The following is a 115343-nucleotide window of genomic DNA, read 5'->3' on the forward strand; positions in this document are numbered from 1 at the left end:
CGAGCGTCTCTCGACGAGCGAAGCTACACCTTCCAGGCTTCGACCCAGTACAACCGCGACCTGGTGGATTGGTGCGACGGCCTGTCCCTGGTCTCCGGCATCGACTACCGGTACTGGACGACCCACAACGAGACACTCACGTCGGCGGTCTCGCTCGATCCGAATGACGACGACTTCCATCTGGGGAGCGGGTTCATCCAGTTCGAGTACGACCTCTTCGACGATCTCCTGACGCTGATCGCGGGGACGAAGCTCTCCGTGAACAGCTGGTCCGGATTCGAGTACCAGCCGTCCGGGCGCTTCGTGCTCCGTCCGGTCGACGGTCACGTCATCTGGGGGGCCGTCTCGCGCGCCGTTCGGACGCCGACCTCGATCGACAACGATCTCAACGCGTTCATCGGTCCCGTCAACCTCGTGGGCGACCGCGACTTCGCCTCGGAAGAGCTCTTCGCCGTCGAGCTCGGCTACCGGTTCTTCGATCTCGACTGGCTGACGCTCGAATCGACCGCCTTCTTCAACGACTACGAGGACGTCTCGAACCTGGTCGGTCCTCCTCCGGTCGGGCCCTTCGTGTTCCAGAATCCCGGCAGCGCCCACGTCGTCGGCGCGGAGTTCGAGCTGACCGTCCTGCCGACGGAGTGGTGGCGCTTCAGCGCGAGCTACAGCTTCCTCGAGTTCCTGCACGAGCACGCCTCCCGCAGTGCCATCGGCCAGGGCGGCACCTCGAATCGCACCCAGCCGGAACACCAGGTCGTCCTCCGTTCGGTGTTCGACGTCCTCGAGAACCTCGAGTTCGACACCTCCGTCTACTGGGTCGACGGGCTCGGTGCCGTCACGCCGGTCCTGCGGAGCAACAACATCCGTCAGTACTGGCGCGTGGATCTCCGCCTCGGATGGCAGCCGCTCGACTGGATGGAGCTCGCGCTCGTCGGTCAGAACCTGAACGACGCGCGGCACGCGGAGTACAACGACGTCCAGGGCAACCAGTCGACGCAGGTACCGCGATCCGGATACCTGATGGTCACGCTGGAGCTCGACGAGCTCTACTAGGACGCGTCGCCGCTGATCTCTGGCGGGGCGGAACTCGAGAGGGTTCCGCCCCTTCGCGTTTCGGAGCGTCGTCCCGTCGGGCGCTCCACGGAGCCGCTATGCTGCGGCGCCGGAGGAACTCAGCATGTCCATCGTCGACGACGTGACGGCCCAGGTGAAAGAGGCCATGAAGGCCAAGGACGAGCGGCGCCTCGCCGCGCTCCGCTCGATGCGGACCGCCTTCCTGAACGAGATGAAGAAGGACGGGTCCGACTCGATCTCCGACGAGGTCGCCGAGGGGCTCATGCGCAAGCTCGAGAAGCAGCGCAAGGAGTCGATCGAGGCCTTCGACAAGGGCGGTCGACCGGAGATGGCGGAGGCCGAGAGGGTCGAGCTCGCCGTGATCCAGGAATTCCTGCCTCAGCTCGCCGACGAGGCGCAGACCCGAACCTGGGTCGAAGAGGCGATCGCCTCGACCGGCGCCTCCGAGAAGAAGGACATGGGCAAGGTCATGGGCGCATTGATGGGCGCCCACAAGGCCGAGCTCGACGGGGCTCTTGCGCGTCGACTCGTTCAGGACATTCTGTCCTGATCGGCGACGGTCGGCGCTGCGCGCCTCCCGACGAGCCCTCAGGGGCTCGTCTTGCGCTGAGGGCTCCCGTGCCTCTCCGGGACCGGAGTGGCGAAGGAAGTCCGTGACGGCTCAGGGGTAAAAGCGGCTGATCGTCTCGATGATGCAGGCGGGGCGGTCGTTGCCCTCGATCTGGATCGTGATCGTGACCTTGGCCTGGAAGCCGCCGTCCTTCGTCTCCTCGACGCTGGTGATCGCGCCGGTTCCGCGGATCTTCGACCCGACGGGCACGGGGGAGGGGAAGCGGATCTTGTCGCATCCGTAGTTCACGCCCATCGAGGCGTTCTGGACCTCGAGCAGCTGGGGCAGGAACAGGTTCGCCAGGGACGCCGTCAGGTAGCCGTGGGCAATCGGCGCGCCGAAGGGACCGTCCTTCGCCTTCTCGATGTCGACGTGGATCCACTGGTGGTCGCCGGTCGCGTCGGCGAAGGTGTTGATCCGCTCCTGCGAAATCTCGAGCCAGTCGGTTTCACCGAGATCGGCTCCGACGTGGCTCGGAAGGTCGGCGGGCTTGGGGACGACGAGCATGGCAGTCTCCGGTCGGGGCAGGCCGCTTCGGCCTAGAGCCCCAGGTGTTTCGCGATTCGCTCGCGGTGGAAGGCGGGGTCACCGAGCCAGGACTCGCTCGCGCGAGCGCGCTTGAAGTGGAGGTGCTGGTCGTACTCCCAGGTGAAGCCGACGCCGCCGTGGATCTGGATCGCGTCGCCCGCGCACTTGAAGTACGCCTCGGAGCACCAGGCCTTCGCCAGCGAGGCGTTCGAGGACAGGTCGTCGGACGGATCGTCGACGATGCAGGCGGCGTAGTAGAGCGCGCTCCGTGCGCTCTCGACCGCGATCATCATGTCGGCGCACTTGTGCTTGATCGACTGGAACGAGCCGATCGGGCGACCGAACTGCTCGCGCTCCTTGGCGTAGGCGACGCTGGCGTCGAGGCAGCGCTGGGCGCCGCCGACCTGCTCCGCCGCGAGCGCGATCGCCGCCAGGTCGAGGGTGCGTCGCAGTCCCGGCCATGCGGCGCCGGGCTCGCCCAGGCACGCGTCGGCATCGACGCGCACGCCCGAGAGCTCGATCTCCGCCAGTCGGCGGGTCTGGTCCATCGTGGGGAGCGCCTTGCGAGAGACGCCGTCCGCGTTTCCGTCGACCGCAAACACCGAGAGGCCGTCGTCGCCGCTCGAGCCCGGCGCCCGCGCCACGACGAGCAGGAGATCTGCGGAGTGGCCGTCGACCACCCAGGCCTTCTTGCCTTCGAGGACGTAGCCGTCACCGTCTGGCGTGGCCGTGGTCTCGATCCCGTCCGCGTCCCAGGCGCCGGCCGCTTCGGCGAAGGCGAGGGTCGCGGTCCGGGTGCCTTCGGCGATCGCGGGGAGGCGCGCCGCCTTCTGCTCCTCGGAGCCGACGCAGAGGATCGTGTTGGCGGCGAGGGCGACCGTCGCGAAGAAGGGCGAGCAGAGGACGTACTCGCCGGAAGCCTCGAGGAGCACGACGAGATCGACGTAGCCGAGTCCGAGTCCGCCGTATTCTTCGGGGATGTGGACGCAGGCCCAGCCGAGCTCGGTTCCGATCTGCTCCCAGACCGCCGGGTCGTAGCCGAGCTCCGACTCCATGGCGGAGCGGATCTGCTCCGGGCCGCTCGCCCCTTCGAGGAAGCTGCGTGCGATCGTGCCGAGCTCTTCCTGTTCTTCGCTGAATCGGAAATCCATGTCAGGTCCCGTGCACCTTCTGGGGCTCAGGGGCCTCGGCGATCAGCTCCATGACCTTGGCGCCGATCTCGTCCGGGGCCCACTTCGCGCCCTTGTCGTAGGTCGGCCCGTCGCGCCAACCATCGGAGACGCCGATCAGGCCGCCCTTCACCTCGAAGACGCGGCCCGTGACCTCGCGGCTCTCGGGGGACCCTAGCCACACGACGAGCGGTGACACGTTGCCGGGGTGGGATTCGTCGAAGGTGCCGTCCTCCGGCGGCTTCATGTCGGTGAAGATCGCTTCGGTCATGCGCGTGCGCGCCGCGGGGGCGATCGCATTGGAGGTCACGCCGTAGCGGCCCAGTTCGGCGGCCTGCACGAGGGTGAGACTCGCGATCCCGCCCTTGGCGGCCGAGTAGGTGCCTTGACCGACGCTGCCCTGGAGACCGGCGCCGGAGCTCGTGTTGATGATCCGGGCATCGACGGTCTCACCGGCCTTCGACTGGGCGCGCCAGTGCTCGCAGGCGTGCTTCGAGATGCAGAAGTGGCCCTTCAGGTGGACGTTGATGACCGCGTCCCACTCTTCCTCGGAGGTCGAGACGAACATCCGGTCGCGGAGGAAGCCCGCGTTGTTCACGACCACGTCCAGGCGACCGAACGTGTCGAGGGCCTGCTCGACCATCCGCATGCCCGCAGCGAAGTCGGAGACGCTGTCGGTGTTCGCGATGGCTTCACCGCCCATCGCCTCGATCTCGTCGACCACGGCTTCGGCCGGACCCTTCGAGCCCCCCTCGCCATGGTTGGAGACACCGAGGTCGTTGACCACGACCTTCGCGCCTTCGGCCGCGAAGGCCAGTGCATGCTCGCGGCCGAGGCCGCCACCCGCGCCCGTCACGATGACGACACGCCCGTCGTTGATACCCATTGGTCGACGTTCCTTCTTGGCACCTTCAGCGTCCCTGACGGCTGAAGTCCGCGCGCCGGAGGCGCGCTCGGTTCAAGGGGATGCGGCGAAGCCGCATGCTGGAGAGAGTCCGACGAGACGTCGTCGCCGAAGGCGGCGCCGTGTCACGTCGCGATTCCGGAACGCCTACAGGCGTTCCAGAATCGTGACGTTCGCCTGGCCACCGCCTTCGCACATGGTCTGGAGGCCGTAGCGGACCTCGCGCTTCTCCATCTCGTTGAGGAGCGTGGTCATGAGGCGGGTGCCGGTCGCGCCGATCGGATGGCCGAGGGCCATCGCGCCGCCGTTCACGTTCACCTTCTCGTAGTCCATGCCCGTCTCCTTCAGCCAGGCGAGCACGACCGGGGCGAAGGCCTCGTTGATCTCGACGAGATCGATGTCGTTAACTGTCATGCCGGTCTTCTCGAAGGCGCGCTTCGTGGCCGGAACCGGCGCCGAGAGCATCATGACCGGATCGTCTGCGAGCACCGAGATGTGGTGGACCCGCGCGCGAGGCGTCAGGTTGTGGTCCTTCACCGCCTGCTCCGAAGCGACCAGGATCGCGGACGCGCCGTCCGAGATCTGGCTGGCGTGGGCCGCCGTGAGGGAGCCGCCTTCCACGAGCGGCTGGAGCGAAGCCATCTTCTCGGGGTTCGGCTCGCGCATGCCCTCGTCGTTCTCGATCCCGTTGATCGGCAGGATCTCGTTCTTGAACCGGCCTTCCTCGGTCGCCTTGATGGCACGGAGGTGGGAGTTGATCGCGAGATTGTCGAGCTCTTCGCGCTTGATGTCCCACTTCTTGACCATCATCTCGGCGCCGTTGAACTGGGAGATCTCCTGGTCGCCGAAGCGGGCCTCCCAACCGACCGAGCCCGAGAAGGGCGTCTCGAAGCCGAACTGCTCACCGACCGTCATCGCCGAAGAGATCGGGATCGCGCTCATGTTCTGGACGCCGCCCGCGACGACGAGGTCGGCGGTTCCGCTCATGACGGCCTGGGCCGCGAAGTGGACCGACTGCTGGGAGGAGCCGCACTGGCGGTCGATCGTCACGCCGGGGACGTGGATCGGCAGGTCGGCGGCGAGCCAGCACGAGCGGGCGATGTCGCCGGCCTGGGAGCCGATCGTGTCGCAGCAGCCGAAGACGACGTCGTCGACGGCGTTCGGGTCGACGCCCGAGCGCTCCATCAGACCCTTGAGCACGTGCGCTCCCAGGTCCGCCGAATGGATGGTCGAGAGTCCGCCGTTCCGGCGGCCGACGGGCGTGCGCACCGCCTCTACGAGATAGGCCTCAGCCATTTCGATTCTCCTTGGGGACGCCGATCGGGGCGTCGGGGGTTCCGGGTTCCAGCCGCCGGGCGCCCGCAGGCGGCCAATGTGCCGCCGAGCGCCCGCAGGCGGCCAATGAGTGCTACCGGGTGCAGAGCACCGACGAGCCGTGGCCGAAGAGGCCCTGGTTCGCCGTGATGCCGGCCTTGGCGCCTTCGACCTGCCGCTCGCCGGCCTGGCCGCGGAGCTGCCAGGTGAGCTCGCAGACCTGGGCGATCGCCTGCGCCGGGACCGCCTCGCCGAAGCAGCCGAGGCCGCCCGACGGGTTGACCGGGATGCGGCCGCCGATCGAGGTCGCGCCGTCGCGAAGGAGGCCCTCCGCTTCGCCGGGCTTGCAGAGGCCGATGTTCTCGTACCAGTCGAGCTCGAGGGCGCTCGAGAGGTCGTAGACCTCGGCGAGGTCCATGTCCTCCGGGCCGAGGCCCGCTTCCTCGTACGCGGCGTACGCGATCGAGTCGCGGAAGCTGCGATCCGGCGCGGACACTCCGGCGGCCGAATCCGTCGTGAAGTCCGGCATGTCGATCACCGTCTGCGGGAAGGTCGGCGAGATCGTCGACACGCCCGAGATCCGGACCGGGTTCGAGACGCCGTGCTTCTTCGCGAACTCCATCGACGTGATCACGAGGGCGGCGCCGCCGTCGCTCGTCGCGCAGATGTCGAAGAGGCGCAGCGGCTGCGAGACGTAGGGCGAGCCCAGGACGTCTTCCTCGGTGTAGATCTTCTTGAACCGCGCCTTGGGGTTGGACACGCCGTGGCGCGAGTTCTTGACCTTCACGTGGGCGAAGTCCTTCTCGGTCGCGCCGTAGAGATCCATCCGGCGCTGGGCCCAGAGCCCGAAATAGGTCGGGTTGGTGGCACCGAGGAGCCGGAAACGCAGCCAGTCGGGGTCGAATCCGCGCTCGCCCTTGTTCGGGGCGAGGAAGCCCTTGGGCGTCGTGTCCGCACCGACGACGACCACGCACTCCGCCATCCCGGCGAGGATGCGCATGCGCGCGATGTCGATCGCCTGGGCGCCGGTCGCGCAGGCCGCGTAGCAGCTGGCGATCGGGATCCCGGTCCAGCCCATGGCCTTCGCGAAGGTCGCGCCCGCCACGTAGCCCGGGTAGCCGTTGCGGACGGTGTCGCCGCCGACGATGAAGTCGACCTGGTTCCATTCGAGGCCGGCATCGGCCATCGCTTCCTTGATGGCCGCCACGCCGTACTCGGCGAAGTTGCGGCCCCACTTACCCCACTCGTGCATGCCTGCACCGAGGATCGCGACGTCGTTCTTGCTCATGTCAGTTGGCCTCCACGGGCTTCCACTTCCAGACCATGTATTCGTGCTCGTCGTCTTCGTACAACGTGCCGAGCACGAGCTGCATCTCCATCCCGACCTCGATGTCGTCGGGGCTCACGCCGTCGGCGAGCTGGCCGAGGACGACCATGCGCTCGTCGTTCAGCTCGACCGCCGCGACGGTGTAGGGCTCGAAGGGGTCCTTCGAGATCGCGGGCTCCGGGGGCTTGTAGTGGTTCGTCGTGTAGGACCACAGCTTGCCGCGGTTGGAGAGGGCGACCTCCTTGAACTCGGCATCCGCGTGTCCCGGGGCGTGGCTGATCGACACGTCCTTGGGGAAGAAGTAGGTCCCGCTCGACTCGTCGAGGTAGCCGAGGAGCTGCGGATTGTCCTCGTCCAGCGTGAGCCATCCCTCGATCGCGGGGACGCGCGTCTTGGCCATTTCGTTCTCCTTCATCGGGCGCACAGAGGATACCGCCTCGCGCCCGCTCGTTCTCTGCCTGTGGCCTCTGCGGTCTAGGCGGCCGGCTCGAATCCGAAGCTCACGGCGGGCGGGCCGCCGTCGAAGAGGGCCTCGGCGAGGCGCTCGCGGTGCCACGCCGTCTCGCCCCAGGCGAGGTCCAGGGTCCAGGCGCGTCGCATCCACACGTGGAGGTCCTGCTCCCACGTGTAGCCGAGGGCACCGTGCACCTGGAGCGACGTCGAGGCGCCCTGGAGCGCGGCCTCGCCGGCGCTGATCTTCGCCATCGAGACGTCGACCGAGCGGCTCTCCACGTCCTGTGCCACCGAGTGCGCAGCGCGCTCCACGTGGCTACGGGCGTACTCGAGAGCGACCTTGATGTCGGCCACCTGGTGCTTGACCGCCTGGAAGCTGCCGATCGGGACACCGAACTGCTTGCGCTCGGCGGTGTAGTCGACGCTCATCTGGATCAGCTGTTCGCAGGCCCCGAGCTGCTGGGCGGCGCAGGCGAGGGCGCCACGGTCGAGGGCCGCGGTCTCGAGGCGATCCGCGTTGGCGCCGCTCGCGATGAGCTGCGCGGGCTGCGGATCGAACTCGACCGTCGCGAGCTTCTGGCTCGGGTCGTTCGACTTCTGGGGCGTGATCCGCGCGTCGGCGGCGGGCACGGCGTAGAGGCCGTCTCCCGACCGGAGGATCAGCAGGTCGGCGCACTCGGCCTCGGGGACGAGGGGGCTCGTCGGCTGGGCGACGGCGACGATCGCCTCGCCTGCGGCGATCTTCGGGAGCCACTCCTTGGCCAGGGCTTCGTTCCCGCAGTCGCGGAGAAGCGGCGCCGCGACCGCCGCCGTGGGCGTCACCGGCTCGGCGAGGCCCGCGCGGCCGACCTCGACCATCACGAGGACCAGATCGATCTCGGTCATGCCGAGGCCGCCGTGCTCCTCGGGGATCAGCAGCCCGGGGACGCCGATCTCGGCGAGGCTGGCCCAGAACTCGGGGCTGCGGCCGGTCTCGGTCTCCCACTGGCCGCGCACGAAGTCGACGGTGCACTCGCCGGCGAGGAAGTCGCGGACGGTCTCCTGGAGGAGGCGCTGGTCTTCGGTGAATCGGAATTCCATGGTGGACGTCCTCTGCTCTCTACTTGCGCGGCATGCCGAGGATGCGCTCGGCGATGATGTTGCGCTGGATCTCGTTCGTACCGGCGTAGATGGGGCCGGCGAGGGCGAAGATGTAGCCGTCGAGCCACTCGCCGACGTCGCCGGCGGCGGACGAGCCCGGCAGGAGTTCCGCGCGGTGGCCGAGGAGCTTGAGCGCCGTCTCGTGCATCTTCGTGTCGAGCTCCGACCAGAAGATCTTGTTGAGGCTCGCCTCGGCACCGATCTTCCCGCCGCCCATCAGGTGGGCCACGGTCTGGTACGTGTTGAGGGCGTAAGCCTCCGCATCCATCCAGCACTGGGCGACCGTGCGCCGCAGCTCGGGTGCCACATAGGCGCCGCTCGCGACGGTCTCCTTGTAGAGCTCGACGAGCTTGCGCGCCGTGTCCTGGAAGCGGGCGGGGCTGCGCAGCATGAGCCCTCGCTCGAAGCCGGCGGTCGCCATGGCCACATCCCAGCCCTTGCCCTCCTCACCGAGCTGGTACTCGACTGGAACGCGGGCGTCGTCGAAGAAGACCTCGGCGAAGGCCTTCTTGTTGTTGAGCTTCTCGATCGGGCGGACCGTGATGCCGGGCGTATCGAGCGGCACGAGGATGAAGGTCAGCCCCTTGTGTCGCGTCGAGTCCGGATCGCTTCGGAACATGCCGAAGAGCCAGTGGGCGAAGGCGCCGCGACTCGCCCAGGTCTTCTGGCCGTTGATGACGAAGTGGTCCCCGTCCTTGATCGCAGTGGCCTGGATGTTGGCCATGTCCGAGCCCGCGTTCGGCTCCGACCAGCCCTGGGCCCAGACCTCTTCGGAGGACGCCATCTTGGGCAGGAAGCGCGCCTTCTGCTCCGGCGTGCCGACGTCCATGATGGTCGGGCCGAGGAGGAAGATGCCGTTCTGGTTCACGCGCCCGGGCGCGCCCGCGCGGTAGTACTCCTCTTCGAAGATCAGCCATTCGAGAAGATTCGCGCCGCGGCCACCGTACTCGACGGGCCAGGGCACCATCGCGTAGCCACCGGCCTGGAGCTTCTTCTCCCACTCGCGGTGCTGCTCGAAGCCTTCCTTGGTGTCGAAGGAGGCGAGCTTCTCGGAGGGCACGTTCGCCTCGAGCCAGGCCCGGGCTTCCTTCCGGAAGGCTTCCTGTTCGGGGGTGTACTTCAGGTCCATGTCATCAGGTCCTCGGTCGTGTTCGATGGCGGTCGGGGATCGAGCCCGTCGCCGAGCGCCCGCAGGCGACTAGAACTGTGCTTCGCGCTTCTCGACGAAGGCATCGCGCGCCTCTTGAGAGTCGGGCGTGGTATAGAGCTCGAGCGTGAAGCCCTGCTCGTAGCGGTAGGAGGTCTTGGGCTCGAGGAGCTCGATTCCGTTGAGCGCCTGCTTTCCGAGGCGGAGCGCCTTGCCGCTCTTGCCGGCGATCTGACTCGCCACCTCGCGGGCGCGGGCTTCCAGCTCGGCGGCGGGGACGACCTCCGTGCAGCCGCCGAGGGAGAAGAGCTCCTGGGCGTCGATCGTCTCGCAGGTGTAGAGCATGCGACGCGCCTTCTGGACGCCGACCATGCGCATGAGGTGGGTCGCGGCGCCGAGGGCGCCTCGGTCGATCTCGGGCAGGCAGTAGGTGGAGTCGTCGGCAGCGATGATGAAGTCCGACGCGCCGGCGATCCCGAGGCCGCCGCCGATACAGAAGCCGTTCACGGCCGAGATCGTCGGGACCGGGCAGTCGTAGACCGCGGCGAAGCTGTCGTAGCAGCCGCGATTCAGCTCGACGATCAGGCTGCCGTCCGCGGCGAGCTCCTTGACGTCGACGCCGCACTGGAAGCCCTTGCCGATTGCCCGGATCACGACGCAGTTCACGTCCTCGTTCTGACCGAGGGCGGTCATCTTCGCCGCGAACTCCTTCCAGCCCGCATTGTCGAGGGCGTTGACGGGCGGTGCGTTGATGATCAGCTCGCCTACGCCGTCCTTGATCTCGATGTCGATCGCCATGGGCTGGCTCCTTCTTCGCGGTCGCTCGGGCCGCCGTCGCTCAGAGCGCGAGTCGCTTGAGGGTCTGTTCTGCTTCTTCGACGATCCGCCGGACGAGCTCGTCGCAGGTCGGGCGGTCGTCGAGCACGCCCGCCACGGTTCCGCTCGCCAGGTAACCGTTCACGGGATCGCCGTCGGCGACGCCGACCCGGGCGAGGATCGGGGCGTTCGCCGCCATGATCGTCTGCCAGAGGCTCAGCCCCTGGTTCTTGCGCATGGCCAGGCCACTGCGGAGGAGCTCGGGGATCGAGGCGCCGGTCTCCGCCTGCAAGGCGCGGGCGCTGCCGAGGGCGAGGACGAGCTTGCGGATCGGGCCCGCCGCCTCGAGCTTCGCGACCAGCTCGTTCGAGACCATGCGCTGGGGCATGCCGTCGAGGGCGGTCGAGACGATCACGTCGTTCAGCCCGGCCTTCTGGTAGCGCTCGAAGCTCTGCGGCGGCAGCGGGCTCTCGGCGGTCATCAGGAAGCGCGTACCCATCGCGACCCCCTCGGCGCCGAAGGCGAGCGCGGCGACGAGGCCGCGACCGTCCCGGAAGCCGCCGGCGGCGACGATCGGGACGTCGACGATGTCCGCGCAGGCAGACGCGAGGAGTGAGGTGGGCGTCGTCCCCGTGTGGCCGCCCCCTTCGCCGCCCTGGACGATGATGATGTCGGCGCCGAGCTGCTCGGCCTTCGCCGCGTGCTTGACCGCGCCGCAAGTCGGCACGCAGACGACGCCGGCGTCCTTCATCTTCGCGATGAGTTGAGCGGAGGGCGCCCGGTTGTAGCCGGCGGCGCGGACGCCCTGGCGGATGATCGCGTCGGAGATCACGTCGGCGCCGGGCGCGTCCATCAGGAAGTTCACGCCGAAGGGGCGGTCGGTGAGGGCCTTGATATCTTCGATCGCGCCCTCGACCTCCGCGGGCGGAATCGTCGCGGCGGCCAGGAAGCCGAACGCGCCCGCGTTGCACGCCGCGGCGACGAGCGGCGGCTCCGCGACCCAGCCCATCCCCGTCTGGAGGATCGGATGATCGCAGCCGAGAAGCTCGGTCACGCGGGTCTGCAGGGGGTTCGGCAATGTGGACTCCGGGAAGGAGGGTGGCTCCGGCTTCGTCGAGCCGTCGGGTTCACTCCGGGTTCGGGACTTCCCGCCCGAGGACGCCCTTGGGGTCGATCTTCTCGCGAATCAGGGCGATCTCGTCGGCGGTCGGCAGTCGGGTTTCCGGGACGTCGCCCTCGATCACGAGCTCGAAGCCGGTGTTCTCGACCACCTGGTCGACGGTCACGCCGGGGTGCAGCGACTTGAGGCGCATGCGCTTGTCCGGGGTCTCGAAGTCGTAGACCGCGAGGTTGGAGATCACGAAGCGGACGTCGTGGCCCTGAGTGGATGCCGCCGGAAGCTTCGCCGCCCGGTCGTGGCCCACGCCGGAGACGACGTCGACCTCGGGCACGAACACCTTGGCGGTCTGATTCGCGACCCAGTAGCTGGTCGTATGCGAGATCGTATTGCCCGGCGCACCGCGCATGCCGAGGAGCTGGGCCTTCGGCTTCGCGTGCTCGCCGATGCAGGCGAAGTTCTGGTTGCCGAACTGGTCGATCTGGCTCGCCGCCATGATGACGTGACGATTGCCGTTCCAGAGATGGTCGAAGACGGTCCGGAAGGGCAGCCAGGCCTCGACGATCTGCTCGTGGCCTTCGCCGGAGACCGGGTTCGGCATGTCGACGACGGTGCAGATCCCGTCGGTCATGAGCAGGTCGGGCTCGAAGGTCATCTTGGCCAGTCGGGCGCCGATCGCAGGCGCCGTGCCGAAGCAGCTCGCCAGGATCTCGCCGTTGCCCCGGAAGGCGTCGGCACACGCGACTGCACAGATTTCACCGCGGGTTGCTGCGTCGCTCATCGGTTTCGCACCGCCTCCTGGTAGTCGGCCTCGGTCTCGACGTCGAGGTACTTCGCCTTGAACGCCTCCCAGGCGTCGGGGTCTTTCGCCGTCGCGGCGTATTCCTTCTGGAACGCTTCGTCGCGTCCGTAGTCGGTCGGGCACTCGGTGAAGTGCGCGCCGTTCGGCGCTTCGATCACGCCGTCGACCATCGTGCGGTTGATGATCCGCGTCTGGAGGGGGCCTTCGTTGGCCATGGCCGCCGTGTCCATGATCTTCTCGACGGTCATGAACCGCTTCTTCGCCGCGCGGCAGTACATGTCGTCGAAGTAGGGGTCGGGGCCCAGGTACTGGCCGTTGCCCCGCACGTCGCCGCGGTTCATGTGGATGAAGGCCACGTCGAGCTCGAGCGCCGGCATCGCCACCAGCTCCTCGCCGTCGGCACCGTCGGGACCAGCGTAGGGCGACTTCACCATCTTGAAGTCCGGGTTGATGTCGAGGACGGACGAGCCCATGCCGCTTCGCGTGGGCAGGAAGGGAAGCTTGTGGGACGCGGCGAGCAGGCCCCACTGGAGCATGCCCTCGTCGAGCTCCGCCGCTTCGATCGCGCCCGCCTGGCGCGCCTTGCGGAAGTGGGGCTCGAGCGGAATCGAGTCGAGGGAGACGAAGCCGTAGATCAGCTTCTCGACCTTGCCGTAGTTGCAGAGGAGGCCGACGTCCGGACCCCCGTAGGTCACGACCGTGAGGTCCTTGACCGGCGAGCGGAGGATCTCCCGCACGATCGACATCGGCTTGCGTCGGGAGCCCCAGCCCCCGATGCCGATGGTCATTCCGTCGCGGAGCTCGGCGACCGCCTCCTGCTCCGTCGTCCGCTTGTCCATTTCATTCCTTCCGCGTGAAGGGGGAACGGGGCGCCGCGCGGTCACGGGCCGGACCTGCTTCCAGAGGGTGGGAGCAGCCGGATCCGCGGTCGGGGGCGACCGTCCATCATGCTTCTTTTTGGCGGCCTTGGCCCGGTTTCGACGGGTCGCACCGTCGGCGGGGTCGCCTCCGGGAGCTCGCATCCGAACGGGATCGTGCCGGGGTCCGCGGGTGCCTTCGCGCCCTCGTCGCCGCTGACCGGCAGGGGTCGAACGGCAGGGTCGCGAGGCCGGGGCCGGCGCGCTCCGACCCTCGCGGGTCTTCGGGACAATAACGAAACGGTGCGTATCGTTCGACCCCGAAAAAGGGGCTGAGGCGGGACTGAGGGGAGTTAGAGGGGGAATCTCGGCGCTCGTGCGCCGATCGCCGAAGACCTCAGCCGGCCGCGAATCGCTTCGCCAGCTCCGCCGCGAGGCCGATGTACCGGTCCGGTGAGAGCCCGCCGAGCTCGGCCTTCACCGCCTCGGGCAGCTCGAGCCCATCGACGAAGGTGCGCAGGCGCTCCACGTTGATCTCCTGGCCGCGGGTGAGGGCCTTGAGCTTCTCGTAGGGCTCCTCGATCCCGTGCCGGCGCATCACGGTCTGGATCGCCTCGGCCAGGACCGCCTGGTTCTGGTCGAGGTCGGCGGCGAGCCGTTCCGGGTCGACGGCCAGCTTGCCGAGTCCGCGCATCGCGGACCGGATCGCGAGGACGCCGTGGCCGACTCCCAGGCCCACGTTCCGGAGCGTGGTCGAATCGGAGAGGTCGCGCTGCCAGCGGCTGACCGGAAGCTTCTCCGCCAGGTGCCCCAGGACGGCGTTCGCCACACCGAGGTTGCCTTCGGCGTTCTCGAAGTCGATCGGGTTCACCTTGTGGGGCATGGTCGACGAGCCGACCTCGCCCTCGACCAGCTTCTGCTTGAAGTAGCCGATCGAGATGTAGCTCCAGAGATCGCGGGACAGGTCGAGCAGGATCGTGTTGAACCGGACGAGCCCGTGGAAGAGCTCGGCGATCCAGTCGTGGGGCTCGATCTGGGTCGTCATCGGATTCCAGGTGAGGCCCAGCGACTCGACGAAGTCCCGGGTGTGCGCCTCCCAGTCGACCTCGGGGTAGGTGACCGCGTGTGCGGCATAGCTGCCGACCGCGCCGTTCGCCTTGCCGAGCATCTCGACCGCGGCGATGAGCTCGCGCTGGCGGAGCATGCGCGCGCCGACGTTGGCGATCTCCTTACCGAGGGTCGTGGGGGTCGCGGGCTGTCCGTGGGTCCGAGAGAGCATCGGCAGGTCGGCGTAGTCCCCGGCCATCTGTCGGAGGGTCGCGATGACCCGGTCGATCTCGGGCAGGACGATCTCGTCGCGGGCGTCCCGGAGCATCAGCGCATAGGAGAGGTTGTTGATGTCTTCAGAGGTGCAGGCGAAGTGGACGAACTCGAGGAGGGGTTCGAGCTCGGCGTTCGTCGCCAGCTTCTCCTTGAGCCAGTACTCGACGGCCTTCACGTCGTGGTTCGTCGTCGCCTCGATCTGGCGGATCGCGGCGGCGTCCGCCGGCGAGAAGTCCGCGAGAAGCGCGTCGAGCCAGGCGCTCGCCTCGTCGGAGAGCGCGGGGACCTCGGGGATCTGGGGCGCCGCCGCGAGGGCTTCGAGCCAGCGGACCTCGACGATCACGCGATAGCGGATCAGGCCGAACTCCGAGACGATCGGACGGAGGTCGTCGAGCTTGCTCTGGTAGCGGCCGTCGAGGGGCGAGATCGCGAGGAGCGAGGCCGATTGGGAAACCGGTTCGGAGGTGTTGTCGGGATCGGAGGGCATGGGGTCCTAGAATGGGTTGGCGATCAGCGAGGGCGGGTCGCTAGGCGAGGAACGCGCGCGCGTTCTGGAAGAGCTTGAGCCAGGGAGCATCCTCGCCCCAGTCGTCCGGCGCCCACGAGTGCTGCACGGTCCGGAAGACCCGCTCGGGGTGAGGCATCATGATCGTGACGCGACCGTCCGGCGTGGTGAGCGCCGTGATTCCGTCGGGGGAGCCGTTCGGGTTCACGGGGTAGCGGGTCGCGATCCGATCGTGACCATCGACGTAGCGCCCCGCGATCAGGCCGGCGTCGGTCACGCGGACCTTCGCGGCCTCGTCGGCGAACGCCGCGCGGCCTTCGCCGTGGGCGACGGCGATCGGGAGACGCGCGCCGGCCATGCCCGCGAAGAGGACCGAAGGGCTCTCTTCGACGCGCACGAGGGCGAGGCGGGCTTCGAACTGCTCCGAGCGATTCCGGACGAATCGCGGCCAGTCTTCGGCGCCGGGGATCAGGTCCTTCAGGACCGAGAGCATCTGGCAGCCGTTGCAGACGCCGAGGGCGAAGCGGTTCGGGTCGGCGAAGAAGGCGCTGAAGTCGTCGCGGAGCCGGTCGTGGAAGAGAATCGACTTGGCCCATCCGCCGCCGGCGCCCAGGACGTCGCCGTAGGAGAATCCGCCGCAGGCGACGAGCCCCTGGAATGAGTCGAGAGAGCGCCGCCCGCTCATCAGGTCGCTCATGTGCACGTCGATCGCGTCGAAGCCGGCGCGGTCGAACGCGGCGGCCATCTCGATCTGCCCGTTCACGCCCTGCTCGCGAAGGATCGCCATCTGCGGTCGCGCGGTCCCCGTGATGGCCGGCGCAGACGCCAGCGAGAAGGGCACATGGACCGTCAGACCGGGGTCGTCCAGGTCGCAGCGCGTCTCCTGCTCCTCGTCGGCGCAGTCGGGGTCGTCGCGCAGCCGCTGGATCTGCCAGGTGGTCTCGGACCACTCGCGCCGGAGCTCGGCGCGGTCGCTCTCGAGGACGACGGCGTCGCCCTCGCGGATCACGATCCGGTGGTCGTCGCGCAGGTGGCCCACGGCGTGGAGGGCGTCGGCGAGACCGACCTCTGCGAAGGCGGTGTGGACGGCCTCGCGGTCGGCGTTCCGGACCTGGAGTACGGCGCCGAGCTCTTCGTTGAAGAGCTTCGCGTTCGTCGCGCCAGGGAGATCGTCGAGATCGATGTCGAGGCCGGTCGCGCCGGCGAAGGCCATTTCGACGAGGGTCGCCGCGAGGCCGCCGTCCGAGCGGTCGTGGTAGGCGAGGAGACGACCCTCCCTGAGCAGACGCTGGACGGCTTCGAAGAAGCCGCGCAGCGTCGCCGGGTCGTCGACGTCCGGCGGGACGTCGCCGATCGCCGCGTGGACCTGGGCCAGGGCGGAGGCCCCGAGCCGGTTGGCCCCGCGGCCGAGATCGACGAGCAGGAGCGTCGTGTCGGCCTCGTGCCGGAGCTCCGGGGTGAGCGCGAGCCGGGCGTCGTCGACCGGAGCGAAGCCCGAGACGATGAGCGAGAGCGGGGCCGTCACCGATCGCTCCTCTCCGTCCTCGTCCCACACCGTCCGCATCGACATCGAGTCCTTGCCCACCGGAATCGCGATCCCGAGCGCAGGACAGAGCTCGAGGCCCACGGTCTCGACCGCATCGTAGAGCTTTGCGTCCTCGCCGACGTAGCCGGCGGGCGCCATCCAGTTGGCCGAGAGCCGCACCTGGGAGAGCGCCGGGACGGGCGCGCTGGCCAGATTCGTGAGCGTCTCGCCGATCGCCATGCGCGCGGAGGCGCGGGCGTCGAGGAGCGCGACGGGCGTCCGCTCACCGAGGGCCATCGCCTCGCCGGTCACCGTCGAGTAGCCGCCGGTCGTCACGGCGGCGTCGGCCACCGGCACCTGCCAGGGGCCCACGTTCTGGTCGCGGGCGACCATGCCCGTGACCGTTCGATCGCCGATCGAGATCAGGAAGGTCTTGTCGCCGACGGTCGGGAGTCGCAGCACCCGGCGCAGGGCTTCCCGGGGATCGATCGTGTCCGCGTCGAAGATCTCGGTCGGCTTCTCGGCGCGCTTCACGTCCCGGTGCATCTTCGGCGGCTTGTCGAGGATCACCGAGAGCGGCACGTCGATCGGCGCCCGCGCGTCGGGGAAGTGGGCGTCCTCGACGACCAGGTCCCGCTCGGCGGTGGCCGTGCCGACGACCGCGTAGGGGCAGCGTTCGCGCTCGCAGATCGCCTCGAACTCGGCGATCCGGTCGGGCGCGATCGTGAGCACGTAGCGCTCCTGCGCCTCGTTGCACCAGATCTCGAGGGGCGACATGCCGGGCTCGTCGTTGGGGACGGCGCGCAGGTCGATCCGCCCGCCGAGGTCGCAGTCGTCGAGGATCTCGGGAATCGCGTTCGAGAGGCCCCCGGCGCCGACGTCGTGGATGAAGAGAATGGGATTGTCGTCGCCGCGCGCCACGCAGCGATCGATCACTTCCTGGCAGCGTCGCTCGATCTCGGGATTGCCCCGCTGGACCGAGGCGAAGTCGAGATCCTCGGCGCTCGTCCCCGTCGCCATCGACGAGGCAGCGCCGCCACCGAGGCCGATCAGCATGGCGGGCCCGCCGAGGACGACGACCGCCGCGCCGTCCTTCGCCTTCTCCTTCTCGACGTGCATGGGTCGCACGTTGCCCATCCCGCCCGCGAGCATGATCGGCTTGTGGTAGCCGCGGACCGCCGGGCCTTCGGCGCCCTGGACTTCCTGGCAGAAGGTCCGGAAGTAGCCCGCCAGGTTCGGACGCCCGAACTCGTTGTTGAAGGCGGCACCGCCGATCGGGCCCTCGATCATGATGTCGAGGGCGGAGGCGATCCGGGAGGGCTTGCCCGGGTCGTTCTCCCAGGGCTGCTCCGCGCCCGGGATCCGCAGGTTCGACACGCTGAATCCCGTGAGGCCCGCCTTCGGCTTGCCGCCGCGGCCGGTCGCGCCCTCGTCGCGGATCTCGCCGCCGGAGCCCGTCGCGGCGCCCGGGAAGGGCGAGATGGCGGTTGGATGGTTGTGCGTCTCGACCTTCATCAGGATCTGCGCCGGCTCGTCGACCTGCGAATAGCGTCCCGTCTCGGGGTCGGGAAAGAAGCGACCGCCGTCGCCCCCGGCGACGACCGCCGCGTTGTCCGAGTAGGCGGAGAGCACGCCGTCCGGCGACTGGTTCGTCGTGTTCCGGATCATCTCGAAGAGCGACCTGTCGCGGGCCTCGCCGTCGATCGTCCAGTCGGCGTTGAAGATCTTGTGGCGGCAGTGCTCGGAGTTCGCCTGGGCGAACATCATCAGCTCGACGTCGGTCGGGTTGCGGTCGAGCTCGCGGAAGCTGTCGACCAGGTAGTCGACCTCGTCGGGGGCGAGGGCGAGACCCAGGTGTTTGTCGGCCTCGCGGATCGCGTCCGCGCCGCGTCCCAGGACGTCGACCTGGGTGAAGGGCGTGGGCTCGGCGCGCTGGAAGAGCCGCTCCGCTTCGCTGGGGTCGCCGAGCACGCTCTCCGTCATGCGGTCGTGGACGATCGGCGCCAGGCGGGCGGCGGCGTCCGCGTCGAGTCCGACGAAGCGCCAGGTCGTGCCGCGTTCGACGCGCCGGACGGCGCCGAGCCCGCAGTTGCGGACGATCTCGGTCGCTTTCGAGGACCAGGGCGAGATCGTGCCCAGTCGCGGCACGACGAGCAGCGAGGGCGCGGCCTCGTTCGCCGGCGCCGGGTCGAGTCCGTCCCGGAGAAGGGCCTCGAGGACCCGCGTCTCGTCGTCGGTCAGCGCGCGCTCGGCGTCGACGAAGTAGACGCTCTCGGTCTCGAGGGCGCGGAGTCCCGGCTCGGTCTGTCGCAGCGTCGCGAGCAGCCGGTTTCGCCGGGCGTCGGAGTGGGCCGGACCCCCTCGCAAGGAGAACATCGGAGCCTCGATGGGCCCGGGCCGGTCGCCGTCGCACGGGGCGCGGGGCGGACTCGGTCGGACCTTCGTTTCGGTCCGCACGCCCCGGAACGGGGACCTTCGGGGGGATCCGGTGGGGAGGGTGGGGGCCCACGAGTGTGGGGAGCCGCCGCCGTCGCGCCACCGGGTCGGAGCAGCGCGGACGATTGGGATGGCGGGATTCTACGGCGCTTCCGGCTTTCCGGCTACCGCCATCCCTTCGGAATCGCGAGGGAATCGCTCATTCCTGCGTGCTCCGAACGGCCCGATCAGGTCCCGAGCAGGCGCAGCACCAGCGACATGTTCGTGTTGGCCTGGCCGAGGACGGCGATCGCCGACTCCTGGATGATCTGGTTCCGCGTGAGCAGGGCGGTCTCCGTCGCATAGTCCGCATCCCGGATCCGCGACTCGGCGGCGGCCGACGCCTCGATCTGGACGCCGAGCAGGCGGGACCGGCTCTCGAGGCGGTTCTCCGCGATCCCGAAGCGCGCGGCGAGGGCGCTGGTATTCGCGATCGCGGTGTCGATCGCCGAGATCGCGTTGCCGGCGCCGGTCTGTGTCGCGATGTCGACACCACCGGCGCCGAGGGCGGTCGCGGTCGCGTCGACACCCGTCACGGTGATCGTGTCACCGGCGGTCGTGCCCACGGCGATCTCGATCTGCTGGCCGCTGTTCACGAGGGGGTTGAAGGTGCCGAAGCTCGTGCTCGCGGCGATCGCGTCGATGTCGGCGAGGATCGACTGGAACTGGTCGTCGAGCATCGTGCGGGTCTGCCCACCGAGGGTGCCGTTCGAGGACTGGATGGCGAGGGCGCGCGCCTCCGAGAGCAGACTCGAGATCTCGGAGAGGCCGCCCTGGGCGGTCTCGGCGATCCCGATGCCGTCGGCGGTGTTCAGCTGGGCGCGCTGCAGACTCGCGATGTCGGCGCGGAAGCGTTCGGAGATCGCGAGCCCGGCGGCGTCGTCCGCGGCGGAGTTGATGCGCAGGCCGGACGCAAGGCGTGCGCTGGACCGCGCGACCGCGCTCTCCGCCGTGCGCAGCGAGCGGATGGCGCCGAGGCTGATTCCCATGGAGCCGATGCGGAAGGACATGTCGAGACCCCGACGAGGCGGTCACGGCCGCCTCGCCACGACGCGTCCCCCTCCGGTTCGCGTGGTGCTGTCATGGATCCGGGTTCGGCTTTCAGTCTGAAACGGTGAAGGGAAATCCCGGATTTCGAGCTGAAATGCGGGCTTCCATCTAGAACCACCTACGCAGCGAACGCGCAGGTCGGGCCGAAACTGCGGTCCTCTGAAACGCAGAACGGCGACCGTGCCGTGCGCGGTCGCCGTCCGATCGGTCGAGGGGATGGCGCGTCCGGCTACCCGCCGAGCGCCGCCAGCGTGACCTGCTGGCGCCGCTTGGCGATCTCCTCGTCGGTTTCCTCGATGACGACCTCGTCGGGCACGATGTCGAAGATGACCTCGCCGGCGGCGACGACGGCGCCGTCGCTGTCGACCATTCGGTTCTTCGTGATCGTGCCGGAGAAAGGCGCCAGCACCTTGTTGAACATCTTCATCACCTCGATGATGAAGAGCGGCTGACCCTCTTCGAAGTGGTCGCCTTCGTCGATCAGCATCGGAAGGTGCGGTGCCTCGCGGGCGTAGAACGAGCCGCCCATCGGCGTCACGATTTCGTTCGCGGAGGCCTTCGGCGGCGGCGCGAGGGCCCGGCGCAGGGTCTCCTGGTTCTCCTCGTCCATGAACCGCGCGGGGAAGACCGGCTCGAGGGCGTCGTCGATCGTGATGTCGAGGAGCTCCGACTGGATGCCGAGTCGCGGGATCATCAGCAGCAGCGATGCGCCGACCTGATAACCGCGATGGGCCGCCTGGCAGGCGTCCCACTTCGAAGCATCGCTCCCGACGAGCGCCTCGATCGGTCCGCCCCGGAGCGCGACGTCGACCTTGCCCCAATCGTCGGAGCCGATCGCCGTGGCGACGCGATCGTAGAACGCGAGGGCGTCCTGCAGGATCGCGTCGTCGTGCTCCCAGATCATGTCGCTGGCCGGTTTGCCAGGAGCGGTCTCCATGTTCAAGTAGTGGTAGAGGTCGCGCAGGAAGTGGACTGGATTCGCGGCGAACTCCACGTCGTTCCCGTCCCGCGTCCAGAGCTTCCCGTCGTAGAGGCCGAGGAAGCCGGTCAGCGCGTGGGCATCGCCGACGAGCCGGCGGATCGGGCGGAGCAGGAGCGTCTCCTGAGCCATGAGCGTGGTGCGCGCGGAGGCGTCGTCGAGCTTTCCGAGGACGACACTCGCGGCGATGTCCATGTCGACGTCCCGGGCGAGCGTCTCGAGCGCGCCGACCGCCGCCAGATACGGCCCCATGAAGCGCGTGTTCGGCTTCATCATGGGCTCGAGGCCGAGGGTCCAGTTGATCAGGCCGTAGTGGAGCGGGATCGACGTCTGGAGGTTGTCGCCCCGGAGCTCCATGCGGCGGATGATCTCCGCGAGACGCTCCAGGTTGTCGGCCCGGCTCGTGCCGTCGCAGAGGATCAGCGCGATGTTCGAGTCGTAGGCGCCGGCCAGGTTGTAGTACGGGAAGGAGCCCGTGTCGGGATTCCGGGTGCCGATCCCCTGGTCGTCGCGGTGTTCGTAGTCGAGGGGCTTCGACCAGCCGCGGATCACGCCGCCGGCGTGCGGCTGGAGCGCGGCGTTCACCGCGTTGACGCGCACCTCGGCGCCCGAGACCGCGCGCAGGATCCGCTTCGGCTTCGGCATGCGGGGGCCGTGGACGGCGAGCAGCGCCATCGCCTCGATCAGGCGCTCGACCTCGAAGAACTCCGTCGGGTCGTCCGGGTTCGTGAAGCGCATCTTGTAGGCGAGCTCGGAGCAGCCGTGCTCGACCTGGATCCGCGTGTTCATCTCCATGAAGAAGTGGTCGAAGCCCTCGACGATGCACTCGAAGGTCGAGACGCTGTCGAGGCCGACGCCCTGGCCGAAGCGGGCGCCGTCTTCTTCCATCGCGCGGAGCGTGTCGCGCTCCTTGGTCAGGTTGGCGGCGTGCTTCGGGTTGTCCGTCTGCTTGGCCGCCGTCTCCAGGAGCTCGTCGGTCAGCGAGAACTCGAGCTGCTTCTGCTCGCGCATCTGGATCGAGCAGTCGCGGCCACCCAGGGTGATCGCCCACTCGCCGTTGCCGACGACCTGGATCTCGTTGTGGCGGGTGGTCTCGAGGTTGAGCTCGATCAGGAAGTTCCGGTTCGAGCCGGGCTCGAGGACCTTCTGTTCGGCGAGGATGTCCATGACCGCCGCGGCGGTCTCGCCGCCGTTGGTGACGACGCGCTGGCCCTTGCCGCCGCCGCCGCCGATGCACTTGTAGCGGATGCGCTTGCCCGGGTACTGCTCCCAGATCTTCTGGGATTCCTTCTCGGCCGCCTTCTGGAGCTCCTCGATCGTGACGATCTCGATCGACTTCGCATAGCCCGCCTGCAGGAGCTGCTCGGCGTTCTCGGCGAGGTCGACGTCGCCGTTCCAGGTGAACGCGAGGCCGAGTTCCTTGGCGAGGGCCTCGAGGCTCTTCTGGTCGCCGCAGCGCTCGATCAGCGCGAGGGCCGAGACGTTGTCGATCCCCGGAACGACCGCGTTGCCGAGGGAGCGGGCGAGCTTCTTCGCCTCGTCCTTCGCGCCGGCGCGATCGATCGTCGTGGAGGACGGGCCCATGAACTGGACCGTCGGCGCTGCCTCGATCGCCTTGATGAAGTCCGAGTCCTCCGCCATGAAGCCGTAGCCGGCGAAGATGTGCGTGTAGCCGTTCGACTCGGCGATCTCGATGATCTCGTCGATCCGCTCCAGCTTCTCGGCCTGTCCGACCCCCATGTAGTCGGCGACGCGATGGACGTTGCTCGGGAAGCGCAGGTCGCGAAGCTCCGGCGCCAGACAGCGCGGGTAGACGACCGAGTCCTTCTCGGAGAGCAGCATGCCGTACTCGCGGATGCCGATCTCGTCGAAGACGTCGAAGGCCTCCTTGCGGACGGGGCCGCGGCAGACGACGAGGCACTTGACGTCCGAGATGTCGAAGGAGCGGATCCAGTCGGAGTCGCTCTCGTGGGCTTTGATCATGTTGCCATTGCGGTCGAGCATGGGTCTATCACTCTCGTGCGGAAGCGGGTGGAGGAGGGGAGTCGGGGCGTCGGGCGCGGGCCTATTCGTGCTCGCGCTGCGGGCCGCCCATCGGCTCCGGGGTGTACTTCCGCATCAGGAAGTCCAGGTTTCGGGAGAGGATGCGTCGGCTCTCGCCCGGCATGACGATCCGGCTGACCGAGCCGAGGGAGAGGGCCTCCTTCGGGTTCATCAGCAGGTCTTCGTACTCGGTCGTGAGCTTCGCCAGCTTCTCGTCGCGGAGGCGGTTGGCCTCCGCTTCGTCGGCGCCGTCCGCGAGGGCCTTCTTGTGCTCCGCGGCGATCGCGCGCATCTCGTCCTTGAAGACGAAGTCCTTGCCCGCCGCGCCCATCACGGCGACCCGCGCCATCGGCATCGCGAAGACGAGGTCCGCGCCGGTGAAGTGCGAGTTGTAGGCCGCGTACGCGCCGCCGAAGGCGTTGCGGATGATCATCGTCATGCGCGGCGTGCGGACGTCGATGATCGCGTCGAGGAGCTTGCGGCCCGCCTGGACGATGCCGCGGCTCTCCTGGTCGGTGCCGGGGAGGAAGCCCGTCGTGTCCTCGACGAAGATCAGCGGGATGTTGTAGAGGTTGCAGAAGCGGATGAAGCGCGTGGCCTTGAGGGCGGCGTCGATGTCGATCTGCCCCGAGGCGACGGCCGAGTTGTTGGCGACGAAGCCCGTCACCCAGCCGCCGAGGCGACCGAAGGCCGTGACCATGTTGCGGGCGCGCTGGGGCTGGATCTCGAAGAACTCGCCGTGGTCGCAGATCTGCTGAAGGTAGAGCGTGATGTCCATCGGCGCGTTCATGCCGGCGGGCGAGTCGAAGGTCCGGCGGAAGAGCTTGTCCTCCTCTTCGGTGTACCGGTCGACCGGATCGCTCGTCTCGTGGAAGGGCGCGAGGCTCCTGTTGTTGTCCGGCAGGTAGCCGAGGAGGCGGAGCGCGGTCCGGAGGGAGCCGAGCTCGTCGCCGGTCACGAGGTCGACCACGCCGCTCTGGCCGTGCACGCCGGGGCCGCCGAGCTCGTCGGCGCTCACGTCCTCGCCGAGCACGCTCTTCACGACGCCCGGGCCGGTCAGGCCGATGAAGGTCTCCTCGCACTGGATCATGAACGAGCCCTGGCGCGGGAGATAGGCACCGCCGCCCGCGTTGTAGCCGAACATGAGGCTGATCGAGGGCACGAGGCCGCTGATCTTGCGGAGCGCGGTGAACGCTTCGGAGTAGCCGTCGAGGCCGCCGACGCCGGCGGGGACGAAGGCGCCCGCGGAGTCGTTCATGCCGATCAGCGGGATGCCCTTCTCACCGGCCATGTAGATGAGTCGGGCGAGCTTCGCGCCGTTGGTCGCGTCCATCGAGCCCGCGCGGACCGTGAAGTCGTGGCCGTAGACGGCGACGTCCCGGCCGCCGATGTCGAGGATCCCCGTCACGATCGAGGCGCCGTCCAGCTCCGGACCCCAGTTCCGGTAGAGGATCATCGGCTCCTTCTCGGTCAGGACCTTGATGCGCTCCCAGACCGTCATGCGGTCCTTCGAGTGCTGGACGCGGACGCGGGCCGGGCCGCCTCCGACGAGCGGGCGCTCGATCAGGTCGTTGCCCAGGGCGAGCGCCTTGTCATACGGCCCTGCCGGGAGGACAGCGTGACCGGCCGCCGTCGTGTCGGCGCCGTTCGCGAGCGGCTTGTCGCTCGCTTCGTCCGCGGGTTCCGGAAGGGGGTTCGAGAGCGTGTACTGGGGTTCGGCCATGGTGTCGTGGTCGGGTTCGCTCGCGACCGCGGCCGAGGGGCCGCGAATCGCCGTGGCTGCGCTCCCGGGCACGGCGGACCGTCGCTGGGGGGCGCGTGGGTTCGAATCGGATCGTTCGCAGGAGGTACGGCCCCCGCCGGGGGGATGGCCGCTCTGGACGCCCGCGATGGCGGGCCGGCGCAGTGTAACGAGTCGCGGCGCACCATGCGACATGCATGTCGGGTTTGGTCCTGCGGGGAGTCGGCTACGCGCCGATCCGCAGGCCGATCCAGAGGGCGAGGATCCCGAGGATTCCGGTCGCGGCGGCGTAGGCGACGGCGCTTCTGCGGCCGCGGTCGCTGCGAAGCCGGACGCCGTCGGCAACGACGGTGGAGAAGGTCGTCCAGCCCCCGCAGAGCCCGGTCAGGACGAAGAGGTCGAGGGCGTTCGCGCTTCCGGCGTCGAGGTTCGCGCCGACCCGGCCGGCGGCGGCCGCCGCGACCCAGAAGCCGAAGAGGGCACAGCCGGCGAGATTCGTCGCGAAGGTCGCGCGCGCGCCTGCATCCCAAGGTCCACCGGCGCTCCGTGCGCTCGCTTCCGATCGGCGAAGCAGGCCGAAGCGAAGAAGCGCGCCGACTGCGCCACCCGCAGCCACTGCCAGGAGGTCGAGGATCAAGCGCGCGCCTCCGGCGCGGGCGCGGGACCGCGCGCGGCGTGGAAGAGCAGGACCGCTGCGAAACAGGACGCGAAGAAGAACACGGCCGTCGGGAGCGGGCCGGCCTCCAGGTGGAGGACCCGCAGATGGGCGGCGAAGCCGGAGAAGGTCGTGAAGGCGCCCAGGAAGCCGATCGCGAGGAAAGGGCGCAGCCAAGGGGCGCCGCCGCGCCGCTCGAGCCGGCCGAGGAGGCCGCCGAGCCCGCCGGCGCCGAGCGCGTTCACGGCGCCGAGCGAGAGCGAGCCGGCGAGGAGCGGAGACGCGACGCTCGCCGCGAGCGCGATCTCGACCCCGAGCCGCGTGAGCGCGCCAAGGGCGCCGCCCAGCGCCACGACCAGGCAGAGCTTCCAGAGAGCGATCGGCGGCGGGCGCTCGGGCATCGCGGCGAGCATATGGATTCGTGTCGGTGGGCGCCCGCGAGGCCGCTGGATCGACCTTCTATACCTACGCCTACACCTACGCCTACGTGGAAATGCGTCGCGCGTTCGGCGAGGCCCCCGTACCTCTCGTGCGCAGGAGCGGGAGCCAGGCGGCCAGCGCGCCCGTGACCAGCAGACCACCCAGGCCGAGCAGGACCACGTGTTGTCCGTATCGGTCGATGGCTTCGCCGGCGGCGGGACCGACGCCGATGAAGGCGGCGCGGAAGAGCAGACTGCGCATCGAGACCAGGCTGGCGCGGTCGCCGGACGGAATGGCCGCCTGCTCTGCGTGGGCGATGAGCGGCGCCGAGAGGCCGCGGCTCAGATTGAATGCGAAGTAGAAGACGAACCCCCACCACGCCGTCGTCAGGCCCATTCCGAAATAGCCCACGGCGAGGAGTCCGCAGCAGAGGAGCATCACGCCCTCCATGCCGAGGGCCCGCCCGGTGCGATCGCTGACGGCCGAGCCGATGGCGACCACGTAGTTCGCCGCGGCCCAGATCGGGCCGAGCCACGAGAGGGCCACGCCCGCGTCCTGCGCGTAGAGCTGGACGAGCCAGACCGGGACGAAGGTCGCGACCCCGACGGTGACCGCGACGGCGAAGATCGCGCGGAGTCGTTCGTGGCGCGCGACGTAACGGATCAGCTCGATCACGTGCGCGACGGGCCGCTCCGGGCGATGGCGCGTGTAGCGGGGCTCGACGAGCGCGAAGGAGACGCCGAGGTTGAGGATCCACACGACGACCATCAGCTGAAAGGGCAGGCGTTCGGAGTACACGAAGAGCACGCCCGCGGCGAGCGCCGCGCTGCCTTCGCCCATCTGTCCCCAGAAGCGGGAGCGGCCGAACCAGCGAGCGAAGGTTTCGGCTTGACCCTGCTCGTCGAGGGATTCGTAGAGCATCGCCGAGCTCGTCCCCGAGACGAGGGACAGACTCACGCCCAGCAGCAGCTCTCCGACGATCACGGAAGCGAACCCCGTCGCCGCGCTGTAGACCGCCCAGCCGCCGATCGCGGTCGCCGACGCCAGGATCATCGTCGGGCGGTACCCGATCCGATCCGCGAGATAGCCGGACGGGAACTCGAGCACGACGAGCGACGCACCGAACGCCGCCTGCACGATCATGATCTCGCGTACCGACAGACCGAGCAGATCCCGCTGGAAGACCGTGATGATCGCCATCGGGAACAGCGACATCATCAACGCCTGGTGGACGCAGAGCAGGGCGGGATTGCGCGCGAGGCGACGGGCTTCGTCGTCGGAGCGAGGGGTGTCGGGAGCGGTCGGCATGGGGACCCCGCAGGGCGCGCGGGTGTGGTGGCGCAGATCGGCGCGCCGGATTGTCCTGGCTCGGGCCGCTTCCGGCAATCGTCGATCTGCCGGGACGCGCGGGACCCAACCCAACGTCGCCACGAAGCTTTTTGGTCGCGTCGAGGGTCGAATGCCCCACTTGCCCGGCGCGGGTGGGCTTGCCGAGGGCCGGGGGAGGTGTGCTACGAGGAAAGTCCTTCCGGGGGGTGGGACGGGTTCTGCGTCTCAAGAAAATTCGCGCTGAACCCGATCCCGGGCTCTGAACGGTCGCCGGGCGGCTCGGAGCACGAGAACAAGCCGGAGAGGAAGTTCCCCCCGACTCCTCCCGGACAGCCCGTCGAACGTCGCAGCAGGAGCCAGGACAAGCGGAATGGGGAAGTCGCTCGTCATCGTCGAGTCGCCCGCCAAGGCGCGGACCATCAACAAGTATCTCGGACGAGACTACGTGGTGAAGTCCAGTGTCGGGCACATCCGTGATCTCCCGACGAGTGGCTCCGGCAAGAAGGTCGATCCGAAGGCACGTGCGGCCGCTGCGGCGAAGACGCGCAAGATGCCGGAGGCCAAGCGCGAGAAGCACAAGAAGGAGCAGGCCAAGAAGGCGCTCTTCGCTCGCATGGGGATCAACCCGGAGAAGGATTGGGCCGCGACCTACGAGATCCTCCCGGGCAAGGAGAAGGTGGTCAACGAGCTGAAGAAGCTCGCCAAGGACGCCGACCAGGTCTATCTCGCGACGGATCTCGATCGCGAGGGCGAAGCGATCGCATGGCATCTGCGCGAGGTGATCGGCGGCGACGAGAAGCGCTTCAAGCGGGTCGTCTTCAACGAGATCACGAAGAGCGCGATCCAGCAGGCCTTCGAAGATCCCGGCGATCTCGACATCTCCCGGGTGAACGCCCAGCAGGCGCGACGGTTCCTCGATCGCGTGGTCGGCTACATGCTCTCGCCGCTCCTGTGGGCGAAGCTCGCGCGCGGTCTTTCTGCGGGACGCGTCCAGTCGGTCGCGGTCCGTCTGATCGTCGAGCGCGAGAAGGAGATCCGCGCCTTCGTCCCGGAGGAATTCTGGGAGGTCCACGCCGACACGAAGACGGCCAAGAAGGAGGCGCTCCGCCTCGAAGTCGCCAAGCAGAACGGCGAGAATTTCCGGCCGACCTCCGAGGAGCAGACGAACGCGGCCCTCGCGCTGCTCGAGGCCGCCGACTACGAAGTCGCCGAGCGCAAGGACAAGCCGACCAAGACGCGCCCCGGCGCGCCCTACATCACGTCGACGCTCCAGCAGGCGGCGAGCACGCGCCTCGGGTTCAGCGTCAAGAAGACGATGATGCTCGCCCAGCGGCTCTACGAAGCCGGTCACATCACGTACATGCGAACCGACTCGACGAATCTCTCCGCGGAGGCGGTCGAGTCCTGCCGCGAGCTGATCGGCGGGGAATACGGTCCGCGCTACCTGCCCGAAGAGGCCAAGTCGTATTCGAGCAAGGAAGGCGCGCAGGAGGCCCACGAGGCGATCCGGCCGTCCGACGTGGCCGTGAAGCCCGGTTCGATCTCCGGTCTCGAGCGCGACCAGGAACGTCTCTACGACATGATCTGGCGCCAGTTCGTCGCGTGCCAGATGACGCAGGCCGAGTACCTCTCGACCAATCTGACGATCAAGGCCGGCGACTTCGAGCTGAAGACCCGCGGCCGGATCCTGGTCTTCGACGGCTACACGAAGGTCCAGCCGACGACGGGCAAGAGCGATGCGAACGTCGCCCTTCCGGACGTCCAGGTCGGCGAACGGCTCCAGCTCGAGAAGCTCGACCCCAGTCAGCACTTCACGAAGCCGCCGTCCCGCTTCGGCGAAGCGAGCCTCGTGAAGGAGCTCGAGAAGCGCGGCATCGGTCGGCCCTCGACCTACGCGTCGATCATCTCGACGATCCAGGACCGCGGCTACGTCCGCCTCGACAACCGCCGCTTCCACGCCGAGAAGATGGGCGAGATCGTGACCGAGCGACTCGTCGAGAACTTCGGCGACCTGATGGACTACGGCTTCACCGCCGGGCTGGAAGAGGCCCTCGACGAGGTGGCCGTCGGCTCCAAACAGTGGAAGAAGGTCCTCGGGGACTTCTACGACGATTTCCGCAAGACGCTCACCGCCGCGGAGGACCAGGCGAAGGGCATGCGGCCCAACTCGCCGACGGACACCGACATCCCGTGTCCGCAGTGCGAGCGGCCCATGCAGATCCGCACGGCGTCGACCGGCGTCTTCCTCGGCTGCTCCGGCTACGCGCTTCCGCCCAAGGAGCGCTGCAAGAGCACGATCAACCTCGTGTCCGGCGACGAAGTGGAGACGGTGGGCGAGGACGAGGAAGAGAACGAGGCGCGGCTGCTGCTCAAGAAGCGGCATTGTCCGAAGTGCGAGACCGCCATGGACAGCTACCTCGTCGACGAAGGCCGCAAGCTCCACGTCTGCGGCAACAACCCGGACTGCACCGGCTTCGAGGTGGAGACCGGCACGTTCCAGATCAAGGGCTACGACGGCCCGGTCCTCGAGTGCGACAAGTGCGGCGAGGACATGCAGCTCAAGTCCGGGCGCTTCGGCAAGTACTTCGGCTGCACGAGCGACGACTGCAAGAACACGCGCAAGCTGCTGCGGAACGGGGAGCCGGCCCCGCCGAAGGTCGACCCCATCCCGATGGAGCACCTGAAGTGCGAGCGCTGCGACGACTTCTTCCTGCTGCGGGACGGAGCGGCGGGGATCTTCCTCGCGGCCAGCCAGTTCCCGAAGCACCGGGAGACCCGGGCCCCGTCCATCGAAGAGATCAAGAGCGTCGAGGACAAGCTCGACGAGAAGTACAAGTTCCTGGCGACCGCGCCACTCACGGACCACGAGGGGCGTCCGGCGATCGTCCGCTTCGCGCGCAAGACCAAGGAGCAGTACGTCACCTCGGAGCAGGACGGCAAGACGACCGGCTGGCGCGCCACCTATCAGGACGGCAAGTGGGTCGAGGAGATCCCGCCGCCGAAGAAGGCCGTCAAGGCGAAGGGCGCGGCCAAGAAGAAGCGGGCGGCCGCCAAGAAAGCGCCCAAGCGCAAGAGCGCGGCCAAGAAGAAGGCCGCCAAGAACGTGTCCAAGAAGGCGTCGAAGAAGGCAGCCAAGAAGAAGGCCGCGAAGAAGAAGGCAGCGGGGAAGTAGACTCCGCGAGTTCGCCTCGGCCGCTTCGCGTCGCACTGGCTACCGCGGTGCGTCTCCGGCACGTTCTTGCTCGAACCGAGCGAGGCTCCCGAGATGACCTGGACACCCGACACGCCCGAAGCGCGACTCGATCGACTCGAGTCCCTCGACGCGATCCGTCAGCTCGTGGCCAAGTACTGCCTGGCCCTCGACATGCGCGACCTCGACGCGCTCTGCGGGCTCTTCCCGGAAGACGTGCGCGTCAGTCGTGACGAGACCGGTCGTCGAGCCCTCAAGGTCTGGTTCGACCAGACGCTCCGCGACCAGTTCACCGGGACGGCCCACGTCACCGGCAACCACATCATCGAGTTCGACGACCCCGACCACGCCCGCGGCCTCGTGTACAGCCGGAACGAGCACGAGGCGGGCGAGGAATGGGTGATCATGACGATGGTCTATTGGGATCGCTACGAGCGGCTCGGAGGAGCGTGGCTCTTCCGTCGGCGTCTGCCGCTCTACTGGTACGCGACGGATCTGAACGCGCCGCCGGTCGGCGACAAGAAGATGCGGTGGCCCGACCGGGAGGCGTACGACGGGGGCTTCGCGCAGTTCTTCGCGTCGTGGGCGCGCTTCTGGTCCGACGACTACGTGCGGGACTCCGAGGTGCCGGCCCCGGCGCCCCTCGATGGCTTCCTGGCGCGCATGGCTCCGGAAGACGAGCGGCTCCCGGTTCGGGTTCGCTAGGGAGGGCGCGTGATGATCAGGGGCCTGCAGATCGTCTCCGTCGGGATCGCATCGATCGTGATCGTCGCATCGATCGCCTGGTTCGCCGTAGGGGGTGCTGCCGGGATCGCCGAGTCTCAGCTTCCCGAGTTCCCGGACTGGCCGGCGCCGCAGGGCGATCTCGCCGCGGGTGGCGAGGGGGATTTCCATTTCGCCACGTGGTCGCCCTACGACTTCGACATCCTGCTTCGCCGCCGTCCGCTTCCGGTCCCGACCACGGGACTCGGCACGCTCGTGCTCCCGGACGGCGTTTCCGCCGAGGCGCCGGTGCCGGCGGTGGTGCTCGTCCACGGCAGCGGCGGGATCACGCCGGGGCGCGAGATGCGGATCGCGCAGACCCTGGCGGAAGCCGGAATCGCGGGGTTCGTGATCGACTACTACCGGCCGCGCGGGATCACCACGGAGACGCCGTACCTGTCGAAGGTCATGGCGGTGACGGAGTTCGACGCAGCGACCGATGCGTACGCGGCCCTGCGACTGCTCTCGACCCATCCCGCGATCGACGGGGCGCGAATCGGAATGATCGGCTTCTCGTACGGAGGCATGGCGGTACGGATCGCGATGGACGAGCGCGTCCGGGAGGCGGTCGCGCCGGCTCATTCGGGCTTCGCCGCCTTCGTCGACGTCTATGGCCCGTGCTTCCAGGACTGGGGGACGAAGCGCGTGAACGGTGCTCCCCTGCTCACCCTGCGCGGAACCGAGGACGCCTCGAACGACCTCGCGGCGTGCGGCGAGCGGGAGGCGGCGTTGCGTTCGCTCGGCGTCGAGGTCGACGCGCGGGTGTACGAGGGCGCTGGGCACGCGTGGGAAGCGGAGACCCCGCGTCGGCTCTTCGAGGAGTCCCCCTACGTCGCCGGGTGCACGATCGAGTACGACGAGCAGGGCCATTCGTGGATCGAGGACGTGCCGATCGTCGATGGAGACCCCGACGACACGCGTGCGGAGCGGGTCGTGATGCGGCTCTCGAGCGGGGGACCGATGGCCGCCTGCGTGCACTCGGGATACCTGATCGGTCGTGACGACGAGGCGAGGGCGAAGGCGACTGCGGCCTTCCTGGGCTTCTTCGCGAAGACCCTCGGTGCGGAGGGCGGCGGATGAGCACCCGGCGAGGGCGCGGAACGCGGCCGGCGATGGCGGTCGTGGCCCTGGTCGGCCTGGTCGGCGGGGCGGTCGCCCTCGCTGAGCGGGACGAGGCGGCGGACGCGGTCGAGGGGACCGTCGTCCTGTTGCACGGCCTCGGCCGTAGCGAGAACAACATGCGGATCCTCGAGTGGCGGCTGGAGGCGCGCGGATACCGGGTCTGCAATGTCGGATACGACACGCGCGTGGCGACGATCGAGGACGCGACCGACGAGGTCGCCCGGGCGATCGCGGTCTGCGAGCCCGGCGTCGAACCGGTCCACTTCGTGACCCACTCGCTGGGCGGGTTGGTCCTGAGGGCGCTCCTTCCGCGATACCCGGATCTACGGCCCGGGCGCGCCGTGATGCTCGCTCCCCCCAATCACGGCAGCGAGATCGCCGACAGGCTTCGGGATCTGGGTTGGTTGACGGCGGTGATGGGGCCGCTCGCCGCGCAGCTCGGGACCCGCCCGGAGGACCTCCCGAAACGCCTCCCGGTCCCCTCGATTCCCTTCGGTGTCATCGCCGGAGACGACTGGATCAACCCTGCGGGTCCGCTCTGGCTCCCGTCCCCGCACGACGGGACGGTCAGCGTCGAGAGTACGCGCCTCGAGGGGATGCGGGACCACATCGTGCTCCCCTACACCCACACCTTCATCGTCGCCGCGGGGCCAGTCGCAGACGAGGTCGACACCTTTCTGCGACGGGGCCGATTCGGCGCCGGGGGGCAGGCGGCAGAAGCGTCCGAAAGCTGCCTTGGCGGCGTCGGAATCGATCCCCTACCTTCCGCGGGCCTGGTCGCGTGCGACGCCCGCCCCGGTCCACCTCGATTCGGAGGCGGAGCAGGTCGGAACGACTCCGGTTCGCCGGAATCGTGACGATCGTCGGAAGTCGCGCGATCCCAGGTACGTCGTCCTCCTGGTCCTGGCAGAGTCCGGATGGGAAGAGGGCGGAGACAAAAGCGATCCCTGCTCTCCGGATGTGGAAGGAGGGGTCGTACATGCGCCCGACGAAGGATCGCGAATCGCGACCGCGGGCACGGAGTGAGTTCGTGAAGAAGATTTATGTTGGCAACCTTCCCTGGGCCACGACAGACGACGATCTGCGTGAGCTCTTCTCTACTTACGGCGCCGTCGCGTCCTCGGCGGTCGTGAACGATCGCGAGACCGGCCGCTCGCGCGGCTTCGGCTTCGTCGAGATGGAAGGGGCCGACGCTGACAAGGCCATCGGCGAGCTCGACGGCCGCGACTACGGCGGCCGCGCGCTGCGCGTCAACGAGGCGCTCGACAAGCGTCGCGGTGGCGGCGGCGGTGGTGGCGGCGGCGGCGGCGGCGGTCGCTGGTAGACTGCACCGCCGCTTCGGGAGGGCTGAGTCTTCTCCCGATGCTCGGTGATGTTCGAGACTTGAATCCGAAGGCGCGAGCCGACGCGGCGGACACGTTCATCCGCAGGCCGCGCGCTTCGGTGTTCCGAATGCGAGGCCGTGAGGCACACGCACCCTTTCGGGACGAGTCGAACGACGGAAGCCCCGATCTTCGGTTCGGGGCTTTCGTGCATCCGGGGATGGGCTGGCGCAGCCAGCGGGCCTCGGCGGAGTGGGCGTCCGGGATGCGGAGGCGATGAACAGAACGCTTCGACGCGCGCTGTGGTCCCGGCCCTTCGTTCTGGCGGCCGCCGGGCTGGGCGCGGGCCTCGTGAACCCGCGCTTTCGGCCCGGACCCATCGACGAGATCGTGATCGCGAGTGTCGCCGTGCCCGCCCTGTTGGCGGCGTGGGCCGCCGAACGTCCTTCACTCACGCGGGGCGCGAACGTCGTCTCGATCGGGATCGGCCTGATCGGCTGGACGATCTTCTCGTTCGTGACCAACGGGGTCTACGGGCCGCTGGTCGTGGGCTTCCTGCTCGAGATCCTGATCGCGGCGATCTCGATGGGCGTGCGCGGGGTGACGGCCGTGACGGTCGGTTCCTCCCTCGCGCTGGTCGGCATGGCCTGGACGCGGGGGGCCGATGCGATCGGGATCCTGAGCTTCGAGCTCGTTCTGGTCGCGGCAGCAGGGGCGCTCGGCGCCGCGATGGTCCGGCGCCGGCAGACGAGTGAGCTCGCGCTCCGGACCCAGGGCGAGGAGCTCGGACAGCGCCTCGATTCGCTCCAGCGGGAGCTCGAGGACGAGCGCGTGATCAGCCGGGTCGGGGAGAACGTCGCGCGGCTCGCGCACGGATTGAAGAACGCCGTGCACAGCCTGCGCGGCTTCGTGACGCTGATCGAGCCGGAGCTCGACCGCGGCGCGAGCGGGCAGGCGGCCCTCGCCGGGCTCCATGCCGCGATCGATGATCTCGAGAAGCTCGCGCGACTCACGCTCGCAGACGGCGACGCCGGCGGGACGGTGGGGCCCACACCCGAGTCGGCTCGCAGCGGCGCGGCGGGCGCGAGCTCCCTGGGCGAGCTGCTCGCTGCCGCGCGCGGGGAGATCGAAACCGCGAATCCCGGTGTCGAATGGACGGTCGACCTCTCGGACGGCGCGGAGGCCGCGCGCGTCGGGGTGGAGCGGGAGACCCTGCTCGAGATGTTCGTGATCCTGATGCGAAACGCCGTCGAGGCGATGGACGGGCGAGGGCGGGGGCGCGTGGAGCTCTCTCGGCTCGGCCGATTCGTGCGCATCGCCGTCGCGGACGAGGGGCCGGGCTTCCCCGCAGAGATGCTCGGCGGCGAGCTCCAGCCGGGCGTCACCACCAAGGAGAAGGGCAGCGGCTTCGGCCTCTTTCTCGCCCGACGGATCGCAGGGGACGCCGGCGGCCATCTCGAGATCGGAAACCTCGAGACGGGGGGCGCATTCGTCCAGGTCGCGCTTCCTTCTGTCGAAGAGGGTTTCGACGAAGCTGGCGCGGAGGTCTGACGGGCGAAGGATGGCGGATTCGATTCTGATCGCGGAGGACGAGCGCGCTTCGGGGGAGTACCTGAAGCTCCTGCTCGAGGAGATGGGCTACGAGGTCCGGCTCGTCGGAAACGGCGTCGAGGCGCTGCTCGCGCTCGAGGCGCGAAGCTTCGACCTCGTGATCACCGATCTGCGCATGCCTTCGATGGACGGCTTCGAGCTGCTGACCCACCTCGGGCAGCGCTGGCCGGGGATGCCCGCGATCGTGCTGTCGGCGAACGAGAATCCGCAGGACGTGATCGATGCCGTTCGCCTCGGGGCGGTGAACTACCTGCTCAAGCCCGCGACGCCGGCGAGCGTCGGGTCCGCGGTGGAAAGAGCGCTCCTCACCCGGAGTCGCACGGTCGTCGAGGACGCGACGGTTCCGGAGCTCGTCGGCGAGAGCAAGGCGATGGTCGAGGTCCGCCACCGGGTCCTGATGGCCGCGCGGAGCGACGTGCACGTCCTCGTGACGGGCGACACGGGAACCGGCAAGGAGCTCGTGTCCCGCGCGATCCACACGCACTCGGGCCTGAGCAAGGGGCCCTTCGTCGCGCACAATTGCGCGCTGTCCCCTTCGGACCTCTTCGAGAGCGAGTTCTTCGGTCACCGCCGCGGTGCGTTCACCGGGGCCGACCGCGACCGCCGTGGGCTCCTTCGCGAGGCCCACGAGGGCGTGCTCTTCCTCGACGAGCTCGAGACCCTCGACATGGGCTTTCAGGCGAAGCTGCTGCGCGTGATCGACGACGGCGAGGTCCGGCCCGTCGGCGCCGAGAAGGCGGAGCGGGTGAACGTCCGCTTCGTCGCCGCGACCAATCGCGAGGCGCAGGTGATGATCGACGAGGGGAGCCTGCGCGAGGATCTCTACTACCGTCTCCGAGGCGTGGAGATCCGACTGCCCGCGCTCGCCGACCGCCGCGAGGACATTCCGCTCCTGGTCGCTCACTTCGACAAGGCGGGGTCCGCCGGCTTCACGCCGGAGGCGATCGAGGCCCTGTGTGCAGCGCCGCTGCCGGGCAACGTGCGTCAGCTGCGGAACCTCGTGCAGGGGGCGCGGGCCGCAGCGGGGGACGCGCCGGTGGGGATGCTGCACCTCCCGACGGATCAGATCGGACGCGGCGGACCGGTCGTTCCGACCGGAAGTGGCGCGGAGGGCGTGCCGCGCGGCGTGCCCCTCCGCGAGATCGAGCGCCGGGCGATCGTCCAGGCGCTCGAGGACTGCGACGGGAACCGCACGCGTGCCGCGAAGCTCCTCGACATCGATCGCTCGACGCTGCGACGGAAGGTCGCGGAGTACGGGATCGACGCCTGACGACCCGGTCGTCGCGGGCAGCCGGGGGCTTCGCTTCGGAAGGTCCGGGCGCTCGCGCGAGCGGTGGCCCGCCGATCAGGGCGTCGGTGCGGCCGGGCGGAGCGGAGGCGGAGACGTCGTCTTCGCGCGGGGGGCGAGCGCGGTGAGGTAGCGGTCGAGGGCGTCGAGCTCGGCACGGGAACCGCCCACGAACTCGATGCCGTAGCCAGCGGGCTCGATCTCCCCGCCCTGGTTCGGTCGCAACGCGCGCCGCGTCCAGACGACGCGACCGACGAGCTGGAGCTCGGCCTCGTCGGGCAGAGCGATCGTGATGACGACCCTTCGTCCCGCGGCGAGGGGCTCCCACGACTTCACGTAGGCGCCGCCGCGGGAGAGATTGGCGGTGGTTTCCTCGGCGCTCCGGAAGAACGCGCGACCGGTCGCCGGTTCGGTCTCGGCATCGACCGTCGTGATCCGGACGGGAACCGCCGTCGCGACCCGCGGAAACTTCTGCAGTCCGGTCTGCGCCTGGCGCCACTGGCCCATGGGAAACCAACCCTCCTGGCTTGCGCATCGGCGGGCGGAGGGCCGGCTTGAGCCCCGCCTGAGTGGGCGGGGTGAAGGGCCTACGTGGCGAGCTGGGAGAGCCAGCGGCCGGGTCAGTCGCTCAGGCCGAGGAAGGGGAACTGGATCGTCTGGTTCAGCTCGTCCTCGTCGGTCATGTCCGCGGGAAGGTAGAGGGCCTTCTCGGCATTCGAGAGCGTCGTCTGCGCCAGGCGGTTCGCCTTGCGGCGGGTCGCCTTCCGGTGGTTCGTCAGCACCTCGGCGCTTCGGCTGAGGTCGTTCGGCGTGAACACCGGGACCTCGGCCTGGTGCGCGCGCTCCTCGCAGAGCGCCTTGAGCATCGCCGTCGTGAGCCGCTTGCCCTCGACCTTGCCGCCTCGACCGAGGGTGCAGAGGAGGGGACCCGCGTCCTGGCCGCGCCGATCGAGCCAGTCCTCGAGGACGATCAGCTCGTCGTTCGACAGCTCGACCTTGCGGCCGCGGCCGCCGCCCTTCGGGCGGGCGGTGATCGTGCAGGCGCCGGTCTTGTTGTTGAACTTCACGCTCTCGGGCGTGAGTCCCGTGATCTCTGCGATCTTCAGTCCGCGGTAGACGAGGCAGAAGAAGACGGCGTCGCGGTAGCCCTCGGCGTTTCCGTCGGCGGCGCAGGCGGCGACCAGGGCGCGTAGCTCGCCGTCACCCAGGGTGCGTCCGCGCGGCGCGGCGGCCTTCTTGCTGGCCTTCTTCGGCTTGCTGGCGGCCTCCGGCTCCGCACCCTCCGGGAGGAAGCCGAGCTCCTCGCACTCCTCGATCACCTTCGAGAGCGTGCTGCGGATCTTCTGGACCTGCCGGGCCGGGTAACTGTCGGGGACGACGCGGTAGCCGCGGGTCTCGTCCGCTCGGCAGCGGAGCGCTTCGATTCGCGCCGGGGCGCCCTTTTCCTTCAGGATCGTGAGAGCGGCGGCGCCGTGGTAGGGGCGAACCTGTTGCCAGGGGAAGTCGACGCTGTCGCACTTGCCGCCGCTGATGACCGTGGCCAGGGTCTCGAGGGCTTCCTCGGCGGCCTTGCGGCTGTCGTCGCTCCGGAAGGTGCTCAGGTAGTTCTCGGCGGCGCGGCGGCCCTTGGCGAGTTCGACGGGATGGAGGAGGAAGTCCGCGTCGTCCTGGGGTGACAGCTCCGCGATCGGCGGAGGCGACGCTTCGAGCGGCTGCGCTTCACCCGGCTCGGGGGCGTGCCCGGAGATGAGGGCGCTGCTCGCGTCGTCGAGCTGTTCGGAGGGCGAAGTGGCTGAGGGGGCGGGGGGAGCGACTTCGACGGCCAAGGGAATCCTCCTTCGCAGGGTCAGGAAATGACCTGGGGTTCTCATTTCTATAGATGTCGACACAGATGTCAACTCCGACCGGTCTTTCGAGCTGCGACTTCTCAGAAAATCCTTTGATCCTGATCACTTGGCGGTCGATCACAGAATGCCCCTGAGGGGCCGCGGACATGCGTTCACGTTCGGATGCCCTCCGGGATACACTCTGGTCGATGCCTACGCGACCTGAATCCAGCCCGTCCGAACCCGCTCCGCTCGCCTTCTTCGAGGGATTCGCCTGGTCCGTGCCCACGGCCTTCTCGGCGGCCCTGGCGGGCTTCCGCTTCGAGCAGGGAGACGTGCTCTACCGCGAGGAAGCCGCGTATGAGGCCCAGGCGGACGCCGGGACATCGGGCGGCGCCGCACTCCAGATCCTGTTGCCGAAGCGGAGCGCGCGGACGACGCCGGCGGACGCCGAAGGGGATCGGCGAACGGCGCTCTGGGAGGCGGAGGTCGTCCTCGATTGCGTCGACCTCGCTTCCGGCGCAAGCGAGACGCGAACGGTGAGCCAGGGGAAGCTCCTCATGACCCTCTGGACCGGGGACGAGGAATGGCTCGATCCAGCGCGGGAGGAGCCCCCGGTTCCGCTCGCCGCTCGCGGCCTCGCGACGCGGCTCGAAGAAGTCGAGGGCACGCTGGCCGGGGACTTCGACACGACGCACGGGTCGCGTTTCCTGTTCGTCGTCGACCTCGCGAGCGATGCGTCCCGCGCGAAGGCGGCCGCGATCGAGGAGGCGCTCTCGGCCCTCGGGCCCGTCGAGCGCGTCGAGCGGACGGCCGCCCGGTCGGGCGTCTCGGAGGCGGATCGCTTCCACCCGGCGCTGCGTGTGCGCGGCCTCGCGGTCGCCGGCGCGGACCCGGAGCGGGTCCAGGCCGCGCTCCGCGGTGCGCTCTACGGGGGCCGCGCGACCCCGGATCCGGATGCAGAGGACGCCGGCCCCGACCGCTTCTCGGTCGCGCGTCACGGCCTGCTCACGTCGATCGGCGAGGACTGATCCGGGGACGCCGCTCCCCGGGCGCTACTCGATCACGATCGTCGCGCGCTCGAGGGTGATCGGTCGCTGGGGGCGACCGGGATCCCGGGCGGCGCCGAGGGACTCGATCTTCGCGAGGGTGGCCAGGCTGTCCGGGTCCTCAATTCGGCCGAAGACGGTGTGGCGCCCGTCCAGATCGGGCGTCGCGCGGAAGGTCAGGAAGAACTGGCTGCCGTCGGTTCGCGGTCCGGCGTTCGCCATCGAGAGCGTGCCGCGCCGGCTGTGCGTCTCCGCGTCGGGACCGAACTCGCCTTCGTACTGGAAACCGGGGCCACCGGTCCCGTTGCCCTTGGGATCGCCGCCCTGGGCCATGAAGCCCTGGATCACGCGGTGAAAGAGGGTTCCGTCGTAGAAGCCGAGCCGGGTGAGGTAGAGCGTCGTGCCGACGTGCTTCGGTGCGGACTCGTGGAAGAGTCGGATCTTCATCTCGCCCTGGTTGGTCTTGAGCTTCCAGACGTAGGTCTTGTCCGGTGCGAACTCGACCCGCGGCGGCTTCGCGACCCGGGTCTTCCAGCCGCTTCGCTTGCGGTCGACCGGGTTGGAGAGAATAAACTCGTCGAGGGCCGCCATGGCGGGGTCGCTCGGGCGCTCCTGGTCGGCGCGGGCGCCCTGCTCGGAACAGCCGAAGACGAGGACGAGGGTGAGGAGGCCGAGCAAGGCGCGGAAGGCGCGCGGGGCACCGGCGCGAAACGACATGGATCTCTCCTGTGACGAGGCGGGAGGGGGCGGCCGCGTAACGTACGGCGTTCAGGGCGAAGCGCTAACGCTTCCGACAGAGCCCGAGCGCCCGGAGTTCCTTCGCCGCTTCCCCGGCCCAGCCGCGATTCGCCTTGGGGGACGCGGGGCTCGGGTGGAGCACGCGCCCGATCTCGAGTTCGCGCCCGCCCAGGACCTCGCGCGCCCGGTTCTCCGCGAAGGCCCCGATTCCGACGATCCATTCCGGCTCCAGGATGTCGACGAGTCGGTGGAGGTGATCGTCGCACGCTTCGTAGAGGCGTTCGCGCTCTGCTGGCGCGAGCTTGTCGGGGGTCCGGTTCTTTCCCGAGGCCTCCATGAAGACCAGCGGGCAGTAGTTGGCGATGTAGTGGTCCCGGAAGAAGGCCTCGGGGCGACCCCAGTGATCGCCGATCGCGCCCCAGACGCGCGCGCCGCTCACCTCGCTCCGCGTGCAGGCGAAGCCGTCCACCGGTCGTTTCGGGTGCTCGTCCGCCGGACGATCGATCTTCTCCTCGATCCCCATCCAGTCCCGGACGGACGCGATCTCGCCGAAGGGAACGCCGGTCTGGGTCATGCCGTAGGGGCCCGGGTTCATACCGAGGAAGATCACCCGCTTGCGACCGTCCCCGAAGCGACGGACGTAGCGGCGGTGGCCTCGCGCGGCGTGGACCAGGGGGTTGTAGACGTGGGTGACCGGCGCCCGGAACCGCATCGCGTCCACGGCGTCACACAGGCGTCGCGTCGCGCGCATCACTCGGTCGGCGTGGCCCAAGGGGACCCTCCAGCGGCGTGGGGAGGCGAGGCGACGCCTCCGCGGGAATTCCAGGCGGGCCGCTCACGGCGGCGGCGCGCGCAGTGTAGACTGGCCGCGGTGTGACGCGAGGGGGAGGGATCCACTCGGCGTCCGCCGCACCCGCTCGACGAGGCACGGCGCTGGACGGGATCGGAGGAATCGATGGACACCGGCTTCTCGCCTGCGCTGCTCGCTCTGCTGGGTGTCGCAGTCATCGCCGCGATGGCACTCGCGCTGCTCTGGCGCCGCGCGGAGGCGCGCGGCGTCGCCCAGGAAGAAGCGCTCGAGGGGCTCCGCAGCGAGCGCGAATCGCTGACCGCTGCCCTCAGTCGGGAGCGTCGGGCCCGCGCGGAGCAGGGCGAGGAACTCGCGACGTTGCGCAAGCGCGTCGACAAGGCGAAGAAGCGAAGCGCTCGCGCCGAGAAGGGCGCTGGTGATCTTCCGCTCGGGACGGCCTCCCGGATCGCGGATCTCGAGGCCCAGATCGAGCGCGTCGAACGGGAGCGCGACCGGAGTCGCGCGGAACGGGAGCAGCTCGCGGCCCAGGTCGGGAATCTCGAGGCGCGGCTCGAGGTCGCCCGACGCCCGGCCCAGCCTGCGGCGCCGGCCGCGGCACCCGATGCGGAACGCGAAGAGGGCCGCCTCGCGGAAGCGGTCGAGCAGGTCGACAAGCTCGAGAACCAGCTCGAGCTCGCGAAGCAGAGCGAGGTCCGGATGCGCCGCCGCATGGCCACCCAGGAGCAGCTCTACGCCTCGATCCGCGCCGAACTCGACGTGAAGAAGGATCGGCTGCGCGCCCAGGAAGAGAAGATCCAGCGCCTCGAAGCGCTCTCCGCCGCCGTTCGAAGCGACTGAATTCCCGGCTCAGCCCTGCTTGGCTGCTTGCCACGCCCAATCGAGCCAGGGGAGGAGGGCTTCGAGATCGGCGGTGTCGACGGTCGCGCCGCCCCAGACGCGGAAGCCGGTCGGCGCATCACGGTACGAGCCGATGTCGTAGGCCACGCCTTCCTCGTCGAGGCGCTGGGCGGCCGCCTTGACGGTCTTCGCGACCTCGTCGGCGTCGCGGTCGGCGGCCCAGGGGTCGACGATCTTCAAGCAGATCGAAGTGCAGGAGCGCGTCGCCGGATCGTCACAGAGGAAGTCGACCCAGCTCGAGCCCTCGACCCACCGCGTCACGGCCGCGAGGTTCGCCTCCGCGCGGCCGAGCAGGCCCTCGAGGCCCCCGATCGACTCCGCCCAGCGCAGGCCGTCGAGCGCGTCTTCGACGCAGAGCATCGACGGCGTGTTGATCGTCGAGCCCTCGAAGATCGAGCCGTTCAGCTTTCCGTTCTTGGTCAGCCGGAAGACCTTGGGCATCGGCCACGGCGGCGTGTACGACTCGAGGCGCGCCACCGCGCGCGGCGAGAGGGCAAGCATGCCGTGGGCCGCCTCGCCGCCGAGGACCTTCTGCCAGGACCACGTCACCACGTCGAGCTTTTCCCAGGCGAGGTCCATCGCGAAGGCCGCGCTGGTCGCGTCGCAGATCGTGAGGCCCTCGCGGTCCGCGGGAATCCAGTCGCCGTTCGGGACACGCACACCGGAGGTCGTGCCGTTCCAGGTGAAGACCACGTCGCGGGAGAAGTCGACGGCCGAGAGATCCGGGAGCGCTCCGTAGTCCGCCTCGAGCTTGCGGACGTCCTCGAGCTTCAGCTGCTTGACGACGTCGGTCACCCAGCCGGAGCCGAAGCTCTCCCAGGCGAGCAGGTCGACACCGCGCGCGCCGAGCAGGGACCACAGGGCCATCTCGACCGCGCCGGTATCCGAGCCGGGGACGAGGCCGAGCTTCCAGTCCGCGGGCATGCCGAGGATCGCGCGGCTGCGATCCGACACCTCCTGGATCCGCGCCTTGGCGGGGGCGGCGCGGTGGGACCGACCGGTCATCGCGTGGGCCAGGCCTTCGACGGACCAGCCGGGGCGCTTGGCGCAGGGCCCGGAAGAGAAGTGAGGGCGGGCGGGGCGGGTCGCGGGAGCGGCCATCGTTTCGGTGTCCTCGTGTGGCGGGTCGCCCTGGATGGGCCGATCGGGGGGCGCCGCAGTCTATCGGCGACCCGTGCGGGCGGCCACGGCGCTGCAACGAAGCGTCGCAGGGCGCCGAGGCCCGTTCGGTCGCTCCCCCGGATGCGGTAGGTTCGTCGGCCATGTCGAACGACGACCCTCAGGCCGACCGCCCGGACGCCGCCGCCGTCCGTGCGTTTCTCGACGAGCTCCAGGACCGGATCTGCGAGGGCCTCGAAGACCTCGACGGCGACGCGAAGTTCCTGCGTGAAGAGATTCCGCGCCCGGGCGGCGGAGTCTCTCGCCCCCGCGTGCTCGAGGGCGGCCCGGTCTTCGAGAAGGCGGCGGTGCAGTTCACGCACACCCACGGCAACCAGATGCCCCCGGCGGCCACCCAGCGGCGACCGGAACTGGCTGGACGGACCTACGAGGCGATCTCGGTCTCGTTGATCGTCCACCCACGCAATCCCTATGTCCCGACCTGCCACGCGAACTACCGCTTCTTCATCGCCCACGATCCCGAGGGCCTGGAGCCGGTCTGGTGGTTCGGCGGCGGCTTCGACTGCACGCCGTACTACGGCTTCGAAGCGGACGCGATCCACTGGCACCGCACCGCGCGCGACGCCTGCGCGCCCCACGGCGACGACCTCTACCCGCGCTTCAAGGCGGCCTGCGACGACTACTTCTTCTTGCCCCATCGCGACGAGCCGCGGGGGATCGGCGGCCTCTTCTACGACGACTTCGACGAGGGCGGCTGGGCGCACGCCTTCGCGTTCTGGAAGGACAGCGCGGATGCCTTCCTGCTCGCGTATCGACCGATCGTCGAGCGCCGGCGCGACACGCCCTGGGGCGAGCGGGAGCGCGCGTTCCAGCTCTATCGGCGAGGCCGGTACGTGGAGTTCAATCTGCTGCAGGACCGCGGGACCCGCTTCGGCCTCGAAGCCGGCGCGCGGACCGAGTCCGTCCTGGCGTCGCTTCCGCCCGAGGTGGCGTGGCGCTACGACTGGCGTCCGGAAGACGGCACGCCCGAGGCCCGGCTGCATGCCGACTTCCTGCGCCCTCGTGATTGGGCCGACGAGGCGCTCCCCGAAGACGCCTGAGCTCGTGTCGGCGCCCGCGCGCCGCCGTCGCGTGGGGATCTGTTAGAGTCCGTCCCGCTCTGGCCCCGCCCGCGCCCGTGGCGGTGCGTCACGCAGCCCCGCGCCGCGCACTGGCCGGTTTTCGAGGAGAGATTCAGTCGATGTCATCCGTGGACACAGCCGTTTCTGATCAGGCCGCCGGCGCCGGTGTCGAGTCCAGTGGACCCTATTTCAACCTCCGCGTCGCCGACGTGATCGAGGAGACCCACGACAGCAAGTCGATCGTGCTCGACGTTCCCCCGGAACTCGCCGATCGCTTCGCCTACGCGTCGGGTCAGTTCCTGAGTTTTCGCGTCGAGGTCGACGGTCAGCGCCTCGTGCGCTGCTACTCCCTCGCGAGCGCGCCCGGTCTCGACGCGGCCCACAAGGTCACCGTCAAGCGCGTGGTGGAGGGTCGCGCCTCCAACTGGATGAACGACGCGGTCTCGGCCGGGGACACCCTCGAGGTCATGCCCCCCAATGGCGTGTTCGTACTGAAGGAGCGGGAGACCCCGATCGTCCTCTTCAGCGGCGGCTCGGGGATCACGCCCTGCATCTCGATCCTGAAGACCGCGCTCGCGACGACCTCGCGGCCGATCAAGCTCCTCTACGCCAATCGCGACGACCGCTCGATCATCTTCAAGGACGAGCTGGCGACGCTCCTCGCCGAGAACGAGGACCGGCTCGAGATCACCCATCGCCTCGACGACGTCCACGGCTTCGTCGACGCAGCGCTGGTCGTCCAGGAGATCGGTCCCCGGACCGGCGCCGACTTCTACATCTGTGGCCCCGGTCCCTTCATGGACGTGGTCGAGGCGGGACTCGCGAGCCTCGACATCCCGGCCGACCAGATCCACATCGAGCGCTTCGAGTCGCCCGACACCCCCGGTGCCGAGGCGGCCGCGGCGGTCGAGACCAGCGGCGACCTCGTCGTGACGGTCTCTCTCGACGGCAAGGAGACGGACATCACCCTCGGCGAGGGGGAGACGATCCTGGCGGCGGCGCGCCGCGAGGGCCTCGAACCGCCCTTCGCCTGCGAAGAGGCCTACTGCGGCTGCTGCATGGCGAAGGTCACGGCAGGCGACGTCGAGATGAAGATGAACGACGGTGGCATCGACCAGCGCCAGATCGACGAGGGCTGGGTGCTCACCTGCCAGGCGGTCGTGAAGGGCAAGGTCCGGATCGAGTACCCGGACTAGACCTTCGCCTGCGGGCGCTCGGCGAGCGGGACCTTCGCCTGCGGGCGTCTCATCCTTCGCCTGCGGGCGCTCGGCGAGTCTGTCGCCGGTCCGGAGGCCCGCGCTCGAGGCGGCCGGCTAGATCGTCCGGAAGGAAAGGCCGACGAGGGGGGCGAGCTCGCCCAGGGCCTGCTCCGGGGTCTCGACCTTGATCGTCGCCATGCCCATAGCGCGCGGCGGCTTCAGGTTCGGGCCGATGTCGTCGAGGAAGATCATCTCGTGGGGCCGCTTGCCCATGCGGTCGCAGGCGAGCTCGTAGATCCGCGGGTCGGGCTTGCGGAGACCTTCGACGCTCGACTCGATGAAGACGTCGAAGAGCGCCTTGAGGGCACGGGTCCCGTCGTTCTGTTGCGGGCGTTCGTCGTCCCCGGTGTGGGCCCAGTTGTTCGTGAGCGCGCCGACCCGGAAGTCGGCCTCGCGGAGCAGGCGGATGGCTTCGAGCATCATCGGGCGCGGCTCCGAAGAGGCGGCCATGCGCCCCATCATCTCGCGGGCATCCATTTCGATCCCGGCGGCGAGACAATCCGCTTCGAAGGCCGGGTAGAACGCCTCCATCTCGAGCTCGCCGCGCTCGAGGCGGGACCAGGCGCCCGTCGGCGCGGTGTCCGCGGCCACGCGATTGATGGCGTTGCGGTCGAGGCCGAGCTCGGCCTCGTAGTCGCGGATTGCATGGAGCGGCGATCCGAGTACGACGCCACCGAGGTCGAAGAGGACGGCGGATCTTCTCATGACCGGCAGCCTAGCAGCGGAAGGCCTCGCGGCGGGCGGCGCGGATCGACGCAGGGTCGGGAGAGAAGACGAGGCTGGCCCGCGGATCGCCGGGACCGCTCGCCTCGGCGAGATCGACGATCACCGCGTCGTTGCCGACGTGCTCGTAGATGCCTGCGCGCCAGCCGTCGTCGTCGGCGGGGCGATGGGTGAGTGCGAAGCCGTGTCGGTCGCCGGGCTGGAGGCCGAGCCGTTTTCGTACGCGGGGGAACGCGCGCTTGACGAGCCCGATCGCGACGAGGCCCATGGTCGGGCGGGCGTTGAACTCGACCGCTCCGCGTAGACGGGCGACGGGGTCGCCGTCCGACATCGGTTGGAGGTAACGGAACGCGTCGACCCCGCACGGGCCTGCGTATCCCGCCGCCCGGGCCCGGCTCGCGATCGCCGCGGCGTCGCCGCGCAGGGTCTCGTCGTCGACGTCCCCGGAGAAGACCCGTCCTCGGGAATCCACCTCTCCGAAGTGTCCGCGGTAGCCGCCGCTCGGACTCGTCCACATCTCGAGTGAGCCGAGGACGACGAGCGGGTGCTCCTCGCCTTCGGGCGGGACGAAGAGCGAGACCGAGAGGTCTTCCGTCCGGTCGAGCCAGGGCTCGAAGATCGCGCCCCCCCGCGCCGCCAGTCGCGGCAGCGCGCCGCCGAGCTTCTCCCGGTCGACGGTGCCCCGACCGCCGACACGTCCGCGTCCGCTGCTGCCGTGGCGGGGCTTGAGGGTGTATCGGGCTCCGGTCCATTCGGGCCACTCGGCGAGACGGGCCTCCAATCGGTCCGCCACGGTGTCCGCCGGCGCGAGGGCGTCGGCGTCGAGCACCTCGATCAGGGGCGCGAGGCTGCGATGGACGAGGCCGAGCGCTTCCGCCTGCTCCGCCGCGAAGGCCTTGTCGTGCAGTCGGTCGACGACGTCGGGCGCGCTCGTGGTCGCGGCGAGTCCGGGGCAGCGTTCGAATGCGTTCGTCGTCGCGAGCCAGGCGTGGGGACCCGGACCGTCGAGGAAGTCGAAGATCGCGCGCGAGGGCGGGGCGCCCAGCGCCTTCGGCCAGAGCGAGCGGACCTCCGGACCCGGCTTCGCCTCCGGTCCGAGCGCCAGCCGCGCTCGCCGCGGAAAGAGGAGCGCCCAGAGGTGCGCGGCGGTCCGGACGGGGGGCTGGTCGCGATAGGCGCGATCCGCGTCGCCTTCCTCGGCACCGAGATTCGGGAGGAGCTCGATCGGGGTCGTTTCGCGCTCCCCGACCCGGGCGTCGCGGACGTGCTCGATCAGGGCCTCCGACAGGCCGGCCCGCTTCCGGGGGGCGGCTTCGAAGCGGCGTCCCTTCGCGCGCGCCGGCCCGAGCGGGAAGGGCACGGTCTCGAGGTAGTCGCGCAGGTCGGCGTCGCTCGCGTCTTCCCCACCCGAGAGTCGTCGCAGCCATCGAACGGCGAGCGCCACGTGTGCGACCTCGTCGTCGTGCACGACCTGGCAGATCGCCGCGCTCTCGTCGTCTCCGGCCTCTCGGAAGGCGTCACGATAGGTGAGAGTAAAGTCGAGGTTCGCCTGTTCGAGGGTCAGCCCAATGGCGGCGAGGAAGGCGCGCAGACCGGCGTCGGCGTCCGCGATCGCGGGGGCCTGCTGCCAGAAGTAGTCGGAGTGATCGCCGGTCGCGAAGGTCCCGCCGAGGGCCGCGAGGCGATCGAGGTAGAGGCGGCAGTGGCGCTGCTCGTCGGTCAGGGCCGAGACGAGTCCACGCCGGAGCTCCGCGGGTGCGTCCGGCCAGCGAAGCAGCGCCCACGCGAAGTACTCGACCGCCTGGAGCTCGTGGTGGGCGAAGCGCGACAGGCATTCCTTTCGCGCCTCGGCCTCGCCCAGGGCGGACGGGGCCGGAAGCGCGCCGCCGCCGGGGCCCATCGCCAGGGCCGCATCGCGGGCGGGGCGTTCGATGTCGACGATCGGCGCGGCCGGCGTGTCGGGCAGGGGGCTCCCATCCGGTCCGGTCGGCGGCCGGAGCTTGGTCGCGAGGTCGCCACACGTAAGGACCGCGAGGCAGAACGCCTCGAGGGTCTCGGGCGGGGGAGGCGCAAGCGAATCCGAGGACATGGGGGCGCAGGGTACGCCATCCCTGCGAGGAGGCCGCATGGCGCTCGCCTGCGGGGGAGGGCGATTCGCGTCGCTTTCGGGGCGAAGTGAAACGTGTTTCAATCTCGGGCCATGGCCGCCGAATCCCCCGCTGATCCGCTCGTCGAGGAGCGCGCGCTCCGGATCATCGAGACGACGATCGATCTGGCCGAGCAGGGCGGCTTCGAGGCGGTCCGACTCCGCGACGTGGCGAGTCACGCCGGCGTGGCCATGGGGACGCTCTATCGGCGTTTCCACAGCAAGGAGGACCTGCTGGTCGCGGCGCTCGAGCACGAGACCCGCGCGATGGCGGATCGGGTCTTCGATCGACCGCCGAAGGGCGAGACGCCCGCCGAGCGAGTCGTCGCGTTCTTCGTGATGGCGACCCGTGGCAACCTGCGGCGGCCGAATCTCACGCGCGCGATGTTTCGAGCCTCGGCGGCGGGAGAGCCGGCCCTCGCGCAGAAGGTCGGGATCTTCCACGATCTGATGCTGCGGATGGTCGTCGGTGCCCTGCGCGGTGAGCCGATCCCGGCAGTCGGACCGGCGGAGATCGACGAGCGCGAACGCCTCCTCGGCGAGGTGCTCAACCAGATCTGGTTCGCCGTGATGATCAACTGGTCGAGTGGGCGGGAGAGCCAGGCCTCGATCAACGAACGCATGCGCGCGTCGGTGGACCTCGTTCTGGACGGCGCGAACCGGAGTTCCTAAGTTGACCGCGCTTTCCACCCCAGGAAGGCCGGCATGCACACGAAACGGTGTGCCAGAGAGAAAGGTGTCGAAATGAGAGAAGCAGTCATCGTCGAGGCGGTCCGTTCCCCGATCGCCCGTGGCAAGATGATCAAGGGCGACCTGTCGGGCATGCACACGGCCCACCTCTTCAGCCGCATCCAGCGCGCCGTGGTCGAGCGCGCCGGGATCGAGCCGAAGGACGTGGAGCAGATCATCGGTGGCTGCGTCACGCAGGCCGGCGAGCAGAGCAACAACATCACCCGGCAGTCCTGGCTCTCCGAAGGCGACGACTGGACCTGTGGGGGGACGACGATCGACACCCAGTGCGGCTCCGGTCAGCAGGCGAACAGCCTGATCAACGCGCTCGTGAAGGGCGGCTCGATCGACGTCGGGATCGGCTGCGGCATCGAGATGATGAGCCACGTCGGCCTCGGCCAGAACGTGATCAACGGCCCCGGTTACTTCATTCCGGAGGGCTGGCCCTGGGATTCGCCGCAGACGCAGTTCGAGATGGCGCAGCGGATCGCCGAGAACCGCGGCATCTCCCGGGAGGACGCGGACGCGTTCGCCCTTTCTTCTCAGCAGAAGGCGGCGGCGGCCCAGGCCGAGGGCCGCTTCGAACGCGAGATCGTGCCGATCGAGGCGCCGGTCCTCGGCGAAGACGGCCAGCCGACCGGCGACACGGTCAAGGTCGAGCGCGACCAGGGCATCCGCGAGACGGACGCGGCGGGCCTCGCCGCGTTGAACCCGGTCCTGCCCGACACGATCCACACGGCGGGCAACTCCTCGCAGATCTCGGACGGCGCGGCCGCGGTCCTGATCATGACGAAGGAGAAGGCCGAGCAGTACGGACTGAAGCCCCGGGCGCGGATCGTCCAGGACGTCCTGACCGGGACCGATCCCTACTACGGCCTCGACGGCCCCGTCGACGCGACCCGCGTGATGGAGCAGAAGACCGGCATGTCGATCCGGAACGACATCGACCTCTACGAGGTGAACGAAGCCTTCGCGTCGGTCCCGCTCTCGTGGGCGCAGGTCTACGACATCGACATGGCGAAGGTGAACGTGAACGGCGGCGCGATCGCGCTGGGGCACCCCGTCGGCGCGACCGGCTCGCGGCTGATCGTGACGGCCCTCCACGAGCTCGAGCGCTCCGGCCTCGGGACCGCCTTCATCACCATGTGCTGCGGCGCGAACGTCGGCACGGGAACGATTATCGAAAGGCTCTAGAGAGCCTTCTTCCTTCGGCCGCTCAAGGCTCAAGGCTGCAGCTCAGGGCTGCCATCGAGAGCTCAGGGCTGCCATCGAGCGCCTGTCTACCTCAGGCAGCGGCCCGGACGAATTCAGGAGATAGAACCATGGGTGAACTGGACGGAAAGGTCGCCGTCGTCACGGGCGCCGGGCGGGGCCTCGGTCGCGCGCATGCCCTCGAACTCGCCAGGCAGGGCGCGAAGGTCGTCGTGAACGACCTCGGCGTCGCCGCGGACGGATCGGGTCGGGACGAATCGGCCGGTCAGGGCGTCGTCGATGAGATCAAGTCCGCGGGCGGCGAGGCCGTCGCGCACTTCGGGGACGTCGCGGACTGGGATCAGTCGAAGTCGATGATCACGACGGCAGTCGAGACCTTCGGTGACTTCAACATCCTCGTGTCGAACGCGGGCTTCTGCCGCGACAAGATGATCTTCTCGATGGAGGAGGATCAGTTCGACAGCGTGCTGCGCGTCCACCTGAAGGGCCACTTCTGCGGCATCCGACACGCCGCCGAGTACTTCCGGAACAAGGGCAAGGCGGAGGGGCAGGTCTACGGACGCATCCTCTCGACCGCCTCCGAGGCGGCGTTCTTCGCGGACCCGGGCCAGCCGAACTACTCGGCAGCCAAGAGCGGGATCATCACGATCACCAACGGCGCAGCGACGGCACTCGCGAAGTACGGCGTGACGGCGAATACGTTCATGCCGCGGGCACGCACGGCGATGACGATGGTCGGGCAGACCGCACAGTTCTTCGAGAAGCCCGAGGAGGGCTTCGACATGTTCGCGCCGGAGAACGTCTCGCCCTTCGTGGCCTGGTTGGCCTCGCCGTCGGCGCAGAACGTGTCGGGGAACGTCTTCATCGTCTGGGGCAAGGACATCACGGTGATGGAGCCGCCGAAGCACGGGGTGACGTCCCATGCCTCCGACGAGGACGCCGGCTGGACCTTCGAGGACGTGAAGGCGCAGATGACGAAGGTCTTCGAGGGCAAGGAGCCCGTGAAGGACAGCTTCATCCCGCCGGCGGTCTTCTAGGCCTCGCGCACGAGAGGGCCTGGCGACAGCCGCGCCGATCCGGGAGGGGATGCGATGACCGAGTACAAGACCTGGCAGATCGGGGACGTGAAGGTCACCCGCGTCCTCGAGCAGGAAGCACCCCTTCCGCCGGAGGCGTTGATCGCGAACATCGACGCCGACCGGCTCAAGGAGCACGAGAGCTGGCTCAAGCCGGACTTCATGAACGAAGAGGGCCAGATCGTGCTCTCGATCCATGCCCTGATCGTCGAGTCCGCGGGCAAGACGATCGTGGTCGATACCTGCATGGGCAACGATCGTCCGCTCCCGATGGAAATGGGTCCGCTCCAGACCCGCTTCCTCGAGGATCTCGAGGGGGTCGTGAAGCGCGAACAGGTCGACTACGTGATGTGCACGCACCTCCACTTCGACCACGTCGGCTGGAACACGATGAAGGTCGGGGACGAATTCGTTCCGACCTTCCCGAACGCGAAGTATCTCTTCGCGAAGGACGAGTACGACCACTGGATCGGCGGTCCCGAGGACGAGAACATCGATCTCCGCTACGGCGTCCAGCCGGTCCTCGATGCGGGTCTGCACGAGCTCGTTCCCGACGACCATGCGATTACCGACGAAGTGAAGCTCGAATCGACGCCGGGCCACACGCCCGGGCACGTGAGCGTGACGATCGAGTCGCAGGGCGCGCGCGCGGTGATCACCGGCGACATGGTCCACCATCCGGTCCAGCTGGCGGAGCCCCATTGGGGCAGTCATCCGGACGCGCAGCCCGAGCGGGCGGTCGAGACGCGTCGGGAGTTCGTCGCGCGCTACGGCGACTCGGACGTGCTCGTGATCGGCACCCACTTCTCGGGCCCGACGTCAGGGCGCATCAAGAAGGTCGGGAACAGTTGCCGCCTCGAGTCCGCCTGAGTCCCGCCCGTCGCGACTAGCGCTCCGCCGCCTCGGCCTCGCCGTCGGCGCGGATGCCCTCGAAGCGTGCCTGGGTGAGCGGGAGGGCGATCTCGGGATGGGTCAGGATCGTCAGGCGGTTCGCCTTGATGCCGCGAACCACGATCGGCCCGACGTCTTCCGGAGCCATCGCCTGGGCCGCCATCTCGGCGGGCATCGGCGGCGGCGCTTCGCTCGGTCCTCCGAACCGATCCGGGCGATTGCGGGCGGAGGTCTGCGAGAGGTCGGTCGCGATCAGTCCGGGGCAGAGGACCGATACGCCGATGTTCTCGTTCGTCAGCTCACCGCGCAGGATCTCGGAGTAGCCGTTGCAGGCGTACTTCGAAGCGGTGTAGACGCCCACCTCGAGGTCGTGGATCGCCACGAGGCCCGCCGTCGACGAGGTGTTCACGATATGGCCGCCTCGGCCGTGGGCGCGCATCTGGGGAAGAAAGGCCTGGACGCAGTTCACGACCCCGAAGAGATTCACCTCGAACACGAAGCGCCAGTCGCTGTCGCGCATGTCGGTGATCCGTCCCTGCGGAAGGACGACGCCCGCGTTGTTCGAGAGGACGTGCACCGGACCGAGCGCGTGCGTCACTTCGCGTGCGGCGGCATTCAGATAGTCCGTGTTGGTCACGTCGGCGCGGAGTCCCACGGCGCGCACGCCCTGTGCGCGGATCTCGTCCGCCACCGATTCCGCCGCATGCTCCTCGATGTCGAGGACCGCGACGTCCATGCCTTCGCGCGCGAGGGCGAGGGCGATTCCGCGCCCGATCCCCTGGCCACCTCCGACCACGACGGCGTTCTTCCCGGCGAGCTCCTCCATCGATCCTCCCTCGTTGGAACACGTTCTAGGGGCCGAGCATCGCGCCTCGCTCACACGCGGGCAACTCGCCGACCCGGTCCTCCGCGGGGCTGGAAATGCCCGGAACGAATGGGGTAGTCTCGAAAGGCTTCCTCGAACGGGAAGCGTTGAGTCCGAATTCGAATGCGGGTCGCGTCCCGGAACGGGGCCGCCCAGGAGAGAACACATGAAGGCTGTTGTGGACTACGACCTCTGCGAGGCGAACGCGCTGTGCATGGAGGCCTGTCCCGAAGTGTTCCGCGTGGAGGAAGACGACACGCTGACCGTGCTGATGGAGGAGATCCCGGAAGATCTCCGTGCCAAGATGCAGGACGCCGAGCGGCTCTGCCCGCGACAGGCGATCCGTATCGAGGGATGATTTCATTTTTCGAGGCCTGCGGCCTCGAGGACAGGCCGGCTCTGCCAGCAGATCAGTCGCCGAAGCGCGGCTAGCTCTGGTTGGGCGAGAGCCGACGCACGCGGCGAGGGCGCACGATGTTGATCGTGCGCCCTCGTTGCGTCTGGGGCCGACCTAGCCGATCAGGGCCTGGCCGCCGTCGAGGGCGATGGACTGGCCGTTCACGTAGGCGCAGGCGTCGCTGCAGAGGGTGGCCACGAAGCGGCCGATGTCCTCTTCGAGCTCGCCGACGCGTCGCATCGGAATCGTCTGGAAGTAGGCCTCGGCCTCTTCCGGAGCGTTCTCGATCCAGCCGGCGAGACCCGGGCTCGCCGCGAGGGGCAGGATCACGTTCGTACGGATCCCGTCGACCGCCCACTCACAGGCCGCCGCGCGGGTCAGGCTTCGGACCGCTTCCTTGACCGCGGCGTAGCAGCCGTAGTTGGCCATGTCCCACCGCTTCGCGGCTGCGGTCCCGAGGTTCACGATCGAGCCGCCGCCCGCGAGGTGCGGGCGACAGAGCTTCATCAGGCGGAACGTCGCGAGCGGGCCGCTCTCCCAGCCGGCGGTGAAGACTTCGTCGGAGACCGCGTCGAGCGGGCCGAGCGGCACCTCCTGGGCGTTGTTCACCAGGATGTCGATCGTGCCGAGCTGCGCGACGACCTCGTCGACCATCGCGGCGAGGGAGGCTTCGTCCTTCACGTCGCAGGTGAAGGCCTGCGCGCGACCGCCGCGCTCGGTGATCTGCTTGCAGGTGTCGTCGAGCTTCGAGGCCGTGCGCCCGCTGACGGCGATCGCGGCGCCTTCCGCCGCGAGGGCGAAGGCGATGCCCTGGCCGACGCCCTGTCCCGCGCCCGTGATCAGCGCGACCTTTCCGTCCAACTGTCCCATGATCTTTCTCCTGTCGTCGCTCGGATTCGTTCAGTCGCCGAGGGGCTCGACGATGGCACGATCCACGTAGAATGCGAGATGGTCGCGAATCGCCTCCATCTGGTCGAAGGGGTCCTCGTAGCTCCACGCGACCTGCTCGACGCGCGCGTCGTCGTCCGGGGACCCGAAATCGAAGTAGCTCGCATCGCCCTTGAACGGACAATGGGTCGAGTGCGTGACGCGTTCCAGGACCGCCATCCGCACGTCCTCGCGCGGCACGTACACGACCGGCGGATACGCGCCTTCGAGCAGGGTGAGGCCGCGGCGGGTCTCTGCGACGAGGGTCTCGCCCACTCGGACGCGGACCGCTGCGGGGCTGTCCTCGAAGCGGAGCACGTGCTCGGGGTGGCGGTCGTAGGCTTCGGATCGGGCCATGGCTGGGATCGGCTCCTCGTCTCGGGGAAGGGCCCCGGATCAGTCCTCTCCGAGCGTTTCGCAGGCAGCGGCGAGGGTGCGCTCGCCCTCGCGCGTCTGGACGCCGCGGTCGAGGAAGCGTTGCATCCGCGGAACGCGCTCGGAGCGCGGATCGCTCATCAGGCCGTCGAACGCGCGCTGCTCCGTCAGCAGGTCGCGCTCGATGTCGGCGTCGGCGATCGCCTGGATCGTTCGCTTCGTCTCCTGGATCGTGTGGGCAGGGAAGCTCGCGATCCGTCGCGCGAGGCGGTCGACGAAGGGACCGAGCGCGTCGGCCGGGAGGGCTCGGTTGATCCATCCGTAGCCTTCGGCTTCGACGGCGGAGAAGTCGTCGCCGCCGAGAATGATCTCGGCCGCGCGCGCACGACCGACCAGGCGCGTGAGCCGGGCCGTTCCGCCGGCGCCCGGGAGGATGCCGAGGGGAACTTCCGGTTGCGCGAAGACCGCGCGGTCGATCGCCGCGAACCGCATGTCGCAGGCGAGGGTGACTTCGCTGCCGCCGCCGCGAGCGAAGCCCTCGATCCGGGCGATCGTGACCTGGGGAAGCTTCCGCCAGCGCTCGAGGATCTGGTGCGTGAAGGGGAGCGCGTCGACGGGCGGCGTGGGCTCGGGGGGAACCTGCGCGATCGTCTCGACGTCGCCGTGAGCGATGAAGAAGTCCGGGTCCGCGCTCGACAGGACGACGACGCGGCTTTCTGCGTCCTGCTCGAGGCGCTCCACGGTCGTGAAGAGCGCGCCCATCAGCTCGGCGCCGAGCAGATTCATCGGCGGGTGGTCCAGGATCACGCTCGCGACGCCGCCCTCGGTTTCGATGCGGATCGGGGAGGCGGGGTCGCTCATCGGGTCTCCAGGGCGGTTCGGCCGCCGGGTCGCCGAGTCTAGTGGGCGTGGGGGGGCGGACAAGCGGGCCTTCGCGCGCGGCAAGAGGGGCTTTGCCCGCGCACCCTCCAGTCTCTACCGTGCCGGTAACGACTCGAATTCGCGCGTCTTTCGAGCGCCTCGGCCTCAGCAACCCGAAGTTCGTGCGCAGTCCTCAAGCTATGTCCGCGGATTTCCGATGAAAGTGGGGACGGCCATTGTCTGGCCAGGAGAACGCCGTGCTCGATCGATTCCGCCCGCTCCTCCTCTCGGGTCTGCTCCTCGCAGGACTGGCCAGCACCGGTTGCGGCAGCGACACCGAAGGCGCCGTCCTGCTCGTCGATGCCGAGTTCAACCCGGCCGGCGCCGCGACCACGAACGGTCAGGTGAGCGAGACCGTCGAGGTCGCCCAGACCTTCACGGTCGTGAACGACGGCAAGTTCGAACGCTTCTGGCTGCTCCTCACCCAGGGTGCGTCCGTCGACACCGGCGTCATCCGGATCACCGTCCGCCCGGTGGCGGGTGGTCTGCCGAACGCGAGTCCCGCGAGCTCGATCATCGATCCGATCGACGTGGATACGAGCACGCTTCCCGGCCTCGGGGTCGAGACCTGGACGATGTTCGACGTCGGCAGCGACCCGGGCCGCGAAGTGACGACCGGCGAGATGTACGCCTTCGTCCTCGAGTTCGTCAGCCGAACCGGCACGGACACCGCCCACATCGCCCGCTTCCTCGGCATCGAAGGCAGCGGCGGCGACCCCTACGTCGACGGCAGCGCCGCCCTCGACACCGGCGCCGGCTTCGTCCTCAGCCCCACCTCGGACGACTACATCTTCCGCACCTTCGTCCTCGAGCCGTAGCCCGAGTCCAGCACGCGGATCAGCGAACGATCCGTACGCCCACCGACCGGTTGCGCTCAGTGCACCGCGATCAAGGCGCACGGCCCGCGCTCAAACTCGTCGGTCAGTGTAGAAACGACCGAAGAGCAAGCGCCCACAGCACCCGGCCTGGTTGCTGGGCGTGCGCTCAAACTCGTCGGTCAGTGTAGGAACGACCGAAGAGCAAGCGCGAACCCCCGCAAGGAAAATGGTGGAGCCGGCGGGAATCGAACCCGCGACCTCTTGAATGCCATTCAAGCACTCTCCCAACTGAGCTACGGCCCCAACGGGAGGCGGATCCTACCGCAGGGGAACCCGCTGTCAAAGGCTTCGGGCGCTCGAATCCGAACGGGCGCGGAATCGGAAAGCGCACCTGCGGCGGGGAGTTGCGGGTGCGTGGTATGCTGCCGCCCCGCTGCCGGAGTGGCGGAATTGGTAGACGCAGGGGACTCAAAATCCCCCGGCCGCAAGGCCGTGCGGGTTCGATTCCCGCCTCCGGCACCGTTTCGTTGCGAGCCGATGTGCCGCTGCGTGCGTCGCTCCTGCGGTCTTCCTTTCGGAGGCGTGCGCGTCGCCTCCCGGCGCCCCTACACTGGCTGTCGAGTCGGCGCGGAATGGCATGCCACTGGGCCGGGTGCCGTTGATCGCTCGTCCGTTGCGGCGCTCGTCCGCGCCCGGGGAGCTTTCCCATGTCCATCACCGATACGCCGCTTCGGCCGGACCAGTTCGATCGGTATCGGCGTCATCTGACGCTGCCGGAGCTGGGACTCGAGGGGCAGAAGAAGCTGCTGGGGAGCAGCGTGCTGCTGATCGGAGCGGGCGGACTCGGCTGCCCGACGGCGCAGTACCTGGCGGCCGCCGGAGTCGGGCGGATCGGGCTCGTGGACGACGACGTCGTGAGCGCGTCGAACCTGCAGCGCCAGATCCTCTATTCGACCCACGACATCGGACGTCCGAAGGTGGAGGTCGCCGAAGAGCGTCTCACGGGCCTGAACCCGGACGTGAAGATCGAAGGGATCCAGACGCGACTCGATTCGAGCAACGCCCTCGAGCTCTTCGCCGACTACGACGTGATCATCGACGGGACCGACAACTTTCCGACGCGCTACCTGACGAACGACGCCTGCGTGCTGCTCGGCAAGCCGAACGTGCACGGCTCGATCTTCCGCTTCGAAGGACAGGCCAGCGTCTTCGATGCGCGCCACGGGCCCTGCTATCGCTGCCTCTACCCGGAGCCGCCGCCGCCCGGGGCCGTCCCGTCCTGCGCGGAGGGCGGCGTGCTCGGGATCCTGCCCGGGACGATCGCGCTCGTGCAGGCGACGGAGACGGTGAAGCTGCTGACCGGGCTCGGTCGCTCGCTCTTCGGCCGGCTGCTCCACTACGACGCGCTGGAGATGACCTGGCGCGAGTTCAAGATGTCGAAGGATCCCGGCTGCGCCCTCTGCGGCGAGTCGCCGTCGATCACCGAGCTGATCGACTACGAGGGGTTCTGCGGCATGCCCGCGCGGGAAGGGACCGCCGAGGACGAGCTCGTACAGACCTCGGCGAGCGCGTTCGCGGCGCGGCGCGCGGCCGGGGAGGACCCGTTCCTGCTCGACGTGCGGGGCGCGGACGAGCGGGAGACGGCGGTCATCGAGGGTGCCCACTGGATCCCCCTCGACGAGCTCGAAGCGCGGATCGGCGAGCTGATCCCGATGAAGGACGCGCCCCTCGTCGTCCACTGTCACCATGGCGGTCGCAGCGAGAAGGCGGTTCGGCTCCTCCTCGAACGCGGTTTCCGCGGGGCCGAGAACCTCGACGGAGGGATCGAGGCCTGGTCCCTGACCGTCGATCCGAGCGTCCCCCGCTACTGATCCTTATGCTCCGCCCCGCTCGCGCTCGGCGGGTGCGACGCTCGCCTGTGGGCGCTGTGCTCGGCGCGCTACTCGTATTCCGCGCTGTGCTCGGCGCGCTACTCGTATTCCGCGCTGCGCACACGGCGCGCTCATCCGGAGATCGACCGACTTGGCGAACGTGAAGCTGCCCGACCCGCTGGCCCGACGACACCTGCTCGAAGGCAAGATCGACGCCGCCAAAGCGCGTGCGATCGGAGAGGCCTATCTCGCCGCCGAGCGGGAGCTCGAGGCGATCGACTTCCTGGCTCGGGGCGACGCGGGGGGCGTGCTCGCGTCGCTGCAGGCGGTGGCGCTCGAGCGGGGCGACGTCTTCCTGTTCCGGGCAGCCGCCGGCGCGGCCGGGGCGACGATCGAGGCGTCGACGTGGTCCCAGCTCGCCGAGGTCGCTTCCGCGGCGGGGCGCGAACGCGACGCCGAGACGGCGAAGCGCCTCGCGACCGTCGGCGACTGAAGCCCGGGAGACCCTCTTTGTCCGAACGGGAGCGTGCGGGGCGGGGCGGCGCGCAGCGGGAGATCCGGATCCGGAACGCCCGCTCGCACAACTTGCGCGGCGTCGACTGCACGATTCCCCTCGGCGCGCTCACCGTCGTCACGGGCCCTTCCGGGTCCGGGAAGTCGACCCTCGCCTTCGACACGCTCTACGCGGAGGGCCAGCGCCGCTACGTCACGTCCCTGTCGGCCTACGCGCGCCAGTTCCTCGAGCGGCTCCCGCGCCCCGAGGTCGACTCGATCTCGAACCTCCCGCCCGCGATCGCGATCGAACAGCGCAACGGCGTGACGGGCTCCCGCGCCACGGTCGGCAGTGCGACCGAGGTGCTCGACCACCTGAGGCTGCTCTTCGCGCGGGTCGGCGAGACGCGATGCGGTGACTGCAAGGAGACGGTCGAGGCGGGTGGCGTGCTGGCCACCGCGGATCGGGTCGCCGCCGAACACGCCGGCGAACGCATCTATCTGGTCGCGCCGGTCCGGAGCGGCGAAGGGCGCGCGGCCGAGGTCCGGGACGCGCTCGTCCGCGACGGGCACGCGCGTCTGTTGTCGCAGGACGACGAGGTGATCGATCTCCTCGAGACGACGCCTCGCCGCAAGCCCTCGAACAAGGAGCCGTGGTGGCTGCTCCTCGACCGGCTCGCGCTCCGGGGCGAGCAAGAGGAGCGGACGCGGCTCGTCGAGGCGATCGCCGAGGGCTTCGCCCGGAGCGGCGGCGAGATCGAAGTCCGTCGCGCCGAGCCCGGGGGTGCACGGAAGACCCACCGCGAAGGCCGCGTCTGCGACGGGTGCGGCCGACGCTTCCTGGAGCCGACCCCGGGGCTCTTCTCGTTCAACAATCCGCTCGGGGCCTGCGAGACCTGCGAAGGCTTCGGCCGGATCGCGGAGATCGACTGGGACAAGGTCGTCCCCGATCCGACGAAGACCCTGGAAGACGATGCGATCGCGCCCTTTGCGACGAAGACCTCGCGCCACCTGAAACGAAGGCTCCTGGTGGCGTGTGCAGAGCTCGGGGTCGACACCGACGTGCCCTTCGGCGAACTCTCGGAGGCCGATCGCGAATGGGTCTTCGAGGGCGACGACGAAGTCTGGGGCGGCGTCCGCGCGTTCTTCGACTGGCTCGCGGGCCGCCGCTATCGCGTGCAGGCGCGGGTCATGCTCGCGCGCCATCGCCGCTACGACCCCTGTCCCGACTGTGATTCGACGCGGCTGTCCGAGGAGGCGCGATCGGTCTGGATCGAGGACCGCACGATCGCGGACCTCGGCCGCGCGACCCTCGAGGACCTGCTCGCATGGGCGGACGATCTCGCGTCGCGTCGCGTCGGCGGAGAGGGCGCGGAACGGCTGCTCGAGCTGATTCGAACGAAGCTGCGCACGATCCACGCAGTAGGACTCGGCTATCTCCATCTCGACCGGATGGTGCGGACCCTGTCCGGAGGCGAGGCACAGCGGATCCAGCTCGCGACGGCCCTCGGTGGCAGCCTGACCGCCTCGCTCTACGTGCTCGACGAGCCTTCGATCGGGCTGCACGCCGCCGATCTCGAGCGCCTGCTCAGGGTGCTCGAGGCGATCCGGGATCAGGGGAACACGGTCGTCGTCGTCGAGCACGCGCTCGCCTTGATCGAGGCGGCGGACCATCTGATCGATCTCGGTCCCGGCGCGGGACGACACGGCGGGGAGATCGTCGCCGCCGGCCCGGTCGAGGAGATCCGCGCTCGGACGGAGTCGAAGACCGGGGCGGCGCTTCGCGGTGAAGCCGGGCCGCGAGCGCGTCGCCGCCGAGACGTCTCCCGCGGACCGCGTCTGGTGATCCGCGACGCGACGGTCCACAACCTGCGCGGCCTCGACGTCGACATCCCGCTGCGCGCCCTGGTCTCGATCTCCGGTGTGTCCGGGGCAGGGAAGTCGACGCTGCTCCATGAAGTCCTCGTGCCGGGGCTCGGTCCGCACGCGAGCCTCGATCCGTCGCGTCGGGTGCCGGCGACGATCCGGGGGGGTGAGCGAATCGACCGCGTCGTCGTGGTCGACCAGGCGCCTTCGACCCGGAGCGCGCGCTCGAATCCGGCGACGGTCACGAAGGCCTTCGATGGGATCCGGCAGCGATTCGCGGCGACCCGTGCGGCGAAGGCGCGCGGGTTCACGGCGGGCACGTTCTCGTTCAACGTGGCCGGCGGGCGTTGCGACGAATGCGAGGGGGCGGGCGAGGTCGTGATCGACATGCAGTTCCTCGACGACCTGCGTGTCCCCTGCGACGCCTGCGGCGGTCGCCGCTACCGCCGGGACGTCCTCGACATCGAGCTCGACGGGCGCACGATCCTCGACGTGCTCGAGATGTCCCTCGAAGAGGCGTGCTCGGTCTTCGAGGGCGACGCGAAGATCGCCGGTCGACTCGAGCCCCTGGTTCGCGTGGGGCTCGGCTATCTCACCCTGGGCCAGCCGCTCTCGACGCTCTCAGGGGGCGAGCACCAGCGCCTCCGGCTCGGTCAGGCTCTGGTCGAAGGCGCGGAGGGTGCGCTCTACGTCTTCGACGAGCCGACCACGGGACTCCATCCGGCCGACATCGCCGTCCTGCTGGCCTGTCTGGACGAGGTCGTGGAGGCGGGGGCCAGCGTGCTGCTGGTGGAGCACGACCTCGACGTGATCGCGGCCTCGGACTGGGTGATCGACCTCGGTCCCGGCGGGGGCCCGATGGGCGGACGCCTGGTGGCCGAGGGGCCGCCCGAGGCGGTGGCCCGGGTCGAGGGCTCACTGACCGGCAATCTGCTCGCCGCGCGCTTCGGCTGAAGCCCCGAGCGGCGGTTTCCCCTCAAATGATCCGAGCGGTTCACCGATGCAGCGACCGTGAGCCTCGATCCCGGGACAGAGATGGACGCGGAATCCGCCGAGCCGGTGCACTACAGCGAGTGCGTCGAGCAGGTCGGGTCGGCGCTCGCGCGCGATGGCGCGCTCGGCGTGATCCTGATCGACGGGGCGCCGCTCGAGCGGATCGAACGGACCTACGGCGTCCAGGCCCACCGCAAGGCGACGGACATGCTCCGCAGCCTGGTGCGCGAGGTCTGCCGTCAGGACCTGGCCGATCACGACCTCGTCGTCGGTGGCTCCGCGAGCCCCGACGAGCTGGCCATCTTCTTCGAGCGTCCCCGCTCCGACGATCGATTCTATCGCGAGCGCCTGCCCGAGCTGGCGGGACGACTGCTCGAGCACATCGCCGCGAACGGACAGAAGATCGTCTACCCCTACGACCGCGATGCGCCCTACCTGCCGATCGGTCACGCAACGGTCTTCCACAATCCCGGGCTCGGCCCCGAGCGGCAGATCCTCGAGGCCTTCGAGCAGGCCCGCCGGGACGCCGCGCTGAACGGGGCGATCGCCCGCCGCGAACGGCACAAGGTCTTCCAGGACCTCGTCCTCGCCGAGGACATCGCGATCCTCTACGAGCCGATCGTGAACATCACGACGCGCGAGGTGCTCGGCTACGAGGCCCTCGTGCGGGGTCCCTGGAAGAGCGAGCTCCATTCGCCGAACCGGCTCTTCCAGCTGGCGGAGGAGACGGGCCTCGTCTTCGAGCTCGACTGCCTCTGCCGCCGGACGGCGATCCGCGGCGCGCGGGGACTCGAGGCCGGTCGCAAGCTCTTCCTCAACTGTCTACCGACGGCGATCCACGATCCCGCGTTCCGGGGTGAGGTCCTTCAGCAGACCCTGCAGGATCTGCACCTGCGACCCGAGGACCTCGTCTTCGAGATCTCGGAGCGAGAATCGATCGACAATTTCTCGATCTTCCGCGAGGCCCGCGACTACTACAAAGAGCTCGGCTTCCAGATCGCCCTCGACGACACGGGCGTGGCCTACGGCAGTCTGGAGGCGGTCATGGAGCTCGCCCCCGACTTCATCAAGGTCGACATGTCGCTCGTCCGCGGGATCGATACCGACCCGCCCCGTCAGGAGCTCCTGCGCGCCCTGCACGCCGTCGCCGGCAAGCTCGGCGGACAGATCATCGCCGAAGGCATCGAGACCAGCGAAGAGCTCGAGACCCTGCAGCGCCTCGGCATCCCCTACGGCCAGGGCTATCTGTTCGGGCGCGCCGCGCCGCTCCGACGCGCGCAATGACGCGCGTCTCGCGTCGCGCCACGCCCGAATAGATACGCGGCCTTCGGCCGCGGGCTGACTCTTCTTGCGGCTGGGGGCCGTCGGCTCGCCGTCGGCGCAGATTGCCCCTCAGGCGACGCCGAGCGCGTCGTTCTGGCTGTGCGTTCCGAGCGACGATCCGTGCTTGCTCGGAGCGCTGTTCGGGCGTCGTCGACATACTGCCCGCCGGATTCTCTCCCATCGGCCGCTCGCCGCCCGCGCGGCATCGGCTTCGGGAGTTCGTCGTTGCGATCGCGATTCCGACACGAAGCCCCGACTCGACCCATGCTCGAAAGGCGGAGGCACACCGAGCGATTGGGCGTCGCCATGAGGGCTCTGCGCTGCGAAGGCGAGCTGAACGTCCCCTGCCGCAAAAGAGGACGAGCGCGCAGCGGCTTCGCCGCTGCGCGGCCCGGCCTCCGGCCGGGCCGCCGCCAGCCGACGCCGACGGCGTCGGCTGGCGGCGAGGGACGGGAATCGAACCCGCCTGGAACGCGGCGACGCGCTCCACACTCGATTTGAAGTCGAGGCCGGGCACCAGCCTCGGAAACCTCGCCGCGGGCGGTCGGTGTGCTCCGCCGACGCGAATACTAGCAGTCCATCGAGGAACGTTTCTCCGGGATGTGCGGTGCAAACACGACGGACTCGCGTCGCGAACGGTTCCCTCGCGACGTGCTTCGTGTCATGCTTGGCGCGTGCCCGACTACTCGCTCGGTGACGTTGCTCGCATCCTGAAGGTCTCGCCCCGGCGCTTGCGCTACTGGCAGAAGACCCAGCTCGTCACGTCCGAAGGAAGAGGCGACCTCGCGGTCGGCGACGACGCCCAAGAAGAGGCCCAAGAGGAGGCCGAAGAGGACGCCGAGGAGGGCTACGCCTTCCGCGACCTCGTCGTGCTGCGGGCGATCGTCTCCTTGATCGACAAGGGCATCCCGCTCCAGCGCATCCGCCGCAATCTCGAGCTGTTGCGGGATCGACGGCCGGAGCTCGACGATCCAGCGGCGGCGCTGCGGCTCCTCGACGATGCGTCCCGGCAGCTCGTCGTACGCCACGACGACGGCCGGCTGGAGGACGCCGGCGGGCAGCTGCTCCTCGAGTTCGATGCGGAGGGGGAGGTCGGGGATGCGGGCGCCGTCGCGTCGCTCGCCGACTTCGAGGCGGAGCACCGCGCCCCCGCGGACCCGCGCGACGAAGCGATCGAGTGGTTCGAGCAGGGCTGTGAGCTGGACGCCGAGGCGTCTCGTTGGGCCGAGGCGATCGAGGCGTACGAGCGAGCGATCGAGCTCGATCCGGACTACGCGGACGCCTTCTGCAACCTCGGCGCCGTCCGGTACAACCAGGGCCAGCGGGCCGAGGCACGACGCGCCTTCGAGGCCTGTCTGTCCCGGGAGGCCGATCACGTCGAGGCGAACTTCAACCTCGCCAACGTGCTGGAAGAGGAGGGCGACGACCGGTCCGCGCTCGCCCACTATCGCCGCGCCCTGGCCGCGGATCCGCTCTACCCGGATCTCCACATCAACCTGGCGCTGCTTTACGAAAAGCTCGGTCGGGAGAAGCCCGCCTTCGATCACTGGCGGCGCTATCTCCAGCTCGATCCCGAGGGCCCCTGGTCCGAGGTCGCCCGAGGCAAGCTCGACCGGAGCACGGATCACGCCTGAACCGCCGCCTGCGGGCGCTCGGCGAGTCGGGCCTTGCCTTCGCTTGTGGGCGCTCGGCGGATTGGCTGCGGGCGCGGGTGCCTGCGGGTGCTCGGTCGATGGGGTGCGGGGGCGGCTACTGCTCGCGCTCGCTCACCGAGTTGCGGTAGGTGTCGGCGTCCAGCAGGCCCTCGAACTCGTCGCCATCGGTGGGGCGCAGCTTGATCAGCCACCCGTCTCCGTAGCAGGCCTCGTTCACGAGCTCGGGCTGCTCTTCGAGGGCCTCGTTGATTTCGAGGACCTCGCCGGTCAAGGGGGCGAAGAGGTCGGAGACGGCCTTCACCGACTCGATCGTTCCGAAGGGGGCGCCGGCTTCGGTGGAAGCGCCGACCTCGGGAAGCTCGACGAAGACGATGTCCCCGAGCTGATTCTGGGCGAAGTCCGTCACGCCGATCAAGACCGCATCGCCCTCGTGTCGCACCCACTCGTCTTCCTGGGTGTACTGGAGTTCGTCCGGAATCTGATAGTCGGCCACGTTGTCGGTCTCCATGATGCGGGCTCTTCCTCGCAAGCGGCGTCCGGCCCAATCGACGTCGCCGGACAGCTTCGCTGCTTCGAATTCGAAACCGAGACCACCCGATCTCAAAGAAAGGGCGTCTGGACGATCACCGCTTCGACGTCCTTCTTGCGGACGCGAATGTCGATGCGGTCGCCGACCTGGCTCTTCGAGCGCGGAACGTAGCCGAGGCCGATCGACTTTCCGAGGGTGGGGCTGGGGGCGCCCGAGGTCACGCGGCCGACGACGGTGCCGTCGATCACGATCTCGTAGTCCGCCCGGGCGATCCCACGGCCGACCATCTCGAACCCGACCAGACGGCGGGGGTCGGCTTCATCCGCTCGCGCGGCAAGCGCTTCGGCCCCGATGAAACCGCGTGCGAGGGGCTTCACGAAGCGGTCGAGGCCGGCTTCGAAGGGCGAGGTGTCGCGGTCGAGCTCGTGCCCGTACAGCGGGAGCGCTGCCTCGAGACGCAGCGTGTCGCGGGCGCCGAGGCCGGCCGGGAGCAGTCCGGCGGGTTCGCCGGCCTGCATCAGGGCTTCCCAGAGCGCGACGACGTCCTTGTTCTCCACGTAGAGCTCGAACCCGCGCGAGCCGGTATAGCCCGTGCCCGAGGTGAGGACGGGAAGGCCGGCAATCTCGCAGGAGGCGATGCGGAAGCGCTTCGGGAGCGGCGTTCCAGGCGAGCAGAGGCCGTCCAGGATGCCCCGCGCCGCGGGCCCCTGGAGCGCGAGCAGCGACGTCGATCGGCTGCGGTTCTCGACCTTGACGCTGGCCCCGGCGTGCTCTCGGATCCAGCCGTGGGCGGTGTCGACGTTCGAGGCGTTCACGCAGAAGAAGTAGTCCTCTTCGTCGACCCGACTGAGCATGACGTCGTCGATGCAGCCGCCGTTCTCGTCGAGCAGCAGGCCATAGCGGGCCTGCCCGACGGCCAGGGTCGAGACCTCGCACGTCACGAGCTCTTCCGCCGCTGCGCGGGCGCGCTTCCCACGCAACTGGATCTGTCCCATGTGCGAGACGTCGAAGAGCCCGGCGCGCTCGCGGACGGCTTTGTGCTCCTCCTTGATCGAGGAGTACTGGACCGGCATCTCGTACCCCGCAAAGGGAACGAGTCGCGCGCCGAGCGCCGCATGGGTCGCGTGGAGCGCGGTGCGCCGGAGCTCGCCGGCTTCTTCGCTCACGCGCTCGCGAGTCCCTTGCGGCTCTTGTAGGCCTCGAGGGTGTTGCGCAGCAGCATGGTGATCGTCATCGGACCGATTCCGCGTCGCGACGGAGTGATGATCCCGGCGATGCCCTGAGCGGCCTCGAAGTCGACGTCGCCGACCAGCTTGCCGTCGACCTCGGTCACGCCGACGTCCATCACGGCGGCGCCGGGCTTGATCCAGTCGCCCTTCACCATTCGTGGGTTGCCCGCGGCGGCGACGAGGATGTCCGCGCCGCGGCAGACACCGGGCAGGTCCTGGGTGCGCGAGTGGCACATCGTGACCGTCGCATTCTGCTGCTGGAGCAGGATCGAGACGGGCTTGCCGACGATGTTCGACCGGCCGATCACGACCGCGTTCCGGCCCGAGATCTCGACACCGTGTCGTTCGAGGACGGCCATCACGCCGAGGGGGGTGCAGCTGATCAGATCGGCGTTGCCGAGCAGGAGGCGGCCGAAGTTGAGCGGGTGGAGCGCGTCCGCGTCCTTCGCCGGATCGATCGCCTCCGCGACGGCTTCCGGCGAGATGTGCTTCGGGAGCGGGAGCTGGACCAGGATGCCGTCCACCGAGTCGTCGCCGTTCAGCTTGGCGAGCAGGTCGAGGAGCTCGGCCTCGGTCGTCGATTCGGGGAGGATGTGCTCGGACGAGTCGGCGCCGATCCGGGCGCACGCCCGCTGCTTGCCCTTGATGTAGGACTTGCTCGCCGGGTCGTCGCCGACCAGGACGACGGTCAGCTGGGGTGGGCGGTGTCCTGCGGCGACGAGCGCCTCGATCTCCGCCTTCATCTCGTCACGGAGCGTGTTCGCGAGGCCGAGCCCATCGACGGTGACCGTGTCGATCTTCTGCGCCATCTAGGCTGCGCTCTTGCTGGCTTTGGCGCCGGAGGACTTGCTCGAGCTCTTGCCCGAGGTTTTGTCCGAGGACTTCCCGCCCGAGCCGTTCTTCGAGGGGCTGCTGCTTCCGCTGCTGCCGCCGCCCGAATCGTCGCCGCCGGAGTCACCGCCCGACGAGCTGGAGCCGCCCTTGCCACTGCCGTACCCGTCCGCATACCAGCCGCCGCCCTTCAGGATGAAGTTCGGGGCCGACAGCAGGCGCTTCGCCTTCTTCGACTTGCACTCGGGGCAGGTCTTGATCGGGTCCTCGGTGATCCGTTGGACGCGCTCGAATTCGTGTCCACACTTCTCGCACTGATAATCGTAGGTGGGCATCAGGGACTCCTGGCCAGGATGTGGGCGGATGCGGGCGTGAGGCAGGTGTGACTTGCGGTGACTGGATCCGAACGGGCCGGCGGACGCGCTCATCCACCTGGACGGAGGGACCCGGGCGGCGTCCCTCGGTCCGCTGCCCGGGAAGACTCGGCACGGCCCGTCGTCGCGCAAGGCTGTCGCAGGGACCACCCCCCGGACTCCGCGCGCGGGCGGACCCGGACGGCGCCTTTGATATCCCATCGGGGCGGGGCGCTCAACCGGGAAACCGCGCCGAGACGCGTCTCAGCGCGGCCAGAGGGCCCATCGGGGCGGTCTCGGTCGCTAGGCGCTGGGCCCCGTGGCGAGGGGCGTCGCCTCCCAGGCCGGCGTCGCGTCTTCCACGTACTCGGCGGGAGCCGCGCTCTGCTCGTCCTCGGCGCTGACGGTCCGGGGCTCCGCCTCGAGCGCCGCGGATCGCAGCGCATCGGCTGCGGGAGCGGACTCGAGCAGGGTCTCGTGGGTGCTCTCGAGGCTCTGCGCGAGCGGGGCATCCTCGGCCGGGTCTGCTTCCAGGGTGTCGAGCAGGGCCATGTGCGTCTCCGCGGCGCTGCGGAGGGATTCGGCGAGGCGGGAGCGCAGGGCGCGCATCTCGCGGATGTCCTGAGCGAGGCGGGCGACGCGCCGGTGGGAGGCGTCGAGGATCTTCTCGGCGCGGACCTCGACCTCGGCCAGCCGCAGCTCGGCCTCGCGCTCGGCGTTGCGCGCCATCTCCTCGGTCATCGACTGGGCGCTCACCAGGGTCTCCTTCAGGAGATGCTCCTGGGCGGAGAGCTCCTCGATCCGCGTCTCGAGGCGAAGGATGCGGTCCGCCTGGCTCCCGTTCTCGCGGACCAGGCCCTCGTAGTCCTCGGAGACGATCCGGAGAAAGGCCATGACCTCGTCCGGGTCGAAGCCTCGGAAGCGGGTGGCGAACTGGTGGCTCTGGACGTCGAGCGGGGTCATGCGCATGGCGGCGATCTCCTGGCTGAGCGACGCACGCGAGGGCGCGTCGGGAGGCGCAGGACACCGGCAGGGAACCCACGGCCTCGCGCAGGAAATCGGTCACATCCCCGACGATCTTGAGGAAATCCGTCACATCGCCCCACCTGTGCGACGGGGCGGCCCTCAGCCGTCCTTCAGGTCCTTGGAGCGCTGGGTGGCGGCGGCCACGGCGTCGTAGAGGGCCGCACGGACGCCCCCGGTCTCGAGTCGCTCGAGCCCCGCGATCGTGGTTCCGCCGGGCGAGGCGACCTGATCCTTGAGCACGCCCGGATGTTCCCCGGTTTCGAGGGCCAGCTTGGCGGAGCCGAGGACCGTCCGGATCGCGAGGGCCTGCGCGGCGTCGCGGGGCAGGCCCTGACGGACGCCGGCGTCCGCGAGTGCCTCGATGATCAGGAAGACGTAGGCCGGACCGCTGCCGGAGAGCCCGGTCACCGCGTCCAGCAGGTCCTCGTTCGGCGCGCGCCAGCACCAGCCCGCGGCGTTCAGCACGGCCTCGACGAGACCCGTCTCCTCGTCGCCGACGGTCGCGGCGGGAACCCACGCCGTGGATCCGGCGCCGACGAGCGCCGGCGTGTTCGGCATCGTCCGGACGACCCGTGCGCCGGCGGGGAGCGCCTCCTGGAGCGTCGCGAGCGGCACCCCGGCGGCGATCGAGATCCAGAGCGGCTTCTCGCAGATCGAGTCGTCGAGGGCGGCGAGGAGACCGGCGACGGCGCCGGGCTTCACGGCCAGGATGACGATGTCGGATCCGGCGACGACTTCTGCGTTATCGGCGGTACTGGTCGCCCCGACCGCGGCGGTGAATTGATCGCGGGCCGCTTCGAAGGGATCGGAGCCGAGGATCTGCGAGGCCGGGACGCCGGACTCGACGAGGCCACCGGCCAGCGCTCGCGCCATCGCGCCGCAGCCGAGGAAGCCCACGCGTCGACCTTCGAGGTCGGGGTTCGCCATCTCTGTCCATCCTCCGATTGGGCCGCACCCACGGTCCCGCTACGCCTGGGCCCGCTCTCCGAAGAGCGCGGTGCCGACGCGCACGAGGGTAGCGCCCTCCTCGACGGCGACCTCGAGATCGGCGGACATGCCCATCGAGAGCGTGTCGAGAGTCGCGTCCGGCCTTTCGGTCGCGAGCCGATCGCGGAGCTCCCGAAGGCGCCGGAAGACCGGTCGAGCCTCCTCCGGATCGGCGCTGGCCGCGGGCACGGTCATGAGCCCGCGGAGTCGGAGCGACTCGCACGCTTCGACCCGATCGATCAGGGCAGGCAGCTCGTCCGCCTCGCAGCCCCCTTTCTGCGGCTCGCCGCAGAGGGAGACCTGGAGCAACACGTCGAGCACGCGGCCCTCGTTCTCGACGCGTCGCGCGAGGGTGTCGACGAGCGCGACGCGGTCGACGCTCTCGATCGCATCGAAGAGGCGCGCCGCGAGTCCAGCCTTGTTGCGCTGGAGCCGGCCGACCATGCGCCACTCGAGCCGGATGCCTTCCGCGGCGGGATCGCCGGCCAGTGCGGATTCGATCTCCGGGCGGATCTCGCGCGCCTCCTGGATGTAGCTCTGACCGAGGACGTGCACGCCGGCGGCGATGGCCGACAGGATGCGCGGGGTCGGCTGTTTCTTGGCGACACCGACGAGCGTCACTTCCGCCGGATCACGGCCCGCGCGCTCCGCCGCCCCACGGATCCGCTCGAGAACGGCGGCCCGACGAGCGCGTCCTTCCTCGAGCACGGTCGCGTCGAGGGTCGAGATCCGCACCGCGCTCATCGACCCAGCACCTCGTCGGACACGCCCGCTTCCGAGAGCAGCGCGAGGGATTCTTCGAGGGGCAGGCCGATCACGTTCGTGCGACTGCCGCGGACACCGACCACGAAGCGCGCGCCTTCGCCCTGGAGCGCGTAGCCGCCGGCCTTGTCGAGGGACTCGCCGACGGCGACGTACTCCTCGACCTCGGCGCGCGTGGCCGGACGCATCTCGACGTGGCTCGTCACGACCGTCGTCCACGGTCCCCGTCCGTCGGTCCAGGCGACGGCGACGCCGGTCATCACGCGGTGGGTCGTGCCGACGAGGCGCGACACCAGCTCGACGGCATGGGCCGCGTCGCGCGGCTTGCCGAGCACGGACTTCCCCGCGACCACGATCGTGTCGGCACCGAGGACCGGGCAGGGCGGGACGTCGTCCCTTCGCCCGGCGACGTCCAGACACTTCTCCTGCGCGAGCCGGACCACGAGGTCCTCGGGCGTCTCGCCGTCGCGGGTCTTCTCGTCGATTCCCGACACGTCGACTCGGAAATGGAGGCCCGCCTCACCCAGGATCTGGGAGCGCCGGGGCGAGCCGCTCGCGAGGATCAGGCGCGCAGCGGTGGCGTCTTCGGGGGTCGGATTCGGGTTCGGCACGCGGGCGAGGTACCGGATGGGCGCGGGCCTCGTCAAGCCGACCCATCGCGCTGGGCGCCGGCTCGCCGGACCGCGCCGTTTCTTGCGGACGCGAGGGCCCTCGACTACGTTCCGGCGCTCTTTCCCAACGGCGCCCAAGCTGTTGAAATCCAAACCGTTTTCGTTTTCGCCGCGCGGGGCCGAGGGGCCCGATGCGAAGCCACGTCCCCCGCAAGGGAGGGCCCAGGTACGGGCGGACGCAGACCGGAAGGTTCAGGAAGCAAGCGATGGCTCAGATCGTGATCGCCAACTACCTCGGGAGTGGACGGGTCGTCTTCCTTGCCAAGGGGTCGAGCGAGGGCTCGGTCGCCTGGGGCGAACTCATCGACACGGCCGAGGTGGCGGCGGACGACGCTCGAGCGAACGCGCTGCTCGCGCTCGCGGAAGCCGACGTCGCCGAGCGGAACGTGGTGATGGATCCCTACCTGATCGATGTGGAAGAGGAGGGCGGTTCGCTCCGCCCGACCAAGTATCGCGAGGCGATCCGAGCCCTCGGGCCCACGGTTCGTCAGGACCTCGGCAAGCAGGCCGAAGGCGCGGAGGCCTAGACGCATGTACCGCTACGACGAATTCGACCATGCGCTCGTCCAGGATCGGGTGGCGCAGTTCCGGCGGCAGGTCGAGCGCCGCATGAAGGGCGAGATCAGCGAGGAGCAGTTCCGGCCGCTGCGCCTGATGAACGGGCTCTACCTCCAGCTCCACGCCTACATGCTCCGCGTCGCGATCCCCTACGGCACGCTGGACTCGCGCCAGATGCGGAAGCTCGCGTACATCGCGCGCCGCTACGACAAGGGCTACGGCCACTTCACGACGCGTCAGAACATCCAGTACAACTGGCCGAAGCTCGAGGAGACGCCGGACATTCTGGCCGAGCTCGCCGAAGTCGAGATGCATGCCATCCAGACCAGCGGCAACTGCATCCGCAACGTGACGAGCGATCAATACGCCGGTGCCGCGAAGGGTGAGATCGAGGATCCGCGCATCTGGTGCGAGATTGCGCGCCAGTGGTCGACGCTCCATCCCGAGTTCTCGTTCCTGCCGCGGAAGTTCAAGATCGCGATCACGGGCTGCGAGCACGATCGCGCCGCGGTCAAGGTCCACGACATCGGCATGATCATGACGCGCGATGCCGCGGGCGAGGTCGGCTTCGAGGTCCTCGTCGGGGGCGGGCTCGGACGGACGCCCTTCGTCGGCAAGACGATTCGCGAGTTCCTGCCGAAGGAGCACTTCCTCTCCTACATGGAGGCGATCCTTCGCGTCTACAACCAGCTCGGCCGCCGGGACAACAAGTTCAAGGCGCGGATCAAGGTCACGCTCCACGAGACCGGGCAGGAGGAGTTCACACGCCTCGTCGAAGAGGAGTGGGAGGCGATCAAGGACTCGACGCTCAAGCTGCCCAAGGAAGAGATCGACCGGATCGCAGCGCACTTTCAACCGCCGGCGTGGAAAGCGCTCGATGACGCGGCGCCGACCTGCGATGCGCGGGCCGCATCCGATCCCGAGTTCGCCGCGTGGCTCCGACACAACGTCGAAGAGCACAAGACGGCGGGCTACGCGATCGTGAACATCTCCGTCAAGCCGCCCGGCGAGCCGCCGGGGGACGTGACGGACGTCCAGATGGAAGCGATGGCCGACGTGGCCGACGCCTACAGCTTCTCCGAGCTCCGGGTGACCCACGTCCAGAACGTGACGCTCCCGCACGTGGAGAAGGAGCAGCTGCCGGCGCTCTACGACGACCTCGCGAAGCACGGCCTCGCGACGGCGAACGTGGGACTCTTGTCGGACATCATCTGCTGCCCCGGGCTCGACTACTGCGCGCTCGCGAACGCGCGCTCGATCCCGATCGCGCAGGAGCTGACCAGGAAGTACACCCTTGAGAAGCAGCAGGAGATCGGCGACATGCAGATCAAGATCTCCGGCTGCATCAACGCCTGCGGTCATCATCACGTGGGCAACATCGGGATCCTCGGCGTCGACCGGAAGGGCGAGGAGCACTACCAGGTCCAGCTCGGCGGGTCGGCGACGGAGGATGCGTCGCTCGGCAAGATCATCGGCCGCGGCTTCACCGCCGACGAGGTGGTCGACGTCGTGGACAAGCTCCTCGATACCTACCTCGAGCTGCGCGAGGGCGACGAGGCCTTCATCGAGACCTACCGCCGGGTCGGCATGAACCCCTTCAAGGAGCGGGTCTATGGCACTGCTTGAGCGCAAGGACGGCGGTGCCGCCGTGATCGAGGACCGGTTCACGCGGGTCGACGATGACGCGGCGCTTCCGGACGGTCCGGTGATCGTCTCGCTCTCCCGATTCCTCGAAGAGCGGGACACGCTCCTCGCGCGGGACGCGGAGCTCGGTGTCTGGCTCGATTCGGACGAGTCGCCGACGCCCCTCGAAGCGGATCTGGGAAGCCTCGCCGTCGTGGCGTGCAACTTCCCCGCCTTCAACGACGGCCGCGGCTTCTCCTACGCGCGGATCCTGCGCGAGCGCTTCGGCTACGAAGGCGAGGTCCGGGCGATCGGTGAGGTCATGCTCGAACAGGCGCCCTTCATGGTGCGCAGCGGGTTCGACACCTTCGAGCTCCAGGACGTCTCCGGCGTCGCCGAGTTCAAGGCCGTCGTGGAAGAGGTGCGGACGGTCTATCAGCCGACCGGCGACGGCCGCGCGACCGCCCTCCAGCGACGCCTCGGGCGCTAGCGGCCCGGCGGCGCCTCGCTCGGATTCCGCCACGCGCCCGTAGGACGGACCGCCCATGGACATCCGCAACGGCTTCCTCGACACGATCGGGAACACGCCACTGATCCGGCTCATCCGTGCGTCGGAGGAGACGGGCTGTGAGATTCTCGGCAAAGCCGAGTTCCTGAACCCCGGTGGATCGGTCAAGGACCGCGCCGCGCTCGCGATCGTCGAGGACGCGGAAGCGAAGGGGCTGCTCCGCCCGGGAGGCACGATCGTCGAGGGCACCGCCGGCAACACCGGGATCGGTCTCTCGCTCGTCGGCACCGCGCGCGGCTACCGCACCGTGATCGTCATCCCCGACACGCAGAGCCAGGAGAAGATGGACATGCTCCGGCTCTGCGGTGCCGATCTCCGTCCCGTGCCGGCGAAGCCCTACAAGGATCCCGGCAACTACGTCCACGTCTCCCGGCGCCTCGCCGAGGAGCTCGCCGCCACGAGTCCGAACGGGGCGATCTGGGCGAATCAGTTCGACAACGTGGCGAATCGCGAGGGACACCGGCGCACCACCGGCCCGGAGATCTGGGCCCAGACCGACGGACGCCTCGACGGCTTCATCTGCGCCGCGGGCACCGGCGGCACGATCGCGGGGGTCGGTCTCGCGCTCAAGGAGAAGAACCCGGACATCGTGATCGGTCTGGCGGATCCGGAGGGCGCCGCGCTCTACCACTACTACGAGCACGGCGAGCTCAAGGCCGAAGGCTCCTCGATCTCCGAAGGGATCGGCCAGGGACGCATCACGGCGAACCTCGAGGACGCGCCGATCGACGTCGCCTTTCGCATTCCGGACAGTGAGTGGCTCCCTGTCGCTTTCCGCCTCCTCGCCGAGGAGGGGCTCTGTCTCGGAGGATCCGCCGCCGTGAACGTGGCGGGCGCGCTCCGGCTGGCGAAGCGGCTCGGTCCGGGGCACACGATCGTGACGGTCCTCTGCGACTCCGGGCAGCGGTACCAGAGCAAGATGTGGAATCCCGAGTTCCTCCGCGAGAAGGGGCTGCCGGTCCCGGAATGGCTCGACTGAGCGCCGTCGAAGGGCATCGGCCACGGCTCGCCGACCCGTCAGAGGTCGGCTTCGGGGCGGCTCCGGGCTGCTAGGCTGGTCGCGTCCGGTCCTCGTCCCGGACCCCGCCTTCGAGGGAGGCCGAGATGCCGGTCGAGATCTCCATCGAGCTGCTCCAGGTCGGTCTCGGGCTACTCGTGCTCGGTCTCCTCTCCGGTGCCTGGAGGTCGAGTCGGGGCAGGGAAGTCCCGCTCGGCTGCTGGCCGCTGGCCTGGGCGACGTTGGTCGCGAGTGGCGGGATGCGCGTCGCGGGCGTCTCCGTCGCCCAGGAGTACTTCGCGACGGTCGTATTCTGGGGGTTCCTGCTCGCCGGTGCGTATCACTACGCCGGGCGCGCAGCACCGCGATGGCTCCTGCCCGGCGCGGCCATGGCCTGCGGAGCGATCGCGCTCTCGCTGCTTCTCGGCAACGGCCTGCTGACCGGGTCGCTGGTCCTGGTGGTCTCGTTGGGGGCCGCAGCTCAGTCCGCATGGATGGTTCGAGCGGCGGCGGCTCGGCGGGAGGCGACTCTGCTTCACCGCTCGCTCCCCTTGGGCTTCCTGCTGGTGGCGCTCGTCGGCTTCCTCGATCACGCGGTGCTCGACCGGCAGCTCGAATCCGTCGCTCTCTGGCTCGTCTGCGGAATCCTCGTGGCGACGCATCAGGCGATGGTCGTCTTCGACCTGATCCGCCGCCGCGCAGACCAGATCGCCAGCGAGCTCGAAGCGTCGGTCTCGCTCCTCCAGGCGACGCTGGAGGCGACTGGAGAGGGGATCCTCGTCGTCGATACCGGGGGGCACTACCGAAGCTTCAATCGTGCCTTCGGCGAGATGTGGCAGATCCCGCAGGAGGTTCTGGACCAACGGGAGAGCGAAGTCGCGCTCCGACACGCGATGCATCAGCTGAAGGATCCCGAGGAGTTCTACGCGACCGTGAAGCGCCTCTACGAAGACGCCGAGGCGGAGAGCTTCGACATCCTCGAGTTCGAGGACGGCCGTGTCTTCGAGCGGTACTCGCGGCCTCAGCGCGTGGGCGACGAGGTCGTCGGTCGCGTCTGGAGCTTCCGGAACGTCACCGAGCGGACCCGGGCCGAGGAGGAGGCCGCGCGCCATCGCGATCATCTCGAGGAGGTCGTCGAGGAACGGACGAGAGAGCTGATCGGCTCGAGGGACAAGCTTCGGCAGGCGGATCGCCTCGCCGCGATCGGGACGCTCGCGGCCGGCGTCGCGCATCAGATCAACAATCCGATCGGGGCGATCCTGAACGCCGCCGAGTACGCGCTTCTCTGTGAAGATCAGGACGATGCGCTGGCGGTCTTCGGTGACGCGCTGCGGGCGAACGCGGACGAGGCAAGGCGATGCGCGGGGATCGTCCGCGGGATGCTCCAGTTCTCGCGACAAGAGCCCGTCGACAAGACGGTGGGCGATCTGAATCAGGCCGTTCGGATCGCGGCACGCTCGGTCGAGAGCTACGCACGCGACGAGGGGGCGCGCATCGATCTCGAGCTCTCGGAGGAGCAGCTGCCGGTGCGCATGAGTCCGCTGGAGATCGAGCAGGTCGTCGTCAACCTGATGCGCAACGGCATCGAAGCCTGTGAGAAGGACGCGGTCGTGCGCGTCGTGACGCGGTCCGAATCGGGTCGAGCCTGGATCGACGTTCTGGACAACGGAAGAGGCGTACGCGCAGAAGATCGGACGAGGATCTTCGACCCCTTCTTCTCGACACGGCTCATCGAGGGCGGCACGGGTCTCGGCCTGAGCGTCGCGCACGGGATCGTGACCGATCACGGTGGCCGGATCGCGGCCTTTCCGGGCGGCGACGACGGGGGCACGCGATTCAGCGTCGATCTGCCCCTCTCCGAAGGGGACGCCGACGACGCCTGATCAGCGCTCGCGGCTCCCGGAGAATCGTCCGGCGACCAGGAGTCCGATCCCGAAGACGAGCGCCGCCGAGGGCTCCGGCACCGGATTCGAGACGTTGATGTTGATGTCGCCGCGGTAGGTCTGCTTGGTGTCGACGTCGGTGAGCGTCACCCAGGTCGACAGACCGTACTCGCAGTTCTTGTCGTTGAGGCAGGTCCCGAGCTGCGCCTGGTAGTCACCGGTTCCGGGCATGCGCACGATCTCGAAGGTGTGGCCGGCCCAGGCGCCGTCGTGCGCGGTCAGCGTGCCGGTCACCGTCTTGGCGAACATCCAGTCGTCGCGCTGGTTCGCCCACGTCGTGCCCTTGATCCGTCCGTCGTCGAAGCCGGTCAGGACCCCGAACTCGTCGCCGCGGAGGATCGTCTGGAACGTCACGTCGATCGACCAGGTCGAGCCGTCGGAGCCCGAGACGAGGTCGCCTTCGAGGAGCCAGCGGTCGTCCATGAGGGTGAGGGTCGCGTCGTCCTCGAAGTGGAGGTGGCGCTGATCGAGGCCGGGCACCCAGACCGAGTGGCCGTCGTCGCGGAAGGACTCGGCCCGGAGGGTTTCGGCCTTGAAGGTGCTCGCGGTCGCCGTCGCCGCGGCGATGACGAGCGTGACGACGAGAATGCCGAGAGCGGCGGGCAAGGATCGCATGAGGCAACTCCGGTGGATCGCACCGGGCCGTTTACCCGAGCGACAACCGTGAGTGCACGGAATAGGGAATCCGCGTCGCTCGAGGTCGTTCGAGCGACGTCACGTCGGCCTGATTGCGGGCGCGCTGCCGCGCGTGTGCCGGCGGTCTGCGGCCCGGATCGGCCTCAGTGGAGCCGGTAGAGCTTCGCCGCGTTGTCGTGGACGACCGACTGGATCTGCTCCTCGCTCATCTTGCTCGTGATCTCGTCGATGATCTTGCGTGAGTTCGGGTAGGTGCCGTCGCCGTGGGGGAAGTCGGTGGCCCACATGACCCGCTCGAGGTTCACGGCGTCGATCACGTGCTCGACCGAGTAGTCGTCCTGGAACGTCGCGTAGATGTTCTCGTGGACGTATTCGCTCGGCTTTCGCTGGATCGCGCCGGCGTCCATCCACCAGCGGTGGCGCTCCCAGGCATGGTCGAGGCGGAATGCGAAGTGGGGGATCCAGCCGGCATCGTTCTCGACCATGATGACCTTGAGGTCCGGGTGCCGATCGAAGACGCCGGAGAGCACCATCATCATCACGATGTTCTGGTTCCCGCGAATGGTCACGATCTGCTGGATCATCTTGGGGCCGCGCACCTGCATGCCCATCTGATCCTTGCCGGTCAGGATGTGGAAATTGATCGGCATGCCGAGGTCGATGCTCGCTTCCCAGATCGGGTCGTAGAGGGGCGAGTCGTAGTCCTCGAAGTGGGGATCGCCGCCGGGCATGACCCCGCGGAAGCCCATCGCCTTGGCCTGCTCGATCTCCTTCACGCCTTCCTCCGGAGTGCGGAAGGCGACCTGGGCGATGCCCAGGAGCCGGTCGGGGGCGGTCTCGCAGAACTCCGCGAGCCAGCGGTTGTAGGCGTCGAAGCAGGCCTTCTTGTAGTCGACGTCTTCGTGGTGGCAGATCGCCATGCCGACGCTCGGGTAGATGACCTCGGCGGTCACGCCTTCCTCGTCCTGGATCTTCAGGCGCTCCTTCGGGTCGTAGCCCGCCGGATGGATCTCGTCCCAACCGACCGGGATGCCCCACTTCTCGGGCGCGACGCCGGCGCGGCAGAGCGAACCCATCGGGACCTTCAGGTCGAGCCCCGGGACTTCGATGAAGGCGCCGAGGGTCTCCTCCGAGGTCGAGTTTCGAGGGCGCCGGTCGCGGTACTTCCTCTCGATCGAGGCGTAGCAGTCCTCGGTCTCGGCGATGTGCGAGTCGGCGGAGATGAGAGGGCGGTTTCCGATGGCCATGGCGCGGGTCTCCGGAGCGGTGGGTGTGCTGCCAAGCTAGCAGGGCACGGCCGTGCGCTCCCCTGCGCGATCGAGTGATCCCGGGCGCAGTCGCGCGCCGTCCCGTCGCGGGGGGCCTCAGGCGCTCGGAGGACAGGCGTCGAGGCGCAGCGCCACGCTCGTGGGCGGCGGCGTCGCCGGGTAGGCGCCGATCACCGAGGAGATCCGGGCGACGGCGTACTTCTCCATCTTGAGCGCATGCATCGCCTCGACGGTCGGGCGGTCCTCGAAGAGCACGGGGACGACACATCGCGTCTCGCCCCGCCGGAGCATCTGGATCGGCACGCCGTCGAGGGCGTGTTCGACGGCCTTGGTCTTCGGCATGCCGAGCCACTCGCCGTGCTCGTCGTCGACGATCCAGAGCCTGAGCTCCGAGGGCCGGCCCCCACTGTCGGTCGCGTAGAGGGAGATCACCTCTTCGAGCTCGGACATGATCGCGTAGGTCCCGGAGAAGAGGACGACGGGCGTCGCGGCGAGGGCGATCCAGCGGAGCACGCGCGGCGTCGCCGCCGCGACGAGCAGGGCGCCGACGGTGATCGAGCCGAGGCCGCCGAAGAGATTGCCGCGTCGCGGGAAGGCGTAGGCGCCCTCGTGCTGGAGGCGGACGAGGAAGACGGTCAGGCCGAGGGCGATCAGTGCCCAGCCGACGAGGGGCACGAGGCGATTCGGCGCGTTCGGCTCGGACACGGGGCTACGCGAGCTCCCAGCGCGTCGTGCCTTCGTCGACTTCGTGCCGGCGTACCCGGCCGTCGCGTTCGAGCTTCTGCAGGTGCGACGTCACGCTCTGGCCGGCGGCGGCGTGCAGGTTCTCCGGGTAGCCGACGTAGATTCGCTTCACCATGTCGGGGACGAGGCGATCGCCCGCTTCGAGGGCGCCGAGGACCTGCTGTTCCCGCTCGAGTCGGTGGGCGAGATATTCTTCGACTTTCGCGACGCCGGCGTCGATCTTCGGTCCGTGGGCCGGGTAGATCCAGGTCGGCGCCTCGTCGCGCAGCCGTTCGAGGGAGGCCATGTAGTCGGCGAGGCTGCCCGTCGTCGCGGGGATCACGGTCGTTCCGATCCCGAGCACGTTGTCGCCGGAGAAGAGGCTGCCTTCCTCCTCGAGGAGGAAACAGAGGTGGTCCGGGGCGTGGCCCGGCGTGAAGAGCGCGCGCAGGCGCGCGCCCTCGGTCTCGACGACGTCGCCATCCGAGATCAGCTCGAGCTTGCCCTCGGCGAGGTCGTCCGGATGGGCGACGTTCGCCTCGGCGTCCGGTCCACTCGGCCCCGGACCCGCCGCGGCCGGCCAGGGCTTCTTGTAGACGGGGATGTCGTTGCCGAAGTGGCTGCGCACCTGCTTCACGCCGCCGATGTGATCGGGATGGGCGTGGGTCAGGACGATGCCTTCGATCTCCTTGCAGCCGGAGCTCGCGATCGCTTCCTCGAGGAAAGGCATGTAGGAGTCGAAACCCGAGCCGGTATCGAGGAGGAGGCGCTTGTCGCCGCTGCCCACGAGGTAGGTGTTGGTTCCGGGGCCGGTGAACATGCTCGGATTCTGCCCGAGGGCGACGCTCACGAGAGGGGACAGCTTCGCCACGTCCGGCAGCTCGGAGCCGCCGAGGATCTCGGGGGACTTCTCGGACACGCTGACGCTCCTATTCGCCGGCCACGGTCATGGCGGAGATCCGGATGGGCGGCGAGGCCGTGCGGCCACGCCAGACGAGCTCGCTGCCGATGCGATCGATCGACTGGAGCATGTCGCCGAGGTTCCCGGCGATGGTGATCTCCTCGACCGGGTGGACGACTTCCCCGTTCTCGACCCAGAGACCCGCGGCACCGCGCGAGTAGTCCCCGGTCGTCGGGTTGAAGCCCATGCCGATCAGCTCGGTCACGACGAGGCCGCGGTCGAGCTCGGCGATCAGCTCGTCGAGGGTCTTCTCTCCGGGCTCGAGCCACAGATTGGTCGTGCCGACGCGCGGCGCGGAGCCGGTCCCGCGCGCCGCGCTGCCCGTCGAAGGCAGGTCGAGCTTGCGGCCCGAGTAGGTGTCGAGGAGCCAGGTCTCGAGCACGCCGTTCTCGACCAGCACGTTGCGCCGGGTCGGCTGTCCTTCGCCGTCGAAGGGTTTGCTCCCGAGGCCGGTGGGAAGTCGGCCGTCGTCGATGATCGTGACGGCGCTCGCCGCGATCGACTCGCCGAGCTTCTCCCCGAGGAAGGTCGACTCGCGGTAGACCGAGTAGCCGCTCACGCACGAGGCGACCTGGCCGATCAGGCTCGGCGCCGTCATGCCGTCGAAGATCACCGGGACCTCGCAGGTTTCCACGCGCTTGCCGCCGAGCCGTCGGATCGCCCGCTCGGCGGCCTTGCGACCGACCGCCGCCGCGTCCTCGAGGTCCGCGAGGCGACGCGCCGACGTCATCCAGTAGTCGCGCTGCATCGAGTCGCCCTCGCGGGCCAGCGGCTCCGAGAAGAGTCCGTGACTCGCCGACTCGTAGCTGCCGAGGAAGCCCTGGCTGTTGCCGTAGACGACGCGGGCGTGACCGCTGCTCGCCTGGCTCCCCTCGGAGTTGTCGATCCGGGGGTCGAAGTCCCGGGCGGCGGCCTCGGCCCGCTTCGCGTCCTCGATCCGGGCGTCGAGGGAGACGTTGCGGTCCGCCGGGTCGAAGAGCTCGAGGTCCGGAAGGTCCGTCGCGAAGCCACCCTCGGGCAGGCCCGCGGACGGATCCGCCGCGGTCGCGCGGGCGAGGGCGACGGCCTCCTCGGCCATGCGTGCGACCGCGTCGGGGGCGAGGTCGCTCGTCGACACGATCGAGGTCCGTCGGCCTTCCTTCCCGTCGACCAGGGCGCGAATGCCGAGCCCGCGCTCCTGGGCCTGCTTCACGAACTCGATCTCGTCGCCGCGGACGCGGACCTCGCGGTCGTCGCCTTCGACGAGCAGGACGTCCGCCTGGCTCGCGCCGGCGCGAGCCGCCGCCTCGAGCGCGTGCTGGACGACGGCTTCCATCTCGGCCTGCGAAGCGCTCATCCTTCGGTGCCTCCGACGGTCAGGTCGTTCACCCGGATCGTCGGGAGCCCGACGCCGACCGGGACGCCCTGGCCGTCCTTGCCGCAGGTGCCGACGCCTTCGTCGAGGGCGAGGTCGTGACCGATCCGCGTGACACGGGTCAGTACGTCGGGTCCGTTCCCGATCAGGGTCGCGCCCTTCACCGGGCGACCGATCCGACCGCCCTCGATCCGATACGCCTCGCTCGCGCTGAAGACGAACTTGCCGCTCGTGATGTCGACCTGGCCGCCCCCGAACGAGACGGCGTAGAGCCCGTCTTCGACACCCGCGAGGATCTCCTCGGGATCATCCTCGCCGGCGAGCATGAAGGTATTGGTCATGCGCGGGAGGGGAAGGTGGGCGTAGCTCTCGCGGCGACCGTTGCCGGTCGGCTCCACGCCCATCAGCTCGGCGTTCAGTCGGTCCTGCATGTAGCCGACGAGGACGCCGTTCTCGATCAGCACGTTGCGCTTCGACGGCGTCCCCTCGTCGTCGACGTTGATCGAACCCCGGCGTCCGGGGATTGTGCCGTCGTCGACGACGGTGACGCCCTCGGCGGCGACCCGCTGGCCCATCTTGTCCGAGAAGGCACTCGTCTTCTTGCGGTTGAAGTCGCCTTCGAGCCCGTGTCCGATGGCTTCGTGAAGGAGGATCCCCGGCCATCCCGGGCCGAGCACGACGTCCATCGCGCCGGCGGGGCAGGCCTCCGCCTCGAGGTTCAGCAGCGCGATCCGGACCGCTTCGTCGACGAGGCCCTTCCATCGCGAGGGCTCGCGCATCGCTTCGAGCTCGAAGCGGCCCCCCGCCCCCTGGTAGCCGACCTCGCGGCGGCTGCCGTCGGCGGCGAGGACCTGGACGTTCACGCGCACGAGCGGGAGCACGTCCGCCACGCGCGTGCCGTCGCTCGCGGCGACGAGCGTGTGCTTGTGCTGGCAGACGATGCTGGCCATCACCTGGCTGATCTTCGGGCTCTTCGCCCGCGCGTAGGCGTCGATCTCGTTGAGCCAGTCGACCTTCGTGGCGACGGGGACGTCGGTCGGCGCCGTCGCGATCGGGTAGAGGTCGTGACCGCCGGCGCCGCTCGTGATCGCGACGGGAGCGCGTTGGCGGGTCTCGTCGGCGATCGCCCGGGCGGTGCCGGCCGCGAGGCGGGCGCTCTCGACGCTGATCTCGTCGGAGTGGGCGTAGCCCTGGCGTTCACCGCGCACGGCGCGGACGCCGACACCCTGTTCGAGGTGGCGATCGCCGCTCTTCACGATGCCTTCTTCGAGGGAGACCGAATCGGTCGTGGTGTACTCGAAGTAGAGATCCGCGTAGTCCACCTGGCGCTCGAGGGCGGTGTCGAGGGCCTCGGCGAGGCTTCCGTCGTCGAGGTCGAAGCGCTCGCGGAAGAAGTCGAGGGCGCGATCGGCGCTGGTCTCCGTCGGATCGGAGGCGCTCATGTCTTGTCGGCCTTTCTCGCGATGGCGGCTACGGCGCCGCGTCGCACGCGAAGACTGCGGGGGCGGCCCGGAGAGTAGCGGTCGCAGCGGGATCAGGTCGGATCGACGAGGGCCGCTGCGACGGCGGTGGCCAAGGCTTCGGGTGTCGGGAGAGCGCGGACGTCGACCACGGTGATCCCGAGGTCACGAATGGCGGCGAGGACTTCGTCGGCGTCGTCGCCGACGTAGACCAGGCGGTCCACCTCGACGCCGAGGGCCTCCGCCGAGGCTGCGAAGAGGGCGGCGTCGGGCTTCGCGCGGCCGTGCCGACAGGGTGTCTCGATCGAATCGAAATAGTCAATGATTTCAAGATCTTTCAGGATCTCCGGGAGGCGATGGTCGAAGTTGCTGACGACGCCCATCGGGATCGATCGCGTGCGTAGATGGGCGAGCAGACCCTCGGCCCCGGCGCGGGTTCGCCAGGCGCCCGAGGCGCGGTACGCATCGAAGAGGGCGCCGGCGAAGCCGCGGAAGTCCGAGAAGCGCGCGGTGCTGTCCGTGGCCTGAAACGTCTGCCGGATGACCTCGAACCACCACGCCACCTCGCCTTCGCGGCGCGCTTCCTCGTCTTCGCCGTCGAGGCCACGCGGACCGGCGTGACGGAGGATGCGGCGAAAGCCGTCTTCGAGCCGCCAGGCGGGCAGGTCGACGCCGTACTCCCGGGCGACCCGCGCGTAGACCTCGCCCACGGGCTCGGTCGGCTCGATCAGGGTGCCGGTCGCGTCGAAGGCGACCGCGGCGCGCGGACTCATCCGTCGGATCCGCCCGGCCGTTGCGCGGTCGCGACGAAGCTCGGCGGCAGGTCGCGCTTCGCTTCCGAGGCGTAGCGACGGATGCGCGTCGCTTCGAGTCCCGCAGCTTCGATCCACTCGCGGAGCTGGGCCTCTTCGAAGCCCAGCCAGAGCAGACCGAGCTCTTGCTCCATCCACTTGTGCTCGTGGATCCCGAAATCGACGAGGACGACCTGGCCTCCGGGACGGACGATGCGGGCCATCTCGGCGATCGCGCGGCCCGGCTCTTCGAGGGAGTGGAGCACCATGTGGGCAAAGACGGCGTCGACGCTCGCGTCGTCGAGCGGGAGCGCGTGGGCATCGCCCTCGCGAAACGCAAGGCGCCCCGGGTTCGTCGGGTCGAGCTCGGCCGCCTTGTCGCGGGCGGCCTCGAGCATGCCGCCGGAGCGATCGATGCCGATCACGTCGAGGCCGAGGTCGGCGAGCTCGAGCGCCAGGACGCCCGTGCCCGTGCCGATGTCGGCGACCCGGAGTCGCGGCGGGACGAGGGTCGTGGTCGCGCGGGCTCGCAGGAGGTCGTCGCCGAAGACCGTCCGCAGGGCGTCCCACTCGGGGCCGACCTCGTCGAAGAAGCTCCGACCCGAGAGCGCGCGGGCCTTCCGCGCCGCGAGGGTCTGACGCAGGAGCGTGTCGTCGCGTTCGGCGGTCGGGTCGTCGGCGAAGGCGCTTCGGGAGAGAGCCCAGGCGTCGATCCACGGGCCTTCGTCGGGCAGCGCCAGGCGGTAGGCGACGAAGGTGCCGTCGCGTCGATCGGTGAGCAGGCCCGCCTCGCGCAGGATCGCGAGGTGCCGGGATACGCGGGACTGCGCCATGCCGAGGATGTCCATCAGCTCTCCGACGATCAGCTCCTCCTGCTCGAGGAGACGAAGGATCCGGATCCGCGTGGGATCGGAGAGCGTCTTGAACACTTTCTGGAGCGCCTCGGCACCGCTGCTCATCCGTCCGGGTCTCCCTTCGTCACCGTGGGGTCGCGGGCTGGAGCTTCGGGTTCGCGGCCGTCCCCGATACGCGAACCGCGAGGGTGCCGTCGGGCCCGAGACGGAGCCCGGCGCTCGGCGCCAGTCGCTTCAGCGTCGCGTCGAGAACCTGCAGGTCGGCCCGGAGATCGAGAGGCGGGGACTGGCTGCGATGGACGAGGCCGATCTCGCCCTCGATCGTCCCGGCGACGACGTCGCCTTCCAGCACGACGTCGGAGATCCGCGTCGCCCCCGATTCGAGGATCTCGACGACCCCCGTCGTCCGGGAGAACGGGATCTGGACCGGAAGCATCGAAGTCTGGATCCGGAGCGAGGGGCTCCCGAACTCCACTCGACCGCGGAGCGTCCCGTCCGGATCGAGGGCGACGTCGGCGTCCGCTTCGAGCCGCCCGGCCAGCTGCAGATTGCGCGTGTCCAGCCGGAGCGGCAAGCGCGACAGCTCCACGTCGCTCACGCGCCCGACGTAGGCCGGCGCCTCACCGAGCCGCAGGACGCCGTCCGCCGTTCCGAGCCCGGTCTCGGCCCAGATCCGGATCGTCGGCTCGCCGCCGAACCACGACGTCGAGAAGCGGGGCGCGATCTCGAGGGTGAAGATCCGGACCCGATCGACGGCCGGGTGGCGGATGCTCACGTCGTTCGCGCGCAGCACCGGCCCGCGCGCCGAGATCGCGGGGGACAGCGCGTTCACCTCGACCTGCGCCGCGCTCACCCGGTTGATCTCCCAGGCGACCCGCCGCCCGAGCGCGTCCCAGGGGAAGAGCAGGATCGCGAAGAGCGCGAAGAGCAGCACGCACAGCGGCACCGCGATCGCGCGCGGCAGGAATGCGCCCCCCGCGCCGCCCAGAGAAACGTTCGATTCGGACACGCGCAGACTCTACCGGGGATCCGCCGCCGCCGCGCGTCCCCGACCCGCCGCGACGAATTCGGCGAAGCCGACCGATCGCGAGGCCCCGTCGCCGAGCGCCCGCAGGCGACAAACGAGCCGAGCGCCCGCAGGCGACAAACGAGCCGAGCGCCCGCAGGCGACGAACTAGCCCAGAGGTTTGAAGGTCGAGACCGAGAACGTGACGTCGATCAGGTCCTGGGCGGGCTGGTCCCCGCGCGCGCGTCCCGGCCGGCGCTTCACGCGCAGGCTCTTGACCGAGAGCGGCTGCTCGTTCGTCTCGATGCTCGAGAGGTAGGAGACGGCCTGGCGGAGCGTGACGTTCTTGAGGCTGACCTCGACCTTCGTCTCTTCGTAGTCGTCGCTCTCGCCCGACTGTCGCTTCTCCATCGAGGTCGGCTTGACCCCCGCCCGGGCGGCGAGGGATTCGAGGAGCGTCAGCAGATTCTGTTGGTTGCGCGTCTGCTGGATGCGCTGCTCGACGAGGTCGAGGCGCCCGTGCAGGCCGTCCCACTCCCGCTTCATGCGCACCATCATGTCGAGGTCGCGGGAAGCCTCGTCCGCTGCGGCGGACGCGCGATCGCTCGCCGACTGGATCGGCAGCAGGATGCCGACGAAGAGCAGGAGCACGGCGAGGGCGCCGCCGGCGATGGCGACGAGGATCCGCTCCCGCGGCATCAATCCGTCCCAGACGACGAGGAGGCGGCCGAAGAGATCCTTCATGCCTCGCCTCCCGGCGTCGCGAGGGGGATGTTCACGTTGAAGCTCACCCCGCCGGTCTTGCGATCCTGGCGCACGGAGCCGGCGACCTCGGCGCCCTCGAAGGGGCTCGTGTCCGAGAGCACGCTCGTCAGGCGGTCGGCCGCTTCGTAGCCCTGGGCGTCGACGTCGAGGCGGATCACGTTGCGATCGATGCTGACCTCGGTGATCCGGACTTCGAGGTCCTCGGGGATCGCCGAGGAGAGCTCGGCGAGCAGGTTCAGCGCCGAGCGGTTTCCCGAGAAGAGCCCGAGGAACTCGGCGCGCTCCTGGGCGGCGGCGAGCTCGCCGCGAAGCGCGGCCGCGGGATTCGCCGGGGGGGTCGTGCGGTCGGGGAAGGCTTCGCTGTAGAGCCGGGCGGCGGCCTCGCGGTTGCGGCCGGCGCGCTGGTTCTGGATCACGATGCCGGAGAGCGTGCTCACGAAGAGCAGTCCGACCAGAATCGCAGCGAGGATGGCGGTCGGACGGAGCTCGCGACCGAAGACGTCGCGGAGATCCTGGCGATAGGCGAACTCGCCGCGGCGGAAGTTCATCCGCGTGACCGCTTCGCCCGAGAGGCGCAGGGCGAGGGCGAGGGCGGGCCCGAAGAGGACCGGGTCGACGCCATCGGCGAGATCCGCGTGCGGAGCATCCGCCGGCATCCGCAGCGGGTGGCAGTCGAGTCCGGTCCTTCGCGAGAGCAGGGCGTCGATTCCCTCGAGGCGCGCGCTGCCGCCGACCAGAGTCAGCGTGGCTTCACGGGCGACGGGCCCCTCGCCGTGGCGGGCCTCGGCGGCTTCGAGGGTTCGAACCGCCTCGCGGGCGATGCGGTCGAGGATCGCGACGACGCCGGGGGAGGTCGCGCCCCCCTTCTGACCGAGGGCGCCGTGCTCGAGCTTGCGCTGCTCGGCGGCGTCGAAGTCGAGCCCGAGCTCGCTGGCGAGCGCCTCGGTCATCGCCTTGCCCGCCACCGGGATGCTCCGCGCGAGCGCCGGGCGGCCGTCGATCACCGCGCAGAACGTGGTCTTCTCGTGCCCGATGTCGGCGATCAGATGCGTGCCGGTCAGGGCGAAGACCGGCGCCAGGTTCGCGAGGACCAGGCCTTCGGCCTCCAGGACCTGCGGAGGGCAGCCCGCGTCTTCGAGGGTCTGGACGGCGACGCCGACGTGCTCCTTGCGCGCGAGGGTGGCGGCGACGACGCCGTGCTGGCGGTCGCCGGCGAGCAGATTCCAGTCGACGATGATGTCGTCCAGGTCGAAGGGGGTCTCGGCCTCGATCTCGAAGGGGATCGCCTGCTCCAGGCGCCGCGCGTCGGAGAAGGGGAACTCGAGGCGACGAGTGGAGAGCTGGCGCGTGGGCAGGGCGGTGGCGACCTGCTCGGTCGGCAGGTGGTGCATGCCGAGGAAGCGCTGGAGGTGATCGCCGAGGGGCGCTTCGGCGTCGACGCGGGGATGGACCCGGTACTGGCCGGGGGCGATCGTCCGCGGTGAGACCTTGAGCTCGACGGCCTTGATCCCGTGGCTCCCCACGTCCAGGCCGAGCACGCTGCGCTCGAATAGCGCGGCCATCGATCTCCCCCCTTGCGGCGCCGGCGCCCTTCGCCGGCTCTTTCTGAATCGTCCGATACGGGGCCGGGCCTGTGACCTTCTCCCGTCTTTTACGTCACCGGGGACCGGCAGCGGTTCGGAAGCCCGCTGGCAACGGCGCATCCGGCACGCCCGACGCGACGGCCGGCCTAGTCGTTTCCCCGCAGGCGCCGCCAGGATAGCAGCTGGGGCCCCGAACCCGGTCGCGTGTCGTAGATGGCTTCGAACCGGCGCTGGATTCCGCGAACCGTGGCGCTGGCGGTGACCCTGAAGACGGCCGGCTTCGCCGGCAGCTGCACCGGGGGGTACAGCTCGCCGTTGGCGAGGTCGCCGCTGCCGATCTCGCCCAACGCGACGCATCTCGGATCGCCCCCCGCCGAATCGCAGGCGAGCTTGTTCTTCTCGCGCAGGTCGAAGAGATCCTCCACCAGTCGATCGTCGATCAGGCGCCGATTGCCGCTGGTCCCGGCGTAGACGAGCTTGAGGACCCAGGGCTCCGCGCGGTTCAGGTTGATTCCCTGCTTGCCGCCGATCGGGTGGACCGTGACGTAGTTGCGCAGCTCCGCGACGAGCGGGGGATCCACTTCCTCGACCAGGGCCAGCTGGTCGACGGAGACCAGCGGCCGGTTCCAGGCGCGATAGGGCGGGTCCTGGCGGCGGTAGTACTCGTCCTCGCTCCGGCCGTTGATCGCCGTCGTGTCGCCGTCGATGAAGTCGAGGATGTTCTCGGCGATCGCCTTCGAATCGTAGGCGCGGGTACTCGCGTCCTGGGGCATGCCGTCGATCACGTACTGGAGGACCTCCGTCAGGTACTCGACGGCCTCCTCGCTCGCGCCGTCCTCTTCCCCGTTCTCGACCAGCTCCTCCGCCTCGCGCGCCCGCTCGTCCGCGTCGTCGTCCGTCTCGCTCGAATCGAGCGCGGCGCTGTCCGCCGCGGGTTGGGCCTTCGCCGGGACCAGCGCGTTCAGATTGAGCTTCGCGCCCTCGTCCTCGATCTCGATGCGGAGACTGCGGGCCTCGCCGAGATCGATCGGCACGTTGCCGATCCCCTGCCACAACGCGTCGGCGCCCCCGGCGGCCAGGCTCGCGCCCGCCTCGCCGCCTTCCGCTCCGCCTCCGCCGAGCGGATTCCGTGCGTCGCCCCCGTCGGTGGCCTGCTTGGCCCGAACCACGACGAGGAGCACCTCCGCGAGGCGCAGGCCGCCCCGGGCGAGGGCGTCCGCCTCGGCGGCGTCGAGGCGGTTCGCCGAGACCGTCGTGTCGATCATCGCGCGCCGTTGGAACGCCGTGACCGCGATGATCATCGCGGCGATCACCACGAGGACGAGGATCAGCACGATCCCTCGCTCGCGCCCACGGCGATCGGTTCGCCGGCTCACGGCAGGTCCTCGCATGCCGACGGGGCCGAGGCGGCCACCGAGGCCCAGCCTTCCTCGATCTCGCTCCAGCAGGTCGTCGTCGATGCGTTCAGCAGGTCGCAGAGATCCGCGTCGCCATCGCAGTCGGCTTCGACCAGGTCGACGAACCACTCGTCGTCGATGTCCGCGCAGTCCGAGATCGTGGCGCAGTCGGCTTCCGCGTCGTCGATTTCCGTGGCGACGAGGGCGGCGATGTCGATCGGCTGGTTCATCGGCAACGCGACCGACCGGGCGCGCACGCGACCGGGGACGAGGTTGGCGCCGGAGCCGTCGTCCTGGCCGTGTCGGGCCTGCTCGTAGAGGGAGAGTCTTATCTCCGTCGCGACGGGGAGGGGTGCCTCGCCGGTGCCGAGGCTCGAGTCCCAGTCGTCGAGCGCGTTGCCCTCGAGGTCGGCGAAGGTCGCTCCGAAATCCGCGAGGCCCTGAGCCACTCGTGCCGAACGCGCGTCGTCGGCGTTCGGCAGGCGGCGTGCGGCGTCGGTGGGCGGGCGCAGGGAGCGCCAACGCCACAGCGTGTAGCTCGGTCCCGAGGCGACGTCCGGGCTGTCGGGATCGGCTTCCTCCTCGGTCAGGAAGTAGACGACGTCGACCCAGGTCGACGCGTGCTCGCCGAGGTTGCCGCGGGCCACGTTCTGGGTCTGGAAACGGAGGGTCCGTGCGCCGAGCTCGCCGACGTCCTCGGCGAGGAAGAGCCAGGGGTGATCGCGCGCGTCGCGCGACTCCGCGCGGGTCAGGTAGAGCGCGCCCTCGAGGTCCTGGGCCAGAAGGTCGAGGGCTGCGGACGCCGTCGTCTCGACCCGCATCTTCTCGAGCGCGACCTCCTGCTGGCGGCCACTCTCGCGAAACGTCCCGATCACGAAGAGCATCACGACGATGGTCACGAGAAACGCGCCCATGACCTCGATCAGCGTGAAGCCAGCGGCCGGCCGGTTCATTCCGCCCCCTGGATCTGCTCGAGCATCCTCTGCACGTCCCCGTCCGCGGCCGCCTCGGGGTCGTCGAGGTTCGTGCCGTCCCCGAGCCCCGCCGAACCGAAGAGGTCGGGCAGCGCCTGACGGGCACCCTCCCAGTCGAACGCATAGGTCGTTCGGCCTTCGGAGAACGGAGGCTCTCGGTCTCCCCATTCGACGCGGATCTCGTAGCGAAGGATGAAGGCATCGAGGCCGGGCGCGTGCAGAGCGATCATCGGTCCGATCATGCCGCCCCCCGTGAGGGCGGCGAGGGAGGCCTCGTCGTCGCTCGGGCCGCTTCCGCTCCCTCCGAGATCGTCGACGGCAGGCTCCGACCAGAGTCGGATCCGATAGTCCTCGAGCTGTTCCTCGCGATCCTCCGGCGGCTTCTGCTGGCTCGCGAGGGCCGCTTCGAGCTGGGCGAGCTCGCGTTCCGCGATCTCGCTCGCCTCGAGGCGGGCGGCCGTCGAGGCGACGCGCTGGATCAGCTCGCCGCTCGTGCCGACCAGCACGGCGAACGCGGCGACGAAGATCAGCACGGCGCCGAGGACCTCGAGGAGCGTGAAGCCCGCGGAGTCACGGGCCGCGCGGCGAGGAGAACTCACGAGCGGGCCCCGCCTTCGCGGACGCGCACCCGTTCGAGCAGGGCCTCGACCTCGAGGGTCAATCGTTCATCGTCGGCGTCCGCGATCTCGAGCGCCAGGGGTTCGGTCGTGCCGTCGGCCTGGAACACGATGCCGAAGTCTCCGCCTTCCACCCAGCCGGTCGGGCCGTCGACGCCCACGAAGTAGAGCGTGTCCTCGAGCCAGCGGAACGTGCCCATCGTGGCGTTGGGGATCGGGTAGTAGTCGAGCTCGTCGCCCTTGCGCGGCGGCACCAGGTCGAGGAGCGGCCCGTCGTCGTCGGGTGCGTCCGCGCCGCCCGGGAAGAGGCCGGCGAGTCCGCCGGGGTCTCCGCCTTCCCCACGCCCGAAGGCCCGGTCCTCGGTCACGTACCACTCGATCAGGTAGCCGCCTTCCTCGAGGTCGACGAGCAGACGGTGGGGAACGCCCGTCATGACCGCGCGCTGCCGGGCGAAGCGCAGGCGATCGGCGATCTCCTCCGCCTCGTTGTGGAGCGGGTCGAAGGCCGGCCCGCCCATGCGCGGCACGCCGATGGCGAAGACCATCGCGATGATCGCGACGACCGCGATGATCTCGATCAGGGTGAAGCCGGCCCGACGGTTTCGCTCTCGGACCGAAGGGAGTGCGCGGGAGACCGGCGTCACGGCTCAGGCGTCGGACGTGGACGTCCAGTTGGTGATGTCGTCTTCCCCGCCCTCGACGCCGTCGGGTCCATAGGACCAGATGTCGTAGGTGTAGGGGTTGTGCTCACCGGGCTGGCGGTACTGGAAGGGCGCGTCCCACGGGTCGAGCAGCGCGTCTCGTTTGATGTAGCCGGCGGGGTCGTAGTTCTTCGGGACCGGGGCGGCGCTCGGCTTGTTGACCAGCGCGTCGAGCCCCCGATCGGAGTTGGGGAAGCGCTTGTTGTCGAGCTTGTAGAACTGGAGCGCCTGGTCGATTCGCGAGATCTGACCCTGCGCGTTCGCGATGCTCGCCTTGGTCAGCTGGTTGTTGACGCCGACCGCGAGGGTCGCCATCAGCATGCCCATGATCACGACGACGGCCATGATCTCGATCAGGGTGAAGCCCTGGTCGCGCTTCTCTTCCGGGCGCTCGTCGTTGCGGTCGAGGTCGTTCTTGTGAGTCATCGGAATCTCTCTGCCGGGGGGTCGGGGGTGGGTTCCTGGGACTTGGATGATACCCGAAGCGTTCCGGTTCTCTGCGGGGTGGTGGGGTGAACGGCGTGTGGCCCGTGGCCTAGCCGATGTTCTCGGTCATCTGGAGCATCGGCACGAGGACCGCGAGGATGATCACGCCGACGACGCCGACCATCACCAGGATGAGGATCGGCTCCATCAGCGACGTGAGCCGCGTCACGCTCGTCTCCACCTGCTCCTCGTAGGTGTCCGCGACCTTGATCAGCATGCCCTCGAGGTCGCCGGAGCGCTCGCCGACCTCGACCATCGTCGTGACCAGTGGCGGGAACTCCCCGCTCGCACGGAGGGGGGTCGCCAGGGCGGCGCCTTCGAGGATGCTCTCCCGGGCCGCGTCCGTTGCGGACTCGAAGACCGCGTTGTTGGCGACGTGGCGGGCGATGTTGAGGGCCTGGACGATGTTCACGCTGCTGGCGAGCAGGGAGCCGAGCGTCCGGGTCAGGCGCGCGATCGCGAGAAAACGGATCACGCGGCCGATCACGGGGAACGAGAGCCAGAAACGGTCGAGGGCCTCGCGGCCGCGCTCCGTTCGGCCCACCGCGCGGTAGCCGAAGCCGAAGGCGATCCCGGCCAGGATCATCAGCCACCAGTACCCACGCAGGAGGTCGCTTCCGCTGATCACCGCGACGGTGTACCAGGGCAGCTCGAGTCCCTGGGAGATCAACATCTCCGTGATCTGTGGCAGCACCATCGTGACCATCACGCCGACGACGACGCCCGCGAAGACCAGCATGAAGAGGGGGTAGGTCAGGATCGACAGGACGCGACCGTTCAGCCGGACCTGGTCCTCCAGGTAGTCGGCGATCCGGGCGAGCACCGCCTCGAGGGCGCCGGACGCCTCGCCCGCGCGGACCATCGAGACGTAGAGGTTGTCGAAGCGGCCCGTCGAGATCAGCGCATCGGCCAGCGAGCTGCCCTCGTTCACCTTGTCCCGGACCTCGGCCAGGACGCTCGCCAGGGTCTTGTGCTCCGTCTGCTGGACGAGCGCCGAGAGGGCCTCGACGAGCGGGACGCCGGCGGCGACCAGCGTTGCGAGCTGTCGCGTGGCCATCGCCCGCTCCATCGGCGGGATCCGGCTCGGCAGCTGGAAGTTGACGTTGAAGGAGGCGCCGCCCTCGGAGCGCTGGACTTCGGGCTTGGCGGTGCCGCCGGCCGACTCGGCGATCTCGGTCAGGAAGACGCCCTGGCCGCGCATCTGGGCGCGGGCCGCACGGGGGCTCTCGGCGCTGATCGTCCCCTTCGTCGATCGCCCCGCCTGGTTGACACCCTTGTAGGCGTAGACCGGCACGTCTTCCCCTGGCTCCTTGGCCGCCCTCGGCGCGCCGTCAGACCTGCGCCGCGGCGCCTTCCTCTTCCGTCGCGCGAATGACCTCGGCGACCGAGGTCACGCCGGAGAGCACCTTCCGGGCGCCGTCGGCGCGGAGCGTCCCCATGCCCTTGCGGGTCGCGGCGGCCTTGATCGTCTTCGCGTCGACGTTCTGGCTCACGAGGTTCCGGATCTCGTCGTCGATCGCCATCAGCTCGAAGATGCCGAGCCGGCCGCGGTAGCCGGTGTGACTGCAGGCCGGGCAGCCCGTTCCGCGATAGAGGGTCACGGGCCGACCCGGCGGCTTCACACCGATCTCGCGCAGCTCGTCGTCGGTCGTCGTGTATGCCTCCTTGCAGTCGGGGCAGAGCACGCGCACGAGGCGCTGGGCGAGGACTGCGACGAGGGAGGAGCCGACCAGGAAGGGCTCGACGCCCATGTCGACGAGGCGGGTGAGGGCGCTCGCGGCGTCGTTCGTATGCAGGGTCGAGAGCACGAAGTGGCCGGTCAGCGACGCCTGGATCGCGATCTCCGCGGTCTCCTTGTCGCGGATCTCGCCCACGAGCACGACGTTCGGATCCTGACGCAGGACGGCGCGGAGGCCGGTCGCGAAGGTCAGGTGGATCTTCGGGTTGACCTCGATCTGGCCGACGCCGTCCTGGGTGATCTCGACCGGGTCCTCGATCGTGATGATGTTCTTCTCCGGACCGTTGATCGAATGGAGCGCCGCGTGGAGCGTCGTCGTCTTGCCGGAGCCGGTCGGGCCGGTCACGAGGAAGATCCCGTTCGGGCGTCGGATGATCCGGTCGAGGGCCTGGAGCTGGGTCTCGCTGAAGCCGATCTTCGAGAGGTCGAGGAGCTCCTGGGTGTCGGGCAGGAGGCGCAGGACGAGGCGTTCTCCGTGGGCGACGGGGACGGTCGAGAGGCGGACGTCGTAGTCGCGGCCGGCGATCTTCAGCCGGATGCGGCCGTCCTGGGGCAAGCGCTTCTCGGCGATGTCGAGGTTGCCCATGATCTTGATGCGCGAGGCGATCGCGGCCTGGAGCGCGCGGGGCAGGGGCTTCATCGGCTCGTAGAGCACGTCGTCGATCCGGAAGCGGACGCGGATCTCGTGCTCGAAGGGCTCGATGTGGATGTCGCTCGCCCGCTCCTTGACCGCGTGCTGGAGCATCGAGTTGACCAGCCGGATGATCGGTGCGTCGTCGGTCGACTCGAGCAGGTCCTTGGGCGCCTGGGAGAGGTCCGTCGCCAGCGCGTCGAGATCGTCCTCGGCTTCCTCGGCGAGCTGATCCGTCGATGCCACGCCCCGGTCGTAGGCGACGTTGATCGCGTTCAGGATCACCGGCTCTCGCGCGAGGACGACTTCGATCTCGGCGCCGTCGAAGAGCAGGTGGAGGTCGTCGAGGGGCGAGACGTCGAGCGGGTCGGCCACGGCGACGCGGAGGACGCCTTCCGAGGCCCAGCCCAGCGGCAGCAGCCGGTGCTGCTTGGCGAAGGCGATCGGGACGTCGGAGAGGAGCGCCTCGTCGACCTCCTCCGGATCGATGGCGGCGACGACGGCGAGCCCCTGCTGGTGCCCCAGCGCGTGGAGGACCTCGTCCGCGTTCAGGAAGCCCTCTTCGACGAGGACGTCCGACAGCCGCTCGTGGCTCTCGGTCTGGCGCAGCCGGGCCTGCTCGAGCTGCTCCGGCGTGAGCCGCGTCTCGCGGACCAGGATGTCTCCCAGCTCGAGGCTCGACGTGTCCACCGGTGCGGTCGTCATGGCGATTCTCCGCGTCGGGCGGGTGCGGTCGTCATGGCGTGTCTCCACGCAGGACCGTGACCTGCGAGTCGTAGCCATAGGCCGCATCGAGCGTCTCGGCGGCGCGGTCCGCTTCCCAGAGGTCGTCGAAGGGGCCGACCTGGATCGTGAAGACGAGCTGCCCGTCGGAGTCGCGGGTCACGAGCGTCCCGTCGTAGCCCGCATCGACGAGGGCCGTGAGCACGTCGGTCGCTTCGCGCTCGTCGAGGTAGGTCGCGACCTGCACCGCGTAGCGCTGGGTCGCGGCGAGGGCCTCCCGCTCGGCGCGCTGGGCCCGCTCGGCGCGGATCGCGGCCTGCTTGTCCTCGAGCTCGCGCATGCGGTCGAGCGGATAGCGCGAGGCGTGGGCGTTGAGCTGCTCGGCGACCGCGAAATCGTTGCCCGTCGTCGGGCGCTCCCAGGCGGCGAGCTCGTCGAACTTCTCGTCCCGTTCGAGGCGCTCTTCGAGCTCGAGGCGCTTGCGGATCGTCTCGCGCTCGAGATCCTCGGCGTTCCTGATGATGTGCGGCGTGAGGAAGATCAGCAGGTTCGTCTTGGTCAGGTCCTCGTTCTTCGTCTTGAAGAGCCAGCCGAGCGCCGGGATGTCCTTGAGGAAGGGGACGCCGCCCTCGTTGTCGGTGAAGGTCTCGTCGATCAGGCCGCCGATCGCGACGGTCTCGCCGTCGTTCACGACGACGGTGTTCTCGATCTTGCGGTTCGAGAGCGATACGCCGACCTCCTCGGGGTCACCGAGGGCGGGGTTCGGCGCGACCTCGGTGATCTCCTGGAAGATGTTCAGACGGAGCGTGTCGCCCTCGCTGATCTGGGGCGTCACGCGCAGCGTCACGCCGACGTCCTGGCGCTCGACGTTGACGGCCTGGGAGAGGTTGTCGCCGCCGGTCGCCGCCTCGGTCCGTCCGGTCACGATCGGGATGTTGTCACCGATGATGATCTCGGCCTCCTCGTTGTCGGAGGTCAGGATATGGGGCGCGGAGACGATGTTGACGTCGCTGTCCGAGACGGCCGCATCGATGCCGACGCCCCAGCTGAAGCCGTCGCTGCTCGGTTCCGCGCCTCCGCCCGGATTGAACGCGTCGGCCGGGTTGTCCGCGAAGGATCGGACGCGGGCCGCCTGAGCCAGGCTGTTGGCGCCGGGCACGAAGGCGCCCGCCGCCTGCAGATAGATGTCGGTGTCGCCGTTGATGATCCGGAAGGCGGCATCGAAGCCCAGGCTCAGGCTGTCGGTCACGTCCACCTCGACGATCAGCGCCTCGACGAGCACCTGCGGTCGGGAGACGTCGAGCTGTTCGATCACCTGCTTGAGGGTCTCGTAGCCCTCCTTGCTCGCCTTGATGACGAGCGCGTTCGTCGCGGGGTCGGCGGTGACGGTGATCCCGTCGTCGAGGGGCGTCACGGTGGCTCGGGCGGCGGCGGTATTCGAGGCGGCGGCGGCGAGAGGGGAGCTTCGGCTGGCCCCGCCTCCGCCGCTCCCGACGAGGGAGTTGAGGGTCTCGGCGAGCTCCTCCGCGTCCGCGTGCTTGAGGTAGTAGACGCGGATCCGGCCGGTGCCCGTCACCTGGATGTCGAGCTTGCGGACGAGGCCGCGGATGTCGGCGAGCTGCTGGCGGGAGGCCAGGACGAGGAGCGAGTTCGTCCGCTCGTCCGGCAGGATCCGTACCGTCGGTCCGACGCCGCCGTCCGCCCCCGTGGCGGCGTTGGCGTTCGCGTTCGAGCTCCGGCGGCGCGCGCTGGCGCGGCGCTGGGCGGCGGTCGAGCGCCCGCCGGCACTCGCGATCTCGGCGCCGTAGATCTCGGAGAGCTGCTCGGCGAGGGTCGTCGCGTCCGCGTAATCGACCTTGATGACCGCGAGCTCCTGTCGGTAGCTCTCGACGTCGAGGGCGGCGAGGATCGAGAGGAGCCGGCGGATGTTGGACTCGCTGTCGGTGACGATGATCGTGTTCGTCGGCTGGTAGGCGACCAGCGACGCGTCCTTCGAGATCAGCGGCTTGATCGTGTTCGTGATCGCTTCCGCGTCGATGAAGTTGAGCGGAACCAGCCGGGTCACGAAGCGATCGCGGTTCGGGGACGGTCCCCCGTCTCGGACCGTGTCCAGGGCGGACTCCTTGATGTCGCGGATCGGCAGGATCTTGTACGTGTCGCCCGGGCCCTTGAGCAGCGAGAACCCCTTGACCTTGAGAACCGATTCGAAGACCGCGAAGGCCTGGTCGAGGGTGACCTCGGTGGGAGACACGATCGTGACGCGGCCGCGCACGCGATCGTCGTAGATGAAGTTCTTGCCCGTCATTCGGGAGATCGTGTCGATCACCTCGGGCAGCTCGACGTCCGCGAAGTCCAGGGAGACGAGGTCCGTCGCGCTCTCCTGTCCCCTCGCCTGGGCCAGCCCCGTGCCGGGGGCCAACGGGAGCGAGAACGTCAGCGCGGCCAGGGCGAGCGCGAGCTTCACCGTGATCCGCCGCCAGGGGCGATCTCGGAAGGACGGGCGTGCAGGGTTGAGCGGGCGCACGTGGTCTAGTTCCCCATCAGCTCTTCGGGGGATCCTTCGTAGGAGAGGATCTGCCCGTCGCGTTCGTAGGCGAGGACGAGGTCCTGCGCGGTAGAGAGCTCGTTCATGATGCGGCTGGTGGCCTCGAGGCGGTCGACGACGACGCCGTTCACCTCGGTGATGACGTCCCCGTTCTGGAGGCCGACCTTCTGGAAGAGGCTGTCGTCCTTGATCGCGTCGACCTTCATTCCGAGCATCGACCCGTCCTCGGCGTAGTGGGGCACGATCCGCGCGGAGGAGAGCAGGCGAGAGATGCCCTGGCCGTCCTCGCCGTTCAGCTTCTCGAGGCGATCGTTCAGGGTCTTTCGGGGCTCGGTCGGGCGGCGCCGCGCCTGACGCTGGGGGGCGGGCCTACGTCGGGGCTGCTTTCCGTCGTCCTCGTAGAGGGCCAGCTCCTCGAGCTTGCCGGCGTTGTCGAGGATGATCCGCGCCCGCTCGATGCCCTTCACGCGCACGCGCTTCAGGCCCTCGAGCTTGTCCCCGATCGCCACGACGACGCTCTTGCGGGACTGTTGGTTCTCGATCGAGGCACGGGACAGCGCGTCGTTGTTCGACGCGGCGGTTCCGAGGAGCTTCAGGGGGAGCTTCGTCTTGGTCAGCGGTTCGGCATCGTCGATCTCGTCGGCGACGGGAACGTCGCTCGCGAGCTTCGCGCCGAAGAGGTTGCGGTCGAGGATCGTCGCGTGCGAGACGGTCGGCGTCGCAGCGGTGTCGGTCGGGCGTGCGACCTCGACCTGGACCGGCGGCGGCTCGAGGGCCTCGCCGCCGACCGCGGTCACCATGTCCGCCGCCAGGTAGCAGCTCGCCGCCACCAGCAGCAGGTTCGCACCCTTGATCACCCAGGGACCCATCCCGCTTCTCGTTCCTCTTCGTCGTGCCGCGTCGGGGTCCGGGGCGTCGCCCACCTTCGATGGGACGCGTCTCGGGTCCGCCGGCCTTCGTCCAGGCCGCTTCCGAGTCCCAGCCGGGACCGGGCTCGTGCCTCGAGAGACGGGTCCGCCGTCGATCCTCCGACCTCATTCGGCAAGAGGCGGCGCAATATAGCCGTGGGCGAACCTGGTCTCCATTCAAACCATCGGAATTTCAAGCGGTTACTGGAGATGTTTCACTCGCGGCGCGCATCTTCCGTATGCCACTGCGAGCTACCGAGAGAGGACCCCGGGCAGGATCGGGGAGTTCCTGGGGGCTCCCGACCCGTCTGGTGGCCCGGAGGAGGGGGGGATCCCCCCGAACGCGGCCGCCGGGAGTGGCGTGCGTCACCGAATCGAGGAAATCCAGGGCCTCGGATTGACACGGGCGGTCTCGGCCCGAGGTTCCTCGCCGTCCCGGGACCCGGGGGCGTCACGCCCCGAAGGACCGGGACATCGCAAGGCATAGGCAGGGGTGGGCCGGCGATCGGCCGCACCGCCACCGCGAGCACGAGCGAATCCACGACAGTTTCCCGGACAACTCCCGGTACAGGGCCACGAAAGGCGAAGGCAGGAAGCCATGGCAGACGAAGGCAAGATCATCGGCATCGACCTGGGCACCACGAACTCGGTGGTGGCCGTGATGGAAGGCGGCCAGCCGACCGTGATCGCGAACGAGGAGGGCGGGCGAACGACCCCGTCCGTCGTCGGTTTCGCGGATGACGGCGAGCGTCTCGTCGGCGCGATCGCGAAGCGCCAGGCCGTCACCAACCCGACGAAGACGATCTATTCGATCAAGCGCTTCATGGGGCGCCGACTCTCCGAGGTGCCGGAGGAGACGAGCCTCGTCCCCTACGAGGTCGTCGAGGGCAAGGATGGAAGCGTCTCCGTCAAGATCGACGACCAGTCCTTCGCGCCGCCGGAGATCTCCGCGATGGTGCTCGGCAAGCTCAAGGCGGCGGCCGAGGCGTACCTCGGATCGACCGTGACCGGCGCCGTGATCACCGTCCCGGCGTACTTCAACGACGCCCAGCGCCAGGCCACCAAGGATGCCGGCAAGATCGCGGGCCTCGAGGTCAAGCGGATCATCAACGAGCCGACCGCGGCGGCGCTCGCCTACGGCCTCGACAAGAAGGAAGACGAGAAGATCGCGGTCTTCGACTTCGGTGGCGGCACCTTCGACATCTCGATCCTCGAGGTGGGCGAGAACGTCGTCGAGGTGAAGGCGACGAATGGGGATACCCATCTCGGAGGTGACAACCTGGATCAGCGCGTGATCGACTACCTGGTCGAGGAGTTCAAGAAGGACCAGGGCATCGACCTGCGCAGCGACCCGATGGCGATCCAGCGCCTCCGGGAAGCGGCCGAGAAGGCCAAGATCGAGCTCTCCACGGCCCAGGCCTCGGACATCAACCTGCCGTACATCACGGCGGACCAGACCGGTCCGAAGCACCTGACCCTGAAGCTCACCCGCGCGAAGTTCGAACAGCTGATCGAGGACCTGGTCGAGCGGAGCCTCGAGCCCTGCAAGCGGGCGCTCTCGGACGCCGGCGTCTCGGCGAGCGAGATCGACGAGGTCGTCCTCGTCGGTGGCTCGACCCGCGTGCCGCTGGTCCAGCAGAAGGTGAAGGAGCTCTTCGGCAAGGAGCTGAACCAGACGGTGAACCCCGACGAGGTGGTCGCAATCGGCGCGGCGATCCAGGGCGGCGTCCTCGCGGGCGACGTCAAGGACGTGCTGCTCCTCGACGTCACCCCGCTCTCGCTCGGCATCGAGACCCTGGGCGGCGTGATGACGAAGCTCATCGAGCGCAACACCACGATCCCGACGAAGGCGCAGCAGGTCTTCTCCACCGCCGCGGACAATCAGCCGCAGGTCGAGATCCGCGTCCTCCAGGGCGAGCGCGAAATGGCGAACGACAACCGCTCGATCGGCCAGTTCATCCTCGACGGGATCCCGCCGGCGCCGCGTGGCGTGCCGCAGGTCGAGGTCACCTTCGACATCGACGCGAACGGCATCCTCTCCGTGTCGGCCACCGACAAGGCGAGCGGCAAGGAGCAGTCGATCCGGATCGAAGGGGCGGGCGGGCTCGACTCCTCCGAGATCGACCGGATGGTCCAGGACGCCGAGGCGAACGCGTCGGCGGACAAGGAGCGCCGCGAGGCGATCGAGAAGAAGAACGAGCTCGACAGCATGGTCTACCAGGCCGAGAAGATGGTCGCGGAGAACGGCGACAAGCTCGACGAGGCCGAGAAGACGGCACTCGAGGGCGTGCTCGCCGACGCGAAGGCGGATCTCGAGTCCGGGGACGCGGCGAAGCTCGATGCGGCCAAGCAGCGGGTCGAGGCCGAGCTCCACAAGGTCGCGGAGAAGCTCTACACGAGCGAAGCGGCCGGGGCCGAGGGAATGCCGCCGAACCCGGGGGCGCCGGAAGGCGACGCCGGCGCCGGTGGCGGGGCCGACGACGATGTGATCGACGCCGAGTTCACGGATACTTCGGAGAAGTAGCGAGGTCGTCCCAGGCCGGTGCCGAGCGCCACGCGCCCGGCTCGCCGAGGAGAGGAGAGGACCGATTTCGGAGAAGACCCGACCGCATCCCCTCGTCGAACTCTACGGCGAATTCCCCGACCGCCTGCGCGGCGATCGGTGGCAGCCGGCTGCGGACGTCTTCGAGACCGCGAAGGACGTCCGCGTCCGATTCGAGGTGGCCGGCGTTCGGGGCGAGGACCTCAAGGTGAACGTGGAGGGCTCGGTGCTCCGCCTGCGTGGCGTGCGCCGGACCCCGCGGTCGGAGGCGATCGACCGGCTCCAGCAGATGGAGATCTCGTTCGGTCCCTTCGAGCGGGAGATCACGATCGAAGCGAGCTTCGACGCCGATGCGGTTCGCGCCCGACTCGAGGACGGATTCCTCGAGGTCCGGATCCCGAAGCGCACGCCGGGAAGCCGGAAGCTCGAGGTCGAGACCGACGAGCTTTGAGTCGATCGGGCGGGTACGACCCGCCCTGGGCGGGGCCTACCCCGCCGGGAAAGAGCAAGGTGGAAGACGAGGAAGAATTCGAAGAGCAGCTCGGCGGCATGGAGATCGCCGTGGGCTCCGGACCGGGAGACGACTTCGAGGAGCTGGCCGAGCTCCCGGAGGCGCTGCCCGTGCTTCCGCTCAAGAACACGGTGCTCTTCCCCTATCTGCTGTCGCCGCTGCTGGTGAACACGCCGGCCTCGCAGCGCCTGATCGACGACGTACTCGTGCGACCGGATCGACTGATGGTCTGTACCGCCGTGAAGCGCGACGTCAGCGGTCCGCCCGGCGCCGACGACGTGTACTCGGTCGGGACGGTGCTGCGCGTCGTCAAGATGCTGAAGTTCCCGGACGACTCCTACCGGCTGCTCGTGCAGGGCGTGGCCCGCGTCGAGCTCACGCGCTTCACCGAGAGTGATCCCTTCCTGCGCGCCGAGATCGCGCGGATCGAGGAGACCGGCTACGAAGACGAGTCCGTCGAGATGACGGCGCTCGTCCGCAGTGTCGCCCAGCAGTTCAGCACGCTCGTCTCCGAGAGCTCTCGTCTCTCCGACGAGCTCCAGGTCCTCGTGGCCAATCTCGACGACCCGTCCAAGCTCGCGGATCTGGTCGCTTCGAACCTCGACCTCGACGTCGCGGGCAAGCAGCAGATCCTCGAGGCCCACCACGTCGGGATCCGCCTGCGCCTCGTCCTCGATCAGCTCTCGAAGGAGACCGAGGCGATCCAGATCGAGACCGAGATCAAGCAGAAGGTCCAGAACGAGATGGGTCGGACCCAGCGCGAGTACATGCTCCGGCAGCAACTCGACGCGATCCGCAAGGAGCTCGGCGAGAGCGAGGACGACGAGGAAGAAGTGGATCGGCTGCGGGCCGAGGTCGACGAGGCGGGCATGCCCGAGGAGGCGCACAAACAGGCCACCCGGGAGCTCGAACGCTTCGCCCAGACGCCTTCGGCGGCGGCCGAGCACGCGGTCATCCGCAACTACCTCGAGTGGATGGTGGCGCTGCCCTGGAGCAAGTCCTCGGACGACGTGCTCGATACGGTGCGCGCGCGGGAGGTCCTCGACGCGGACCACTTCGGGCTCGAAAAGATCAAGGACCGGATCATCGAGTACATCGCGGTCCTCTCCCTCAAGCGCGACCTGAAGGGCCCGATCCTCTGCTTCACGGGTCCGCCGGGCACCGGCAAGACCTCCCTCGGCAAGTCCGTCGCCCGGGCGCTCGGGCGCGAGTTCGTCCGGATCTCGCTCGGCGGCGTGCGCGACGAGGCCGAGGTGCGCGGCCACCGACGGACCTACGTCGGCGCGCTCCCGGGGCGTTTCGTGCAGGGGCTGCGCAAGGCCGGAACGAACAATCCGGTGGTCGTCCTCGACGAGATCGACAAGGTCGGGGCGGACGGTCGGGGCGATCCGTCGTCGGCGCTGCTCGAGGTGCTCGACCCCGAGCAGAACAACGAGTTCAGCGACCACTATCTCGAGGTCCCCTTCGACCTCTCGCAGGTCCTCTTCATCGCCACGGCGAACGTGATCGACAACGTGCCGCCGGCGCTGCGGGACCGCATGGAGGTGATCGAGCTCCCCGGATACACCCTCGAGGAGAAGCGCGAGATCGCGAAGGGCTTCCTGGTTCCGCGCCAGGTCGAGCGCAACGGCGTCGGCGAGGCGGGCTTCGAGCTGACCGACGATGCGATCACGAAGATCATCGAGAGCTACACGCGAGAGGCTGGCGTCCGGAACCTCGAGCGTGAGATCGGCGCGGTGTGCCGGAAGGTCGCGCGGCGGATCGCGGAAGGCGAGACCGAAGGTCCGGTCCGGATCGACGCCGACGACATCGGGTCGCTGCTCGGCCCGATCAAGGCGGAGCCGGACCTCGCGGAGGACGACGTGCTACCCGGCGTCGCCGTCGGCCTCGCCTGGACACCGACCGGGGGCGACATCCTCTTCATCGAGGCGACCGAAATGAGCGGGAAGGGCGAGCTCAAGCTCACGGGCTCGCTTGGGGACGTCATGCGGGAGTCGGTGGAGGCGGCGCGCTCCTGGCTGCGGAACCACGCCGAAGACTACGCCCTCGAGGACGAGCACTTCGACACGCACGACCTCCACGTGCACGTGCCTCAGGGCGCGGTGCCCAAGGATGGTCCCTCCGCGGGCGTCGGCATGGTGTCCTCCCTCGCATCGTTGATGACCGGGCGACCGCTCCAGCCGCGGGTCGCGATGACCGGAGAGATCACGCTTCGTGGCAAGGTCCTCCCCGTCGGCGGGATCAAGGAGAAGGTCCTGGCGGCGAAACGCGCCGGAATCGAGCGGGTCGTGCTTCCCGAGAGAAATCGCCGGGATGTGGAGGAGATCACCGAGGGATCGCTCGAGGGGCTCGATCTGCAGTTCGTCGGTACGATCGAAGAGGCGCTCGCGCTCACCCTGGGCGCTGCGCCCTCGGTCCACTGATCCTCACAGATTCCCTCTCCGACGACACCCCCCCCGCTGAAGCTCCTCCGGCGCGCCGGAGGGCGGGAGTTCCGACCTTCGATGACATCGCTGCACCGCCTCCTTCCGGGTCTGCTCGTCGTCGCGCTGTCCATTCCTGTGGCTGGCTGCGTGACGCGGGGCGCCTACGTCGAGGTCACGAACGACCGGGATCGCCTCCAGCGGGAGCGCGATGCCCTCGACGACCAGCTCTCTCGCGCGCGCATCGAGCGCGACAGCCTCGAAGAGCAGTTCGTCGAGGCCCAGGAGTCCTACGAGGACGAGCGGGTCGTGCGGGCCTCCCTGGCGAGCAACCTCGAGCGCCTGCAGGAGCGGGCGGACACGCTGGATCGCGACCTCGGCGCCGAACGGGACGCCCACCTTCGCGTCGCCACCGAGCTCGCGGCGCGGGAGGCCGAGCTCGCGGCGATGCAGTCGACCTACGACGGCCTCGTCGAGGATCTCGAGTCGGAGGTCGCGGCGGGGCAGATCGAGATCGAGCGTCTCCGCGAAGGGCTTCGCCTGAACGTCTCCGACGACGTCCTCTTCGCCTCGGGCTCCGCGAATCTCGACGACATCGGACGGAACGTGCTCGTGAAGGTCGCGGCGCAGATCAAGCGGCTCGACGACTACGTCGAGGTGCGCGGCCACACGGACAACCGACGGATTCGCGGGACGCTCGCCAAACGGTTCCCGACGAACTGGGAGCTCGCGGCCGCGCGCGCCTCTCGGGTCGTCCGCCTGCTCGAATCGCAGGGTGTGGCCGGGGATCGCCTGGCGGCCGTCTCCCTCGCAGCGAACGAGCCGGTGGCGCCGAACGACACCGCGGCGAATCGTGCCCTCAATCGACGGATCGAGATCCGGCTCCTGCCGAAGGAAGGCTCGATCCGGGTCGAGACCGAGGCGGGGGCGGTCCCGGCCGCACCGGGCACCGTCGATGCGGCTCCGCCCGCGCAGTCGCAGGCAACGCCCGAGCCGGCGGCTAGGGTCCCGTCGGAGCCGGCCGCGGCCGCAGCCGAGGCTCCGCCGGCCGCGAAGCCGGCGCCGCGCCGGGTGGAGGAGCCGACCGCGCCTCTGGAATCGACGCGGCCAGGATAACGACTCTCGTGGCGGCCACGTTGAGGACTCTGATGGCGGCCAGGTTGAGGACTCTCATGGCGGCCAGGTTGAAGACTCTGATGGCGGCCAGGTTGAAGACTCCCATGAACGCCGGGCCGTCGAATACTGCTCTCGCCGCCCGCGCTGCGGTGCTCTTCACGCTGATCGTGCACGGGGCATGGGTCTACCTGTGCCACCGAGGGGTCCGTCGGGGCTGGCTCGACCGCGATGCCGGGTGGCTCGACGTGCGGGGCGAGCGCTTTGCGAAGCGATTCGTCGACGTCGCATCGCGCTATCGCGGCGGGCTGATCAAGCTCGGGCAGGTCGCGAGCCTGCGGATCGACGTCGTCCCCGAGTCCATGACGCGGGAGCTCGTTCGGCTCCAGGATCGCGTCCCGCCGCACCCTTTCGAGGAGGTCGAGATCCAGCTCCGCGCGGAGCTCGGCGAGCCCTCGGACGTGCTCTTCGCGTCGGTGGAACGGACCCCCGTCGCGAGCGCGAGCCTCGGGCAGGTCCATCGCGGTCGCGACCACGAAGGCCGCGACATCGCGATCAAGGTCCTCTATCCGGGCGTCGAGCGCTCGGTCGCGGTCGATCTTCGGATGGCGCGGCTGGCCCTCTGGCTCTTCAACCCGCTCGTCCCGCCGGACCTTCTCTCGGTGCACGACCAGCTCGCCCGGTCCATTCGCGGTGAGATGGACTACACCGCCGAGGGCCGCGCCGCGGAGCGGGTCCAGGCGAATCTGTCCAAGGACCCGGAGCTCGCGGCGAAGGTGCGCATCCCCGAGATCTATTGGAAGACCACGGCGCGGCGCGTGCTCACCATGGAGTTCATCGAGGGCGACAAGATCAACGACGCCGAAGCGTTGGCCGCCCGCGGCGTGGACCTACAGGACGTCGTCGAAACGGCGACCCGCGCCTTCCTCCACCAGATGTTCCGCGACTACTTCTTCCATTGCGATCCCCATCCCGGCAACCTGATGGTCGATCTCGAGGGACGCGTCACGATCATCGATTTCGGCATGAACGAGTCGATCGCCCCGGACGTGATGGACGGCGTCCGGCAGAACGTGCTCGCGGCGGTCACGCGCAACGAAGATCTCTGGGTCGAGAGCATGATCCAGATCGGGATCCTGCGGGACGAGGATCGCGAGGCGGCGCGGGACCTGGCGAAGATCTCCTTCGATCCCGCCTACTTCAACCTCACCCCGAGCGAGTTGATGGAGATCGACTTCCAGGACTACTTCTCGAAGATGCGCGAGCACATGTGGGTGCTGCGCAGCTTCCGCCTGCCCGACGGGTTGGTGGCCTGGGGTCGCGCATTCTCCCTCCTGTACGGCCTGGCGGCCGAGCTCGCGCCGGGGATCCGTCCGCTCGATGTCGTCGGACCCTACGTGCTCGGGTTCCTGCAGGGCCCGAAGTCGACTCCCGTGAAGGCCGAGGCGTGATAGGCTTCTCGCCGCACCCGGGCCCGGCCGAGCGGAGACCGGCCGAACGGGACGCGTAGGGAGACCGAAGATGGCGATCGATGCAGACGAGTTCCGCGCCGCGATGGGCGCGTGGCCGAGCGGCGTGACGGTGATTACCGCGCGCGCGGGCGACAAGATCCACGGCATGACCGTCTCGGACTTCAGCGGCGCCTCCCTCGATCCGCCCCTCGCGCTCGTCTGTGCTTCGAAGACGTCGCACACGACCTCGATGATCCAGGAGGGAGAGAACTTCGGCGTGAACGTGCTTCGCGTCGATCAGGACGCGCTCTCCAACAAGTTCGCTTCCAAGAAGGACGAGTGGAATCGATTCGACGGGGTCGAGACCTTCGAGGGGAAGACCGGGGCACCGCTGATCAAGGGCGCCCTCGTGAACCTCGATTGCCGGCTGGTCGCCGTCCACGACGCGGGGGATCACCTGCTCTGCGTCGGAGAGATCGAGTCGAGCACGGTGAACGAGGGGCAGCCGCTGCTCTACTTCCGGGGCGGATACGGCCGCTTCGAGCCGAAGGGGTAGGGCCGGACGACGTGCAGGCCGTCCGCTTCATCGCCTGGTCCGACTATCTCTGCCCCTGGTGCTGGAACGCGTCGCGCACGCTCTGGCAGCTGGTCGACGCGTACGAGGGGCGGTTGCAGATCGAGTGGCGCAGCTACCTGCTCCGGCCGGTCGAGAAGAAGAACCGCGATCGCGAGCGGTTCCGGAAGTACACCGAGCACTGGCTCAGGATCGGCGCCGAGCCCGGGGCCGGCGAGTTCAACGTCTGGGCCTCGGACGATCCGCCGCCCAGCCACAGCGTGCCCGCCCATCGCGTCGCCAAGGCCGCGGCCCGGGTCGGGCCCGAGGCGTTTCGCAGGATGCATGCGCGCCTGATGACGGCCTACTTCACCGACAACCGGGACATCTCGTCGGAGAAGGTGCTCCAGGATCTCTGGGCCGCCGAAGACCTCGCGGAGGCCGACTTCGCGATCAGTCGCGAGCCGGCCATCGAAGCGCAGGTCCTTCGCGACCACGAAGAGGCGCAGGCCCAGGGCGCGAACGGCGTCCCGGCGATCAAGCGGATCGACAACGACGCCGTGATCGTCGGCGCCCATCCGGAGGCGCTCTACCGGCGCTGGATCGATCGCAGCCTCGAACGCGGCGAAGGTGTGGTCGAGGTCGGCTGATCCGTCGCGACGGGGACGGGTCGGGGGATCGGCGGCAGCGGCGCACTCCAATGGAGAAGAGGCGCCGCCGCGCGCCGCTCACCCCTCCGCGAGTGATCGCGTGACGTCGTGTTCGAACTCCCGGGAAACGGCTTCCTGGAGCGAGAGCAGACTCTTCGGGATACGACCGACGAACTCCCAGGCGTCGGGGAGCAGGTCGGGGTCGTAGACCAGGCCGAAGTGGATCTCTCCGCAGTAGCTGAGCAGGGTCAGGTTGATCCCCTGGGTCGGCCCGAGCAGCGAGATCGGCACCATCTGCTCGATCCGCGCGCTGTTGATGTAGAGCGGGAACGGCGTCATCGGCACGTTCGACACGACGGCATTCGTCGGCAGCGGCATCTTGTCGCCCGCCGCCGCGGAGCCGCGCGCGAAGAGGTTCGCGACGCCCGGGAGCATCACCTCGCCGATGATCTCGAGGACGCCGGGGAGTGCGTCGCCCTGGGCCCGCTGCTTCTCGGCGGTGGCGTGCTCGTGAATGGTGGCGACGCGCTCGATCGGGTCGGCGATATCGGTTCCCCAGGTGATCGCGAGATCCGTGATGCTGTTGCCCAGCGACTTGTCGTCGGCCTTGCGCGTGGAGCAGGGGACCATCGCGAGCAGGGACTTCTCGGGCAGCGCCTCCCGATCGCTCAGGTAGTCGCGGGCGGCGCCCCCGGTGATCGCCAGGACGATGTCGTTGACCGTCACGCCGAGCGTGTTCTTGAGACGCTTCACCTCGTCCAGCGAGACCGTGGACCAGGCCACGCGGCGATGGGGGCCGACCACGCCGTTCCAGAGCGCCGTCGGTGCGAGGGCGTCACCCTTGGCGTCGCTCGGCGTCTCCTTCGTCTCCGCGCGTCGGCGCTTGACCGCACCCTCGACCAGCTTGCCGAGGAGTCTGCCCTGGCGGACCGGAAGCTCCGCCGCGTTGCGCGCCGCGTTCGCCCACATGCGGCGATCCGAGACCGGCTCGCCGGCGACCGCTGCGTCCTCGACGCTGACCGGCGTGTCCCGCTTCGCGTCGGGTGCGATATCGAAGAGCTGCTCGGACAGGTTCGCGCCCGAAGCGCCGTCCATCAGGCAGTGATGCATGCGCCAGAGCATGGCGAAGCGACCGCCCGGGAGGCCTTCGATCAGCACGATGTCCCAGAGCGGCTGCGAGCGATCCATCGGGCGCTCGAAGATCCGGCCCGCGAGCTGGGCGAGGGATTCGTCGGAGTAGGGGGCCGGGATCCGGATCGAGTGGACGTGGTCCGCCGGATCGAAGTCCTTGCAGCGCACCCAGTAGGGGCGATCGAGACCGAAGGGCACCTCCTGCAGGCGCCAGGCGAACCGGTCGACCGAGCCCAGTCGGTCGCGCACGAAATCGACGAACGTCGCGTAGGAGAAGTCGTGGCCGTCGGTCGGGGCCAGGAAGGCCAGACCGCCGATGTGGCCGGGGAGCTCGGGGGTCTCCATCGAGAGGAAGATCGCGTCCTGGGTCGTGAGCTGTTGCATGGGGGCTCTCCTCGTTTCCGGGTGGCTCCAGGTCCCGAGCGGGATCCCGGGCGGGAAATCGTCGGTGTGCAGCGAGGAAAATACGAGTTTTCCAAAAGATTTCCAGTCGTTTTATTTGGTTGATGGCAAATTTCCCGGACTTCAGCGACAATTCCCGGCGATCAGTTGCGTGCTGGTCGTAAGGAAAAACCGAACGGTTCGTTCGGGCCCGCCCGGAGAGGGGGCGGAGGGTCGGTCTTTCGACCCGGGATCGATGGGGGAGCCAGACCGTGCCGAAGAAGAAGGCGCCGTCGCGTCTCGAGGACGCGCGCACGCGCATGTACCAGGACCTGATCTTCGAGAGCGCCGAGTGCGTCTTCGGGGAGAAGGGCTTCGAGACCGCCACCATGCAGGACATCGCCTCGGAGGCCGGTGTCTCGTTGAAGACGATCTACGCCAGCTTCCCGGGCAAGCAGGAGCTCTACAACGCGATCATGCTGCTGCGCGGTCGTGAGATGTTCGAGGCGGTCGCCCGGGCCCACGCCGCCGCGAAGACGCCCCTCGAGCAGCTGATCGAGGGCACCCGCGCCTTCGTCCGCTACCTGGTGGACCACCGCGACTGGTCGCGGATCCACGTGCGGAGCCAGACTTCCTGGGCGATGCGACCGGAAGGGCACGAGACGGGGCTGCTCTGGGACGATGGCCAGCGTGCCCACATCGACATGCTCGAAGCCGGCGCGGCGGACGGCGTCTTCTACGACGACGATCCCGCCGAGATGGCGCTCCTGATCCGCGCGATGACCCGCGTGCAGGTCGTCCAGGCCCTCGAGAACGGCGAGGAGGACGCCGACGTGATCGGAGACCGACTCCTCCAGCGCCTTCTGCGACTCGTCTGCAAGGAGCCGACGGAGCTCCGGGAGGCGGGATGAGCAGCCTGATTCGCTGGCTGACCGCGCCGGCGATCGAGATCGCGGCGATGGCGAGCGATACGGCGGCGGTCCTCCGCCGGGAGCAGCGCTACCGCGACGTCCCGGCCGTCGAGCCCAACGCCGGCCTGATCGCCGAGACCCTGCTCGACGGGAGCTTCTCGCTCCTGGTCAGCATGCTGGTCGGGGTGCCCGAGTCGCAGCAGGTTCGACGCGGGCACCAGGAGCTGCTCGCGATGCGCGAGTTCATCGAGACCCGCGGCTGGTATGCCGACCCGTCGGGCTACCACATGACGCCGCCGCCGCTGCGGGCGGGGCAGATGACGGAGCGCGAGACGACCGGGCTGCGCGGCACGACCCGATTCAAGGAGCTCGTCTTCGAGAGCGAGTACGAGCCGCACCCGGGCGAGCCGGGTCGCGAACGCTGGCTCGCCCACGGTGACAACGGGACGGCGGCCGCCTACGTCCTCGAGCACGAAGGGGCCGACCGGCCCTGGCTCGTCTGCGTCCACGGCTTCAGCATGGGCCAGCCCAGCACGAACGTCCAAGGCCTCGCGGCGGACTGGCTCCACGAAGAGCTCGGACTGAACGTCCTGATGCCGGTCCTCCCGCTCCACGGCCCGCGGTCCAGTACCCGCTTCAGCGGGGCGGGGCTGCTCCAGCCGGAGTTCGCCAACGTCCTCCACCTCTTCAGCCAGGCGGTCTGGGACATCCGGCGCATGGTCGACTGGATCCGCAGGCGAAGCGCGTCGCCCGTCGGGATGTATGGCATCTCGCTCGGCGGCTATACCGTGAGCCTGGCCTCGGCCTTCATCGACGATCTCGCCTGCGTCGTCGCCGGGATCCCCGCCGTCGACTTCACGTCGCTGGCCCGCGAGAACGAGCCGTGGGCCTATCAGGCCTACGGTGGGGACATGCAGACCGACTACGGGCTGGTCTACGAGGTGACCTACCCGGTCTCGCCGCTGACCTTCGCGCCGCGCGTGCCGGTCGATCGGCGGTACATCTACGCGGGGGTCGCGGATCGCGTCGCGCGCCCGGACCAGGCCCGCGCGCTCTGGCGACACTGGGACAAGCCCTCGATCGAGTGGCTCTCTTCGGGGCACGTCATGGCGTCGATGAAGCCCGAGCTCAAGCCCTTCCTGCGTGGAATCGCGGCGAGGCATCTCTTCGGTCCCGGCGAGGCGCCCTTCGTGGTCGATGAGGACATGCGCGCGACGGGCTAGGCCCCGCGCGGGAGGAGAACCCGGTGGCACGCGTCTACTACGAGCGGCTCTCGGACGAGAGCGCGCACCATCTGGAGCGCGAGAGCTCCCGTCGTCGGGAGCACACGGCGATGATCCTCGTCTTCGAGGGTGGGCCGCTGGCGACGCCCGAGGGCGGGGCGGACTACGCGAAGATCCGCAGAATCGTCGAGGCCCGGCTGCCCGAGCTGCCGCGGCTCCGGACGAAGCTCCGGCGCGTACCGATCGAGAACCACCCCGTCTGGGTCGACGATCGCGAGTTCAATCTCGACTATCACCTGCGTCAGTCGAGTCTTCCGCGCCCCGGCGATCACGACCAGCTGTGTCGGACGGCGGCGCGGATCGCCGCGACGCGCCTCGACCGGTCGCGTCCGCTCTGGGACTGCTGGGTGATCGAAGGCGTCGAGGGCGGTCGTTTCGCGCTCGTGCTGAAGATGCACAAGGCGCTCGCCCATCTCGAGGGGGCGGATCTCTTCCGCGCGCTGCTGACGGCGGACCCCGACGAGAAGACGCCCCCGCCCGGACGCTTCGCGACGCGACCCGCGCCGTCGCCGGTCGAGCTCTTCACGTCCGAGGTGATCCGCCGTTGGAGCCCGTCCCGCAAGGCCTTCGCCCGCGCGGTCGAGTTCGCGACCACGCCGGGACGGGCAGGGCGCCAGGTGCGCCGGCGTGCGGCCGAGGTGCTCAAGGTCATGGGCTATCAGCTCCGGCCGGCGGGGGAGTCGCCCTTCGACGGCAACCTCTCCCCCCACCGCTCCTTCGCGGTCCAGGAGGTCGACCTCGGACAGGTGCAGGCGATCCGGCAGGCACTGGGTGGAACCGTGCACGATGTGATCCTCACGATCGTGAGCGGGGCGCTTCGGCGCTTCGTTCAGGAGCTCCGGGTGAGCCCGACCGCCGTGGACCTTCGGGGCATCACCCCGATCCTCGAGGCCTCCGGCGACGAGGCGCGGCCCTGGACGGTCGAGCTGCCGCTCTGGGAGCCGTCGGGGGAGGGGCGCCAGGCGATCCTCGCAGAGCAGACGCGACGACTCCGCGCCGAGGCCGACCTGGCCCGCGCCGAGGTGCTCGTGTCGGGTGAGCACTGGGGCGCGGCGCGCGGCCTCGCGATCGGCGCGCGCGCGCTCAAGCACATCGAGCACGGACAGCTCGCCATCCTCCAGAGTCCGGGGCCGCAGCAGCCGCTCTATCTGGACGGGGCGCGGCTGGTCGAGTGCTACGGCGTCCTGCCGCTGCAGGACTCGTCGGGGCTCGGGATCACGGTCCTCTCGTACGCGGGCTCGTTCTTCTTCACGTTCAACGCCGATCCACACATCGTCGATGACGTGCGTCGCCTGCGCGACGCGGTCGACGGCGAGGTGGCGGAGCTGGCGGCGATCGCAGCCGCGAATGGACCGGCGCTTCGGGCGGTCGGCGCCGCCTAGCCTTTCGGCCCCGGCTCGGTGACCACGCCGTCGCGCCTGTCCTCGCGCCTTTCCTCGAGCTTGTCTTCGAGGGCGACCGCCGGCCCCTGGACCCGCGGAAGCTCGAGCAGGACCGCCAGGCCGCCAGCGGCATTGGATTCGACCTTGAGCTGGCCCCCGTGCTCGCGGGCGATGCCGTGGACGACGGAGAGGCCAAGGCCGGTCCCGCCTTCCTCGCGTCGCGTCGTGTAGAAGGGCTCGAAGATCCGCACGCGTTCGGCTTCCGGGATCCCCGGGCCGTCGTCGTCGATCTGGACCCTCGCCAGGCCCCGCTCGTCGTCGGCGTCGACGCGCACGTGGACGTGGGCCCCGCCCGCCTCGAGGGCGTTCCGGATCAGGTTCAGCAATGCCTGCTCGATCTGGATCGGATTGACGTGGACCCACACGGGCGCGGGCGGCAGGTGGAGCTCGAGCTGCGCGCCTTCGGCCTCGGTCTCGGGTTGGGCCAGCCGGGCGGTCCGACGGAGGATCTCCTCGAGGCGGCAGTCCCACTTGTCGGTGCGTTCGTCGCGCGCGAACTGCAGGACGCTCTTCACGATTCCGCCGCATCGCTTCGCCTCTCGGACGATGTCCTCGAGGGCCTGGTCGATCTCGGCGCGGCTGCCTTCGTCGTTCTCCAGGACCTGCGCGAACTGCGCCGCGGCGAGGATCGAGCCGATCGGGTTGTTGATCTCGTGGGCGATTCCCGCGGCCAGGGTGCCGACCGAGGCGAGCCGCTCCGAAGCGCGGAGCTGGGCCTCGGACTCGTCGAGCGCCTCGGTCGCGCGGCGTCGTTCTTCGACCTCGCGGACGAGGTGGTGATTCGCCGAGATCAGCGAGGCGGTTCGCTCGCGTACCCGCTGTTCCAGCTGATCGGCGTGATCCTCGAGGCGGCGGTACGCCCGGGCGTTGTCGAGCGCGATGGCGATCCAGGGAAGCAATCGCCGGAGGAGCATCGATCCGGTCGGCTCGAGGTCGCCCGAGATCGCCGCGGCATCCGCTTCGCGCCAGAGCGTGAGTCTGCCGAACGGGCCGCTCGCGTTCTCGAGCGCATGACGATGGCTCGGTTCCCCTCCCGTCTCGCCGAAGGAGCGGCGATAGCGCGGTCGCTGCTCGTGGGGGGCCGCATTCTCCGCAACCGATTCCGAGGGGTCCGGGTCGTCCAGGCGGATCTCGATCTCGGCGCCTGTGAAGTCGAGGTCGTCGGTCAGGACGCGACCGAGGGTCGTCGCGACGTGGTCGAGGTCGATCTGCTGGGAGAGCGCGGCGCCGATCTCGTTGACGCGTGCGAGCGCTCGCGCCTGCAGCGCGATGCGATCGTGCGCGGCGCGGACCTCGCGGTAGCTGTCGTTGATGTCCCAATGCTGGCCTTCGAGTTCCCTGAGCACGGTCTGCAGAGCGGCCCGGCCTCGGATCCGATCGACGAGGCGCGAGATCCGTCCCTTCGCTCGGCGCGGCGCGCGAATCGCGTAGTCGGCGCCTCCGGGCACGAGGTCGACGCGGACCTCCGCGCGCGGTGCGCCCCAGACCGTGGGGGAGGCGCGGAAATAGCCGCAGAGCATCAGCATGACGGCTCGGCATTCGCGGTGGCTCTCGAGCATGCGGAGACGCTCGACGATCACGCCGTCCGGCAGGACTTCGACGCGGCCTTCGATCATCGGCATCAGGGAGGGGCCGAGCCAGCGAGCCCCGATCTCGTACTGGTCGATCGGGTCGGTGACGACGAGGCCGAGGAGCCGGAACACGGGCATCGACTCGGACGGGGCGACGCATTCTCCGAAATCGATCACGGCGTCGTCGCTGCCGAGCGCTGCGGCGATGAACTCGCAGAGGGAGGCGAAGGCGTCCCACTCGATCCGCGCGAACGGTTTTCGTCGCGGCTCCGGAGAAACACCGAGTTCGCGGACCCGCACCGACGTATCGATGCCCCGCTGCTCGGCAGCGGAGAGCACGACATCCACCAGTCTTGCGGAAACACCCGTCATCAAAGCCCCCCAGCTTCGACTGATACCTGGTATGAGAACGAGTCTAGCTCGCTTCCCGAGACGCGCCGCCTCCCCGAAATCGCGCATTTTCGATGGGCCAGCATCTTTCAAGAGCG

At 69.2% G+C, this 115343-nt stretch carries 100 protein-coding genes and 3 tRNA genes; 40 read left to right on the forward strand and 63 right to left on the reverse strand.

What is annotated here, in order from left to right; all coding sequences use genetic code 11:
- Together NXI30_20940 and NXI30_20945 are read left to right on the forward strand one after the other, a co-directional pair.
- Nucleotides 1-1050 (forward strand): TonB-dependent receptor (locus NXI30_20940; GenBank protein ID MCR9096697.1); only part of this gene is annotated, 1050 nt, incomplete at its 5' end.
- 124 nt (nucleotides 1051-1174) lie between these two features.
- On the forward strand, nucleotides 1175-1621 hold the full coding sequence (locus NXI30_20945) for a GatB/YqeY domain-containing protein (protein MCR9096698.1): 447 nt from the start codon (nucleotides 1175-1177) through the stop codon (nucleotides 1619-1621).
- Between the two features lie 111 nt (nucleotides 1622-1732).
- Here NXI30_20945 and NXI30_20950 read toward each other — a convergent pair whose 3' ends face one another.
- From NXI30_20950 to NXI30_21045, 20 genes are all read right to left on the reverse strand, one after another.
- A complete protein-coding gene (locus tag NXI30_20950) occupies nucleotides 1733-2188 on the reverse strand; it encodes a MaoC family dehydratase (GenBank protein MCR9096699.1) in 456 nt (151 codons plus the stop codon).
- A gap of 32 nt (nucleotides 2189-2220) precedes the next feature.
- Nucleotides 2221-3360, reverse strand: a complete 1140-nt coding sequence (locus tag NXI30_20955; protein MCR9096700.1) for an acyl-CoA/acyl-ACP dehydrogenase — start codon at nucleotides 3358-3360, stop codon at nucleotides 2221-2223.
- Nucleotide 3361: 1 nt separating this feature from the next.
- Nucleotides 3362-4264 carry an SDR family oxidoreductase gene (locus NXI30_20960; GenBank protein ID MCR9096701.1) on the reverse strand — a complete coding sequence of 301 codons (903 nt, stop codon included), beginning with the start codon at nucleotides 4262-4264 and terminating at the stop codon, nucleotides 3362-3364.
- A 165-nt stretch (nucleotides 4265-4429) separates the two neighbouring features.
- Nucleotides 4430-5578, reverse strand: a complete 1149-nt coding sequence (locus NXI30_20965) for an acetyl-CoA C-acetyltransferase (protein ID MCR9096702.1) — start codon at nucleotides 5576-5578, stop codon at nucleotides 4430-4432.
- 112 nt (nucleotides 5579-5690) lie between these two features.
- Nucleotides 5691-6884 carry a lipid-transfer protein gene (locus tag NXI30_20970; protein MCR9096703.1) on the reverse strand — a complete coding sequence of 398 codons (1194 nt, stop codon included), beginning with the start codon at nucleotides 6882-6884 and terminating at the stop codon, nucleotides 5691-5693.
- A 1-nt stretch (nucleotide 6885) separates the two neighbouring features.
- On the reverse strand, nucleotides 6886-7323 hold the full coding sequence (locus NXI30_20975) for an OB-fold domain-containing protein (GenBank protein ID MCR9096704.1): 438 nt from the start codon (nucleotides 7321-7323) through the stop codon (nucleotides 6886-6888).
- Between the two features lie 74 nt (nucleotides 7324-7397).
- A complete protein-coding gene (locus NXI30_20980; GenBank protein MCR9096705.1) occupies nucleotides 7398-8456 on the reverse strand; it encodes an acyl-CoA/acyl-ACP dehydrogenase in 1059 nt (352 codons plus the stop codon).
- 19 nt (nucleotides 8457-8475) lie between these two features.
- A complete protein-coding gene (locus NXI30_20985) occupies nucleotides 8476-9645 on the reverse strand; it encodes an acyl-CoA dehydrogenase family protein (GenBank protein ID MCR9096706.1) in 1170 nt (389 codons plus the stop codon).
- A gap of 69 nt (nucleotides 9646-9714) precedes the next feature.
- Nucleotides 9715-10461: an enoyl-CoA hydratase family protein gene (locus NXI30_20990; protein MCR9096707.1), complete on the reverse strand. Its 747-nt coding sequence runs from the start codon at nucleotides 10459-10461 to the stop codon at nucleotides 9715-9717.
- A 40-nt stretch (nucleotides 10462-10501) separates the two neighbouring features.
- A complete protein-coding gene (locus NXI30_20995; protein ID MCR9096708.1) occupies nucleotides 10502-11557 on the reverse strand; it encodes a nitronate monooxygenase in 1056 nt (351 codons plus the stop codon).
- Between the two features lie 49 nt (nucleotides 11558-11606).
- Complete coding sequence (locus NXI30_21000) at nucleotides 11607-12377, reverse strand: CoA-transferase (GenBank protein ID MCR9096709.1); 771 nt, start codon at nucleotides 12375-12377, stop codon at nucleotides 11607-11609.
- Nucleotides 12374-13237: an acyl CoA--acetate/3-ketoacid CoA transferase subunit alpha gene (locus tag NXI30_21005; protein ID MCR9096710.1), complete on the reverse strand. Its 864-nt coding sequence runs from the start codon at nucleotides 13235-13237 to the stop codon at nucleotides 12374-12376. The genes NXI30_21000 and NXI30_21005 overlap by 4 nt, the downstream gene beginning before the upstream one ends.
- A gap of 415 nt (nucleotides 13238-13652) precedes the next feature.
- Nucleotides 13653-15065, reverse strand: a complete 1413-nt coding sequence (purB, locus tag NXI30_21010) for an adenylosuccinate lyase (GenBank protein ID MCR9096711.1) — start codon at nucleotides 15063-15065, stop codon at nucleotides 13653-13655.
- A 40-nt stretch (nucleotides 15066-15105) separates the two neighbouring features.
- Nucleotides 15106-18984 (reverse strand): phosphoribosylformylglycinamidine synthase, encoded by a 3879-nt coding sequence (purL, locus tag NXI30_21015; GenBank protein ID MCR9096712.1) that lies wholly within the window; start codon nucleotides 18982-18984, stop codon nucleotides 15106-15108.
- Between the two features lie 287 nt (nucleotides 18985-19271).
- The gene (locus NXI30_21020; protein ID MCR9096713.1) at nucleotides 19272-20093 is read right to left on the reverse strand and encodes a flagellin; all 822 of its coding nucleotides are present in this window, start codon (nucleotides 20091-20093) and stop codon (nucleotides 19272-19274) included.
- A gap of 269 nt (nucleotides 20094-20362) precedes the next feature.
- Complete coding sequence (locus tag NXI30_21025; GenBank protein ID MCR9096714.1) at nucleotides 20363-23116, reverse strand: biotin carboxylase; 2754 nt, start codon at nucleotides 23114-23116, stop codon at nucleotides 20363-20365.
- A 61-nt stretch (nucleotides 23117-23177) separates the two neighbouring features.
- Nucleotides 23178-24878 carry an acetyl-CoA carboxylase carboxyltransferase subunit gene (locus NXI30_21030; protein ID MCR9096715.1) on the reverse strand — a complete coding sequence of 567 codons (1701 nt, stop codon included), beginning with the start codon at nucleotides 24876-24878 and terminating at the stop codon, nucleotides 23178-23180.
- Between the two features lie 244 nt (nucleotides 24879-25122).
- Complete coding sequence (locus NXI30_21035) at nucleotides 25123-25533, reverse strand: CrcB family protein (GenBank protein ID MCR9096716.1); 411 nt, start codon at nucleotides 25531-25533, stop codon at nucleotides 25123-25125.
- Nucleotides 25530-25952, reverse strand: coding sequence for a CrcB family protein (locus NXI30_21040; protein MCR9096717.1), 423 nt, complete (start codon nucleotides 25950-25952; stop codon nucleotides 25530-25532). Before NXI30_21040 ends, NXI30_21035 begins: the two co-directional genes overlap by 4 nt.
- 82 nt (nucleotides 25953-26034) lie before the next feature.
- A complete protein-coding gene (locus NXI30_21045) occupies nucleotides 26035-27279 on the reverse strand; it encodes an MFS transporter (GenBank protein ID MCR9096718.1) in 1245 nt (414 codons plus the stop codon).
- Nucleotides 27280-27670: 391 nt separating this feature from the next.
- Here NXI30_21045 and topA point away from each other — a divergent pair, with 391 nt between their 5' ends.
- From topA to NXI30_21080, 7 genes are all read left to right on the forward strand, one after another.
- Nucleotides 27671-30472 (forward strand): type I DNA topoisomerase, encoded by a 2802-nt coding sequence (gene topA / locus NXI30_21050; protein MCR9096719.1) that lies wholly within the window; start codon nucleotides 27671-27673, stop codon nucleotides 30470-30472.
- Between the two features lie 93 nt (nucleotides 30473-30565).
- Nucleotides 30566-31195, forward strand: a complete 630-nt coding sequence (locus NXI30_21055; GenBank protein MCR9096720.1) for a nuclear transport factor 2 family protein — start codon at nucleotides 30566-30568, stop codon at nucleotides 31193-31195.
- A 12-nt stretch (nucleotides 31196-31207) separates the two neighbouring features.
- Nucleotides 31208-32332: a dienelactone hydrolase family protein gene (locus NXI30_21060; protein ID MCR9096721.1), complete on the forward strand. Its 1125-nt coding sequence runs from the start codon at nucleotides 31208-31210 to the stop codon at nucleotides 32330-32332.
- Nucleotides 32329-33231 (forward strand): alpha/beta hydrolase, encoded by a 903-nt coding sequence (locus tag NXI30_21065; protein ID MCR9096722.1) that lies wholly within the window; start codon nucleotides 32329-32331, stop codon nucleotides 33229-33231. The genes NXI30_21060 and NXI30_21065 overlap by 4 nt, the downstream gene beginning before the upstream one ends.
- A gap of 173 nt (nucleotides 33232-33404) precedes the next feature.
- On the forward strand, nucleotides 33405-33698 hold the full coding sequence (locus NXI30_21070; GenBank protein MCR9096723.1) for an RNA-binding protein: 294 nt from the start codon (nucleotides 33405-33407) through the stop codon (nucleotides 33696-33698).
- 274 nt (nucleotides 33699-33972) lie between these two features.
- Complete coding sequence (locus NXI30_21075) at nucleotides 33973-35247, forward strand: HAMP domain-containing histidine kinase (GenBank protein ID MCR9096724.1); 1275 nt, start codon at nucleotides 33973-33975, stop codon at nucleotides 35245-35247.
- 10 nt (nucleotides 35248-35257) lie between these two features.
- Nucleotides 35258-36577 carry a sigma-54 dependent transcriptional regulator gene (locus NXI30_21080; protein MCR9096725.1) on the forward strand — a complete coding sequence of 440 codons (1320 nt, stop codon included), beginning with the start codon at nucleotides 35258-35260 and terminating at the stop codon, nucleotides 36575-36577.
- 75 nt (nucleotides 36578-36652) lie between these two features.
- Here NXI30_21080 and NXI30_21085 read toward each other — a convergent pair whose 3' ends face one another.
- Nucleotides 36653-37102, reverse strand: a complete 450-nt coding sequence (locus NXI30_21085; protein ID MCR9096726.1) for a PilZ domain-containing protein — start codon at nucleotides 37100-37102, stop codon at nucleotides 36653-36655.
- A gap of 113 nt (nucleotides 37103-37215) precedes the next feature.
- Complete coding sequence (locus NXI30_21090; protein MCR9096727.1) at nucleotides 37216-38421, reverse strand: site-specific integrase; 1206 nt, start codon at nucleotides 38419-38421, stop codon at nucleotides 37216-37218.
- A gap of 209 nt (nucleotides 38422-38630) precedes the next feature.
- On the opposite strand from NXI30_21090, the gene NXI30_21095 reads away from it, so the two are divergent.
- Nucleotides 38631-39452: a hypothetical protein gene (locus NXI30_21095; protein MCR9096728.1), complete on the forward strand. Its 822-nt coding sequence runs from the start codon at nucleotides 38631-38633 to the stop codon at nucleotides 39450-39452.
- 24 nt (nucleotides 39453-39476) lie between these two features.
- Here NXI30_21095 and NXI30_21100 read toward each other — a convergent pair whose 3' ends face one another.
- Together NXI30_21100 and NXI30_21105 are read right to left on the reverse strand one after the other, a co-directional pair.
- A complete protein-coding gene (locus NXI30_21100) occupies nucleotides 39477-40187 on the reverse strand; it encodes a peptidylprolyl isomerase (GenBank protein ID MCR9096729.1) in 711 nt (236 codons plus the stop codon).
- Nucleotides 40188-40251: 64 nt separating this feature from the next.
- Entirely contained in the window at nucleotides 40252-40959 is a 708-nt protein-coding gene (locus tag NXI30_21105) for a single-stranded DNA-binding protein (GenBank protein MCR9096730.1), read from the reverse strand.
- 204 nt (nucleotides 40960-41163) lie between these two features.
- Between NXI30_21105 and NXI30_21110 the strand changes: the two genes are divergently transcribed.
- Nucleotides 41164-41856: a hypothetical protein gene (locus NXI30_21110; protein ID MCR9096731.1), complete on the forward strand. Its 693-nt coding sequence runs from the start codon at nucleotides 41164-41166 to the stop codon at nucleotides 41854-41856.
- A 9-nt stretch (nucleotides 41857-41865) separates the two neighbouring features.
- Here NXI30_21110 and NXI30_21115 read toward each other — a convergent pair whose 3' ends face one another.
- Nucleotides 41866-43017, reverse strand: coding sequence for a phosphoserine transaminase (locus NXI30_21115; protein MCR9096732.1), 1152 nt, complete (start codon nucleotides 43015-43017; stop codon nucleotides 41866-41868).
- Nucleotides 43018-43178: 161 nt separating this feature from the next.
- On the opposite strand from NXI30_21115, the gene hemF reads away from it, so the two are divergent.
- Entirely contained in the window at nucleotides 43179-44135 is a 957-nt protein-coding gene (hemF, locus tag NXI30_21120) for an oxygen-dependent coproporphyrinogen oxidase (protein MCR9096733.1), read from the forward strand.
- 140 nt (nucleotides 44136-44275) lie between these two features.
- The gene (locus NXI30_21125; protein ID MCR9096734.1) at nucleotides 44276-45352 is read left to right on the forward strand and encodes a ferredoxin--NADP reductase; all 1077 of its coding nucleotides are present in this window, start codon (nucleotides 44276-44278) and stop codon (nucleotides 45350-45352) included.
- 117 nt (nucleotides 45353-45469) lie between these two features.
- On the opposite strand, the gene NXI30_21130 is transcribed toward NXI30_21125, so the two are convergent.
- Together NXI30_21130 and NXI30_21135 are read right to left on the reverse strand one after the other, a co-directional pair.
- Nucleotides 45470-46120, reverse strand: a complete 651-nt coding sequence (locus tag NXI30_21130; protein ID MCR9096735.1) for an HAD family phosphatase — start codon at nucleotides 46118-46120, stop codon at nucleotides 45470-45472.
- Nucleotides 46121-46130: 10 nt separating this feature from the next.
- Nucleotides 46131-48227, reverse strand: coding sequence for a ferritin-like domain-containing protein (locus tag NXI30_21135; protein MCR9096736.1), 2097 nt, complete (start codon nucleotides 48225-48227; stop codon nucleotides 46131-46133).
- A gap of 111 nt (nucleotides 48228-48338) precedes the next feature.
- Between NXI30_21135 and NXI30_21140 the strand changes: the two genes are divergently transcribed.
- The 4 genes from NXI30_21140 to NXI30_21155 all read left to right on the forward strand — a co-directional run bounded on the left by NXI30_21140 (nucleotide 48339) and on the right by NXI30_21155 (nucleotide 52171).
- On the forward strand, nucleotides 48339-48956 hold the full coding sequence (locus NXI30_21140) for a TetR family transcriptional regulator (GenBank protein MCR9096737.1): 618 nt from the start codon (nucleotides 48339-48341) through the stop codon (nucleotides 48954-48956).
- Between the two features lie 72 nt (nucleotides 48957-49028).
- Nucleotides 49029-50207 carry a steroid 3-ketoacyl-CoA thiolase gene (locus tag NXI30_21145; protein ID MCR9096738.1) on the forward strand — a complete coding sequence of 393 codons (1179 nt, stop codon included), beginning with the start codon at nucleotides 49029-49031 and terminating at the stop codon, nucleotides 50205-50207.
- 128 nt (nucleotides 50208-50335) lie between these two features.
- Nucleotides 50336-51262: an SDR family NAD(P)-dependent oxidoreductase gene (locus tag NXI30_21150; GenBank protein MCR9096739.1), complete on the forward strand. Its 927-nt coding sequence runs from the start codon at nucleotides 50336-50338 to the stop codon at nucleotides 51260-51262.
- A 54-nt stretch (nucleotides 51263-51316) separates the two neighbouring features.
- Nucleotides 51317-52171: an MBL fold metallo-hydrolase gene (locus NXI30_21155; GenBank protein MCR9096740.1), complete on the forward strand. Its 855-nt coding sequence runs from the start codon at nucleotides 51317-51319 to the stop codon at nucleotides 52169-52171.
- 16 nt (nucleotides 52172-52187) lie between these two features.
- Here the strand turns inward: NXI30_21155 and NXI30_21160 are convergent, their stop codons facing one another.
- Nucleotides 52188-53018, reverse strand: coding sequence for an SDR family NAD(P)-dependent oxidoreductase (locus tag NXI30_21160; protein MCR9096741.1), 831 nt, complete (start codon nucleotides 53016-53018; stop codon nucleotides 52188-52190).
- A 205-nt stretch (nucleotides 53019-53223) separates the two neighbouring features.
- Here NXI30_21160 and NXI30_21165 point away from each other — a divergent pair, with 205 nt between their 5' ends.
- The gene (locus NXI30_21165) at nucleotides 53224-53415 is read left to right on the forward strand and encodes a ferredoxin (GenBank protein MCR9096742.1); all 192 of its coding nucleotides are present in this window, start codon (nucleotides 53224-53226) and stop codon (nucleotides 53413-53415) included.
- A 153-nt stretch (nucleotides 53416-53568) separates the two neighbouring features.
- Here the strand turns inward: NXI30_21165 and NXI30_21170 are convergent, their stop codons facing one another.
- The 3 genes from NXI30_21170 to NXI30_21180 are packed head-to-tail and all read right to left on the reverse strand — an operon-like array spanning nucleotide 53569 to nucleotide 55617.
- A complete protein-coding gene (locus NXI30_21170; GenBank protein MCR9096743.1) occupies nucleotides 53569-54324 on the reverse strand; it encodes an SDR family oxidoreductase in 756 nt (251 codons plus the stop codon).
- Nucleotides 54325-54354: 30 nt separating this feature from the next.
- Complete coding sequence (locus NXI30_21175; GenBank protein ID MCR9096744.1) at nucleotides 54355-54738, reverse strand: DUF427 domain-containing protein; 384 nt, start codon at nucleotides 54736-54738, stop codon at nucleotides 54355-54357.
- 39 nt (nucleotides 54739-54777) lie between these two features.
- On the reverse strand, nucleotides 54778-55617 hold the full coding sequence (locus NXI30_21180; protein ID MCR9096745.1) for an enoyl-CoA hydratase/isomerase family protein: 840 nt from the start codon (nucleotides 55615-55617) through the stop codon (nucleotides 54778-54780).
- A gap of 257 nt (nucleotides 55618-55874) precedes the next feature.
- On the opposite strand from NXI30_21180, the gene NXI30_21185 reads away from it, so the two are divergent.
- A complete protein-coding gene (locus tag NXI30_21185; GenBank protein ID MCR9096746.1) occupies nucleotides 55875-56495 on the forward strand; it encodes a hypothetical protein in 621 nt (206 codons plus the stop codon).
- Between the two features lie 227 nt (nucleotides 56496-56722).
- Here NXI30_21185 and NXI30_21190 read toward each other — a convergent pair.
- Nucleotides 56723-56798: transfer RNA gene (locus NXI30_21190), tRNA-Ala, on the reverse strand.
- A 132-nt stretch (nucleotides 56799-56930) separates the two neighbouring features.
- Between NXI30_21190 and NXI30_21195 the strand changes: the two genes are divergently transcribed.
- The 5 genes from NXI30_21195 (at nucleotide 56931) to NXI30_21215 (ending at nucleotide 63001) form a co-directional block, all read left to right on the forward strand.
- Nucleotides 56931-57014: transfer RNA gene (locus NXI30_21195), tRNA-Leu, on the forward strand.
- A 188-nt stretch (nucleotides 57015-57202) separates the two neighbouring features.
- On the forward strand, nucleotides 57203-58366 hold the full coding sequence (gene moeB, locus NXI30_21200; GenBank protein ID MCR9096747.1) for a molybdopterin-synthase adenylyltransferase MoeB: 1164 nt from the start codon (nucleotides 57203-57205) through the stop codon (nucleotides 58364-58366).
- A gap of 151 nt (nucleotides 58367-58517) precedes the next feature.
- Nucleotides 58518-58859, forward strand: coding sequence for a hypothetical protein (locus NXI30_21205; GenBank protein MCR9096748.1), 342 nt, complete (start codon nucleotides 58518-58520; stop codon nucleotides 58857-58859).
- A 17-nt stretch (nucleotides 58860-58876) separates the two neighbouring features.
- Complete coding sequence (gene uvrA / locus NXI30_21210; GenBank protein MCR9096749.1) at nucleotides 58877-61678, forward strand: excinuclease ABC subunit UvrA; 2802 nt, start codon at nucleotides 58877-58879, stop codon at nucleotides 61676-61678.
- A 57-nt stretch (nucleotides 61679-61735) separates the two neighbouring features.
- Entirely contained in the window at nucleotides 61736-63001 is a 1266-nt protein-coding gene (locus tag NXI30_21215) for an EAL domain-containing protein (GenBank protein MCR9096750.1), read from the forward strand.
- A gap of 476 nt (nucleotides 63002-63477) precedes the next feature.
- On the opposite strand, the gene NXI30_21220 is transcribed toward NXI30_21215, so the two are convergent.
- A tRNA-Sec gene (locus NXI30_21220) sits at nucleotides 63478-63576 on the reverse strand.
- Nucleotides 63577-63714: 138 nt separating this feature from the next.
- Between NXI30_21220 and NXI30_21225 the strand changes: the two genes are divergently transcribed.
- Nucleotides 63715-64674 (forward strand): tetratricopeptide repeat protein, encoded by a 960-nt coding sequence (locus NXI30_21225; protein MCR9096751.1) that lies wholly within the window; start codon nucleotides 63715-63717, stop codon nucleotides 64672-64674.
- A gap of 115 nt (nucleotides 64675-64789) precedes the next feature.
- Here the strand turns inward: NXI30_21225 and gcvH are convergent, their stop codons facing one another.
- From gcvH to NXI30_21265, 8 genes are all read right to left on the reverse strand, one after another.
- On the reverse strand, nucleotides 64790-65203 hold the full coding sequence (gene gcvH, locus NXI30_21230) for a glycine cleavage system protein GcvH (GenBank protein ID MCR9096752.1): 414 nt from the start codon (nucleotides 65201-65203) through the stop codon (nucleotides 64790-64792).
- A gap of 92 nt (nucleotides 65204-65295) precedes the next feature.
- Nucleotides 65296-66390 carry a glycine cleavage system aminomethyltransferase GcvT gene (gene gcvT / locus NXI30_21235; GenBank protein MCR9096753.1) on the reverse strand — a complete coding sequence of 365 codons (1095 nt, stop codon included), beginning with the start codon at nucleotides 66388-66390 and terminating at the stop codon, nucleotides 65296-65298.
- Nucleotides 66387-67250, reverse strand: coding sequence for a bifunctional methylenetetrahydrofolate dehydrogenase/methenyltetrahydrofolate cyclohydrolase FolD (folD, locus tag NXI30_21240; protein ID MCR9096754.1), 864 nt, complete (start codon nucleotides 67248-67250; stop codon nucleotides 66387-66389). Before folD ends, gcvT begins: the two co-directional genes overlap by 4 nt.
- A gap of 12 nt (nucleotides 67251-67262) precedes the next feature.
- Nucleotides 67263-67619 (reverse strand): zinc ribbon domain-containing protein, encoded by a 357-nt coding sequence (locus NXI30_21245; protein ID MCR9096755.1) that lies wholly within the window; start codon nucleotides 67617-67619, stop codon nucleotides 67263-67265.
- 321 nt (nucleotides 67620-67940) lie between these two features.
- Nucleotides 67941-68606: a DivIVA domain-containing protein gene (locus tag NXI30_21250; protein MCR9096756.1), complete on the reverse strand. Its 666-nt coding sequence runs from the start codon at nucleotides 68604-68606 to the stop codon at nucleotides 67941-67943.
- Nucleotides 68607-68762: 156 nt separating this feature from the next.
- A complete protein-coding gene (proC, locus tag NXI30_21255) occupies nucleotides 68763-69590 on the reverse strand; it encodes a pyrroline-5-carboxylate reductase (protein MCR9096757.1) in 828 nt (275 codons plus the stop codon).
- Between the two features lie 39 nt (nucleotides 69591-69629).
- Nucleotides 69630-70394, reverse strand: a complete 765-nt coding sequence (locus NXI30_21260; protein ID MCR9096758.1) for a YggS family pyridoxal phosphate-dependent enzyme — start codon at nucleotides 70392-70394, stop codon at nucleotides 69630-69632.
- The gene (locus tag NXI30_21265; protein MCR9096759.1) at nucleotides 70391-71023 is read right to left on the reverse strand and encodes a Maf family protein; all 633 of its coding nucleotides are present in this window, start codon (nucleotides 71021-71023) and stop codon (nucleotides 70391-70393) included. Before NXI30_21265 ends, NXI30_21260 begins: the two co-directional genes overlap by 4 nt.
- A 266-nt stretch (nucleotides 71024-71289) precedes the next feature.
- Here NXI30_21265 and NXI30_21270 point away from each other — a divergent pair, with 266 nt between their 5' ends.
- The 5 genes from NXI30_21270 to NXI30_21290 all read left to right on the forward strand — a co-directional run bounded on the left by NXI30_21270 (nucleotide 71290) and on the right by NXI30_21290 (nucleotide 76712).
- Nucleotides 71290-71610 (forward strand): DUF2849 domain-containing protein, encoded by a 321-nt coding sequence (locus NXI30_21270; protein MCR9096760.1) that lies wholly within the window; start codon nucleotides 71290-71292, stop codon nucleotides 71608-71610.
- Between the two features lie 4 nt (nucleotides 71611-71614).
- Complete coding sequence (locus NXI30_21275) at nucleotides 71615-73267, forward strand: nitrite/sulfite reductase (GenBank protein MCR9096761.1); 1653 nt, start codon at nucleotides 71615-71617, stop codon at nucleotides 73265-73267.
- The gene (locus tag NXI30_21280) at nucleotides 73254-73754 is read left to right on the forward strand and encodes a DUF934 domain-containing protein (protein ID MCR9096762.1); all 501 of its coding nucleotides are present in this window, start codon (nucleotides 73254-73256) and stop codon (nucleotides 73752-73754) included. The genes NXI30_21275 and NXI30_21280 overlap by 14 nt, the downstream gene beginning before the upstream one ends.
- Before the next feature lie 55 nt (nucleotides 73755-73809).
- Entirely contained in the window at nucleotides 73810-74811 is a 1002-nt protein-coding gene (locus NXI30_21285) for a cysteine synthase A (GenBank protein MCR9096763.1), read from the forward strand.
- Between the two features lie 125 nt (nucleotides 74812-74936).
- Entirely contained in the window at nucleotides 74937-76712 is a 1776-nt protein-coding gene (locus NXI30_21290; protein ID MCR9096764.1) for an ATP-binding protein, read from the forward strand.
- On the opposite strand, the gene NXI30_21295 is transcribed toward NXI30_21290, so the two are convergent.
- From NXI30_21295 to NXI30_21390, 20 genes are all read right to left on the reverse strand, one after another.
- Nucleotides 76713-77387 carry a hypothetical protein gene (locus tag NXI30_21295; protein ID MCR9096765.1) on the reverse strand — a complete coding sequence of 225 codons (675 nt, stop codon included), beginning with the start codon at nucleotides 77385-77387 and terminating at the stop codon, nucleotides 76713-76715. It lies immediately after the preceding gene.
- Between the two features lie 164 nt (nucleotides 77388-77551).
- Nucleotides 77552-78655, reverse strand: a complete 1104-nt coding sequence (locus NXI30_21300) for an amidohydrolase (protein ID MCR9096766.1) — start codon at nucleotides 78653-78655, stop codon at nucleotides 77552-77554.
- Between the two features lie 117 nt (nucleotides 78656-78772).
- The gene (locus NXI30_21305) at nucleotides 78773-79381 is read right to left on the reverse strand and encodes a hypothetical protein (GenBank protein ID MCR9096767.1); all 609 of its coding nucleotides are present in this window, start codon (nucleotides 79379-79381) and stop codon (nucleotides 78773-78775) included.
- Nucleotides 79382-79385: 4 nt separating this feature from the next.
- Nucleotides 79386-80318, reverse strand: a complete 933-nt coding sequence (locus NXI30_21310) for a beta-lactamase-like protein 2 (protein ID MCR9096768.1) — start codon at nucleotides 80316-80318, stop codon at nucleotides 79386-79388.
- Nucleotides 80319-80328: 10 nt separating this feature from the next.
- Nucleotides 80329-81696, reverse strand: a complete 1368-nt coding sequence (locus NXI30_21315) for a TldD/PmbA family protein (GenBank protein MCR9096769.1) — start codon at nucleotides 81694-81696, stop codon at nucleotides 80329-80331.
- Nucleotides 81693-83156, reverse strand: coding sequence for a metalloprotease TldD (gene tldD, locus NXI30_21320; protein MCR9096770.1), 1464 nt, complete (start codon nucleotides 83154-83156; stop codon nucleotides 81693-81695). Before tldD ends, NXI30_21315 begins: the two co-directional genes overlap by 4 nt.
- Before the next feature lie 92 nt (nucleotides 83157-83248).
- The gene (locus NXI30_21325) at nucleotides 83249-83947 is read right to left on the reverse strand and encodes an HAD-IA family hydrolase (protein MCR9096771.1); all 699 of its coding nucleotides are present in this window, start codon (nucleotides 83945-83947) and stop codon (nucleotides 83249-83251) included.
- Nucleotides 83944-84924, reverse strand: coding sequence for a metalloregulator ArsR/SmtB family transcription factor (locus NXI30_21330; protein MCR9096772.1), 981 nt, complete (start codon nucleotides 84922-84924; stop codon nucleotides 83944-83946). Before NXI30_21330 ends, NXI30_21325 begins: the two co-directional genes overlap by 4 nt.
- 19 nt (nucleotides 84925-84943) lie before the next feature.
- The gene (gene gspN / locus NXI30_21335) at nucleotides 84944-85828 is read right to left on the reverse strand and encodes a type II secretion system protein GspN (protein MCR9096773.1); all 885 of its coding nucleotides are present in this window, start codon (nucleotides 85826-85828) and stop codon (nucleotides 84944-84946) included.
- Nucleotides 85829-85993: 165 nt separating this feature from the next.
- Nucleotides 85994-86569 (reverse strand): type II secretion system protein M, encoded by a 576-nt coding sequence (locus NXI30_21340; protein ID MCR9096774.1) that lies wholly within the window; start codon nucleotides 86567-86569, stop codon nucleotides 85994-85996.
- Nucleotides 86566-88152 carry a pilus assembly protein PilM gene (gene pilM, locus NXI30_21345; protein ID MCR9096775.1) on the reverse strand — a complete coding sequence of 529 codons (1587 nt, stop codon included), beginning with the start codon at nucleotides 88150-88152 and terminating at the stop codon, nucleotides 86566-86568. The genes NXI30_21340 and pilM overlap by 4 nt, the downstream gene beginning before the upstream one ends.
- A gap of 167 nt (nucleotides 88153-88319) precedes the next feature.
- Entirely contained in the window at nucleotides 88320-89549 is a 1230-nt protein-coding gene (locus NXI30_21350; GenBank protein MCR9096776.1) for a general secretion pathway protein GspK, read from the reverse strand.
- Entirely contained in the window at nucleotides 89546-90523 is a 978-nt protein-coding gene (locus NXI30_21355) for a type II secretion system GspH family protein (protein MCR9096777.1), read from the reverse strand. The genes NXI30_21350 and NXI30_21355 overlap by 4 nt, the downstream gene beginning before the upstream one ends.
- A complete protein-coding gene (locus tag NXI30_21360; protein MCR9096778.1) occupies nucleotides 90520-91143 on the reverse strand; it encodes a hypothetical protein in 624 nt (207 codons plus the stop codon). The genes NXI30_21355 and NXI30_21360 overlap by 4 nt, the downstream gene beginning before the upstream one ends.
- Entirely contained in the window at nucleotides 91140-91805 is a 666-nt protein-coding gene (locus tag NXI30_21365) for a prepilin-type N-terminal cleavage/methylation domain-containing protein (GenBank protein MCR9096779.1), read from the reverse strand. Before NXI30_21365 ends, NXI30_21360 begins: the two co-directional genes overlap by 4 nt.
- A 3-nt stretch (nucleotides 91806-91808) precedes the next feature.
- On the reverse strand, nucleotides 91809-92288 hold the full coding sequence (gspG, locus tag NXI30_21370) for a type II secretion system major pseudopilin GspG (protein MCR9096780.1): 480 nt from the start codon (nucleotides 92286-92288) through the stop codon (nucleotides 91809-91811).
- Between the two features lie 109 nt (nucleotides 92289-92397).
- Nucleotides 92398-93642 (reverse strand): type II secretion system F family protein, encoded by a 1245-nt coding sequence (locus NXI30_21375; protein ID MCR9096781.1) that lies wholly within the window; start codon nucleotides 93640-93642, stop codon nucleotides 92398-92400.
- A 37-nt stretch (nucleotides 93643-93679) separates the two neighbouring features.
- Complete coding sequence (gene gspE / locus NXI30_21380; protein ID MCR9096782.1) at nucleotides 93680-95422, reverse strand: type II secretion system ATPase GspE; 1743 nt, start codon at nucleotides 95420-95422, stop codon at nucleotides 93680-93682.
- Nucleotides 95423-95453: 31 nt separating this feature from the next.
- Entirely contained in the window at nucleotides 95454-97964 is a 2511-nt protein-coding gene (gene gspD, locus NXI30_21385; protein ID MCR9096783.1) for a type II secretion system secretin GspD, read from the reverse strand.
- A 5-nt stretch (nucleotides 97965-97969) separates the two neighbouring features.
- Complete coding sequence (locus tag NXI30_21390) at nucleotides 97970-98854, reverse strand: PDZ domain-containing protein (GenBank protein MCR9096784.1); 885 nt, start codon at nucleotides 98852-98854, stop codon at nucleotides 97970-97972.
- A gap of 637 nt (nucleotides 98855-99491) precedes the next feature.
- Here NXI30_21390 and dnaK point away from each other — a divergent pair.
- The 7 genes from dnaK to NXI30_21425 all read left to right on the forward strand — a co-directional run bounded on the left by dnaK (nucleotide 99492) and on the right by NXI30_21425 (nucleotide 108136).
- A complete protein-coding gene (dnaK, locus tag NXI30_21395) occupies nucleotides 99492-101417 on the forward strand; it encodes a molecular chaperone DnaK (protein MCR9096785.1) in 1926 nt (641 codons plus the stop codon).
- A 124-nt stretch (nucleotides 101418-101541) separates the two neighbouring features.
- Entirely contained in the window at nucleotides 101542-101886 is a 345-nt protein-coding gene (locus NXI30_21400; protein ID MCR9096786.1) for an Hsp20/alpha crystallin family protein, read from the forward strand.
- A 59-nt stretch (nucleotides 101887-101945) separates the two neighbouring features.
- Entirely contained in the window at nucleotides 101946-104369 is a 2424-nt protein-coding gene (gene lon, locus NXI30_21405) for an endopeptidase La (protein ID MCR9096787.1), read from the forward strand.
- Between the two features lie 81 nt (nucleotides 104370-104450).
- Entirely contained in the window at nucleotides 104451-105485 is a 1035-nt protein-coding gene (locus tag NXI30_21410; protein MCR9096788.1) for an OmpA family protein, read from the forward strand.
- Nucleotides 105486-105589: 104 nt separating this feature from the next.
- Nucleotides 105590-106933, forward strand: a complete 1344-nt coding sequence (locus NXI30_21415; protein ID MCR9096789.1) for an AarF/UbiB family protein — start codon at nucleotides 105590-105592, stop codon at nucleotides 106931-106933.
- 70 nt (nucleotides 106934-107003) lie between these two features.
- The gene (locus tag NXI30_21420; protein ID MCR9096790.1) at nucleotides 107004-107489 is read left to right on the forward strand and encodes a flavin reductase family protein; all 486 of its coding nucleotides are present in this window, start codon (nucleotides 107004-107006) and stop codon (nucleotides 107487-107489) included.
- 11 nt (nucleotides 107490-107500) lie between these two features.
- Entirely contained in the window at nucleotides 107501-108136 is a 636-nt protein-coding gene (locus NXI30_21425) for a DsbA family protein (GenBank protein MCR9096791.1), read from the forward strand.
- 78 nt (nucleotides 108137-108214) lie between these two features.
- On the opposite strand, the gene NXI30_21430 is transcribed toward NXI30_21425, so the two are convergent.
- Nucleotides 108215-109651, reverse strand: a complete 1437-nt coding sequence (locus NXI30_21430; protein ID MCR9096792.1) for a wax ester/triacylglycerol synthase family O-acyltransferase — start codon at nucleotides 109649-109651, stop codon at nucleotides 108215-108217.
- Nucleotides 109652-109920: 269 nt separating this feature from the next.
- On the opposite strand from NXI30_21430, the gene NXI30_21435 reads away from it, so the two are divergent.
- From NXI30_21435 to NXI30_21445, 3 genes are read left to right on the forward strand one after another with little or no spacing between them, the layout of a single operon-like run.
- Complete coding sequence (locus tag NXI30_21435) at nucleotides 109921-110559, forward strand: TetR/AcrR family transcriptional regulator (protein MCR9096793.1); 639 nt, start codon at nucleotides 109921-109923, stop codon at nucleotides 110557-110559.
- On the forward strand, nucleotides 110556-111782 hold the full coding sequence (locus NXI30_21440) for an alpha/beta hydrolase (GenBank protein MCR9096794.1): 1227 nt from the start codon (nucleotides 110556-110558) through the stop codon (nucleotides 111780-111782). The genes NXI30_21435 and NXI30_21440 overlap by 4 nt, the downstream gene beginning before the upstream one ends.
- A 23-nt stretch (nucleotides 111783-111805) precedes the next feature.
- Complete coding sequence (locus NXI30_21445; GenBank protein ID MCR9096795.1) at nucleotides 111806-113224, forward strand: WS/DGAT domain-containing protein; 1419 nt, start codon at nucleotides 111806-111808, stop codon at nucleotides 113222-113224.
- On the opposite strand, the gene NXI30_21450 is transcribed toward NXI30_21445, so the two are convergent.
- Nucleotides 113221-115227 (reverse strand): ATP-binding protein, encoded by a 2007-nt coding sequence (locus NXI30_21450; protein MCR9096796.1) that lies wholly within the window; start codon nucleotides 115225-115227, stop codon nucleotides 113221-113223. The genes NXI30_21445 and NXI30_21450 overlap by 4 nt on opposite strands.
- Between the last annotated feature and the right edge of the window lie 116 nt (nucleotides 115228-115343).

It is taken from the genome of bacterium, from assembly GCA_024742285.1.
Lineage (GTDB): Bacteria > Myxococcota_A > UBA9160 > UBA9160 > UBA4427 > UBA4427.

Coding starts and splice junctions, on each gene's coding strand:
- NXI30_20945 (MCR9096698.1), top strand. CDS start 1,175: ATGTCCATCGTCGACGACGTGACGGCCCAGGTGAAAGAGGCCATGAAG.
- NXI30_20950 (MCR9096699.1), bottom strand. CDS start 2,188: ATGCTCGTCGTCCCCAAGCCCGCCGACCTTCCGAGCCACGTCGGAGCC.
- NXI30_20955 (MCR9096700.1), bottom strand. CDS start 3,360: ATGGATTTCCGATTCAGCGAAGAACAGGAAGAGCTCGGCACGATCGCA.
- NXI30_20960 (MCR9096701.1), bottom strand. CDS start 4,264: ATGGGTATCAACGACGGGCGTGTCGTCATCGTGACGGGCGCGGGTGGC.
- NXI30_20965 (MCR9096702.1), bottom strand. CDS start 5,578: ATGGCTGAGGCCTATCTCGTAGAGGCGGTGCGCACGCCCGTCGGCCGC.
- NXI30_20970 (MCR9096703.1), bottom strand. CDS start 6,884: ATGAGCAAGAACGACGTCGCGATCCTCGGTGCAGGCATGCACGAGTGG.
- NXI30_20975 (MCR9096704.1), bottom strand. CDS start 7,323: ATGGCCAAGACGCGCGTCCCCGCGATCGAGGGATGGCTCACGCTGGAC.
- NXI30_20980 (MCR9096705.1), bottom strand. CDS start 8,456: ATGGAATTCCGATTCACCGAAGACCAGCGCCTCCTCCAGGAGACCGTC.
- NXI30_20985 (MCR9096706.1), bottom strand. CDS start 9,645: ATGGACCTGAAGTACACCCCCGAACAGGAAGCCTTCCGGAAGGAAGCC.
- NXI30_20990 (MCR9096707.1), bottom strand. CDS start 10,461: ATGGCGATCGACATCGAGATCAAGGACGGCGTAGGCGAGCTGATCATC.
- NXI30_21000 (MCR9096709.1), bottom strand. CDS start 12,377: ATGAGCGACGCAGCAACCCGCGGTGAAATCTGTGCAGTCGCGTGTGCC.
- NXI30_21005 (MCR9096710.1), bottom strand. CDS start 13,237: ATGGACAAGCGGACGACGGAGCAGGAGGCGGTCGCCGAGCTCCGCGAC.
- purB (MCR9096711.1), bottom strand. CDS start 15,065: ATGCCCTCCGATCCCGACAACACCTCCGAACCGGTTTCCCAATCGGCC.
- purL (MCR9096712.1), bottom strand. CDS start 18,984: ATGTTCTCCTTGCGAGGGGGTCCGGCCCACTCCGACGCCCGGCGAAAC.
- NXI30_21020 (MCR9096713.1), bottom strand. CDS start 20,093: ATGTCCTTCCGCATCGGCTCCATGGGAATCAGCCTCGGCGCCATCCGC.
- NXI30_21025 (MCR9096714.1), bottom strand. CDS start 23,116: ATGCTCGACCGCAATGGCAACATGATCAAAGCCCACGAGAGCGACTCC.
- NXI30_21030 (MCR9096715.1), bottom strand. CDS start 24,878: ATGGCCGAACCCCAGTACACGCTCTCGAACCCCCTTCCGGAACCCGCG.
- NXI30_21040 (MCR9096717.1), bottom strand. CDS start 25,952: ATGCCCGAGCGCCCGCCGCCGATCGCTCTCTGGAAGCTCTGCCTGGTC.
- NXI30_21045 (MCR9096718.1), bottom strand. CDS start 27,279: ATGCCGACCGCTCCCGACACCCCTCGCTCCGACGACGAAGCCCGTCGC.
- topA (MCR9096719.1), top strand. CDS start 27,671: ATGGGGAAGTCGCTCGTCATCGTCGAGTCGCCCGCCAAGGCGCGGACC.
- NXI30_21055 (MCR9096720.1), top strand. CDS start 30,566: ATGACCTGGACACCCGACACGCCCGAAGCGCGACTCGATCGACTCGAG.
- NXI30_21060 (MCR9096721.1), top strand. CDS start 31,208: ATGATCAGGGGCCTGCAGATCGTCTCCGTCGGGATCGCATCGATCGTG.
- NXI30_21065 (MCR9096722.1), top strand. CDS start 32,329: ATGAGCACCCGGCGAGGGCGCGGAACGCGGCCGGCGATGGCGGTCGTG.
- NXI30_21075 (MCR9096724.1), top strand. CDS start 33,973: ATGAACAGAACGCTTCGACGCGCGCTGTGGTCCCGGCCCTTCGTTCTG.
- NXI30_21080 (MCR9096725.1), top strand. CDS start 35,258: ATGGCGGATTCGATTCTGATCGCGGAGGACGAGCGCGCTTCGGGGGAG.
- NXI30_21085 (MCR9096726.1), bottom strand. CDS start 37,102: ATGGGCCAGTGGCGCCAGGCGCAGACCGGACTGCAGAAGTTTCCGCGG.
- NXI30_21095 (MCR9096728.1), top strand. CDS start 38,631: ATGCCTACGCGACCTGAATCCAGCCCGTCCGAACCCGCTCCGCTCGCC.
- NXI30_21100 (MCR9096729.1), bottom strand. CDS start 40,187: ATGTCGTTTCGCGCCGGTGCCCCGCGCGCCTTCCGCGCCTTGCTCGGC.
- NXI30_21105 (MCR9096730.1), bottom strand. CDS start 40,959: ATGCGCGCGACGCGACGCCTGTGTGACGCCGTGGACGCGATGCGGTTC.
- NXI30_21110 (MCR9096731.1), top strand. CDS start 41,164: ATGGACACCGGCTTCTCGCCTGCGCTGCTCGCTCTGCTGGGTGTCGCA.
- NXI30_21115 (MCR9096732.1), bottom strand. CDS start 43,017: ATGGCCGCTCCCGCGACCCGCCCCGCCCGCCCTCACTTCTCTTCCGGG.
- hemF (MCR9096733.1), top strand. CDS start 43,179: ATGTCGAACGACGACCCTCAGGCCGACCGCCCGGACGCCGCCGCCGTC.
- NXI30_21125 (MCR9096734.1), top strand. CDS start 44,276: ATGTCATCCGTGGACACAGCCGTTTCTGATCAGGCCGCCGGCGCCGGT.
- NXI30_21130 (MCR9096735.1), bottom strand. CDS start 46,120: ATGAGAAGATCCGCCGTCCTCTTCGACCTCGGTGGCGTCGTACTCGGA.
- NXI30_21135 (MCR9096736.1), bottom strand. CDS start 48,227: ATGTCCTCGGATTCGCTTGCGCCTCCCCCGCCCGAGACCCTCGAGGCG.
- NXI30_21140 (MCR9096737.1), top strand. CDS start 48,339: ATGGCCGCCGAATCCCCCGCTGATCCGCTCGTCGAGGAGCGCGCGCTC.
- NXI30_21145 (MCR9096738.1), top strand. CDS start 49,029: ATGAGAGAAGCAGTCATCGTCGAGGCGGTCCGTTCCCCGATCGCCCGT.
- NXI30_21150 (MCR9096739.1), top strand. CDS start 50,336: ATGGGTGAACTGGACGGAAAGGTCGCCGTCGTCACGGGCGCCGGGCGG.
- NXI30_21155 (MCR9096740.1), top strand. CDS start 51,317: ATGACCGAGTACAAGACCTGGCAGATCGGGGACGTGAAGGTCACCCGC.
- NXI30_21160 (MCR9096741.1), bottom strand. CDS start 53,018: ATGGAGGAGCTCGCCGGGAAGAACGCCGTCGTGGTCGGAGGTGGCCAG.
- NXI30_21165 (MCR9096742.1), top strand. CDS start 53,224: ATGAAGGCTGTTGTGGACTACGACCTCTGCGAGGCGAACGCGCTGTGC.
- NXI30_21170 (MCR9096743.1), bottom strand. CDS start 54,324: ATGGGACAGTTGGACGGAAAGGTCGCGCTGATCACGGGCGCGGGACAG.
- NXI30_21175 (MCR9096744.1), bottom strand. CDS start 54,738: ATGGCCCGATCCGAAGCCTACGACCGCCACCCCGAGCACGTGCTCCGC.
- NXI30_21180 (MCR9096745.1), bottom strand. CDS start 55,617: ATGAGCGACCCCGCCTCCCCGATCCGCATCGAAACCGAGGGCGGCGTC.
- moeB (MCR9096747.1), top strand. CDS start 57,203: ATGTCCATCACCGATACGCCGCTTCGGCCGGACCAGTTCGATCGGTAT.
- gcvH (MCR9096752.1), bottom strand. CDS start 65,203: ATGGAGACCGACAACGTGGCCGACTATCAGATTCCGGACGAACTCCAG.
- NXI30_21245 (MCR9096755.1), bottom strand. CDS start 67,619: ATGCCCACCTACGATTATCAGTGCGAGAAGTGTGGACACGAATTCGAG.
- NXI30_21250 (MCR9096756.1), bottom strand. CDS start 68,606: ATGCGCATGACCCCGCTCGACGTCCAGAGCCACCAGTTCGCCACCCGC.
- proC (MCR9096757.1), bottom strand. CDS start 69,590: ATGGCGAACCCCGACCTCGAAGGTCGACGCGTGGGCTTCCTCGGCTGC.
- NXI30_21260 (MCR9096758.1), bottom strand. CDS start 70,394: ATGAGCGCGGTGCGGATCTCGACCCTCGACGCGACCGTGCTCGAGGAA.
- NXI30_21270 (MCR9096760.1), top strand. CDS start 71,290: ATGGCTCAGATCGTGATCGCCAACTACCTCGGGAGTGGACGGGTCGTC.
- NXI30_21275 (MCR9096761.1), top strand. CDS start 71,615: ATGTACCGCTACGACGAATTCGACCATGCGCTCGTCCAGGATCGGGTG.
- NXI30_21280 (MCR9096762.1), top strand. CDS start 73,254: ATGGCACTGCTTGAGCGCAAGGACGGCGGTGCCGCCGTGATCGAGGAC.
- NXI30_21285 (MCR9096763.1), top strand. CDS start 73,810: ATGGACATCCGCAACGGCTTCCTCGACACGATCGGGAACACGCCACTG.
- NXI30_21290 (MCR9096764.1), top strand. CDS start 74,937: ATGCCGGTCGAGATCTCCATCGAGCTGCTCCAGGTCGGTCTCGGGCTA.
- NXI30_21295 (MCR9096765.1), bottom strand. CDS start 77,387: ATGCGATCCTTGCCCGCCGCTCTCGGCATTCTCGTCGTCACGCTCGTC.
- NXI30_21300 (MCR9096766.1), bottom strand. CDS start 78,655: ATGGCCATCGGAAACCGCCCTCTCATCTCCGCCGACTCGCACATCGCC.
- NXI30_21315 (MCR9096769.1), bottom strand. CDS start 81,696: ATGAGCGCTTCGCAGGCCGAGATGGAAGCCGTCGTCCAGCACGCGCTC.
- tldD (MCR9096770.1), bottom strand. CDS start 83,156: ATGAGCGCCTCCGATCCGACGGAGACCAGCGCCGATCGCGCCCTCGAC.
- NXI30_21325 (MCR9096771.1), bottom strand. CDS start 83,947: ATGAGTCCGCGCGCCGCGGTCGCCTTCGACGCGACCGGCACCCTGATC.
- NXI30_21330 (MCR9096772.1), bottom strand. CDS start 84,924: ATGAGCAGCGGTGCCGAGGCGCTCCAGAAAGTGTTCAAGACGCTCTCC.
- NXI30_21340 (MCR9096774.1), bottom strand. CDS start 86,569: ATGAAGGATCTCTTCGGCCGCCTCCTCGTCGTCTGGGACGGATTGATG.
- pilM (MCR9096775.1), bottom strand. CDS start 88,152: ATGGCCGCGCTATTCGAGCGCAGCGTGCTCGGCCTGGACGTGGGGAGC.
- NXI30_21355 (MCR9096777.1), bottom strand. CDS start 90,523: ATGAACCGGCCGGCCGCTGGCTTCACGCTGATCGAGGTCATGGGCGCG.
- gspG (MCR9096780.1), bottom strand. CDS start 92,288: ATGACTCACAAGAACGACCTCGACCGCAACGACGAGCGCCCGGAAGAG.
- gspE (MCR9096782.1), bottom strand. CDS start 95,422: ATGACGACCGCACCGGTGGACACGTCGAGCCTCGAGCTGGGAGACATC.
- NXI30_21390 (MCR9096784.1), bottom strand. CDS start 98,854: ATGGGTCCCTGGGTGATCAAGGGTGCGAACCTGCTGCTGGTGGCGGCG.
- dnaK (MCR9096785.1), top strand. CDS start 99,492: ATGGCAGACGAAGGCAAGATCATCGGCATCGACCTGGGCACCACGAAC.
- NXI30_21410 (MCR9096788.1), top strand. CDS start 104,451: ATGACATCGCTGCACCGCCTCCTTCCGGGTCTGCTCGTCGTCGCGCTG.
- NXI30_21415 (MCR9096789.1), top strand. CDS start 105,590: ATGAACGCCGGGCCGTCGAATACTGCTCTCGCCGCCCGCGCTGCGGTG.
- NXI30_21420 (MCR9096790.1), top strand. CDS start 107,004: ATGGCGATCGATGCAGACGAGTTCCGCGCCGCGATGGGCGCGTGGCCG.
- NXI30_21430 (MCR9096792.1), bottom strand. CDS start 109,651: ATGCAACAGCTCACGACCCAGGACGCGATCTTCCTCTCGATGGAGACC.
- NXI30_21440 (MCR9096794.1), top strand. CDS start 110,556: ATGAGCAGCCTGATTCGCTGGCTGACCGCGCCGGCGATCGAGATCGCG.
- NXI30_21450 (MCR9096796.1), bottom strand. CDS start 115,227: ATGACGGGTGTTTCCGCAAGACTGGTGGATGTCGTGCTCTCCGCTGCC.